Genomic DNA, 110,456 nt, shown 5'->3' with positions numbered 1-110,456 from the left:
CGGTCGGGCGGTGGCGCAGCTCGCCCTCGACCAGGGCCACGACGTGACCTGCGCGGCCCGGGGCGTCTCCGGCGTCGTGCCGGCCGGGGCCCGGTTCGTGCCGGTCGACCGCGACGACCCGGACGCCCTGGTGCCGCTCGCCGACGACGGCTTCGACGCCGTGGTCGACGTGACCCGCCAGGTCAGTCACGCGCGGCACGCGCTCTCCGCACTTGCCGACCACGTGGGCCACTGGTCCTTCGTGTCGACGATCTCGGTGTACGCGGACAACACCACCCCCGGCCAGACCGCCGCGGACGCACCGGTGCTGCCGGCCGCCCCGGCGGACGTGGACGGTCCGGTCGGCCCGGAACACCGTTGGTACGGCGAGTGCAAGGTGAGCATCGAGCAGGCGGTCCGGGAGCGGGTGGGCCTGGACCGCTCGTTCATCTGCCGAGCGGGCCTGATCGTCGGTGCCGAGGACCCGAGCGACCGCTTTCCGTACTGGGTGCGGCGCCTGTCGGCCGGCGGAGAGGTTCTCGCGCCCGGGCGGCCGACCGACCGGGTGCAGTTCGTGGACGTCGCCGATCTGGCGGGTTGGTTGCTGCACGCCGCCGGCACCCGCCTCAGCGGCACGTACGACGGCATCGGGCCGGCGATGACACGGGCGGACCTGCTGGCCGGGGTGGCGGCCGGGCTGGACGCACCGGAGCCCGTCCTGACCTGGGTGGATCAGGAGTTCCTGGCGTCCCACGACGTTCGCGAGTGGTCGGGGGAGCGGGCGCTGCCGCTGTGGGTGCGGCTGCCGGAGTCCGGCGGCCTGATGGACCGCGACGCCCGACCGGCTCTGGACGCCGGGCTGGCGGTCCGTCCGTTGCCTGACACCGTTCGGACGACCGCGTCCTGGATGGCAGCGCAGCCGGCCGCCGTACGGCAGGGTGGTCTCGACCCGGCGGATGAGGCGGCGGTCCTGCGGGAGTGGCAGGCTGTGCGGGACCGGTGATCCCGGCTGCCGACACTTTCCCTACCGGACAGTCATAGTTGACGCTCACGCTTGGTGAAAGTAAGTTTCACCCGTGGCGAAGAGTCCGAAGATTTCTGCGAGTCAGGAGCCCGGTGGGCTGATCGTCCACATCAGCGGGCTGTTGCCGTCGCTGTCGCCCGCCGAGCAGCGGGTTGCCCGACTGGTCGTGTCCGATCCGGCCGCTGCGGCCCGGCGGACCATCACCGACCTCGCCACCGCAGCGGAGACATCCGAGGCGACCGTCATCCGGTTCTGCCGTTCGGTGGGCATGGACGGTTACCCGCAACTGCGCATCCGCCTCGCCGCCGAGGCCGCTCGCCGGATCGAGCCGCCGGACGCCCGGGTGGTCGGTGGTGACATCCCGCCCGGCGCCGACCTCGCCCAGATCATCGCCACCATCGCGTTCAACGACGCCCGAGCGGTCGAGGAGACCGCCGAGCAGCTCGACCCCGCCGTCTGTGAGCAGGTGGTCGAGGCGATCAGTGGCGCCGGTCGGATCGACATCTACGGCGCCGGCGCCAGCGGCTTCGTCGCCTCCGACTTCCAGCAGAAGCTGCACCGCATCGGCCGGATCGCCTTCTACTTCCCGGACGTGCACACCGCGTTGACCTCGGCCGCCCTCCTCGGCCGGGGCGACGTGGCGATCGGCATCTCGCACACCGGCACCACCTCCGACGTGATCGAGGTGCTGGAGCAGGCCCGCACCCGGGGTGCCGTCACCGTGGCGCTGACCAACTTCCCGCGTTCGCCGATCACCGACGTCGCGGACTTCGTGTTGACCACGGCGGCCCGCGAAACCACCTACCGCTCCGGCGCGACGGCCAGCCGGCTGGCCCAGCTCACCGTCGTCGACTGCCTCTTCGTGGGGGTGGCCGCCCGCAACCGGGCCCGGGCACGCAAGGCACTGGAGGCGACCGCCGAGGCGGTCCAGTCGCACCGGGTGGGTGCCAACCGGAGGCGGGCATGACGGCAGGTGCGGTGGAGCCGGACGAGGACGTGCCAGCACCGCCCGCCCGCCCGACGGTCCGGGTGGGTGCGCCCACCGAGCGGCGCAACCCGCTCAGCGTCGACCTCGACCTGATGTCGACCCGGGACGTCCTCACCGTGATCAACGAGGCGGACCGGCGGGTGCCGGCCGCGGTCGCAGCGGTGCTCGACGAGATCGCCACCACCGTCGACCTGGCGGTTGCGGCCCTGCGCGGCGGTCACCGGGTGCACTACTTCGGCGCCGGCACGTCCGGCCGCCTGGGAGTGCTCGACGCGGCCGAGCTGGCGCCCACCTTCAACTCGCCCCGGCACTGGTTCTGCTCCCACCTGGCCGGTGGCCCGGACGCCATGTGGCGGGCCGTGGAGGACGCCGAGGACGACGAGCGGGGCGGCGCGGTCGAGGCGGCCGGTTGTGTGCGCGCCGGTGATCTGGTGGTCGGTCTGGCGGCCAGCGGACGCACCCCGTACGTCCTCGGGGCGCTCGCCTCGGCCCGGGCCAAGGGTGCTTCGACGGTGCTGCTCTGCGCCAATCCGGAGGCGGAGGCCGCTCGCTCGGTCGACGTGTTCATCGGGGTGGACACCGGACCCGAGGTGGTTACCGGGTCGACCCGGATGAAGGCGGGCACCGCACAGAAGTTGGTGCTCAACACGTTCTCGACCGCCGTCATGGTGCGTCTGGGCCGGGTCTACTCGAACCTCATGATCGATATGGTCGCCACCAACGCGAAGCTCCGGGGACGAATGATCTCGATTCTGGTCGAGGCCACCGGCTGCTCCGAGCAGGTCTCCCAGCAGGCCCTCTCCGCCGCCGACGGTGACCTGAAGACGGCGCTCGTCTCCCTGGTGTCCGGCGCCGAGGTGGACGCCGCCCGGGCCGCACTGGCCCGCTCCGCCGACCAGGTCCGCGGCGCCCTCGCCCTGCTCGCCTCCTGACCCCGCCCGGTCCACCGGGAAGCGAACCGGGCTTCGGATTGTTCATCAGGCCGGGGGGTAATAACACTCCCGATGGATGAACCGACCGGTCCGCCGGTGCGTATCAGCCAGTGACCAGGATCGCAGCAGGGTGGTGACCCGGGTCGCTGTGCCCCCGGGCCGGCGGTGTTGCCATGGTCGGTGACCCGTGCGTGGCGCCCAGCGTAGAGCCGCCAGACGGGGTCCTGACAGCAAACATGGACCGTGCTCTCAGCTACTACTCAGGCATTCGTGACACTTTCGACTCACGAGACGGAATCCCCGACACGTCTCATCTGTTGTGTAGGTGTCAGCACCGATGGGCACAGCAGAAGTTACCAGGGGCTGACGGACGTGGGGAATGGCAAGGAACCGGGCAACCGGCGCGAGCGAGGGGACCGTGGGCAACGTGGACAAGAACATCGGCATGCGAACCGACGAGGTTGCCGAGGAGCGCGACCTGGTCGGCGTCTACCTGCACGAGATCTCCCGGACGCCACTGCTGGACGCCGCCAAGGAGGTCGATCTCTCCAAGGCGATCGAGGCGGGCCTCTACGCCGAGCACCTGCTCGGTGAGGATGCCCTCCCCGCCGGTGTCGACCGGGCCGACCTGGAGTGGCTGGTCGTCGAGGGAGAGCGGGCGAAGGACCTCTTCATCCGCGCCAACCTCCGACTGGTCGTATCGATCGCCCGTCGCTACGTGCGCTCGGGCATGCCCATGCTGGACCTGATCCAGGAGGGCAACACCGGCCTGGTCCGGGCGGTCGAGAAGTTCGACTACGAGCGTGGTTACAAGTTCTCCACCTACGCGACCTGGTGGATTCGCCAGGCGATCAGCCGGGCGATCGCCCAGCAGGAGCGCACCGTCCGTCTGCCGGTGCACCTGGTGGAGGACGTCAACCGGATGCGCAACGTGGCCCGACAGCTGACCCGTGAGCTGGGCGCCGACCCGGAGCCGGAGCAGATCGCCGCCGCCCTCGGCGTCACCGTCGAGCGGGTCAACGAGCTGCGCCGCTGGTCGCAGGACACCGTCTCGCTGGACACCCCGGTGGGCGACGACGGTGACACCAAGCTCGGCGACCTGGTCGCCGACAGTGACGCGCCGTCGCCGGAGGACATCGTCCTCAGCGGTCTGGAGCGGCAGCGCATCGAGGGCCTGCTCAACCACCTCGACGACCGGTCGGCGGGCATCATGCGGGCCCGCTACGGCCTGGAGGACGGCCGGGAGCACTCGCTCACCGAGGTCGCTTCCCGGTTCTCGCTCTCCCGCGAGCGGATCCGACAGTTGGAGATCCAGGCTCTCGGTCGGCTGCGTGAGCTGGCCCGGGCCGAGGGGCTGCAGGCAGCCTGACCTGGTAGTAATGACGGCGAACGGCCGGCGTCCGATAGGGGGACGCCGGCCGTTCGCCGTATTCGTCTGCCTAGCGGACCCGACCGTAGCCCTGGATGGGCATCATGTTCATGCCCCGCTTGAGCACGTTGCGACCGGCGCTCGGCGCGTCGATCACCTGGCCGTCGCCCACGTAGAGGGCGACATGCCCGAGCCCGCTGTAGAACACCAGGTCGCCTGGGCGTAGGTCGCCCCGGCCGATGTGCGCGACGGCACTCCACTGCATCCGGGTGTTGTGTGGCAGCGACTTTCCGGCCGCCCGCCAGGCCGCCGAGGTGAGCCCGGAACAGTCGTAGCCGTTGGGCCCGTCGGCTGCCCACACGTACGGCTTGCCCAGCGCGCCGAACGCGTAGCGCACCGCGGCCCCGGCGTCACCTGCCACCGCGGGCACGTTCCTGGCCTCGGCCACCGCGGCCTTGGGTTCGGGTCGCTCGGTGGCCGCCCCGTACGCCTGCTCGCGCAGCTCGTACAGTCTGGCCAGGTCCTGCTCGATCTGCTTCTTGCCCGCCGCGAGCTCACGGGCCTGTGCGGCCTGCCGGGTCAGTGTCGCGTCCAGGCGGGACTTTTCGTCGAGCAGCCGCCGCTGGTCTGCGGTGTAGCTGGAGATGCTCTCCTGCCGCTGGCGGGTCAGTTGGTCGAGCGTGCCGAGGCGGTCCAGCAGCGCGGTGGCACCCTCGGCGCGCAGCAGGGCGTCCGCGGTCCGCAGGCCGCCGGTCTTGTATGCGGTGCTGGCCAGTTTGGCCACGTCGGCCTGGCTCTGCTTGGCCTGCTCTTCGAGTGGGCCGATGCGGGCCTGTAATCGGGCCGCTGCGGCCTCGTTGGTCTTGATCTCCTCACGCAGCTTGTTGTACGACTCGACGACCCGCTCCAACTCGGTCGAGGACGTCTCGATCCGGCGGGTCAGGTCGGCGGGGGACGGCTCGGCGCGAGCCACCGCCGTCGGGGCGATCAGCGCGGCCGACATGCCGGCCAGCGCCACGGTGCGCAGCAGGTTTCTCAGGGATGACAAGAGCGGAAGGCCCCTCTCCCACGGCCGCCGGGGCTGCTGATGCCCTCGGCGACACCGGCCGGGGCCACCCGGGGCGGACGGCACTGGGCCGGACCGGCTCGCCCAACCTAACCCGGGACGGATGTTGCCCGCAGTTGAAGCAGGGGCGAATGTTGGCGAAGTGGCCCGTCGTACCCCTGCGATGGGTGGCGTCATCGTGGCTGTTGACGCCTGACAGGGGAGGGCGTACCGCCCTTTTAGTGCCCTACTGACGGAAATATGACTTTCGTCGTTCCGGGCGTATGCCGCCGGAGACCAGCCCCCCATAACCGATAAAACCTGAAATGGATGCTGTTTCTCGGCGATGTCCTGCGGTTGGGGGAGCTGTCGAGAGTCCGCAAATGCCCAGGCCGGCTGGCGTTCTCCCAACACAATGTGAACGGAGCCGGGAATCCCGTCGACCGGTAGCGATGTCATTCAGCGGGTCATCTCGGCCAACCGTCCCCCGCGGGAGGAACCGTGAATCGTGAAGGCGCAGGAACGACGCCGCCGCGAACGGTGCCGGGCGCCCGGTCGACCCTGCTGTACGCACGGCCCGGCATCATCGTGACCGTCGACCGGTTCACCGCCGGTCGAACCAGCTACCAGGTCGCCGACCTGACCCATCTGCGGACCACCCGGGGGCCGCACGACCGGATCGCCGTGCGGGCCGTGGTCATCACCGCCAGCATGCTCGGCGGTGTCGGGCTGTTGCTCGGCTTCACCGGGGGTCTGCACCGCCTGACCGCCGGGGCGTACCTCATCCTGGGTGCGGTGTTCCTGCTTCCGGCCGCGCTCGCCCTGGTGGGCGATCGCTGGCGCCCACCGCCCTACGAGCTGTGGGGGTGGTACCGGGGAACGGAGATGCTGCTGTTCACCGCCGACGACGAACGGCAGTTCGGCCAGGTCACGCGGGCACTGTTACGGGCCCGGGAAGTCAACCGGTACGGCGGCTGGGTCGATCCGCTCGCGTCGGCCGACCCGTGGCGACCCAGTCGTTGACCTGACGGCGGTGGGCCGGCGCCGAGGTGGCGTCGGCCCAGCGGCCACTCAGCGGGCGACCGGCTCCGGAGCCCGCTGCTCCTGCGGCGCGGCCAGCCAGGAGCTGACCCGGCGCTCGGCGTAGAACGAGACGAACGGCACAGTGCCGGCCAGCATCACGAGCAGCATCCGCTTCAGCGGCCAGTCCGCGCGGCGGCTCAGGTCGAACGCGGCCACCAGATAGATCATGTAGAGGAAGCCGTGCGCCGGCCCGATCGTCTCGACCACCACCGCGTTGTCGAACACGTACTTCAGGGGCATGCCGATCACGACCAGCATGATCAGCACCACGCCCACGATCCAGGCGATCACGCGGTACCGGGTAAGGGCAGCGCCCACCGTCGTCCGTCCTTCCGAGCCCGGCTCAGCCGGGATAGTCACCGGGCCGGGCGCCCGGATTGGCGTTCAACCATGACAGGTAGTGGTTGTAGGCGGCCAGGTCGTTGTCCTGGACGGCATCGTCGCTGACCGGCACCCGGGAAACCCGCACCGGTCGGCGCACCGCCGGGCGGGAACCCGTGGTGACAGCCGGCTCCGGCGCGTCGGCCGGGTCCGCCGGTGGCGCGTCGGCCTCCGACGCCCGGTTGCGGGCCAGCTTCACCTCGCGCCACCACACGTACACCACGAAGCCGGCGAAGATCGGCCACTCGACCGCGTACCCCCAGCTCAGGCTGTTGCCGGCCGCGGCTCGGCTGACCTGCCACCAACCCAGCCCGAGGAAACCCACGGTCAGCACGACCATGGCCACGTGGCGCGCGATCCACGCCGGGGTCCAGAGCCGCCTCATGGCATCGAGGGTACCGGGGACGGCGCGGGTCTCCGACACCGTGTCGTAGCTGACGCGGGTTTGGCGTTCCCGCGCCTGGGCAATCGTCTAGACGCCAGCCCAAACGAGATCAAGGGGGGCGATCATGACCGGATCGGTACGTGAGGACGGCTTTGCGTCCAGCGGCAGCAGCGACATGAGCCCGGAGCAGCGGGTGCCCGAGTGGGCCGGCGACGACCTCGCCGACCCGGCCGGCTCCACGGGTCTCGACGGCGATCTGCCCGGCATCGACCCGACGGAGTTGACCGACGAGGATCTGATCCGCGAGATGCACAGCCTGCACCGCACCCGCCTCGACACCCTGCGGCACGCGTCGGACTCCGCGCTCGCCAACCACCTGCGACGCACGGCGGAGCTCGAGACCGAGTACCTGGCCCGCCACCCGGGCCGGGAGGTCGACCCCAGCCGCCTGCGGGACGCCTGATGCCGGCGCGCGCCGTGCGCGGCATGTCCGCGCCACCCGAGGTGGTCTTCAACACGGCCACCGACCCTGACCGCGCCTCCGCCTGGCTGCCGGAGCCGCTTCGCGGCGACGGCAGTCCCGCCGCCGAAATCAATGGCGAGGAGTTGCGAGCCCGCTGGGGTGACGGCGACGGCGACGACTGGTCCGCCGAGATCCGGGTGGAGCCCGCGGATTCCGGCGGCGCCCGGATCCAGCTCGACCTGGCCGACGGCTCGGGAGGGGCGGGCCCCGACCAGTTGGCCGACGAAGCGCTCACCAACCTGGCACGCGAGGTCGCCGACAACCTCCAGGCCGGCTGAGCCGGCCACGCGGGACACCACTCCCGTACCACCACGACACATCTGAGGAGACCGGGTGAGCGACACTGGCCTGCGACAAAAGGCGGCACGGTTGCGCCGGGCGTACGCGCCGCACGAACACCGACCGCTCGGCGGTTATCTGGTGGCGATGGGCGCCTACGCCGGGGTGACGGGCGCTCTCGCCGGTCTGGTCAAGGTGACCGGTCGCCCGGTGCCGGAGCGTCCCGCCCCATCCGACGTGGTGCTGCTCTCCATCGCCACGCACAAGCTGAGCCGGCTGCTGTCCAAGGACGCGGTGACCAGCCCCCTGCGGGCGCCGTTCACCCGTTACGACCGCCCGATCGGCAGCGGCGAGGTGATGGAGCAGGTCCGCGACTCGGGCAGCCCGACCCGGCACGCCATCGGCGAGTTGCTGAGCTGCCCGTTCTGCCTGGCGGTCTGGGTGGCCACCGGGCTGACCGGCGGCCTGGTGCTCGCGCCCCGGCTGACCCGGCTGGTGGCCACCGCCCTGACGGCGGTCGCCGCGTCCGACTTCCTCCAGATGGCGTACGCGACGGCGCAGCAGGCCGCCGAGGGTGGGCACGACGACGACTGAGCAGTCGAGGACAACGACAGCGGGGGCCGGCGCATGCCGGCCCCCGCTGTCGAATGTCGTACGTCTCAGCGCTGCATGCCGGACCAGCCGTGCGGCGACTCCGGCTCCCGTTCGTCCTCGTCCGCCCCGGTGATGATGTCCCGGTCCACGGCGGTGCGGTCGTGTTCGTTGGCGAAGTCGGGCTCAGGCGTGGTGTCCCTGCCCTTCGGCGGCTGACCCAGCGCCGGCATTTCCTCGTCGTGGTCCTTGTCGGTCATGTCGGTGTCCCTTCTGCGGTCGCTCACCCGATCGAACCGCCCAGCAGGTCGCTGGCCTCGTCCACCGCGTACTCGCCCTCGGGCAGCGCGTCGATGCGGGCGAGCAGGTCCGGCGGGAGCTCGGCAGCCACCGCCCGGCGGTAGATCTCGGCCTGGGTGACCCGCTCCTGCGCCCGGTAGATGTCGTCGAGCAGGTCGTCGAGGGCCCGGGTGTCCGGCTCGCCGGACACGGATGCGTCGTCGGTCACCTCGATCAGCTACCCGGGGCGGAATCGGTCAAACGTCACGCCGGTGTTCCACGTGCCGGCACCTCCGGACCACCCCAGACGTGCTCACCAGGGCAGTGGCCCTGCCTCGTCCTGGAAGGTCCCCGTCGGCCCGGACGGGTCCAGGGTCGCCAGGCGTACGACCTGCCGGGCGCTCTCCGCCGCCGGACGTCCGATGCCGAAGGCGGCGGTCATGTCGGTGGCGGTGGGGCCCGGTTCGAGGGCGTTGAACTTGATGCCCGGCTGGGACTTGGCGTACTGCACCGTCAGCATGGTGGCCGCGGCCTTGGACGCCGAGTACAGGGCGAGCGGCAGACCGTACTCCGGCCGCTCGGGATTGTTCACCGCCCAGAACGACCCCGCGCTGCTCGAGACGGTGACGACGTTGGGATTGGACGACCTGCGAAGCAGGGGCAGTGCGGCCTCCGTGACGCGCACGATCCCCACCGCGTTCGTGTCGAAGGATCGCAGCGCGGCGGGGCCGTCGAGCCCGGTCTCCAGAACGCCCGCGTTGTGCACCAGGACATCGAGTCGGCCCTCGTCCGAGTCGATCGTCGCCAGTGCGCCGCGCACCGATGCGTCGTCGGTCACGTCGAGCTGGACGAACCGCGCCCCGAGCGTCGCCGCCGCCTTCCCGCCTCGCTCGACATCACGAGCGCCGAGGTAGACGACGTGCCCCAGCTCCAGAAGCTGTCGGGCGGTCTCGAAGCCGATGCCCTTGTTGGCTCCGGTGATCAGCGTGACAGTCATGTCCATTCCTTTCGAATACCTGACCCGAAAGGGCCGCTGCGAACGCTATGCGCGTTCCACCGGCGTACCTGGAGCCCTCTTCAGCCTGGGGTCTGGCAGGACCCCCTCTGCGGTCGTGGGCAGGCCCGCGGAGGCCAGGAGAGTCAGCTTCTCGGCGTTGTCGGAGCCGGCGTCGGGGTGGTAGACGACGAGCATCAGGCCCTCGGTTCCGGCGATGCTCAGCCGTTCCCGGTTGAGGACGAGTTCGCCGACCTGGGGGTGGTCGATCCGAATCGGTGTCCCGCGCTGGCTGCGTACCTCATGGCGGGCCCAGAGCTGGCGGAATCGGGCGCTCGCCAGGGACAGCTCTCCGGTGAGCTCGATGAAGCGGGGGTCGTCGATGTCCGTGCCCACGGCCTGTCGCAGGTTCGCGACGAAGCACTCCGTGATGTTTTCCCAATCCGGGTGCAGCGCCTGCTCGGCGGGGTTCAGGAACAGGTCCCTGAGCTGGTTGCCGCCTTCCACGAGGCCTGGAGAAAGAGCTGTGGCGAGGCTGTTCGAGGCCAGGATGTCGAAGTACCGTCCCTCGATGAACGCGGGCTGGACGAGGGAGTCCAGGAGCTTGAGCGCACCGGACGGAACGGTCTCCCGGCGCGCTCGGCGTCTGCGCTTGCGGGGAGCGCCCGCAACCAGCGTCAGCAGATGGGCCAGGTGCTCGTCGTCGAGCTGCAGTACGCGGGCGATGGACTCCAGCACCTGCACGGACGGATTTCGGTCGCGGCCCCGCTCCAGGCGCAGGTAGTAGTCCGCGCTGACACCGGCGAGCATGGCGACCTCCTCGCGCCGCAGGCCCGGCACGCGTCGCACGCCCCCGTTGGGAATGCCGGCCTGCTGCGGTGTCACCAGGGCCCGCCGAGCACTCAGGAAAGCACCAAGCTCGTTCGACATCTCGCTCACCAATCGATCGTATGGTCGGGCGCAGCGGTCAGCGGGGGGCCTGTCACACCCCTGGCTCTGGTGGCCCGCCTACAGACAGCGCCGCCCCCGACCTTGTGGGTCGGGGGCGGCGCTGGTGTCGGTGTGCAGGTCGCCTCTCGGCGAGTGGCACTACGCGGCTCCAGCCGGACGGTATTCCGCGAAGGCTATTTAGGTGAGGCCCGGGGACACTGGACACACCGACACCCCTGTCAACGAGCCGACCCCCGCCGGTGTTCCGTGCCCTCGGGTGGCAGCCGTCACACCGTCGTCGGCAGGGTGGCCCTGCGGGCCCGCACGGCGGAGGCCAGGTGGTCGAGCACCTCGGCGGTGTCGTCCCAACCGAGGCAGGCGTCGGTGACCGAGCGGCCGTACTCCAACTCCCGGGTCGGGTCGAGCTCCTGCCGGCCCGGCAGCAGGAACGACTCCAGCATCACACCGGTGATCCCACGCTGGCCGGCGGCCAGTTGGGCGGCCACGTCCGCGGCGACCTTCGGCTGGTTGCGGTGGTCCTTGCCGCTGTTGGCGTGACTGGCGTCGATCACCAGCCGCTCCGGCAGGTCGGCCGCGCGGAGCAGGTCGAGCGCACCGGCGACCGACTCGGCGTCGTAGTTGGGCCGGCCGCCGCCGCCGCGCAGCACCAGGTGCCCATCCGTGTTCCCCCGGGTGTGCATGATCGCCGGGGTGCCGGAGAAGTCGATGCCGGGGAAGACGTGCGGCACCCCGGCGGCGCGGATCGCGTCCACGGCCGTGCCGATGCTGCCGTCGGGGCGGTTCTTCATGCCGATCGGCATGGACAGGCCGGAGGCGAGCTGCCGGTGCACCTGGCTCTCCACGGTGCGGGCACCGATCGCGCCCCAGGCCACCGTGTCCGCGATGTACTGCGGGGTGATCGGGTCGAGGAACTCGCAGCCCACCGGCAGGCCGAGACGCAGCACGTCGAGCAGCAGCGCCCGGGCCAGCCGTAGGCCGGTGTTGACGTCCCCACTGCCGTCCAGGCCCGGGTCGTTGATCAGGCCCTTCCAGCCGACGGTGGAGCGCGGCTTCTCGAAGTAGACCCGCATGACGATCAGCAGGTCGTCAGCCACCCGGTCGGCGGCACCGCGCAGACGCTCGGCGTAGTCGAGGGCGGCGGCCGGATCGTGCACCGAGCAGGGGCCGACCACCACCAGCAGGCGGTCGTCCTCGCGGTCGAGCACCCGACCCACCGCGCGGCGGCCGGTCAGCACGGCCGAGGCGAGCGGGGCGTCCAGGGGTAACTCGTGGTGCAGGAGGGCGGGCGTGGTCAACGGCACGACACGGTCGATCCGCTGATCGCTGACCCGATTGGTCTCCGGGGTCGTCACGGTGGGCATCCTTCCGCCGACCGTGCCCGGGGCCGGTGCCCGGGACGAGCCGGCTGCTCGTACGCAAAAGGGCAGGAACGACAGCTCCTGCCCAGCCGGCTCGGTCCGTGGTGACGTCAGTTCATGGTGAAGTCACCGGCGTGCGAGCCGGCTGCCTAAACCATCGATAGGAACGCGTCACCGGGCCAGCGTACCCGACCGGGCTGGAACCTCCGGTCGTCGTCCCAAGATGCGGGGCGGAGGCAGCGTGCCGGGGACGAGGTCGGGGTAACAGGGGTGCCATGACCAACGAGCAGAGCGATCAGGACCGGGTGGAGTCGCGCGCCCACCACCTCCTGCCCGAGGAGGAGGCAGTGGGCAGCGACGACCCGGAGGCGCAGGCGGAGGCGATCCTCGCCGAGTCGGACATCCGCGAGGCGGACCAGAACGCGGCCCCGGACACCGTGCTGGAACGTCGTACCTCGGATCAGACGGTGGTCGCGGTCGAGCCGCCGGACTGAGCTGTCGCACCACGTGCCCGGCGTGACCCCCGGTAGGTCTGCTCGCGCAGCCAGGCCAGCGGACCTGCCACCCGCAGCTCGGGTGGCAGGTTGCGCACCGGGTCGAACGCGAGCGCGGCGTCCTCCTCGGCGCTGAGCTGCGCACCGAAGCTGACCTGCCCCACCGGCCGCCACGACCCCACGGCGGACGCGACCGCGAGCACCAGACGCGGCGTGTCCGCCCGGGTCGCGGCGGCCACCGTGCTCAGGCTGCGCCCCAGGCCGACCGAGTCGGGGTCGGCCAGCGCGGCCAGCCAGATCCGGCGACGGCCCACGCGGTAACACATGATCGTGGTGTACGTCCCGGTGAAGCGGCGTCGGGGCAGCGGCAGGTTGCGCAGCAGCGGGGCCGCGCCGCTGGAACTGACCAGCAGGTCGAAGGGACGCTCGCCGTCGCGGTGCAGGCGCAGCGCGAGACCCAGCACGTCCGGCCAACTGCCGGGCGTCGGCGTGCCCTTGGAGATCCGGACTGTGGCCCGGTACCGGCCGGGCTCGTCCAGCAGACCGACACCGATGGGTGGTCCGGGCGTACCCCAGATCATCGTCTCGCCGGCGAAGGAGTGACCGGCCGGATGCAGCAGCCGGCCGTGGCGCCGCCGGCCGAGCGCGGCGCTGGCGCGTTCGACGGCGGTGGCGGCCCAGCCGGCGGACGGGGGCGGGGTGACGGTCATGCCCCTCCGTTACCCCGCGCGGCGGCCCCGATGCGGCGGGTCGGCTCGCCGACCGACCGCACGTCACCTTTCCGCCCGTGAGATCGGATAGCGTCGGGGCATGCCCGACAGCGGTTACCCCTGGCCCATCGAGACGTCCCGACTGGACAACGGCCTGCGCGTGGTGGTGAGTGAGGACCGCACGGCGCCGGCCGTGGCCGTCAACCTCTGGTACGACGTCGGCTCCCGGCACGAGCCGGCCGGGCAGACCGGCTTCGCCCATCTCTTCGAGCACCTGATGTTCGAGGGTTCGGTGAACGTGGCGAAGACCGAGCACATGAAGCTGATCCAGGGCTCCGGCGGCTCGCTCAACGCCACCACCAATCCGGACCGGACCAACTACTTCGAGACGGTGCCGGCCGAGCACCTGGAGCTTGCTCTCTGGCTGGAGGCCGACCGGATGGGCGGCCTGGTCCCGGCGCTCACCCAGGAGACGCTGGACAACCAGCGCGACGTGGTCAAGAACGAGCGCCGGCAGCGCTACGAGAACGTCCCGTACGGGGACGCCTGGCTGCGGTTGCTGCCTCTGCTCTACCCGCCGGGGCACCCGTACCATCACGCGACGATCGGCTCGATGGCCGACCTGAACGCCGCCGACCTCGCCACCTTCCAGGCGTTCCACCAGACCTACTACGCGCCCAACAACGCGGTTCTCACCGTGGTCGGCGACGCAACCGCCTCGGATGTGTTCGCACTGGCCGACAAGTATTTCGGTGCCCTTCCCGCGCGCGACGACATCCCGTCGGCCCCGGACGGCCGCAGCGTCCCGGCCACCGGGCAGACGGCCGTCGAGTCGGTGAGCGCCGACGTGCCGGCGCCCCGGGTGTACATCGCCCACCGCAGCTACCCGTTCGGCACCCCCGGCTACAACGTGATCACCGTGCTCGCCACCATCCTCGGCAGCGGTCGGGGCAGCCGGCTCTACCAGCGGCTCGCCGACGGTGAGCGGATCGCCCAGCCGGACCTGGTCGGGGCGTACGGGGTCGACCTCGCGCACGCCCCGGCGCCGCTGATCGCCACCGCCACCGCCCGCCCCGGAGTGAGCGCCGAGCGGCTCGCCGAAGGGCTGGCCGAGGTCGTCGACGAGCTGGCCACCGTGCCGGTCACCGCCGCGGAGCTGGACCGGGCCAAGGCGCTGCTCAGCACCGGGTGGTGGCGTCAGCTGTCCACCGTGGACGGTCGCGCGGACCTGCTCGGCCGGTACGCCACGCAGTTCGGCGACCCGGCCCGCATCGCCGACCAGTTGCCGGGCCTGCTCGCGGTGACCGCCGAGCAGATCGCCGAGGCCGCCGCCGAGGTGCTCGCCACCGACCGGGTGGTCCTGACCTACCTGCCCGAGGAGACCTCATGACGCTGATCGCCGACCGTCCCGGCCCGGGCGCCGCCCGCCCGTACCGGTTTCCGCCGGTGGTCCGCCGAACGGTGGCCGGCGGCCAGGTCGTCGCCGCGCACCTGCCCGGGCAGAACCTCGCCGTGGCGCTGCTGCTGCTCGACGTGGGCGCGGGCCAGGAGCCGGTCGGCAAGGAGGGCCTGTCCGGTGTGCTGGCCAAGGCGTTGGAGGAGGGGACCGCGCAACGGGACGCCGCCGCGTACGCCCTCGCCGTCGAGGGGCTCGGCACCGCGTTGATGACCGGGCTGGACTGGGACTCGTTCCAGGCCAGCGTGGTGATCCCGGTGGACCGGCTCAGCGCGGCCGTGGAGCTGCTCGCCGAGGCGGTGCGGACGCCCAAGCTGGACCCCGCCGATGTGCGCCGGGTCCGCGACGACGAGGCGACCGCACTCCGGATGGACTGGGCCAACCCGGGCCCGCGCGCCGACGCCGCGCTGCGCGCGGACCTGTTCGGCGCGGAGAACCGCTGGGGACGGCCGATGCACGGCGACCCGGACTCGGTCGCCGGGTTGGACGTGGAGGACGTCACGGTCTTCCACTCCGAGTGGTTCCTGCGCCCCGGCACCCTGATCGTCGCCGGTGACCTGGACCGGATCGACCTGGACGCGCTCGCCGCCGCGGCGTTCGCCGGCACCGGCGGCGGTCCGGCCGAGCGGGGTGGCCCGCTCGACGTGCCGCTGCACACCGGCCGGCGGATCATCCTGGTGGACCGTCCCGGCTCGGTGCAGTCGACGCTGCGACTGGGTCACCCGTCGCCGCACCGGGCACACCCCGACCACGTGCCGATGACGCTCGCCGGCACGGTGCTCGGCGGGGCGTTCACCTCCCGGCTCAACCACCTGCTGCGCGAGGTGCACGGTTACACGTACGGCATCCGGGGCGACTTCGCGTCGTCCCGGCGGTTCGGGCGGTTCGCGGTCAGCTCCGGCGTTCAGACGGCGGTCACCGCGCCGGCCCTGGTCGAGGCGGTCGGCGAGATCACCCGTACCCAGGCCAGCGGGGTCACCGAGGACGAGCTGGAGGTGGCGCGGTCCTGGCGGGCGGGGCAGCTCTCCGTCGAGTTGCAGAGCCCCCGGGCGATCGCCTCCGCGTTGACCACGCTGGTGGTGCACGACCTGCCGGACGACTACCACGCCCGTCTGCGGGAGTCGCTGCTCGCCGCCGACGTGGACCAGGTCTCCGCAGCGGCGGCCACCCACCTGCACCCGGACGCGCTGACCCTGGTCATCGAAGGCGACGCCGCGGTGATCCGCGACGACCTGAATGCAGCAGCCCTGGGCGACCTCATCACCATCACCAACCCCTGACCCCACGCCCTCCGGCCCCCACCCACCCCCTGCCCTCACCCGCCGTTGATCAAGAGATTTGCGTCAACCCAGGCGCGATTTCTGACGCAAACCTCTTGATCACGGGGGAGGGCACCGAGGGGTGGTGGGGCGGTCGGGGATGGGGTTTTGGGGTGGGGTGGGTGTGATGCGGGCCTGGGGCGTGGGAAAGGGCTCCCGGTTGCGGTGGTGGGCTGGGTAGCCTCGCGGGCATGAGGATCGGCATTGTGGGGTCCACCGGCCAGGTCGGTGGCGTGATGCGGCAGGTGCTGGCGGAACGGAAGTTCCCGGCGGAGCAGGTGCGGTTGTTCGCCTCGGCGCGGTCGGCCGGGCGGACACTGCCGTGGCGCGACGGTGAGGTGACAGTCGAGGACGCCGCGACCGCGGACTACTCCGGCCTGGACATCGTGCTCTTTTCGGCCGGTAAGGGCACGGCACGGGAGCTGGCACCCCGGGTCGCCGAGGCCGGCGCCGTGGTGATCGACAACTCCTCGGCGTTCCGGATGGACCCGCAGGTGCCGCTGGTGGTCGCCGAGGTCAACCCGCACGCGGCCCTCGACCGCCCGAAGGGCATCATCGCCAACCCCAACTGCACCACGATGGCCGCGATGCCGGTGCTGCGCCCGCTGCACGCCGAGGCTGGTCTGATCGGCCTGGTCGTCTCCACGTACCAGGCGGTCTCCGGTGCCGGGCTGGCCGGCGTCGCCGAGCTGGACGAGCAGGTCCGCAAGGTCGCCGAGCACGCCGCGGGGCTGGCATTCGACGGCTCGGCCGTGGAGTTTCCCGCGCCGCGCTCGTTCACCCAGCCGATCGCCTTCAACGTGCTCCCACTGGCCGGCTCGATCGTCGACGACGGCTCGTTCGAGACCGACGAGGAGCAGAAGCTCCGCAACGAGAGCCGCAAGATCCTCGAAATCCCCGACCTGAAGGTGTCCGGCACCTGCGTCCGGGTGCCGGTCTTCACCGGTCACTCGTTGCAGATCAACGCCCGGTTCGCCCGGCCGCTCACCCCGCAGCGCGCACACGAGCTGCTGGCCGACGCGCCCGGTGTGGCGCTGACCGACGTGCCGACGCCGTTGCAGGCCGCCGGGCAGGACCCGACGTACGTGGGTCGGATCCGCGCCGACGAGACCGCTGATTACGGGCTGGCCCTGTTCTGCTCCAACGACAACCTGCGTAAGGGCGCCGCGCTGAACGCGGTGCAGATCGCCGAGCTGGTCGCCGCCGAACGCCGCTGACCGTCGTCGTCACCGGGCCCTCGCCGCACGTCGGCGGGGGCCCGGTCCCGTTCCTGGCAGCCTCCTGCGACGATCCGCCGGTCGTGCTTGGATGGGGCGAAGCCGATCGATCTTCCCACCTGGAGGAAACCGTGCCGGATGACCGCGTCCAGCAGGCGTTGACCGATCTGGTCGCCGGGCGCTCGATGGGCGTCCTCGCCACGATCAAGCGGGACGGGCGGCCACAGCTGTCCACAGTGGTCTACTCCTTCGACCGTGACGCCGGCCTGATCCGGGTCTCGGTCACCGGCGGCCGGGCCAAGACCGCCAACCTGCGCCGGGACCCCCGGGCCAGCTTCCACGTCGGCAGCGAGGACGGCTGGGCGTACGCGGTGGTCGAGTGCCGCGCCGAGCTGACCGCGCCGGCCGCCGAGCCCGGCGACGAGACCGTCGAGGAGTTGGTGGCGCTCTACCGGGGGCTGCGCGGCGACCACCCCGACTGGGACGAATACCGCCAGGCCATGGTCGACGAGGCGAGGCTGGTGCTGCGCCTGCACGTGGAGCGCATCTACGGGATGCCGCCCCGGGGCTGACGCGCCCGTCACTGCCGGTCAGCCCGGTTCGATCACGGTCACCCCGGGCCAGCGCTGCGCGGGTCGGTGCCGGGCCAACCGCTGCCGGGACCGGGCCACGTCCACCCGGGCCGGGTTGTGCCGCCAGACCCCGCCCAGCAGATCCGCCAGACCGTACGGGGCGCAGACCTCCAGGCGGTCGGCCGGGTCCAGCCGGACGACCACCGCCGTCGCGTACTCCGGCCAGGTGGCCACCGCCTCGGCCACGCTGCGGTACGGCTCGATCGGGTCGCCGCCGAACCTCGCCGCGTACCAGGTGTGCACCGCCGCCTGGTTGCGTGCCTGCCACGGCGGGTCGGGCCACGCCGACGTCAGGCGGGCGGTGGCGCGGTGGTCGTCGTCGCGGGTCAGTCTCGTCGGGTCGAAGAAGACCACGTCCACGTCCCGGACCGTCGCCGGGTCGAACCCGTCGCCGTACCGCTCGCCCCAGACCAGGTCGCGCAGGGCGCCCGCGCCGATCCAGGCGTCCGGCAGCCCGGAGTCACGCACCACTGTCAGTGCCCGGGTGAGCCAGGCGCAGCCGGCGACCAACTCCCGCAACTCCTGCTCGCCCGTCGTCATCGGCCCACGGTAGGCAGCGGCACCAGGCGGTGGGAACCCGACGTGCGGGGTGCGTCGTCCGTCGCGGGGTATACCGCCCTCCCGTGCCTGCTCCGCCGTCGCGGGCCAGCTGCGAAAAGGGGGTACGGGATGGGAGCCGACCAGGCCAGCGACGGGACCCGCCCCGGTGGCCCGACCCTGAGACGGGAAACCTCCCGTCTGCTGTCGTTCAGCGACGGTGTCTTCGCCATCATCATCACCCTGCTGGTGCTGGACCTTCAGCCACCTCGGGTCGGCCGCGGTCAGTTGCTGTACGCGCTGGTCGAGCAGTGGCCGGCGTACCTCGCCTATGTCACGTCGTACGTGTACGTGGCGGTGGGGTGGCTGAACCACCGAGCCGCCTTCAACCGGGTGGGAAGCAGCGGAAAGGCCCTGCAGTGGTACAACCTCGGCGTGCTGTTCAGCACCGCGCTGCTGCCGTTCGCCACCTCGGTCGTCTCACAGGCGATGCGGGAGGGCGACGAGGCGGACCAGCGGGCCGGCGTGGCCCTCTACGGACTGGTCGGCGTGCTGGTCTCGGCGAGCTGGCTGGGTCTGTACCACTACCTCGCCCGACACTACGACCTGCTGGATCAGGCCGTCTCGCGGCGGTTCTTCCCGACCGAACGGGCACGGGCCGCAGTCGGCCTGCTGGGATACGCGCTGGCGATTCTCGTCGGATACCTGGCCAGCCCGCTGTTCGCGCTGGTGATCTTCCTTCTGTTGCCGATGTTCTACACAGTGACCAGCAGTGGATTCTACGAACTGCGGCGTTTGCGGCACCCCCACGGATAGCCCGGCGAGCCGTCGGCGTTACCCCGTCCCGGGCGGCGGGTAGACGGGCCGTGCCGACACCGAGAGGGGAGCACCATGACAACGGTCGGAGAGTTCATGACGACCCGGTTGGTGACGATGGACGGCAACGACACGCTCATCGCCGCCGCGCAGGAGATGCGTGACAGCGCGATTGGCGATGTGGTGGTGACCGACGGCGACAGCGTGGTCGGCATCGTCACGGACCGGGACATCACGGTCCGAGGTGTCGCGGAGAACATGGACCCGGGCTCGACGCAGCTCAACCAGATCACCACCCGCGACGTGATCACGGTGAGCCAGTACGACGACGTGGTGGCCGCCGCTGACCTGATGCGTACGTACGCCGTACGCCGGCTCCCGGTGATCGACGACGGGCGTCTTGTCGGCCTGATCTCGATGGGTGACCTCGCGGTCGAGCGTGAACCGCAGTCGGTGCTCGCGGACATCAGCGCCGACGATCCAAACAACTGACCGTCCGCCGCGGGCGCGCCGGCTCTCTCCCTCGGGGGAGGGCCGGCGCTGCGGTGTCGGGGACCAGATCGAGGGATCAGGACTGGTCGAACTGGAGCCGCACGTCGGTGACCCCACGAGCGGCGGCCACCGTCGCGGCCTCGGCGTCGACGTCGCGTCGGACCCGGGCGGACAGCGGGGACCACGGGGTGACGGTCAGCTCCAGTCGCTTCTTTCCGGCCTGCCGTGCCCGCCAGGTGCCGGTCACCTCCCCGTCCACCAGCAGCGCACCCGGATTGCCGATGGCTCGCCACAGTTGCTTCTGGTGCTCGCGTTCGGGCACCAGCAGGTCACGATCGCGACCGGCGAGGAACGGGTCGCCCGGCGGCAGCAGCCGCACCAGCCGGGGCGGCGGCGCGTTGGTCAGCGCTTCGACCGCGTCTGCCGGTAGCCAGGCGGGTCGCCCGTCGACCCGCACCTCGACCAGGCCCGTCGGCCAGACCCGACGCAGCTCCGTCGCCGAGGAGCCGAGGAAGCCGGCGGCGTCGGCCGGGGTGGCCGGGCCGAGCAGCCGCAGGTATGTCGTGACCAGCTCGGCGGTGTGCGCGGCGGCGGTGGGCGGGTCGGTGCGCTCGGGCAGTGGGGCGAGGCGGGCGGCGCGGCCGGACACCACGAGACGCACCCCACCGGCGAGCCCGGCCTGTTGAAAGACCGCACCGGAGATGTGCCGGGCCTGGCACACCCGGCAGTCGTAGGTCAGCTCGCTGGGCACCCGGTCGGAGACGGCACGGCTCACCACGCCGCGCTCCAACTCGGTGGTGACCACCGACTGGAACGCCTCGGCGGTGGCCCGGAAGGCAGCCAGCCCGAGCCGTGCACCCGCGCCGATCTGGCCCGGGATGCGGCGGGTGGCGTCGGCGTCGCTGAGCGGCCAGATCGCCGCGGCCAGCGCCGGCAACTCGGCCCGGCGGTGCAGGTGCGGGGCGCCGCGCATCGACCAGACCAGCTCCAGGCGGTCGTCCGGCCCGGTCGCGCCGCGCGCCGCCAGTGCCTGCCGGGCGGTGCCGTAGGGCGTGTCCTGCACGCCGAGAGCCAGAACGGCCAGGTCGCCCGGACGAGGGCCGCCGGAGCGGTCGAGCTGCTGGGCCGCCGCCCGGTAGGCGAGCACCTGCCGCCGGTCGACCTGTGGTGGCGTCTGCCCGCTCATGTGCCTCCCGTCCCGCACGTCCCGTCCGGGACGCTACCGCGCTGGTCCGACACCGCCCGGCGGCTCACCCGATCCGGGCGAGGTTGACCGGGGAAGCGGCGGGGACCCGTGCGGGGACGTGCAACGCCGGCCGGCCGCGCGACGCGAGCGCGGTGAATGGGACCCCGGGCCCGGCAACTGGGAGGAGTGGACCCGATGGTGGACGCGACCACGAGGTTCTTCGAGGACCTGGACCGGCGGGGGTACGAACCCCTGCTGGCCAAGACCTCCGGGACAGTGCGTATCGACCTGCACGAGGGGGCGCAGACCCGGCACTGGCTGCTGAGGATCGACCACGGCCGGCTGGACGTGAGTCAGGAGGACCAGGAGGCCGACACGGTCATCGGGACGAGCCCGGTGCTCTTCGACGACATCGCCTCGGGCCGCGAACACGGCCTGGCCGCGCTGTTGCGCGGGGACATGACGGTGTCCGGGGACGCTCGTCTCGTCGTACAGGTGGAGCGGATCTTCCCGGGTTCCCCGGACGCCCGTGGACCTCGTCGGCGTTTCGTGGGGGAGGCGGACTGATGGGGCAGAGCAACACGATCCGGATCCTGGACGGCAACACGTTCGTCGTGTGCGAGGACACCGGTGACATCGAGGCGACACCGAGCGAGCCGACCGGGCTGTTCTCCATCGACACCCGGTTCCTGTCGACCTGGGTGCTGACCGTCAACGGTGAGCGGCTGAACTCGCTCTCCTTCGACGACCTCCAGTACTTCGAGTCGCGATTCTTCCTCGTCCCGGGGATGGCCACGCACTACGTGGACGCGAAGTTGTCGATCATCCGCGAGCGCGCGGTGGGTGGCAGCTTCTGCGAGCAGCTCACCATCCTCAACCACGACGAGAAGCCGGTCGACCTGGAAGTCCGGATGGACGCGGCATCGGACTTCGCCGACCTGTTCCAGGTCAAGGACGAGATCGTGAACAAGAAGGGCGAGATCTTCACCGAGGTCGAGTCGGACCGGCTGCGGTTGGGATACCGAAGGGGCAACTTCCAACGCGAGACGGTCATCTCCTCGTCGATGTCTCCCCGATACGACAGCAAGGGCTTCGCGTACACGGTGCACCTGGAGCCCAACGAGCAGTGGGAAGCCTCGATCGACGTCAAGACGCACGCCGTCGGCCCGGGCGGCCGGGACCTGCGTTTCGGGCTGCGCGTGCACGGCAACGAGCGGCTCGCCCTCCAGCACGACCTGGAGCAGTGGATCGCCGACGCTCCGAAGGTCAACAGTGAGCACGGCCGGGTGGCCGCCACGTACCGGCGCAGCCTGATCGACCTGGCGGCGCTGCGCTTCTCGCCGCTGTCGCTGGGCGGCGCCACACTGCCGGCGGCCGGCCTGCCCTGGTTCATGACCATGTTCGGCCGGGACAGCATCCTCACCTGCCTCCAGACGCTGCCGTTCACCCCGCAGTTGTCGAAGACGACCCTGCGCATCCTGGCCTCCCTGCAGGGCAGCCGGTTCGACGACTTCCGGGACGAGGACCCGGGGCGCATCCTGCACGAGATGCGTTACGGCGAGACCGCGGCCTTCGAGGAGCAACCTCACTCGCCGTACTACGGCTCGGTGGACGCGACGCCGCTGTTCGTCGTGCTGCTCGACGAGTACGAGCGGTGGACCGGGGACGTCGCGCTGGTCAAGGAGTTGGAGCGGGAGTCCCGGGCGGCGCTGAAGTGGATCGACAACTACGCCGACCTGGTTGGCAGCGGCTACATCTGGTACGAGCGGCGCAACACCGACACCGGCCTGGAGAACCAGTGCTGGAAGGACTCCTGGGACTCGATCTCCTACCGCGACGGCACCCTGCCGCCGTTCCCGCGGGCCACCTGCGAGGTGCAGGGGTACGCGTACGACGCGAAGGTCCGCGGGGCCCGGATGGCCCGCGAGTTCTGGGATGACCCGGAGTTCGCCGACCAGTTGGAGCGGGAGGCGGCAGCCCTGAAGGAGCGGTTCAACCGGGACTGGTGGGTGGACGAAGGCGAGTTCTACGCCCTGGCCCTGGACCCGGACGGTCGCCAGTGCGACATCCTCAGCTCGAACATCGGCCACCTGCTGTGGAGCGGGATCGTCGAACCCGAGCGGGCGGAGAAGCTGGCCGCCCACCTGGTGGGGCCGCGGCTCTTCTCCGGCTGGGGAGTGCGCACCCTCGCCGAGGGGGAGGCCCGGTACAACCCGATCGGCTACCACAACGGCACGATCTGGCCGTTCGACAACTCCTTCATCGCCTGGGGTCTGCGCCGGTACGGGTTTGCCGAGGAGGCCGCCACCATCGCCAACGGCATCCTGGACGCGGCCACGTACTTCGACGGCCGGTTGCCGGAGGCGTTCGGCGGCTATCCCCGGGAGCTGACAAAGTTCCCGGTGGAGTATCCGACGGCGTGCAGCCCGCAGGCCTGGTCGACCGGCACCCCGCTGCTGCTGCTGCGGACCATGCTCGGTCTGGAGCCACACGAGGGCCACCTGACCGTCGAGCCACGGCTGCCGGTGGGCATGGGGCGGATCGAGGTGCTGGACATCCCGGGTCGCTGGGGTCGGGTGGACGCGTTCGCCCGGGGCCGGCTGGACCTGGACAAGCTCGCCGACTGAGCGATCGACCGACGAACCGGCGGCGGCGCGCAACCCGCGTCGCCGCCGGTCGCCACCCAGCCGAACCACAGGCTGGCAGGGTAGATTCTGCGGATGCCGGAGCTCGTGTACCCGCCCATTATCGCCGCCGCCAAGACGGCGTTCCGCCTTCTCGACCTGAAGATCACCATCGAGGGCGCCCACCACGTACCCCGCACCGGCGGGGCGGTGCTGGCCAGCAACCACGTGAGCTACCTCGACTTCATCTTCGCCGGCCTGGGCGCGAACCCCTCGGGGCGGCTGGTCCGGTTCATGGCCAAGCAGTCGGTCTTCGCGGACCGGATCGGCGGCCCGTTGATGCGCGGGATGAAGCACATTCCGGTGGACCGGCAGGCCGGCGCTGCCTCGTTCCGGGCCGCTGTGGACGCGCTCAAGCGTGGCGAGGTCGTCGGCGTCTTCCCCGAGGGGACGATCAGCCGGTCGTTCACCGTGAAGGAGCTCAAGAGCGGCACGGTCCGGATGGCCCGCTCCGCGAAGGTGCCGGTGCTGCCGGTCGCGGTGTGGGGCACCCAACGGCTCTGGACCAAGGGCCGCCCGCGCACGCTCACCCGCCGGCACACACCGATCACCATCCTGGTCGGCGAGCCGATCAACCCGGCGGACTTCCCGGACCCGAACGTGCTGGCCGAGGAGCTGACCACCCGGCTCAACGCGCTCGTCGACCGGGCCCAGAGGGACTACCCGGACACCCCGGCCGGCCCGGACGACACCTGGTGGCTGCCCGCGCACCTGGGCGGCAGCGCGCCCACGCCGGAGGAGGCCGCCGTTCTGGACGCCGCCGCCGAGCAGCGCACCCCCAGCGCCTGACGCCGACGTGGCCGGATCGTTCCGCACCCGGGCGTGATGGTGTCTGCCGGCGCGGTCCTCATCCGGTCAGGATCGGAGCATGAGCAGAGCAGCACTCGTCGTGATCGACGTCCAGGAGTCCTTCCGTCAGCGCCCGATCTGGGCGTACGGCTCCAACCCCGACCTGGTGCGCCAGGTCGAACGACTGGTCGCCGCGGCCCGCGAGCGCGGCGACCTGGTGGTCTGGGTCCTGCATTCCGAGCCGGGCACCGGTGGGTTGTTCGACCCCGCCCTCGGGCACGTGCGGCTGATCGACGGGCTGGTCCCGGCCGAGGGTGAGCCGACGCTGGTCAAGACCGCGCACAACGCATTCACCACCACGAACCTCCAGCAGGTGCTCACCCAGGCGGGCATCCAGGACATCACCGTCTGCGGCATCCGCACCGAGCAGTGCGTGGAGACCACCGCCCGGGTCGGCTCCGACCTCGGCTACCGGATGACGTTCGTCACCGACGCCACGCTGACCTTCCCCATCCCACACCGGGACCTGCCGGAGACCGCCACGGTGGCGGAGATCCTGGCCGACCCGCGCACCCTCACGAACGAGGAGATCGTCACCCGCACCGAGTACGCGCTGGCTGGTCGCTTCGCGACCATCCGCACCGTGGACGAGGTGACCGGCGCGGCCCTCGCCGGCACCCGGAGCTGACGCGATGACCCGGGTCGTCTTCCTGCTGGTCCCGCAGCTGCACCTGCTGGACCTCGCCGGGCCGGCCCAGGTCTTCTCCAGCGCCGCCGACCTCGGTCTCGACTACCGGCTGCACTACGTCGCCGAGCGGGAGCAGGTGACCACCGTGCAGGGCGTACCCCTGGTCGCCGACACCCGGTGGCCCGAGCTGGCCCCGGACGACCTGGTCATCGTGCCCGGTTGGCGGCCGGCGGCGCACGGGCCGCAAGGGCCGGTGTCGCCCGGCGACCTGCGGCGGCTGGCCGAGCACCATTGCGCCGGTGGCACGGTGGCCAGCATCTGCGCCGGGGCGTACGCCCTCGGGCGGGCCGGGCTGCTCGACGGTCGACGTTGCACCACCCACCACGAGGTGCAGGACGACCTGGCCCGCCGGCACCCGGCGGCCCAGGTCATCCGCGACGTGCTGTACGTGGTCGACGACCGGGTGGTCACCTCGGCCGGCATCGCCAGTGGCATCGACGTGGCGTTGCACCTGGTGGCCACCCGGCATGGCCCGTCGACCGCCGCGAAGATCGCCCGCACGCTGGTCGTCTACGCCCGCCGCAACGGGCACGAGCAGCAGGCCAGCGCGATGATGCGGCACCGCTCCCACCTGTCCGACTCGGTGCACCGGGTGCAGGATCTGATCGACAGCCGGTACGCCGAGACGCTGCCACTGGCCGAGCTGGCGGCTGCCGGCGGCCTTGCGGAACGGACGCTGACCCGGCTGTTCCGCGCGGCCACCGGGCTCACCCCGCTCGGCTACCAGCAGGTGCTGCGGGTGGAACGTGCCGAGCACCTGATCGGCCACGGCACGACAGTGGAAGCCGCCGCGCGGACCGTCGGCTTCAGCGATGCCCGGATGCTGCGCCGCCTGCGAGCCCGCGCCACGAGCTCGGCTCCGGCCCCGAGCGGTAGTAGTCGTCCCGGGAGTGGAACTCCACCGGCAACGAGCCGGGCAGCGTGACCCGGGTGGCCCCGGCGAGCAGGGCGGGGCCGGCCCGCAACAGCAGCACGTCGCGCTCCTGAGCCGACAGGTCGACCAGTTCAGGTCGGGTGAGCCGGAACGTGGCGACCGCCCGGCGGACCTGCCGGGCCAACGCCACGACCTCTCCCGCTGGGCCGCCGAGGGCCAACGCCGGCTGTTGAATGGTGCGCAACGCATCGCAGACGATCAACAGCTGCGACGGCTCGTCCTCCTCGGCGACCGGCAACTCCAACCGGGACGGCCACTGCCACCGGATCTGCCCACTCATCAGGCCGTTCATCCGCGCGGATGGCCGCGCCCGGGGCAGGTCGTCGGCGACCAGCGACAGTTGCGAGCCGCTGCCCACCCAGCAGATCCGCTGGTCGGTGACGGTCACCGCGACGGGCTCGGGTAGCTGCCAACGGCGCCGTGTCTCGCTCGGCCCGAGCAGGTAGCCCGCGACCAGCAGACGGTGGCGGGCGAGGACCCGTTCACCATGCACCGGACGCAGGTTGTAACGGCGATCCAGGGTCGGCCCCACTTCGTCGTCCGGGGCGTCGAACCGGTGCGGACCGATGAAAAAGGGGGACGCGTCGGCGTGCATCGTCACGACCTCCCGATCAGCTGGCTGTGTGGTGAAGCCTCTCGGATCGGCCGGCCGCTGTCATGACGCCTGTTAGGGGGTCGGCCGGTCGTGCGCCGCGTGTGACCGGTAGATGCCGATCTCCTCCGGGCGGACGAGGCCGTCCTCGATCGCGCGGGCGAGTAGTGCCGCCTTTGTGGCGGCCGGCCGCCCCGCCCGGGTGTACTTGATCCGAGCACGGTCGACGTACTGCTTCACCGTGTGCTCGCTGATCCGCATCCGGCGCGCCACCGACGCCTTGGACATCGACTGGAACCAGAGCAGCAGCGCCTCACGTTCCTTGTCGGACAGCATCGGCCGATCCGGTCGCGGGTCGCCGACCATGGCTCCGGCCAGCGCCGGCGGCACGTACGGGCGGTCGCTCGCGGCGGCCAGCACGGTCGCCACGCAGTGCTCCCGCCCCTCGTGCTTGGCCAGGAACGCCACCGCCCCGGCGTCCAGCGCGGCGAGCATGGTCTGCGGGTCGGTGTGCTCCGAATAGACCACCACCCGACGCCCGGCGGTGCTCAGCTCGGCCAACTTGTCCAACGCCATCCGCCCGTGCAGCCTCAGGTCGAGCAGGACGACGTCGGCATCCGGCGCCACCCGCAGCACCTCGTCCGGGTCGTCGCCGGTGGCCAGCACGGTCAGCCGCGGCTCGGTGGCGAGCCAGGCGCGGACCCCCTCGACCACGACGGGATGGTCGTCGACGATCGCCACACCGATCGGCCGTTCGCCGGTCATCGCTGCCACCGGGTCTGCGCCCATCTGATGTTCCCGTCCCGTTCGTAGAGGTGCTGCACCTGCCCGTCGTCGTACTCCCCGGGTGGCGGGCCGGTCGCCTCCGGCCCCTCCCGGTCCGGCGTGACCAGGCTGACCACCACCTCGTCCGGGCCGGAGACCACTGTCAGCCGGGCCCAGCCCTCGGCGTCGGCGAGGGTGCCGGTGAGCGGATCGGCCAGCCGGCGTCGGATCTCCACCGGCAGCGGTGGCGGGGTCCCGATGGTGACCAGGTCGATCGGTAGGCCGTTGCGTTCCGCCAGGTCGGCGGCGGCCCGCAACTCGTGCAGCAGTGGGTCGGGCACGTCGTCCGACTCGGCGATCAGGCGGCGCAGCCGGGCGGCGGCCAGCACGCTGCGGCGCTGCACCTCCGGGTCGTTGGGGTCGGCCTGACCGGCGGCCAACTCCCCGAGCACCCGCCCGGCCGCCGAGCTGACCAGGGCGAGCCGGTCCCGACGGTCGCGGAGGCCACGCTCCGCGGCGTCGCGCTCCGCCGCCATAGTATGGCCGGCGGCCGAGACGGCGGCGCGTTCCCGCGCCAGCGAGACGATCGTCGCGCTGCCCACGAACACCGCCACCGGCAGCGAGAACGTGCCGTAGACGTACATCACGTAGCGGGCCACGTCGACCGGGTCGGGACCGTGCCCGAGCACGGCGACCAGCGCGATCAACGCGTGCGTGGTCAGCAGCGCGATCAGCCCCACGACCCGCCGACCCCACAGGGCCAGCACGAAGAACCAGCCGAGCGTGCCCCACACCCAGTTGGCGGCGGCGAACAACTGCCGCTCGCCGACCGCTGCGAAGACGGCCGCGTCGACGGCGAGCAGCAGCGCGGCCAACGGCCACGGCGGCAGCGGTGAGCCGCGCAGCAGCCGTATCCCGGCCACCGCGCCGGTCACCGCGACCAGCGCCCACGCGCCGAGCACCACCACCGGCGCGGCGAACTCCGCGCGGGCGGCCCACACCGCCGGCAGCCCGATCGCGACGTGCCAGGCCAGCGCGATGGCGACGGCGGCGATCCGGGCACCCCGGTCGGAGGCCTGCGCGACGGCCGCCGGCGCGGCGAGCCCGTCGGCGGAGACCGGCTCCCGGGGGGCCGGCACGCTGGTCCGGTCCGGTGCCTGCGGTGCGCCGATGGTGTGCGCTGGCGCGCCGAGGTCAGCCGACACCAGGCCACTCCAGTCGGATCCGGGTGCCGGTGCCGGGTGCCGAGTGCACGTCGGCCCGACCGCCGACCGCCGCCATCCGGCCGCCGATCGACTCGCGTAACCCGTACCGGTGGGGTGGGACGGTGGCCGGGTCGAAGCCGGGGCCGTCGTCGACGACCTCGACCACGACGCCGATCGCATCCCGTTTCAGCCGCAGCGTGGCCCGCGCGCCCGGCGCGTGACGGACCACGTTGGACATCGCGGCGTAGGTGCTCTCGCCGATGGCGTCGGCAACCCCGGACGGGACCGCACACGACTCCAGGTCAAGGTGCGCCGGAAGCTCGGGCAGGCGGGCCGCCACCAACCGCAACCGCCCGTCCAGCGGCACCGGGCCGTCACCGGCCACCGGGCCGACGTCGGTGTGCGCGACGAGAGTACGCAGGTCGGCGGCACACCGGTCGCGGAAGGCGGTCGAGGGCCCGGACACCGCGCCCAGCCCGACCATGGTCAAGGTGCCGAGCACCGTGTCGTGCAGGTCGCGATTCTGCTGCCGTTCCGCCTCGCGGGCGGTTCGCGCGACCAACGCCTCCCGGGTCAACCGTTGATGCTCGACGAAGGCGCGGTCCGCACGGCCGAGTCGTCGACGCATCACCGCCGTCATCATCGCCGTGCAGGCGGTCTGCACCAACAGGGTGGCCGCGTGCGCCCGAGCCTCGGTGGGATTGCCGGCGGCCTGCGTGCCTGTCACATAGGTGGCGACGACGAGCAGGCCGGCCGGGATGGACCAGCGCGCCGGGGCGGTGGCCTGGGTGTTGATCACCGTGGTGCTGGCCAGCACCGCGATCCAACTGCCCTCACCGGGCAGGACCCCGGGTGCCACCATGACGGGGATGAGCAGGCAGGCCACCGCGGTGACCGCGACGTCACCGCCGACCAGGCTCGGTGTGATCCCGTGGCGCAACGCGCCGTGCGCGTACCAGAGCGACCAGCCGGTCAGCGCGGCGACGCCGGGCAGCAACACGGCTGGCTCGACCGGCGGGGTCTGCACCGACAGGGCCACCGACGCGCCGACCAACCCGCAGGTCAGCCGCAGCAGCGCCGGCAGTGTGGTGAAGATGAGGCCGAATGCGCCGCCGGCCGGATTGTCCAGCGTGGGCGGCGGCACGGGCGGGGTGGCAACGGCCGGCATCGGGAAGTGTCCTTCCGACAACGACCCGGTCCGGGTCCGTGCGGTAGAGATCGACATCGGACAATAGCATGGCTGGTGTCGAACGTTGACCCCGTTGTGCGCAGAGTGTCGCTAATGTGTCACTCTGCGCTGCGGGGTTGGAGCAGGTCCCAGCGGTTGCCGTAGAGATCGGCGAAGACCGCGACAGAGCCGTACGCCTCGTGGCGTGGTTCCTCCAGGAAGCGCACCCCGGCGGCCACCATCCGGGCGTGGTCCCGGGCGAAGTCCTCGGTGTACAGGAACAACCCGACCCGGCCGCCGGTCTGGTCGCCAACCCGGGCGTGCTGCTCGTCGGTGCTCGCCCTGGCCAGCAGCAACGCCGTCTCCCGGGCGCCCGCCGGGCGGACCACCACCCATCGCGAACCGTCGGGTCGGGCGGTGTCCTCCACCAACTCGAAACCGAGGTCGCCGACGTAGAAGTCGATCGCCTCGTCGTACTCCCTGACCACCAGCGCGACGAGTCCCAGATGTGCCATCCGGTCATCATGCCGCCGGGCACGTCGCACCCGGTTGGCGGCGTCCCCGCCGGTCGCCCGGATCACGCCGCAGCGCGCCGTCGCAGCGGCGCGTGTCGCGGCTCGCGCGTGAACCACTCGCGTTCGTCAGGTGCCCTGGCGGGAACCGGATGCGGCCGTGGGCCGTCCCATCCTCGGGTGGAGAGGTGGTGAGCCGGATGCGCTCGTCCCGGACCGTACTGGCGTTCGCACTGCTCGGCATGGCGCTGGGTGGCTGCGGTGGCACGACCACCGGGCCGGGCGTGGCCGAGGAGCCCGGCCCGGCTCAGATCGTCGACTCGTGGGCCTCCTGCCGCGCAGCGGCACCACAGGCCGGTGCGGTGTTGTCGGTACCGAACACGCCGACACCGACACCGACCGTGCCCGAGCCGAAGATCGGGCGCATCGACCCCGCGTTCACCCCGGTCGCCGCCGTGCTCTGCGGGCGGGAGATCCGACCGGGCGTCAACGGAGGCCAGGAGCAGACCGCCGCGGAGCGACGCGCCGAGCAGATCGCACCGCTGCTCGCCGCACTGCGCCTGCCCAACGAGCAGGCCGACGGGGAGATCGCCTGCACCCTCGACATGGTCATCCCACCCTGGTTGGCTCTGCTCGACGACCGGGGGCGCTGGCTGCGGCCGTACCTGCCGACGAACGTCTGCGGCAGGCCGCGCGCCGAGGTGAGCGACGCCCTCGCCGGGCTGTCCTGGACCACTGTGGACACCCGTACCGTCGGGCAGGTGGAATCCCCGGCGGCCGAGGCCGCCGGATGCGCGCAACGGTGGGCGGACATGGTGTGGGTGGAGACCAGCAACGGACGGCCCGGGCCGCCCGCGCCGGCCACGTCTCCGGCCGCCGGGCCGCTGCGCCTCTGCGTCTACCAGGTGCCCGCGTCGCAACAGGGTGGCGGCAAGCCGGCGGGCGATTTCGTGTACGGCGGGCCGCTGCCGGCCGAGCGCCAGGCGGGCGTGCTCCGTGGGCTGGCCAACCGCCGGGCGGTGGCCGAGTGTCAGACCCCGGCGTCGCGTTTCGCGGTGCTGCGCCCGCTGGACGGCGCCGCCGGACCCGACCGGTACGTGGAACTCGACGGCTGCCGACGCTTCCTGGTCGCGCCACCGACGGGTGGAGCGCAGCTCGGTCAGGGCGACGAAGCGCTGGCGGCATTGCTGGGGCCCGTCTGAGCCCGCTCAGCGTTTCACGGGCTGCGCTCGTCCACGCAAACTTCGGCGCGGCACGTCGCACCACAGGGGAGTAGGGTGAAAATTCTGTAGCCCACGTCCCTGGATGGGGCGGGGCGAGCCGGCGTCACGAGATCGGCGTGGGTCCCAGGTCCACCCGCCGTGGATCTGTGCAGCAGCCCGCCAAGGCGTGCTGCCATCCGCGCGCTCGACGGCTCTGCCGGCAGCGGGCGCGCCGGCCCCGAGGACCTGGTGCACTCATGCCCCGCCTGCCGACGGACCCCGCCACCGCGTTCGTCGAACTCGGGGGTATCAAGCTCTCCGAGGTCAATCTCGACGAGGTCCTTCAGCGGGTAGCCGAGCTCGCGAAACGCGTCCTGCCCATGCCGGTGGAGGTGTCGGTCACGTTGATGCGTGGTGGGGTCGGACATACGGCGGCCTTCACCAGTGAGGTTGCCCGTGACATGGACGAGGGGCAGTACGCCCACGGGCGTGGCCCGTGCCTGGAGGCCGCCGCCAGCGGCGATGTCGTCTCCGTCCCCGATCTGGCCAGCGAGGACCGGTGGCCGGTGTGGGCCGCCCGCGGCCGGGGGCGGGGCCTGGGCAGTTCCCTGTCGATCGGCCTGCCGATCCAGGAAGCTGTCGTCGGAGCGCTGAACGTCTACGCACACACGCCCGAGGCCTTCGACGACGAAGCCGTGACGGTGCTGGAGACGTTCGCCGCGTACGCCGCGGTCGCCCTGTCCAACGCCCAGCTCTACGACAGCACCGCCAACCTCGCCCGGCAGATGCGCGAGGCGATGGCCAACCGGGCGGTCATCGAGCAGGCCAAGGGCATCGTCATGGCCGAGCGGCGCTGCGGCCCCGCCGAGGCGTTCGCGATCCTGTCGAAGGTCTCGCAGGACTCCAACCGCAAGGTCCGTGACGTGGCCCAGGCTCTGGTCGACCGGACCGCCGGGCCACGCCGGGCCTGACGGCCATCCGGCCGCGCCCGTACGTGTGCGGGGCGAGACTTCGGGTAGGGCCGAGGGAAGCCGACGAGAGGATCCCTCAATGCCGAGCACCACGATGCCCATGCTCGAGACGTACCCGAAGTCGATCAACCTGGACCGGGCGAAGCTTGCGGCGGCGATCGACGCCCTCAACGACTGCGCCCAGGCATGTACGGCGTGCGCTGACGCCTGCCTCAGCGAGGACATGGTCGCCGACCTGACCAAGTGCATCCGGACGGACCTGGACTGCGCGGACATCTGCACCACCACGGCCCGGGTGCTGTCCCGGCACACCGGCTACGACGCGAACCTCAGCCGGAGCCTCCTGGAGGCGTGCGCCACGGCGTGCAAGTCGTGCGGTGACGAGTGTGCCCGGCACGCCGACATGCACGAGCACTGCCGGATCTGTGCGGACGCCTGCCGGGCCTGCGAGCGGGCCTGTCGGGACCTGCTGGCCACGATGAGCTGACCGCGGCGCGCGGTGCCGGGCGCCGAGGGGCGTCGGCACCGCTCACGCGGAAGGCTCGCTACTTCGACAGGGCGCGCTCCAGCTCCGCCTTCGACATCGACGAGCGCCCCTTGATGCCGCGCTGCTTCGCCTCGTTGTAGAGCTGCTCCTTGGTGCGACCCTTCGCGCCGCTGTGGGAGCGCTTACCGCCGCGGTGCCCGGACGACACGTCGTTGCGCGACGACCGGCTCGACGTGCGCGCCTCACCCGAGCGGGCCCGTTCCTTGTTCACCGTGCGGGCCGCGATCTCCTTGGCCCGGCCGGCGGAGGCGCCCCGCTCCTGCGCGCTCTCCTTGATGTGCTCGTACTGCCGCTCCCTCTTGGGGCTTGATCCTGCTGGCATCGGTGCCTCCCGCAGCCGCTGTCGGGTGAGGTCGAGACCCGGCTCGCACAGTCCGAGGTGCGATCGAGACATCCCAGGCCGGGGCGTCGCGCTCACGCTTTTGGGCCACCATGCCCAGTCGCCACAGAGGTCAAACGAGTGCCGCTAACGCGCGTGCCCGACGATCGCCCGGCACGTTGTCGGCGCGACGGAACAGCGCCGGCCGTCCCGGCCCGCGCGCTGGACCCGATCCGGCTGCACGTTCGGAACCGCTCCGAGCGGCGTCGTATAGTTGTTGCCGCAGCCGACGCCTGTGCGTCGGCCAGTCAGCGTCCAGCAGCGGGCGCCGGGCTCGGTTGGCGAGCCTGTGCGGCGCCCCGTGTTCGCGGTGCGCCATCACCACGCGCGCTGCCGTCGCCTTCCTGCAACTGGTACGCGCCCCGGGCACGAGGACCTTGACGTCATGGCACAGCAGCCCATTGATCCCAATGCGGCGATCTCTGAACTCGGCCAGATCAAATTCGGCGAGACCGATCTGTCCGGAGTGTTGAGCCAGGTCTCCGAGCTGGCACGCCGAACGATTCCCGGCGCGGAAGAGGTGTCGGTGACGTTGCTGAAGCAGGAGGGGGCGCACACCGCCGCGTTCAGCGGCGAGATGGCGTTACGACTCGACGAACTGCAGTACGAGTATGAGCAGGGCCCGTGTCTGGAGGCGGCAAAGGAAGCCGCCGTCGTGTCCGTCCCGGACATGTCCGAAGAGGTTCGTTGGCCGGAGTGGGCGGCCCAAGCCGTGCAGGGCGGAGCGCTCAGCTCACTGTCGATCGGGTTCCCGATCCAGGAGACCGTGCTCGGGGCACTGAACATCTACGGGGTCAAACCGGGCGCCTTCGACGACGACGCGGTCACCCTCGCGCAGACGTTCGCCGGGTACGCCGCCGTCGCCCTCGCCAACGCCCACCTGTACGACACCACCGCCACCCTGGCCGCGCAGATGCAGTCGGCCATGCAGAGTCGAGCGGTCATCGAGCAGGCGAAGGGCATCATCATGGGCGAACGCCGCTGCACCCCGGATGAGGCGTTCGCCATCCTCGCGAAGGTCTCCCAGGACTCCAACCGCAAACTGCGGGACGTCGCCGCCGCGCTGGTCGAAAGGGCCGCCCGACCGTCGAGCCTCAAACGGGATCGCGGTGACGCAGGCCACCTGCCGTGAGCGCTCGGCTACGGAACGCTGGGGCGGCCCGCCACCGTGCTGCCGGCTGAACTCGGCAACAGCGTACGAGTTGACTGGCGGTCGGCGGCCGTTCCTATTACCGTTGGGTTCGGGTCAAGACACGCGCCCTTCCTGTTACGAATCTCGACAGGAGGCGCGAGCCCCTATGACTGAGCGTTCCTGGCTCCTCCAGACCCACTTCGATCGGTCCCCGCCGGCAGTCAGCCAGGGGCTGGTCACACCAGCGACGCTCGCCATCCGCCAGGCGGCCCCTGCCCCTGAGGTGGAGTCCCCCGAGCTGTCGTTCCACGTGGCTCGCTTCACCGAGCCCACCGACCTGTCCGCGACCATTTCCGCCGACCGGATGGTCGTCGCCCCGGTGGGTTACGTCGACATGGACACCGCGCCGCGCCTGGCGACGGCACTGTTCAACGCGGTCGACAGCCACCCCGAGGTCTGTTGCGACCTGAGCGGCGTCGGCTTCTTCAGCGCCGCGGGTGTGCACGTCCTCCTGCGGGCGCGCGACCGGGCGGAACAGGTCGGGTCTCGCTTCTCGGTCCGAGGCGCCAGCGGAGTCACCCTGCGCGTATTGCGGATCACCGGCGTGGAGCCTCTGCTCCTCGACGGCAAACGCGGCTGAGAACCGCCGATCCGTGCGCCCGGACGAGTTGCACGCTCGCCATGTCGGAGGTCGCTGGTAGAAGGAGCACAAGCATTGTCGTGAGGGGGCCGAGCATGGAGGTACGGGACGCGGCCAAGCGGTGGGCGACCGTGTGGGCCCACGGATGGCCCGCCAAGGACGTCGACGGCATCGCCGGGCTGCAAGCCGAGGACGGCGATCACTGGGCGTCGATGTTCCGCCCGTACCGGGGGCGTGTGGGGCTCCGCGCGTACCTGCGGGAGTGCTTCGACGAGGAGACCCGCCCGGCTGAGGTCTGGTTTGGCGACCCGCAGGTCGACGGCGACACGGCGAGCGTCGAATACTGGGCGGTCAGCTACCCGAACGACCGGCCGTTCACCATCTCCGGCTGCACCCTGTTGCGCTTCGACGACGCGGGCCTGGTGACCGAGGCCCGCGACTACTCCCACGCCAAGGAGGGGCGACTCCTGCCGCCCGCCAACCTGTTCGGGTGACGTCTCACGCCCCGGCGACTGTCACCAGGTGTCCGGGCGGTCCAGGTCGCCGGTCGGCTGGTACCCGCCGAGGACCACCAGGCCGTCCTCCTGAACCAGGTCCTCGGCTAGGTGCTCGTCATCGGTCAGCAGCCGGGCGAGCCGGATCAGCGCGGGCGTGCGAGCGAACGCGTCTCCTCGAACGTCACGCCCTATTGACGCGGTAGGTCAGCCGGCCCGTAGACACCCGCCGGGTGTTTCTGCCGGCCGCGCAGCGCCTGCTCGACCCGCCGGCGACGTTCTCGGCTGCACGGCCGACGGGACTGCTCACGTCGGCAGAGAAAATCTCTGTGCGAAGAGCTAGATTTTCTTGCGGCTGTCGGCTAACGTTTCTCAAGTCGAAGACGGAGCAAGTAAAGACGCTGACGTAACCGCCCCAACCGAGGGTGAAGGAGTTGGGCCAGGAAACTCGTGGGCCCGCTCAGAAGTTGCGGGTGAGGCCGAGGCTCGTTCAGGGCTTCACCCGAGGCAAGCAGGGTTCGTCGCACGTGTCAGGGCCATGAAGTCGCGTGGGGCTCGGACACCGACGGACAGCAAGAGGAACGACAGAGGAAATCAGAGGCAAGGGAGGGCGTAACACCGTTGGATCGCCCGCTGCCACCCGTGGACATGGGCTGGGCGCGGACACCGCAGTATCCATCGAACGAAAGGTGGTCTCCGGTCACGCATACGCGATCCTCGCACCCGATGCCGTCATTGACGGCCGGTGTGGACAAGACAAGCCGACGTTCTGTCGGCAGATGGTGTTCCTGACCCACAACCCTTGGGCCCCGGTGCTTCCGAGCACCGGGGCCCTCGTGATGGAGGTTTGATGACCCAATCCGACGACATGCTTGACGACGAGGACTACCCCGCGTACACCATGGGCCGCGCCGCCGAGATCATCGGCTGCTCGCAGGACTTCCTCCGTCGGCTCGGTGACGCCAAACTTTTCGACCCGCAGCGCTCCAGCGGCGGGCACCGCCGCTACTCCCGCTACCAGCTCCGCCTTGCCGCACGAGCCCGGGAGATGTGCGACCAGGGCACCGACATCGTCTCGGCCTGCCGGATCATCATTCTTGAGGACCAGCTCGAAGAGGCCCTTCGACGCAACGAGCGCTACCAGCAGGACTGAACACATCCCACGCTGCGGCCTCCCGCACAAGTGACGCCGACCGCACACGGTCCCTCCCACCATGGCAGGGACCGTTCGTCGTCTGCGGAAGGGTCTCGGTCCGGTGCCGCCCAGCTCAGAGCTGCTGGACGATCTGAATCGGGTTGCCGTCCGGGTCGGCCGTCCAGGCGATCAGCAGGCGATCGAGCCACCGGTGCGGTGCGGCCAGTGCGGGGGCGCCGCTCGCCGTGAGTGCGGCGTACGCGGCGGCGGTGTCGTCGGTCCAGAGGATCACCGCGGCCCGCTGGCCCTGGGGTACCGGGTCGAGCCCGTGATCGTCGCGGGTGGAGGCCACCGAGGCGATGCCGATCTTGTAGCCGTCGAGCACGAGATCGATGTGGATCGGCTCGCCCTCGACTGGCACCCGGAAGGTCTCGGTGAAGCCGAGACCGGCGTAGAACTCGGCCGCGCGCAGAACGTCCTCAGAGAAGAGGATCACCTGCGGAGTGCGGAACATCGACACATCCCGACGCTATCAGCGCAGCGGAGCTGACGCCGGAGCGATGCTGGCCTGCCCGCGGCAGATGCCAGGCACAGCACTGTTCTGCCAGCGGCTAAGACCGGTCCGACCGGGCTCGACGGTCGCTACAGTCCGGTCTCATGAGGACGGTTACAACGCGTACGGTCGAGTATCCGGCCGACGGTTTGACGATGATCGGGCACCTCGCGCTCCCGGCCGGTGTCGACCGCCGGCCCGCGGTGCTGCTCGGACCAGAGGGCACGGGGCTCAGCGACGTCGAGCGCCGCCGAGCCGACACCCTGGCTGAGCTGGGGTATGTGGCGCTGGCCTTCGACCTTCACGGCGGGCGCTATTTGGGCGACCCCGAGGAGATGCTGGCCCGTTGCATGCCGCTGCTCGCCGACCCCGACCGGATGCGGGGCATCGGCCACGCGGCGCTCGACGTGTTGCGCGCCGAACCGCGGACCGACCCCGACCGGATCGCCGCCATCGGCTACGGCACCGGGGGCGCCATCGGGCTGGAACTTGGGCGCGACGGCGTCAACCTGCGCGCGATCGGGACAGTCAACGGACTGATCACGGGCCGACCGGGCGAGGCGGCGCGCATTCGCTGCCCGGTGTGGGCCGGGGTCGGGTCGGAAGACCCCATCATGCCGCCCGCGCAACGGGACGCGTTCACCGCCGAGATGCAGGCCGCGGGCGTCGACTGGCGCCTCGTGGTCTACGGCGGCGCCTTGCACGCCTTCCACCACCCGCCGGTCGACCACCCCACGCTCCCCGGCGTCGGCTACCACCCACGGCACGCGCAGCGAGCCTGGCGCGACGTCGTCGACCTGCTCGCAGAGTGCCTGCCCGTAACGGAGTGATCTGGGTCGGCAACCGCGATTCCGGGGCCACGGACCAGGCGATCGACCGCCGCCGGCTGAATGAATGGCTGTACGGGGGCCGTTGTGATCGACTCGACCGGGAAAGGCAGGTCGTTGACCTGGGACGACTGTGGTGCGCCCGGCAGGATTCGAACCTGCGGCCTTGGGATTAGAAGTCCCCTGCTCTATCCGCTGAGCTACGGGCGCGCGTGACGTGGATGTCGCGCCCAGAGGGTACCGCCGTCCTGCTGCCCGGCGGCGAAAAGGGTGCCCGCGTCCACGTTGTCGAGCAGGGTCTCATGTCAGGCGCCTGGTGGGCATCCGGGTTCCCGCGGACCGGCCGGGCCTCGGACCGTACCTTTGGCTGGTGTTGCTGGATTCCGACGCCGAGAGCGACGTCGCCTACGAGCTGTGCCAGGTCGTCGGTCGCGCCATCCTTCCGTACCGGTCGTCGGACGACGACCAGCACCACGGCACCGCGTTCTTCTTCCAGGGCGGCGACGACCCGGTGGGGGAGTCGCTGCTGACGGCGGCCGACCTGGTCGGCACGCCGGGTGGCGAGCTGGGGCTGCGGACGAGCGTCACCGAGCCGGCCGGCGTCGCCCCGGCCGCCGTGTCCGAGGTCGACATCGTGCCCGGCTGGGCCCGTTTTCCGGGTGACGGGGTCGCGGTGCTGCCGACCGCGGGCCTGCACCGGTTGGCCGGTGACGGCGGCTGGCGGTGGCGCGTTCAGCCGGTCCCGGCGGGGATCGCCGCCGGGCCCGAGGTGGTCGCCCGCCTCGGCGCCGACGCCGGTTCCGCTTTCGTGCTGGCCCATGGGGTACGCGAAGACGGGTCGCGTCCGCTGGAGGTCGCGATCGAGCGGGTGGTCCGCGACGGGGACGCCGTGCGGATCACCACGGAGCTGCCGCAGGGGTATGTCGGCGCGCCGGTCTTCGTCGTCCAGCTCGACTCCAGCGGGGAGCTGTCGCCGTACTGCCTTGGGCTGGTGCTGCCCGGCGTCGGCGAGCACCCGGTGGCGACCTTCGACCGGATCCGAGCCGTCCTTCCGGCGACGCCTGGCGACATCTGAGCCACGCCGCAACGTCTGAGCCACGCCCGGCGCAACGTCTGAGCCGCGCCGCAACGTCTGAGCCGCGCCCGGCGCAACGTCTGAGCCCACGCCCGGCGACGGCACTCGCGCCCGGCGTCGCCCTCCCGACTGGTCAGCCGCCGGCCGGCGCGGCACCTGCCGTGTCCGCCGTGGACCGTCGGCTCTCCGGGAGCCCGGCCTCGGCGGTGGTCGAGTCGGTGCCGGTGGAGGCCCCGACGCTCGGTGGCCCGCCGCCTGCCGCAGGGTCGGCCGGTGCGGGGTCGGCGGTAGTCGGGGCGGCCGGCGCCAGGTCGGTCGACCCGGGATCGGCGGTGGCCGGATCGGCCGGGGCGGTGGGGCCGGCGGCGAGGAACGCTTCGGCCCAGCGGCCCACCTCATCGAAGACCTTCTTGCGGACGGCCGGGCCGGAGAGCGTGAGATCGTGCAGCCCGCCGTCGAAGCGGGCCAGGGTTACGTGCCGGCCGAGGCGGGGCGCGTACCGGACCATGTGCTCGACGTCCAGCACGGCGTCGGCCAGTGTCGCGTTGTCGTGCCACCTGGTGCCCCGGAAGGAGCGGGTCGAGCAGGCCAGCAGCACCGGCACCTGGATGTCCAGGCCGGCGCGCAGCCGGCGTTGACCAGTGCGGATGGCGTTCAGCCAGCCGGCCCGGACCGGGAACCCGGCCAGCGGCTTCCACGCCAGGTCGTAGGTCCACTCGCCGCGGTGGTCGGAGTGGATGCTCTCGCCGTACACCGTGCCCAGCCCGAACGGCAGGATGCGGTGCGGCGCCCTGCGGCCCAGGCGGGAGACGGCGGCCGCGAGGGGTCGGCGCACCGCCCAAGGGGCGTTCAGGTCGAAGAACGGGCTGTTGAGCACCAGGCCGTCGACGGTGCCGGCGTCGCGGCGGGCGTCCGCCCAGAGCGAGAGGATCAGGCCGCCGGTGGAGTGGCCCATCGCCAGCAGGGTGTCGTGCCCGTCGTCGGAGCGGATGATCTCGGCGGCGGCGTCCAGCTCGGGGAAGTAGTCGCTGATGTCGCGGCAGAAGTTCGGGGTCTGGCCCGGGAGCAGACTGCGACCGTATTTGCGCAGGTCGAGCGCGTAGAAGTCCCAGCCCCGTTCGACGAAGAAGTCGGCCAGATGGGTCTGGAAGAAGTAGTCGACGAAGCCGTGCACGTAGAGGACGGCCCGCCCGGTGGGGCGCTCGGCGCGCCGCCGGACCAGAGTCGCGACGACCGGTCCTTCGTCGTCGGTGCCCAGGTTGATCGTCTGCCGCTCGTACGGCGGCCCCAACACGTCCGGTTCCACGGACGCGACGCTACGCCGCGAACCTACTCAGCGGTAGCCCGCGCTATGGCTGGCCCCCGCGATCCTCGCCTGCCCCCGCGATCCTGCTCCTGTTGCCGTGGCGCAGCCTCTGCCAGCTGCGTGCGCGGCCCGAAGGTGCAGGATCGCGGGGACGAGGCGTGGGTCAGACCGTTTCCGCGTCGGCGCGGCTCGGGTCGGCGGCGGGCAGTTGCTCCTGGCCGTCGGCGGGGTCCAGCTCACTCTGCGGCTGCGGGACGTCGCGCAGGTGCTTGTTGTGCCGGGGCTCCTGGCGGGTCTTGGCGTCGTTGAGCCGGCGGCGCAGGTCGTCGCGGACGTCGTTGAGCGCGGCGTGCAGGTCCTCCTCGGCGGAGGTGGTGACGATCTTCTGTCGGCCGGCGATCCAGCACTCCAGGGTGACCTTCTGGCCGCGGGCCTCCCGGTCCTTCACCGACACCTCGAGCTCGGTGGCGTCGGCGTGGAAGCTGGCCAACCGGGCGTCGAGGGTGGCGAACTGCTCGGCGATCCAGTTGCGGTCGCCCTGCGAGAACCCGGCACCCACCCGCAGGCACTCCGCAACGGTGGCCGGGTTCGCCACGGCGCTCATCGCTGCGCCTCGGAGACGTTTGCGGAGCCGATTTCGGTGATCATCATGGCGCTGACCTCTCGTCGACGTGGAGCTGTCGGTGGTGCGTTGATCAAGTGCATACCCAGTTCGGGCAGCCCCGGAAACCGCCGACGCCGAGTCGGGCGGGTCGGGCGTACCACATGAGGGCGTGATCAGGGCGTTGTCCACAGGTGGCTTCGTTGTCCACAGGTCGGAGGTGGGGCGCTGGTGATGGCCGCCCTCAGCGCACAGGCTCGTTGTCGAGTCGACTCGCGCTGGCAGGCCCCAATCCCCCTGGAGGGACGATGTTCGACACCTACGTGACAATCGTCGGCAATGTGCTGACAACGCCCGAGTGGCGGCGTACCACCCAGAGCAACACCCTGGTGGCCAACTTCAAGGTCGCCTCGACCGCCCGACGGCTCGACCGCGACAGCGGCCGGTGGGTCGACGGCAACTCACTGCGCGTCCGCGTCAACTGCTGGCGCAAGCTCGCCGAGGGCGTGGCGGCATCGGTCATGGTCGGCGATCCGGTGGTGGTCTGCGGGCGGCTCTACACCCGCGACTGGACCGACGACGCCGGCAACCACCGCAGCCTCTACGAGTTGGAGGCGGTCGCCGTCGGCCACGACCTGTCCCGAGGGCGGGCCCGATTCCTGCGTAACCGGCCCAGTGTCACGACCAGCACGGTGGAGGATGCGGAGGCCGAGAGCCGCGTGCACGGCGAGCCCACCGAGCCGGTCCCGGCCGGGCAGGCGCCCGTGCTGCCCGACGACCGCCCGTTGGACGATGACTTCGAGCTGCCCGACTACGCCGCGCTGCGCACCAGCCCGTTCGCCGACGGCCCGGTGGATGGTGATCTCGTCCCGAGCGGCGGGCGGATGGGGCCGGTCGACGTCCTGCCCGACCTCGACGACGAGCTGCCCCTCCCGCCCGAGGAGGACGAGGACAACGCCGACCTGGACGACGAGCTGGAGCCGGTGCCGGACGAGGGTCAGCCGGAGCCCGCGCAGTCCGGTCGGGGGCGGCGTGGCCGGGGCCGGGTCCCGCAGCCGGCATGACCCATCGGTTCGGCCCTCGCGGGCCGGGCGCCTGACGATCCCGTGCCGGTCGGGCGCCACGCCGCTCGTCACCGCCTCTTTGGCGGCTGGTCGGTTGCCGCTTCGGCAGCACCGCACCGGACGTAACGGCACTACGGGGGCGGGGTGGCGATGCGATCAGCGTCGTCACCCCGCGTGACAACAACTGAAGGACCGGCACGCCTGGCGTGCCACGAAGCGTCCTTCACTGGTGAAGCACCGTGGGCCGGGCTGGTTCACGGGTTGCTCGTCTAGGCTGGCCGGCCGGAGGTGGTGCGGGTGCGACGGACAGCGCCGGTGGCGAACGCGGTGGGGCTGCTGGCCGGGTACGCGCTCGACAGGCTGCTCGGTGACCCGCGCCGGTGGCATCCGGTGGCCGGCTTCGGTCAGGCCGCCGGAGCGTTGGAGCGCCGCCTCTACCGGCCGGACCGTACGGCGGGTGTGGCGTTCACCGCGCTGGCCGTGGGCGGGCCGGTGCTGCTCGGGGCCGTCGCCGCGGCGGCCACCCGGCACCGGCCGGTGACCCGGGCGGTGCTCGTGGCCGCCAGCACGTGGACCGTCCTGGGCGGTCGCACGCTGCGGCACGAGGCCACGGTCATGGGTCGGACGCTGCGCGCCGGCGACCTTCCCGCAGCCCGTCAACGTCTCGGTCACCTCTGCGGACGGGACCCGTCGACGCTGGGCGAGTCCGAGTTGGCCCGCGCCACTGTCGAATCAGTCGCCGAGAACACGTCCGACGCGGTCGTCGCGCCGCTGGTCTGGGGCGCGGTCGCCGGTCTGCCCGGGCTGCTGGGCTACCGCGCGGCGAACACCCTCGACGCGATGGTCGGGCACCGGTCGGCGCGCTACGCACGGTTCGGCACCCCCGCCGCGCGGCTGGACGACGTGCTCAACCTGGTGCCGTCCCGGCTGACCGGGCTGCTCACCATCGCTGTCGCGCCCGTCGCCCACGGGGATCGGCAGCGGGCCTGGCAGGTGTGGCGGCGTGACCGCAACGACCACCCGAGCCCCAACGCCGGCCAGTGCGAGGCGGCCATGGCCGGCGCGCTCGGCGTCCGCCTCGGTGGCCGCAACGTCTACTTCGGGCGCTCCGAGGTGCGGCCGTTCCTCGGCGACGGCCCCCGCCCGGAGGCGCGGCACCTGAAGCGTGCCGCCCGGATCTCCGGCGCTGTCGGGTTGGCGGCCGTGGGGTTGGCGGCCGCATACCCGGTGACCCTCGGCCGTCTGGTCAGCGCCGTGGGCCGGCGCGGGTTGGCCGCCGTGACCGGTGGGCGTGGGCTTGTCGCCCTGGCGGGTGGGCTCGGGCCCGTCGCCGCCGTCAGCGGGCGCAGGCTGCGGGCTGTTGGCGCGGGCGGGTCCGTCGGTGCGGGCGGGGCCGTCGGAGCGGGCGGAATCGTTGGTGCCGGGCGGGGGAGCGGGCGGTGAGCGGCGGGCTGCTGGTCGCCGGCACGACCTCCGACGCCGGCAAGAGCGTGCTCACCGCCGGGATCTGCCGCTGGCTGCACCGGCAGGGCGTGAAGGTGGCGCCGTTCAAGGCGCAGAACATGTCGAACAACTCCGCGGTGGTCGTCGGGCCGGACGGGCGTGGCGGCGAGATCGGACGAGCCCAGGCCATGCAGGCCGCAGCCTGTGGGCTCGCGCCCGATCTGCGGTTCAACCCGGTGCTGCTCAAGCCGGGCAGTGACCTGGCGAGTCAGGTGGTGCTGCTCGGCGAGGCCGTCGACACCATCACCGCCGGCACCTTCCGGCACCTGCGTCCCCGGCTCGCCGAGACCGCGTACGCGGCGCTGGCCGAGCTGCGGGAGACGTACGACGTGGTGATCTGCGAGGGTGCCGGCAGCCCTGCCGAGATCAACCTGCGGGCTGGTGACTACGTCAACATGGGGCTGGCCCGGCACGCCAACCTGCCCACCATCGTGGTCGGCGACATCGACCGGGGTGGCGTCTTCGCCTCGATGTTCGGCACCGTGGCGCTGCTCGACCCCGCCGACCAGGCCCTGATCGCCGGCTTCGTGATCAACAAGTTCCGAGGCGACCTCGGGCTGCTCCAGCCGGGGCTGGACATGCTGCGTCACGTCACCGGCCGTCCCACGTACGGGGTGCTGCCCTGGGCACTGGACCTGTGGCTCGACGCGGAGGACTCGCTCGCCCACGGCCGTGTGCTCGGCCGCCCCGCCGCCCCACACGGCACCGAATGGCTGGACGTGGCCGTCGTCCGCCTGCCCCGGATCAGCAATGCCACCGACGTGGAGGCGCTGGCCACCGAGCCGGGTGTCCGCGTACGCCTCACCATCGAACCAGCCGAGTTGGCCGCCGCCGACCTGGTCGTCCTCCCCGGCTCCAAGTCAACCGTCGCCGACCTCGCCTGGCTGCGCGAAACGGGCCTCGCCGACGCGGTTGCCGCACACGTGGCGGCCGGCAAGCCACTGCTCGGCCTCTGCGGCGGCTTCCAGATGCTCGGCCGCGCCATCCATGACCCGGTGGAGAGCCGCCAGGGCAGCGTGCCGGGGCTGGGCCTGCTACCCATCGAGATCACGTTCGATCCGCGCAAGACCGTCCGGCAGTCGGTGGGCACCGCGCACGGTGGCCTTCCGGTGCGCGGCTACGAGATCCACCACGGGTACGTCTCGCACACCGACCCCACCCTGGCCCCGCTGCTGATCGGCGACGACGGTGTCGGCGAGGGAGCCCTACTCGGCGCGGTGCACGGCACGCACTGGCACGGGGCGTTCGAGTCCGACGGGTTCCGCCGGTGGTTCCTCACCGAGACGGCTCGCCTGGCCGGCCGTACCGGCTTCCGGGTAGCACCGGCCACCAGCTTTGCCGCCGCCCGGGAACGCTCGCTCGATCTGCTCGGTGACCTCGTCGAGGAACACCTGGACACCGACGCCCTCTGGCGTCTCATCGAAACCGGGCCACCGGCGGGCCTCCCCTTCATCCCGCCCGGCCCCCCGCCAACCACCACGCCGCCTCAGAACTAGCCCCCCAGCCTCCACCGCCGGCGCACCTCCGTCCGCCGTGGACTCGCTGGCCGTGGTCGATCATGCACTTGTGGTGCCCGTTGTGCTCCCACTAGCCCCTTTCATCCCCCACCACAACTCCATGATCGACGGGGCGAGGGCGGGGCGGGGCGGGGCGGGGCCTGGGCGGCTGGTGCGCAGTGCGCGGCGGTGCCCGGTGGTGCACCTGGGCGGGGTGATGGAGGACTAGGGGCGGATGTCGGCGGGGCGGTCGGTTGTCGGGAGGCCGGCGGCGAGCCAGGCGTCGACGCCGCCGATCATGTCGGTGGCCCGACGCAGCCCGAGGGTCTGCAAACTGGCGGCGGCCAGGCTGGAGCTGTAGCCCTGTCGGCACACCAGCACGATCTCCCGGTCGTACCCGGTGGCCTCCGGGATCCGCCAGGCGCTGGCCGGATCGAGCCGCCATTCCAGCACGGTACGGTCGATGACGACCGCGCCCGGCAGGTCGCCCTGTTCGCGGCGTTGCAGATCGGTGCGGGTGTCGACCAGCAGCGCACCGCCGCGGACCGCCTCGACGGTCTGCTGCGGAGTCAGTCGGTGCAGCCCGGCACGGGCCTGTTCGAGCAGGGCGTCGATACCGGGGCTCATCACATCTCGGAGCACCACCCGATGATGCCGATTCGGTGGCACCCCGGGGCGGCGAACGGGCCGCCCGTCACCCGTGGCCGCCCCAATTCCCCCGGACGTGACGACGGCCGGCCAGGGGCGGTCAGTCGGACGTGTCAGCCGGCCCGGTCAGGCCGCTGATACGGCGTGATCCACTCGGGTTTGCGGAAATCGTGGTGTCCGGTCGACCGGGATACCGCTACTTCAATGAATCGGAGTCGATCACCCGGGCGGGCGGCGCCGGCGGCATACTTTCGGTCATGCACCACGCGAGGCTGGGCTGACCCCCGAGGCCGGACGGCCGGCACCAAACTGCGAGGCCGCGCGGAGTCCCGAGGCCACCCGGCCGGCATCGCAGCGGAGGGCCGTGGACATCACCGGAACGGCCGATGACGTCGGGGGACCGACCGGTCGTCGGACTGGCAGGTCGTCAGTGGCAGTGGTCGAGGCGTACGCCGAACTGGCCCGTCGGGTGCTCGCGGGCCCGGCGCGGTTGGGGCGGACCCGGCTGGTCGCGGTCGACGGGCCGAGTGGCGCGGGCAAGAGCCGGTTCGCCGCGCGCCTCGCGGATGCCCTGGCGGCGCTGTCCGGCGGCCGACCGCCCGTGGTGCACACCGACGACCTGCTCGACGGTTGGGACGACCAGGTCACCTTCTGGCCCCGTCTCGAGGAGGGGGTGCTCGGTCCGCTGCGGGAGGGGAGGCCCGGCGCCTACCGGCGCTACAGCTGGGTGCGGCAGAGCTTCCTGCCGCGGCCGGTTTCTGTTCCGGTCGCGCCGGTGCTGGTGTTGGAGGGGGTCACCGCGGCCCGTGCGGTCGTCCGGCCGGAGCTGACCCTGGCCGTGTTCGTCACCGCGCCTGCCTCGTTGCGGTTGGAGCGCGCGGTCGCCCGGGACGGGCCGGAGATCCTGCCCGAGCTGCGTCGCTGGCACGCCGGTGAGCAGGCGCACTTCGCGGCCGACGACACGGCCGACCACGCGGACCTGCTGGTGGATGGCGCGCCGACGTTGCCGCACGACTCGGACCGGTACTACCTTCGCATCGGTTGAGCGGGGGCATGGACGTCCGCCAGCGGCTACGGCACGATGCGAGAGGGCCGCCACCGGCAGTGCACTGGGCGGGACGGCGGCCAACGGCACGACGCGAAGCACCCAGGGCGCGGCGATCGGGGGACTCATCATGTCGGCAACGGACACGCCCGCGCGGCGCCGGATCACCCTCACCGGCATCAGCTCGCGGGCCTGGGAGCATCCGGCCGACCGGGGTGCTCTGGTCGCCCTGCGGGAGCTGCGCGGGTTCGACGACGTGGTGCGGTCGTTCTTCGGCATGTGGAACGAGCGTGGTTTCCGGCTGTCCGTGCTCGCCTCGGGCATCCGGGTCGACCACCGGCAGTACCCGGCGGTGTGGCAGCGCTACGCCGAGGCCGCGGCGGCGCTCGACGTGGCGGAACTGCCCGAGCTGTACGTGACCCAGTCGCCCTGGTTGGGCGCCGAGGCCGTGGGCCTGGAACGGCCGTTCATCGTGCTCAACTCCGCCTGCGTGCAGCACCTCGACGAGGACGAGCTGCGCTGCCTGCTCGGCCACGAGCTGGGGCACGTGGGCAGTGGGCACGCGGTCTACAAGACGATGCTCATGATTCTCACCCGGTGGGCGGCCAACCTGAGCTGGTTGCCGGTGGGAGCGATCGCGCTGCGGGCGATCATCGCGGCGATGCTGGAGTGGTGGCGCAAGGCCGAGTTGTCCGCCGACCGGGCCGGTCTGCTCGCCGGGCAGGACCCGGCGGCCGCGCTGCGGCTGCTCATGAAGCTCGCGGGCGGCGGTGACCTGTCCCAGATCGACACCGCCGCGTTCCTGGAGCAGGCCGCCGAGTACGCCGGCGGCGGCGACCTTCGTGACAGCCTGCACAAGATCAGGATGACGGCGTGGAGCACCCATCCGGCCCCGGTGGCCCGGGCGGCGCAGCTCCGCCAGTGGATCGACTCCGGGGCGTACGGGCGGGTGCTGGCCGGTGACTACCCGCGCCGCGACGACGACAGCTCGACCAGCGTGTCGGAGGAGATCAAGGCCGCTGCAGAGTCGTACCGGGAGGAGTTCAGCCGGTCCACCGACCCGTTGGTCGGGTTGCTGCGCCGGCTCGGCGACGGCGCCAGCGACGTCGGCGAGTGGGTCGGCGGCACCGCCGGTCGGGCCCGCTCCTGGATGGACGCCGCCACCGAGGCAGCCGGCCGCGCGCAGCGCGCCGGCCGGGCCGCACCCGGCGCGCGGGCGGGCACCGGGCCGGCGGGCGGCGGTGACGGTACGGGCTCGGCCAGCACGTCGGGGTAAGGCCGGCATACGATGCCGGTCATGACCTCACCGATCATGTCCGAGTCCGAGGTGCGGGCCGCCGTCGAGCGGGAGATGCCCGGCGTACGCGCCGACCTGGAACGTCTCGTCCGCATCCCCGGCATCGCCTTCGAGGGCTTCGACCACTCACACGTGGAACGTTCCGCCGAGGCGGTCGCCGAACTGCTGCGCGGCTGCGGCCTGGACGTCGACATCGTGCGTTCCGGCGGTCAGCCCGCGGTGATCGGCCGTCGGGCGGCCCCGCCCGGTGCGCCCACCGTGCTGCTCTACGCCCACCACGACGTGCAGCCGGTCGGCGACCGGTCGCTGTGGGAGTCCGACCCGTTCGAGCCGGTGGAGCGCGACGGCCGCCTCTACGCCCGGGGCGCGGCCGACGACAAGGCCGGCATCATGGCGCACGTCGCGGCGCTGCGGGCGTACGGGGACGCGCTGCCGGTCGGTGTGGTGCTCTTCATCGAGGGCGAGGAGGAGTACGGCTCCGACTCGCTGGAGCAGCTGCTGATCGAGCATCGCGACGAGATCACCTCGGACGTCATCGTGATCGCTGACTCCGGCAACTGGGACATCGGCGTACCGGCGTTGACCACCTCGCTGCGCGGCGTCGTCAACTGTTTCGTCGAGGTGCGCACGCTGGACCACGCGGTGCACAGCGGCATGTTCGGCGGTGCCGTGCCGGACGCGCTCACCGCGCTGGTCCGCCTGCTGTCGACACTGCACGACGACGCCGGTGACGTGGCGGTGGAAGGGCTGGTCGGCCGGGAGGGCGCCACCGTCGACTACCCCGAGGACCGGATCCGGGACGAGGCCGGGCTGGCCGACGGCGTCCAGTTCATCGGCACCGGCCGGATCACCGACCGGCTCTGGACCAAGCCCGCGGTGGCGGTGCTCGGCATCGACGCGCCGTCCACCAGTGAGGCGCCGAACGCCCTGGTCCCGGCCGCGAAGGCGAAGCTCAACGTCCGTCTCGCTCCCGGTGACGACCCCAAGCGGGCGTACGCGGCGATTCGCGCGCACCTGGAGAAGCACGCTCCGTGGGGTGCCCAGGTGACCGTCAGCCTGGAGCACGACGGCAACCCGTGCGTGATCGACGCGTCCGGGCCGATGTTCGACGCCGCCCGGTCGGCCTTCCGGGCTGCCTGGGACGGCACCGACCCGGTGGACGTCGGCATCGGCGGTTCGATCCCGTTCATCGCCACCTTCCAGGAGATGTTCCCGGATGCGGCGATCCTGGTGACCGGCGTGGAGGACCCGCACGCCCGTGCGCACGGCCCGAACGAGAGTCTGCACCTGGGTGAGTTCGCCAAGGTCTGCCTCGCCGAGGCGTTGCTGCTCGGCAATGTCGCCGCTGCGCGTAGTTAGGTCACGGAACGGCGATTTCGGGCCTGATCTGCGAGTTTACGGCGTGTCGGATGGTCAGCTGTTATAGCCTTTCGTACATGAGTACGAACGAGGTGATGGCCCGGTTGGGGGCCGCTGTCAGCGCGCTGGGGGACGTCGACGTCTCCGCGTGGTCCGAGGACACGCTCAACGAACAGCTCGGTGAGCTCTCCGCCGCACTGGTCGCCCTCGACTCGGTGCTCTCCCGTGTCGCTGGCGAGGTCCGTGCCCGGGGGTTGCGCATCGAGGAGCCCGTCTCCGCCTGATCGTCGTCCGCGTTGGTGGGCGGCAACCTGCCGACACCGCCCGGGCACGGCAATGCCCGGGCGGTGTCGGAGGTGACTGGCAGGATGAGCTGCGTGCGGTTCCTCGACCTGGCAGCCACCTCCGCTGCCGTCAGCGCCACCAGCGGCCGGCGGGCCAAGGTGGAGCTGCTCGCTGACGCATTGCGCCGGCTCGACCCGGGCGAGGTCGAGCCCGGTGCCGGCTATCTCGCCGGTGAGCTGCGCCAACGACAGACCGGGGTGGGCTACGCGAGCCTGCGTGACCTGCCGCCACCGGCCGCCGAGCCGACGTTGACGGTGGCGTCCGTGGACGCGGCCATCGAGCAGATCGCCGCCGTGGCGGGCACGGGTTCGCAGGCCCGACGGCGGGCGCTGCTCGGTGCCCTCTACGCGGCGGCGACCGCCGAGGAGCAGCGTCTGCTCACCGGCCTGTTCAGCGGCGAGCTGCGCCAGGGCGCCCAGGCGGGGTTGCTCGCCGACGCGGTCGCCCGGGCCGCCGAGGTGCCGGTGGCGACGGTCCGACGGGCCCTGCTGCTCGCCGGTGACCTGCGTGCCGTGGCGGTGGCCGCGCTGTCCGGCGGGGCCGCCGAGTTGGCCGGGTTCGGCCTTCAGGTCGGCCGGCCGCTGGCACCGATGCTGGCGCAGAGCGCCCCCTCGGTCGACGAGGCACTCGCCGCGACCGGCACGCCGGCGGTGGTCGACGTGAAGCTCGACGGCATCCGCATCCAGGTGCACCGCTCGGGCGCCGACATCGCCGTCTTCACCCGCAGCCTCGACGAGATCACCGCCCGGGTTCCCGAGGTGGTCGCCGCGGTCCGGGCCCTGCCGGGCCGCGAGTTGGTGCTCGACGGCGAGGCGATCGGCTTGGACGAGACGGGCCGTCCGCTGCCGTTCCAGCAGACCTCCAGTCGGGCCGCCCGACGCACCACCCCCAGCACCACCGGCCGCACTCCCGTCGCCCCGGCGGTGCTCGCGGCAGCCGCCAGCACCGGCGCGACAGTGCTCACTCCGTACTTCTTCGATCTGCTGCACCTCGACGGCGAGGACCTGATCGATCTGCCCGGCCGGGAGCGGTGGGCCGCCCTCGCCGGCGCGGTCGACTCGTCGCTGCTGGTCGGTCGGATGGAGGTCGACGGGCCCGAGCAGGCCGCCGCCGCGTTCGCTGCCGCGCTGGACGCCGGGCAGGAGGGCGTGGTGGTCAAGGCACCGGACGCCCCCTACGACGCCGGCCGGCGCGGTGCCGCCTGGGTCAAGGTCAAGCCCCGGCACACCCTCGACCTGGTGGTGCTCGCCGTCGAGTGGGGCAGTGGCCGGCGCAAGGGTTGGCTGTCCAACCTGCACCTGGGGGCGCGCGACCCGCACACCGGCGACTTCGTCATGCTCGGCAAGACGTTCAAAGGGCTCACCGACGAGCTGCTGCGGTGGCAGACCGAGCGGTTCCTCGACCTCGCGGTCGAGCGCGGCGACTGGGTGGTCCGGGTCCGGCCCGAGCAGGTGGTGGAGATCGCCTTCGACGGGGTGCAGACCAGCTCCCGCTATCCCGGGGGGATGGCGCTGCGGTTCGCCCGGGTGGTGCGGTATCGCGATGACAAGTCCGCCGCCGAGGCGGACACCATCGACGCCGTCCGCGCGATCCACGCCGGCCGTCCCGCCGGTTGACCGGCCGCACCGGCCCGGGTCACCTGCTGGACAGCGACCTCGCGTAGTTCACCTGGTTGTTGATGTGCGCCACCTGAGCCTGATCGGCGACCGGGATCCGCGCCACGTACTGCTGCGCGCCGTTGGTCACCGTCACCTGCACCGTGCCGTGGTGCCGGGTCTCCTTGACCAGCAGGAAGAGCAAACTCAAGACGAACAGGCAGAAGAAGCCGACGATGGCGCAGATCAGCGCCCAGGTGGCCACCTTCTCCTCGCGCTGCCAGTAGTCGGCCACGTGCCAGGTCGCCCCGGCCAGCGGCAGCACCCCGGCCGGCGTACGGATGACGGGTGGGCTCACCGCGATCTCGGCGATCTGCACCGCGACCACCTCCGGCCCGCTGGCGTAGCCGGCCAGGGCCGGGGGCACCGCCATCGGGGTCGGCGGGTTTGGCCCGACCGCCGGCCACGCCCCGGCCGGCTGGGCCGGCGTCCATCCCTCGGCCGGCTGGGCCGGTCCCCATGCCCCGGCCGGCTGGGCCGGCGGCCCGGAGAAGGGCGCGGGCGGTGCGGAGAACTGGGCCGGAGGCCCGGAGAACTGCGCTGGTGCCGGTGCGGCCGGGAACGGTGTCGTCGGCGGCAGGTCGGAAGCCGCAGCGGCCGGGGGCGCCGTCGTCGGCAGTGGCGCGGTCGGTGGTTCGGCGGCCCACGGGTCGATCGGCGGGTGCGCCCGGGTCTCCGGAACGGGCTCGGGCAGCGGTGCTGTGGGATCCACGCTCATCGGGACCCCCAACGTGAGGTGAACACCCGGCGGAGACTACCGGCTGCCGTGGTGTGCCCGGTGCCCCCGAGTGTCCGGTTGAGTCACCGGAACGGACCGGGTCGGGCCGGGCCGGTCAGGCGGACGCGCTCGGTGTGGGCTCGGCCGCGCGGTCCAGCGGAGCCGGGGTGGTGCCGAGGCCGGCGGCGCGGCGTGCCTCGCGGCGGGCCACCCAGCCGTAGCCGAACAGGGCCATCACCGCGAAGAGCCACCACTGCACGACATATCCGAAGTTCTGCCAGTTGTTGGCGTGCCCGACCGGCACCGCCTTGAACACCGGGTCGGCCGCCGGGGTCTGCTCGTCCAGCAGTAGATAGGCGCCATAGACCGGGTAGGGCAGTTCGCCGGCCAGGCGTGACACCCCGATCCGTCGGATCTCCAGCCGCCCGTCGCGCCGCGCCACCGCGCCGGCGCCGCTCTCGGTCTCATGCACACGACCGACAACTGTCACGTCGCCGGTCGGCACGGCCGGCACCTGCGGCTGGGCGGTCGCCCCACCGGGCGCCGGCGGGATCCAGCCCCGGTCCACCAGCAGCGCCGTGCCGTCCGCGAGAACCAGCGGGGTGAGCACCTCGAAGCCGACCCGGCTGTCCACCGTCCGACCACGGACCAGCACGGTGTTCGTCGGGTCGTACCGGCCGGTGACTGTCACCCGCGTCCAGACCTTGTCCTCGGCGGGGGCCGGGCCTGTCGTGCCCGCGCCGCCGGTGGGAGCGCGCAGCGCGTCGGCCAGTGGCGTCGGGGTCATCCGCTGGCCCGCGTCGATCCGCTCGTTGACCTCGGTACGCCCCCGGTAGCGGTCCAGCTGCCAGTTGCCGAGGAACACCATGACGGCGGCGGCAACCAGGGTCAGCGCGAGAGCGCCCAGCCAGCGTGGGCTCAGCAGGAACCGGTACACGGCACCGAGGCTACTCGTATGACCGGCGCCACTGACCTGGACCGGGCCGGAGCCGTGCCAGGAACCGGTCCGGTGGCCTCGGTTGGCGGTGCTCACGTCTCCAGCCGGACGGGTATCGTCACGCCGACGGATCGGCCCCGGTCGTCCCGTCGCGTACCCGCCACCGCTCGCGAGGAGTCGATGATGACCGTCGTGCCGCGCCTGGTGCTCAGCGCACCGTCCTCCGGGCACGGTAAGAACGCGCTGGCGATCGGGCTGCTCGCCGCGCTCGCCGAGCGGGGGGTGGACGTCGCCGGGTTCAAGCTCGGTCCGGACCACGTCGACGCCGCCTACCTGGGCCTCGCCTCCGGTCGGCCGGGTCGGGTGATCGATCCCCGGCTGGTCGGCATGGACCGGCTCGCCCCGCTGGTGGCGCACGGTGCCGCCGGTGCCGGGCTCGCCGTGGTGCAGGGCAGCATGGGCCTGTACGACGCGGTCGGTGGCCGCCCGGAGCAGGAGTCGACGGCCGCGGCGGCCGCGGCGCTGCGCAGCCCGGTGGTGCTCGTCGTCGACGTGGCCGCGATGGGTCAGTCGGTGGCGGCCCTGGTGCACGGTTTCCGCTCGTACGACGAGCAGTTGTGGCTCGGCGGGGTGATCCTCAACCGGGTGGCGTCGTCGCGGCACGAGGCGATGCTGCGCGAGGCGTTGGACGACGTGGGTGTGCCGGTCTACGGTGCGCTGCGTCGCCAGGACCTGCCGGCGGTGCTGCCGTCGCGGCGGCACGGTGTGGCACCGGTGGTCGACGGCTCCGCCGACGCCGTCCGCGCGGTCCGTCGGCTGGGCGAGGCCGTCGCCGCCACTGTCGACCTGGAACGACTGCTCGGGCTGGCCCGCTCCGCCCCGGAGCTGCCCGCCCCCGCCTGGTCTCCCGAGGAGGCCCTCGGCGCGTTCACCGCCCCGGCGGACCGCCCGCTGGTGGCGCTGGCCGGCGGCCCGGGCGGCAGCTTCAGCCACCCGGAGACCGCCGAGTTGCTGCGCGCCGCCGGCGCCGAGATCGTCACCGTCGATCCGCTGCGCGACGAGGCACTGCCGGTGGGCACCCGCGCGCTGGTGATCGGTGGCGCGCTGCCCGAGGCGTACGCCGAGCAGTTGTCGGCCAACCGGCGGCTCTGCATCGCCGTGGCCGAGCTGGCGCGGACCGGGCGTCCCGTGGTCGCCGAGGGCGCCGGGCTGCTATGGCTGGCCCGGGAGTTGGACGGGCTGCCGATGTGCGGTGTCCTGGACGCGATCGGCGTCAGCCGGGACGGTCTGGTGGCCGGCTACCGGGAGGCGACCGCCCAGACCGACAGCGTGGTCGCCGCCCAGGGCACGGTGCTGGTCGGCCACAAGGCGCACCGTGCGGTGCTCACCCCCCGCGCTGGTCAGCGCCCGGCGTGGAGCTGGGAGGGCGGCACGCCGGAGGGGTTCGTCTGGCGCAACGTGCACGCCTCGCAGCTCACCCTGCACTGGGCCGGTCATCCGGCGACGGCGGCCCGGTTGGTCGCCGCGGCGGCCGAGCCGACGAACGAGGCGGTGCCGGCGCAGCCCGGCGGGGTGCCGGCGTGATCGGTCAGGTGGCGGTGCGCCGATTCCCGGCGTTGACCGTCTCCACCCCGCGTACGGAGGTGCGGCGACTCACCTCGGCGGACGCGGAGGCGGCCGGTGAGATCTTCGCCGACAAGTTGACCCGGCGCTGGCTGCCGTTGCCCGACGACTCCGGCCCGATCGACGGGCACGCCTGGTGCACGGAGCTGGCCCGGCAGCGCCGGGACAGCGGCGAGGGTGACCACTATGCGGTGGTCCGACGCGAGGACGACCAGGTGGTGGGCTCGCTGTGGACGCGGCGCACCGACTGGGGTGCCCGTCTCACCGAGGTCTCCTACGCGATGGCGCCACACGCGCGGGGCTTCGGCTTCGCCGCCGAGGCCGTCGACGCGGTGGCCATCGCGCTGATCCTGGAGCACGGCTTCCAACGGGTCGAGCTGCGGGTGGCACCCGGCAACCTGGCCTCGCGCCGGGTCGCCGAGAAGGCGGGGTTCAGCTACGAGGGCCTGCTGCGCAATGCCGGGCTGGTCGGCGGCGGCCGGGTGGATCTCGAACTGTGGTCGTTCGTCGCCGCCGACCTGCGCTGACCCGCCGGCTGGTCAGCCGACGATCGCGTCCGACGGTGGGGTGAACTGGCGGGTCGGTGTGCCCTTCAGGCCGTCGCGCAGCGTCTCCGACACCGCCTTGATCGGGATCTGGGACTGCCCGTCACCGACCGCGTTGAACGGGTTGTCCGGGTCGGAGATGAAGCTCGCCGCGGCCAACTCCGGTGTGTAGCCGACGAACCAGGCGGATCGTGTGCTGTCGGTGGTACCGGTCTTGCCGGCCACCGGGCGTCCGACTGTGCCCCGCACGCTGTCGGCGGTGGACCAGCCGCCGCAGCTCCCGCGCGCCGGGGTGTCGCCGGTGGGGCAGCGGGCCGCGTCGGTGGCCGCCCGAGCGGCGTCCGCGCTGACCACCTGCCGGCAGCGGGGCTTGGCCACCTCGCGATGGATGCCGCCCGGGGTGGCGTACGTGGTCGGCGTGCCGTCCCGGTTCATGATCGACTGCACCGGGATCGCCTCGCAGTAGCGGCCGTCGGCGGCGATGGCGGCGTAGGCGTTCGCCATCTCCAGCGGGGTGGCGTCGGAGACGCCCAGGGTGAACGCGCCCCACTGCTTCGCCTTGTCCGGGGACGCGTGGTCCCGGTCGACGTCGGTGCGCCACCGCAGCCCGAGCTGCTCGGCCAACCGGACCGCCCGGTCCGCGCCGACCTTCTCCTCCAACCAGACGAAGTACGTGTTGACCGATTTGCCGAAACCGGACCACATGGTCTGTTGACCGGTCATCGCGCCGCTGGCGTTGGAGGGCGCCCAACCGTCGTAGACGGACGACCGGTAGCGGTAGGGGGCGTTGAACGAGGTGGAGAGCGTCATCCCCGAGTCCAGCGCGGCCAGCATCGGGAACATCTTGAACGTCGACCCGGCCTGGTAGCCCGCCAGGTCACCGCCGCCGAGCAGCGGCGCCACAGTGTTCGGGTAGTTGGCCTTCACCTTCGGCCCGGCCTCGGGATTGGAACTCTGCGGGTTCTCGCTGAGATCCAGCGAGTACGTCCGGTTCACCGCCATCGCCTTGACCCGCCCGGTGCCCGGCTCGGAGACCACGATCCCGTTGGCGAACGGGCTGCCGGTGGCCTCCTTGGAACCGACGTTCTTCTCCGCCGCCTCCTGGATCTTCGGGTCGATGCTGAGCACGATCCGGTAGCCGCCCCGGCGCAGCTTGTCCATGCGTTCCAGCCGGTTCGCTCCGAACGCGGGCTGCGCGCTCCACCAGTTCTTCAGGTAGTCGCAGGCGAAGCCCCAGCTGTTGTACTTCTCCGCCACCGCGGCACAGTCGTGCGGCGGGGTCGTCAGCTTCAGCCGGATCGGCTCGGACTTGGCGGCGGCGGCCGAGTCGGGGGAGAGGTAACCGAGCTGGCTCATCCGGTCCAGCACGTAGTTACGTCGCCCGGTGGCCTCCTTCTGGTCGGAGTCGGCCGGGTCGTACTCCGACGGGGACTTGACCAGCCCGGCGAGGGTGGCGGCCTCGACCGGGGTCAGGTTTTTCGGGGTCTTGGAGAAGAAGATCTCGCTGGCCGCGTAGATGCCGTACGCCCGGTGCCCGAAGTACGCCGAGTTCAGGTAACGCTCCATGATCAGCTCCTTGCTCATCTCCTTCTCCAGGTCCAGCGCCATCCGCATCTCCTTGACCTTGCGAAGGCTGGTCTGCTGGGTGGCTTCCTGGACCTCCTTGGGCGTGGTCGCGCTGTCCCGCAGGGCCATCCGGACGTACTGCATGGTCAGCGTCGACGCACCCTGGGAGCCGCCGGAGCGGGCATTGGACACGAAGGCGCGGGCGACGCCCTTCGGGTCGACGCCGTGGTGCTGGTAGAACCGTGAGTCCTCGGCGGCGACGATCGCCTGCTGGATGTTCGGCGACATGTCCGACAGCTTGGTGTACTGCCGGTACTCCTCGTAGAACATGGTCAGCACGGTCTTGCCGTCCGGGGCGTAGACGTACGAGGTCTCGGCGGGCAGCGCCGTGGTCAGCAGCCTGGTCTTCTGCTCCGTGGCGTGCGCGGTGGCCTTCGCGCCGAGCCCGGTGAGGGCGACCAGTGGGTACGCGGCGGCGGCGATCACGATTCCGGCGATCAGTCCGGCGCGGAGTAGAGGGACGAGTCGACCAGCGGCAGTAAGGGGTCGGTTACTCACATGGCCAAGTTATGACATTTCCGATTCGTACCTGAGAAGAACTCTTAAACCGGCGGGTGGTGACGTGGCTTACGCCGAGATCGACTGTCCCACCGGCCACCTTCCCGGCAGGATCGCGGACATGTCTGATCAGCCGAGTGGGATGGTCCCGACCGCCGGGGCCGAGCCGGACCTCGCGCACCACGGCGACGCGGAGGCGACCGAAGGCCTGATCGATCTCGCCGTCAACGTCCGCCAGGCAGCGCCTCCCGCCTGGCTGGCCGGCCCGATCGCCGCGACCCTGACCGACCTGGCGCGCTATCCGGACCCGACGGCGGCCCGGGCGGCGGTCGCCGCCCGACACCGCCGTCACCCGAACGAGGTGCTGCTCACCGCAGGCGCGGCCGAGGGCTTCGTGCTGATCGCCCAGGCGCTGCGCGGGGTGCGCCGACCGGTGGTGGTGCACCCCCAGTTCACCGAGCCGGAGGCGGCGCTGCGGGCCGCCGGGCACCCGGTCGAGCGAGTGCTGCTGGACCCCGCCGACGACTTCCGGCTCGACCCGTCCCGGGTGCCCGCCGACGCCGACCTGGTGATGATCGGCAACCCGACGAACCCCACCTCGGTGCTGCACCCGGCGCAGACGCTGGCCACGCTGGCCCGCCCCGGCCGGGTGCTGGTGGTCGACGAGGCGTTCGCCGACACCACCATCGCCCCCGGCCATCCCGGCGAACCGGAGTCGCTGGCCGAGCGGCGCGACCTGCCGGGGTTGCTCATCCTGCGCAGCCTCACCAAGACCTGGGGCCTGGCCGGTCTCCGGATCGGCTACCTGCTCGGCGCCCCGGAGCTGCTGACCCGGCTGGCCGCCGTCCAGCCGCTCTGGGCCGTCTCGACACCCGCGTTGGCCGCCGCGTCCGCCTGCGCCACCGCCGTCGCGGTCCAGGCCGAACGCGCGATCGCCGCCGATCTCGCCGCCGACCGCGACCACCTGGTCGCCCGCCTGGAAGATCTGCCCGGTGTACGCGTCGTCGGCCGCCCCGCCAGCGCGTTCGTCCTGCTGCACCTGCCGGGCGCGAGCGCGATCCGAGCCGCGCTGCGGGAGCGGGGCTGGGCGGTACGCCGTGGCGACACGTTTCCCGGCCTCGGCCCGGACTGGCTGCGGGTGGCGGTGCGCGACCGTAACACCACCGACGCGTTCATCGAGGTGCTGCGCGAGACCATGGAGGCATGATGCTGGAGACCACGATCGCGGCGATCCGACCGGCGGACGAAGCGGCCATGGCCGCCGCCCGCGAGCTGCACGGCCGGCTGACCAAGCCGGCGGGCTCGCTGGGCGCTCTGGAGGATCTTTCGGTACGCCTCGCCGGGCTGGCCGGGGCCTGCCCACCGCCGCTGCCCGAGCCGGCCGCCGTGGCGATCTTCGCCGGCGACCACGGGGTGCACGCCCAGGGGGTCAGCCCGTGGCCGCAGGAGGTCACCGGGCAGATGATCGGCAACTTCCTGGCCGGCGGGGCGGTGGTCAACGCGTTCGCCCGGCAGGCCGGCGCGTCGGTCACCGTTGTCGACGTCGGTGTGGCCACCCCGCTGCCCACCGGACCGATCGCCGATCCGGCCGGGCTTGACGACCGGGCTGGGCCCGACCGGGCTGGGTCCGACCCGGCTGGGCCCGACCGGGCTGGGCCCGGGCCGGCGGTGCTCGACCCGGCGGTGCCCCGACTGGTTGTCGCGTCCGTCCGCCGGGGCACCCGCGACTTCACGGTGACCGCCGCGCTGACCCGGGACGAGGCGCTGGCGGCGGTGCAGACCGGCATCCGGATCGCCGACGAGCTGATCGACGCCGGGGCCGGCATCCTGCTCACCGGTGACATGGGCATCGGCAACACCACCCCGGCCGCCGCGCTGATCGCCGCGTTCACCGGTGCCGACCCGCTCGACGCCACCGGCAGGGGCACCGGGATCGACGACCCGACGTACGCCCACAAGGTCGCCGTGGTGCGCTCCGCGCTGGCCCGGCACTCGCCCGACCCGGCCGACCCGCTGGGTGTGCTGGCCGCCGTCGGTGGCCTGGAGCACGCCGCGCTGGCCGGGCTGATCCTGGGTGCCGCGGCCCGCCGTACGCCGGTGCTGCTGGACGGCGTGATCGCGGTCTCGGCCGCGCTGGCCGCCGTCGCGTTCGCCCCGGCGGCGGTCGGTGCCATGGTCGCCGGTCATCGTTCGGCCGAGCCCGGCGCCACTGTGGCACTGCGACACCTCGGCCTCGACCCGCTGATCGACCTGGGGCTGCGCCTCGGCGAGGGCACCGGCGCGCTGCTGGCGTTGCCCGTGGTCACCGGTGCCGTCCGGGTGCTGCACGAGGTAGCCACCTTCGACTCCGCCGGCGTGGCCGAGAAGTGACCACACACAGCGAGCGAGTCGTCCGCCCCGGTGGTGCGGCGTGACCTCCAATCCGTACCCCCTCGGTCTGCGGCTCGACGGGCGGCGGGTGGTCGTGGTCGGCGGTGGCGCGGTCGCGACCCGGCGAGTGCCCGCGCTGCTGGACGCCGGTGCGGACGTCCTGCTGGTGGCACCGGAGCTGACCCCGGCGTTGCGCGCCCGGGTCGACGCGGGACGGTTGCACTGGGTGCCGCGCCGGTTCGTGCCCGAGGACCTGGACGGCGCGTGGCTGGTCCAGGTCGCGATCGACGACCCGCTGGCGGCGGCCTCGGTGAGCGCCGTCGCCGCCGAGCGGCGGATCTTCTGCGTCCGGGCCGACGACCGCACGGCCGCCACCGCCTGGACCCCGGCGGTGACCCGGCACGGCCCGGTCACCGTCGCGGTGCTCGGCGGCGGCGACCCGCGCCGGGCGATGACGGTCCGCGACGCGATCCGTGACCTCCTGGCGGTCCGCCTGGAACCGGACGGGATCGCCGGCCGTTCCGACGCTTCCACCGGGACGACCGCCGGGCGGGTGGCGCTGGTCGGGGCAGGGCCGGGGGACCCGGAGCTGATCACCGTGAAGGGCTGGCGGTTGCTCACCGAGGCGGACGTGGTGGTCGCCGACCGCCTGGTGCCGGGGCTGCTCCTGGACGAGTTGCGCCCCGACGTCGAGCTGGTGGACGCCTCGAAGATCCCCTACGGCCCGTCCCGGGCGCAGGAGGAGATCAACCAGATCCTGGTGGACCGCGCCCTGGCCGGCGCCTTCGTGGTGCGGCTCAAGGGCGGTGACCCGTACGTCTTCGGGCGGGGCGGCGAGGAACTGCTGGCGTGCGCGGAGGCCGGCGTGCCGGTGACCGTCGTGCCGGGGGTGACCAGCTCGATCGCCGCGCCGGCCGCGGCCGGCATCCCGGTCACCCATCGTGGGGTGGCGCACGAGTTCACAGTGGTCTCCGGGCACCTGGCGCCCGACTCGCCGGCCTCGCTGGTGCGCTGGGAAGCCCTCGCGGGTCTGCGCGGCACCCTGGTGATCCTGATGGGGCTGAAGAACCTCGCCGCCATCACGGCCACCCTGATCGCGCACGGCCGGCCACCGCAGACGCCGGCCGCCGTCGTCCAGGAGGCCACCACAGGTGCCCAGCGGGTGCTGCGGTCGACGCTCGACGCGGTGGCCGCCGACGCACTCGCCGCCGACCTGCGTCCGCCTGCGGTCGTGGTGGTGGGCGACGTGGTGGGCACGCTCGACGCCTGAACGCCCCCGCCCCCGCCCTCCGCTCCGTCGATCATGGAGTTGTGGTGGGTGACAAAGCAGCCGTTATAGCTCGAAACTGGACACCATAACTGCATGATCGACCAGGGCCTGGACTGCGCGTCCCGGATAGTGCGACGGGCCGGAGCGCTAGCACTCCGGCCCGTCCTACGTGCTGTCGAACTACTGCTTGAGCATGTTGTCCAGCAGCAGCGCGCAGCGGATCAGCCCGAGGTGGCTGTACGCCTGCGGGTGGTTGCCCAGGCCGCGCTCGGCGAGCGGGTCGTACTGCTCGGGGAGCAGCCCGGTCGGGCCCGCGGTGAGCACCATCTGCGCGAACAGCTCCTCGGCGTCGGTGCGGCGACCGGTGCGCAGGTACGCCTCGATCAGCCACGCCGTGCAGATGTGGAAACCGCCCTCACGGCCGGGCAGGCCGTCGTCCCAGTGGTAGCGGTAGACGACCGGGCCGCTGCGCAGATCCGCCTCGATGCGCAGGACGGTGGACAGGAAGCGCGGGTCGTCACCGGCAAGCAGGCCGGAGAGCCCGATCCAGAGCGACGAGGCGTCCATGTCCTCGTCGCCGTACGCGACGCTGTACGCCTCGACGTCGGCGTGCCAGCCGTGCTCCAGCACGTTGGAGCCGATCCGGTCGCGCAGGTCCTTCCACTCGGGTCGGTCCTCGCCGCCGTGCTCCCGCATCACGTGCAGGGCGCGGTCCACTGTCATCCAGCACATCACCTTGGAGAACACGTGGTGCCGTGGTGGCAGCCGGGCCTCCCAGATGCCGTGGTCGGGCTCGTGCCAGCGGCGACGAACCGCCTCGACCATGTTCTCCAGGACCCGCCACTCGTCGTCGCGGACCGAGCCGCGCGCGTCGGCGACGGCCGCGATCAGGTCGGCGATCGGGCCGAAGACGTCCAGCTGCAACTGGTGGTTGGCGAGGTTGCCGACGCGGACCGGCCGGGAGCCGGCGTAGCCGGGCAGCGTGTCGATGACCGCTTCGGCGCCCAGCTCGTACCCGTCGATGGTGTAGAGCGGGTGCAGGCGTTCCGGGTGGCCGCCGGTGCGCTCGATGCAGCCGTCCACCCAGCGCAGCAGTGCCTCGGCTTCCTCGATGGAACCGAGGTCGACCAGCGCGCGGGCGGTCAGCGCCGCGTCGCGCAGCCAGCAGTAGCGGTAGTCCCAGTTGCGGACGCCGCCCAGCTCCTCGGGGAGCGAGGTGGTCGCTGCGGCCAGGATCGAGCCGGTGGCCTCGTGGCAGAGCCCACGGAGGGTGAGCGCGCTGCGGGCGACCAGGTCGCGACTGGTGGACGGCAGCCGAAGTGAGGCCACCCAGTCCTTCCACGGCTGCTCGGCGGCGGCCTGCCGCTCGTGGATCGGCACCCGGTGGTGCTCAAGGCTGTGCGTGCCGAAGCGCAACTCCAGCACGACCTGCCCGCCGGCGGCGGAGAGGTCGACGATCGCCTTGGCGGTCTCGTACCCGCCGTCGTTGCCGACCTCCCACTCCACGCCGGGGGCGTAGAGCGCTACCGGCTCGTTGGAGCCGAGCACCAGCAGGCCGTCGCCGATCGGCTGCAACTGCACGGCGACCTGACCGAACTCGGGCCTCGGCGCGAACTCCACCCGGGCCCTGCCGCTGCCGGTGAGCACCCGGATCAGGGTCGAGTCGCCGGTGATGACCGCGGGGCTGTCGTCCGGAGTGGTCTCCCGGGCCGGCTTGTCCAGCCAGTCGGTGACGGTGAGCCCGGACCACCGGGTCTCCACTGTCATCGTGCCGGAGCGGTAGCGCTGGCCCAGCGGGATGCCGCCGCGTTCCGGGGCGACGCTGAAGTGACCGGCCGGGCTGCCACCCACCAGGTCGGCGAAGATCGCCGCCGAGTCCGGCTTGGGGTGGCAGAGCCAGCTCACCTTGGCTTCGGGGGTGAGCAGAGCGACGGTACGACCGTTGGCCAGCATGGAGTGGCGCTCGATCGGCACCGCCCTCTCGCCGAACAGCCAGTGTCGACGGGTCTCCAGCAGCAGCGCCAGCGCGCGGGCGGCCTCCAGCGGGTCGGCGACCCGGTAGCTGGCCTGGGTGTCCCCGGGGCCGATCTTGATGCCGAGGTCGGGACCGTGCAGGTGGGCGAACCCGTTCTCGTCGGTGATGTCGTCACCGATGAACAGCACCGCGCTGGAGGCGAGCTGGGTCCGCAACTGGTCGAGTGCGGTGCCCTTGTGGGTGGCCACGACGGAGAGCTCGATGACCTCCTTGCCCTGGGTCACGGTGACGCCGTCGAAGGTCGCCGGGCCGTTGCGGACCGCCTCGATGGCGGCTGCGGCGACCTCCGGGTCGACCCCTCGGGTGTGCACGGCGACGCTGGCCGGCTTGCGTTCCAGCCGAATGCCCGGGTGCGCGGAGGCGATGTCACGCAGCGCGTTGCGCACCTGCTGACGCACCGCGACCAGCTCGGGGGAGAGTCGCTCGACGAAGCCGATGTCGAACTCGGAGCCGTGGCTGCCGACGAGGTGCACCTCGCTGGGCAGTCGGGACAGCGCGGCCAGGTCGCGCAGCGCCCGGCCGGAGACGACCGCCACTGTGGTCTGCGGCAGCGCGGCGAGCGCGCGGACCGCAGCGACCGACTCGGGAAGCGGGACGGCCGTGCTCGGGTCCTCCACGATCGGCGCCAGTGTGCCGTCATAGTCGCAGGCGACCAGGAGCTGGGGAACCCGGGCGATCCGGCCGATGGCGGAGCGCAGCTCGGGGTCCATCACCCCGGTGGCCATCGCCGCTCCATCGTTGACGGTCGTGTTCACTCGGCCTCCGCCTCGGAAACTCCAAGCTCGGAGAGGAAAGACTTGGCCCAGTGGCCCACGTCGTGGGTACGCAGGTGACGTTGCATTGTCCGCATCCGGCGGCGTGCCTCGGTTTTCTCCACGTGCACTGCCCGGAGCAGGGCGTCCTTGACCGCGTCCGGGTCGTGCGGGTTACACAAAAAGGCCTGGCGCAGCTCCGTTGCGGCGCCGGCGAATTCACTGAGCACGAGCGCGCCGCCCTGGTCGGCGCGAGACGCGACGTACTCCTTGGCTACCAGATTCATTCCGTCTCGCAGCGGTGTCACCATCATCACATCAGCGGCGACGTACATCGCGGCGAGTTCACTGCGACTGTACGACTGATGCAGGTAATGCACCGCCGGCACGCCGACCCGGCCGAATTCGCCATTAATCCGACCAACCTCGCGCTCCACCTTGACCCGTAGTGCCTGGTAGTGCTCGACGCGCTCTCGGCTGGGCGTGGCCACCTGCACCATAACCGCATCGGGAACTGTCAACTTTCCGTCAGCAAGGAGCTCGCGGAAAGCCTTGAGTCGCAACTCGATGCCCTTGGTGTAATCCAGCCGGTCCACGCCGAGGATTATCGTCTTCGGGTCGCCCAACTCGGCACGGATCTGCTTCGCCCGGGCCTGGATCGCCGGGTCGGCGGCCATCCGCTCCATCTCCTGGGTGTCGATCGAGATGGGGAAGGCGCCCGCCTTCACCTGCCGACCTTCGACCTGGATCATCTGCCCCTCGTAGCGCAGCCCGAGCAGGTGCCGGGCCAGCCGGACGAAGTTCTGGGCCGCCAGCCGCTGCTGGAAACCGACCAGGTCGGCGCCGAGCAGACCGCGCAGGATCTCGGTGCGGAACGGCATCTGCATGAACAGCTCGATCGGCGGGAACGGGATGTGCAGGAAGAACCCGATCCGCAGGTCCGGACGTAGCTCACGGAGCATCGCCGGGACCAACTGCAACTGGTAGTCCTGCACCCAGACCGTGGCACCCTCGGCCGCGACGTCCGCCGCGGCCTCCGCGAACCGCGCGTTGACCAGGCGGTACGCCTCCCGCCACCGGCGCTTGTAGGCCGGCGTCTCGACCGCGTCGTGGTAGAGCGGCCAGATCGTCGCGTTGGACTGGCCCTCGTAGTAGCGCTCCAACTCCTCGGCGCTGAGCGGGACCGGATGCAGCCGGATCCCCTCCAGGTCGAACGGCTCGGGAGCCGCGCCGGTGCCACCAGCCCAGCCGACCCAGGTGCCCTGGTGTTCGGCGAGCACGGGATGCAGCGCGGTGACCAGCCCACCGGGGCTACGTCGCCACTGCCGCCCCTCGGGTGTGCTCACCTCGTCGACCGGCAGACGGTTCGCCACTACGACAAAGGAGCTTCGGACGGTCACGATCGGCCACCTCCGGGTACTGACGGGTCCACCGCGATGAGCGTACTGAGCGTAGCTGCGGCGTCTGGTGCCCCGTGCCGGAGTCTCCTACCCGCCTCGGTCCGACCGAATCCTAGAGGTGATCTTGTCGACAGGCCGTGGGTCAGAGGTCGATGATCGGCCATTCCTTGGGCAGCACCTCGCCGAGCAACTCCCGCCGATCCGTCATGATCGGCACGAGGGGGTGGGCGGCAGCGTCCATCGCCAGCTGGGCCAGGTCCGTGTTCCCGGCCATTCGGCGTGACCATCCGCCGAGAAACGAGCACATGTTCGGCTCGACCGGGGTGACCCGGATGTGCGGCAACGCGGCGAGCACTTCGAGCATCTCCCACTGGCCGGGAGTGGCCTCCTGGTGCGCACGGACGAGGCAGAGTGCCGGCACCAGCACGTGCACGCCATAGTCAGCGGCTTCCGCGATGCGGTGACCGACATCCCGTGACGATGACGAATAGGCCAGCAGGGCGGTCGCATCCAGCGCCAAGCCGTAGTCCGTCACCGGCTGGCTCTCGCGCGTGCCGCCAAGACCTCGGCCTGGAGTTGGGCCGCCTGTTCGCGCAGTTCGGGGGTGATGCTCGCCCTCAACTGCTCCATCTCGGCGTGTACCCCCGCTACGCCCTCATCAGTGATCTCGAAACCGACCCGCCGAAGGATCTCCCGCGTCTTCTCCCCGGCCACTCGCCGTCGGAGGGACTCCGCGACATAGGCGGAGGCGTTCGGCTCCTCAGTCAGCCGGTCTGCAAGATCATCGGGCAGGCTGATCGTGATCTTCTTGGTCATACCGAAACCGTAATTTGCCTTACCGGCTCTGGCAAGGAGGCTCGCCCGCGTACTCCTGAGGCGGGGTGATGTGGGCGAACCGCGTCGTACCTGTCAGGATTGACGATGGCGTGCGCGCGGCCGGTCACCGGCCGGCGGCGGCGGGCGGTCTTCGCAGCCCGCGCCCGCGCCGCCGATCAGCGACAGCAACCGACGGAGGTAGCCCGCACCGTGGCCCAGTACATCTACGTCCTGGAAAAGGCCCGCAAGGCGCACGGCGACAAGGTCGTGCTCGACAACGTGACGTTGAGCTTCCTGCCGGGAGCCAAGATCGGTGTGCTCGGTCCGAACGGCGCCGGTAAGTCCAGCCTCCTCAAGATCATGGCAGGGCTGGACAAGCCGAGCAACGGCGAGGCCCGGCTGATGCCCGGTTACACCGTCGGCATGCTCGCCCAGGAGCCCCCGCTCAACGAGGCCAAGACCGTGCTCGGCAACGTCGAAGAGGCGGTCGCCGAGACCAAGGCCAAGCTGGAGCGCTTCAACAAGATCGCCGAGCAGATGGCGACCGACTACTCCGACGAGCTGATGGAGGAGATGGGCAAGCTCCAGGAGGAGCTGGACCACCTCGACGCCTGGGACGTCGACTCCAAGCTCGAACTGGCCATGGACGCGCTGCGCTGCCCCCCGCCGGACGCCGACGTGACCCAGCTCTCCGGTGGTGAGCGCCGCCGCGTCGCGCTCTGCAAGCTGCTGCTGGAAGCGCCCGACCTGCTGCTGCTCGACGAGCCCACCAACCACCTGGACGCGGAGAGCGTCTCCTGGCTGGAGCAGCACCTCGCCAAGTACGCCGGCACCGTCATGGCGATCACCCACGACCGGTACTTCCTCGACAACGTGGCCGGCTGGATCCTGGAGCTGGACCGCGGCCGGGCCATCGGTTACGAGGGCAACTACTCCACCTACCTGGAGAAGAAGGCCGCCCGCCTGGCTGTCGAGGGTCGCCGCGACGCCAAGATGAAGAAGCGCCTCACCGAGGAACTGGAGTGGGTCCGCTCCAACGCCAAGGCCCGCCAGACCAAGTCCAAGGCCCGCCTGGACCGGTACGACGAGATGGCCAACGAGGCGGAGAAGACCCGCAAGCTCGACTTCGAGGAGATCCAGATCCCGCCGGGCCCGCGTCTGGGCAGCACGGTGATCGAGGCGGTCAACCTCAGCAAGGGCTTCGGCGACCGGCTGCTGATCGACAACCTGTCGTTCTCGCTGCCGCGCAACGGCATCGTCGGCATCATCGGCCCCAACGGCGTCGGCAAGACCACCCTGTTCAAGACCATCGTCGGGCTGGAGGAGCCGACCGGCGGCCAGGTCCGGGTCGGCCCCACCGTCTCGCTGTCATACGTCGACCAGAACCGCGAAGGCCTCAACGGCGACAAGACCGTCTGGGAGGTCGTCTCCGACGGGTTGGACTACCTGATGGTGGGCAAGGTCGAGATGCCGTCGCGGGCGTACATCGCCGCGTTCGGCTTCAAGGGACCGGATCAGCAGAAGCCGACGAAGGTGCTCTCCGGCGGTGAGCGCAACCGGCTCAACCTGGCGCTGACCCTGAAGATCGGCGGCAACGTCATCCTGCTCGACGAGCCGACGAACGACCTGGACGTGGAGACGCTGTCCAGCCTGGAGAACGCGCTGCTGGAGTTCCCCGGCTGCGCCGTGGTCATCTCGCACGACCGGATGTTCCTGGACCGCGTCTCCACGCACATCCTGGCCTGGGAGGGCGACGACCAGGACCCGACCCGGTGGTTCTGGTTCGAGGGCAACTTCGAGGCGTACGAGAAGAACAAGATCGACCGCCTCGGCGCGGAGGCTGCCCGGCCGCACCGGGTGACCTACCGCAAGCTGACCCGCGACTGACCGGGGCCGAGAAGGTGTCTGACCGGTTCGTCTACCACTGCACGCTGCGCTGGTCCGACCTGGACGCGTACGGCCACGTCAACAACTCGCGCTTCCTCACCCTGTACGAGGAGGCGCGGGTGGCGTTGATGTTCGCTGGCGGCCGGGCCTGGGGGGTCGGCTCGTTCGCCGACGGGGTGGTGATCCGTCGGCACGAGGTCGACTACCTGCGCCCGGTCGACTACGCGCTGGGCCGGGCCACCGCGGAGGCGGCGCCCACCGTTCGGATCGAGCTGTGGGTGGAGGAGATCCGGGCCTCCCGGTTCACTGTCGCGTACGAGCTGTACGACGGCGAGGTGCTGGCCAGCCGCGCCCGTTCGGTGCTGGTGCCGTTCGACCTGACCCGCCAGGTGCCCCGACGGATCACACCTGAGGAGCGGGACTTCCTTCTCACGTACGCCCCACAGGCCGGGGCGGCATGACCCGGCCGGGTACGGCCGAGCCGGGGCGGACGGCCGCGTCGACCCCGACGCACGGTGTCGCCGGGGTGGCGGACGCGGGCGCCTTCCTGGCCCGACTGGTCCGGCTGGACCCGGTCGCACCGGTCCGGCTGCGGCCGGCCGGTGGGCCCGGCCGGGTCGCACTCTGGGCCCGGCTGCCGTGGCAGGTCCTCGTGGTCCGCACGGTGGCCGGTGGGCCGGCCGACGACGTCACGGTGGCCGCCGCCGAGCTGCTGGCCGAGCTGGAGCGTGGCGGTGCGGCCCTGCCGACCCGCCGGGACGCGCAGTGGCGGTGGCCGCTGCCGCCGGTGCGCAGCCGGCAGGTGGAGGCGCTGCCGGTCGCCGAGCTGCGACGGATCGCGCAGGCGGCGGCGGGCACCCTGCGGACGGCGAGCGAGCAGGGGGTGGCCGGCCGCGCGGTGGGTCAGCGTGCGCTGCGCGACGCGTTGCTCGACCACGTGGCGGTGCTGGTCACTCCGGACGGGTCGCCCGCCGAGCCGGTCGAGGTGCCCCAGCGGCTGGTGCAGGCGGTGGTCCGGATGGGCTTCCTCGGCGCCGCTGACGGCCCGGTCGCCGGCCACGGCGGTCCCGACGTTCAGGTGCGGGTGGCGGGTCGTTGGGTTGGCCTGGTGGGACCATACGGAGCGGCATGGTCGCAGAAGGCCACGGATCTTGCCGTGACACCCCTGAGTACTCGTCCGAACGGCTGACCCCGGCTCATTCTTCTGGGCTGGGGCGGTCGTTGGGGGGGTGCTTCAACTCGGCTGTCCGGGTACCGTCCATCCTCGGATCCAACGCACCGTAGGCGGCTGGATCCGCTGGGGAGTGAGGTGCGCGAGCGATGCCGTGGTGGTCATGGCGCCCCGGTCCCGCCGACGGCGGCGATCCGGAAACCCGAAGCGGGATCACAGTGGAGAGCGCGGTCCGGGTCGGGCCGCCCAGCCCCCGCCAGCCGGGGGACGACTGCCCGGCCAATGAGCGGCCGGTGCTGTCCGAGATGCCCGCCAACGTCGAGCCGGTGAGTCTGCGCCGGGTCTGTGACGCACTCGACCTGCTCGACGTGCGCTACCTGGCCGACGGCGACGGCAACCTGCTGGCCATGTGGGAACGGCACGCCGTGCTGGTCACCCTCGAAGGGCCGGAGGACGAGATCCTGGTCATGCGGGCACGCCCACATGCCACCGTCCCGCCGGACTGGGCCGACCGGGCATACCGGGTGGTCAACGAGTGGAACCACACCCGCCGGTTCTGCAAGGCGTACATCGGCGACCCGACCGAGCGTGGGCAGCTACCGATCTACGCCGAGCTCCAGGTGCCGCTCGGCGCCGGCACCCACGACGCGCTCCTGGTCGAGATGCTCGACTGCGGCGCGGCGGTGGCCACCAGCTTCGTGGACTGGCTGCACGACGAGGGCGCGCTGCTCTGACGCAACCTCGGCCCGGCGATCAGCCGCCGTTGGCCGGGTCCTCCTCGGCGTTGACCATGAAGTATGCGGCGCGCTCCAGGTAGTCCCAGAGTGTGGCGGCGATCTCCGGCTCGAGGTCGAGCCGGTCCACGGCGCGGCGCATGTTCCGCAGCCAGGCGTCCCGCTCGGCGGCGCCGATCCGGAAGGGCGCGTGCCGCATCCGCAGCCGCGGATGGCCGCGCTGGGCGGAGTAGGTGTTGGGGCCGCCCCAGTACTGCATGAGGAACAGGGTCATCCGATCCGCGGCCGGCCCCAGGTCTTCCTCCGGGTACATGGGCCGCAGCAGGGGATCGGTGGCGACGCCGGCGTAGAACTCGTCGACCAGCTTGCGGAAGGTGGGCTCGCCGCCGACCGCTTCGAAGAGGGTCATCGACGCACCAGGACGGTCGGATTCACCTGCGGGGTTCACCGTTCCATCCTGCCAGGTGCGCTCCGTGCCGGCCCGACCCGTGCGGCGTGCGTCGGATCACGCCGGGGGTCAGGTGACCGCGTGGCGGCGGTGCCCGTCGCCGGAGCGCGGCTCGGGAGTGCCCACCTCCGTGTCGTCCTTGGCAGGGCTGGGAGGTTCCTGCGGCGGCTGGGCGTTGGCCGCTGTGGCTGCGGCGATCGCGTCGTCCATGGTCTGCCGGTCCGGCCAGCGCAGCGCGGCCACCCCCATGAGCACCACTCCGGCCGCGCTCCACAACCCGACCACCACCGGGATGGGGAACCGCTCGGCGAGCAGCCCGGTGACCAGCACCGCGACACCCTGGATGACCTGGACACCGGTGGCCATCACGCCGAAGGCACGGGCGCGGAAGCCGTTGGGCAGTGCCTGGACGAACAACCCGTTGGCCATCGGCAGCATGCCGGCGACGGCGAACCCGCAGAGGGCGGCCAGCAACGCCACCACCAGCGGGGACGGATCGAGCAGCGCCGGCACCAGCACCAGTGGGGCGAGCACCGCGAGTGGCCGCATCAGCTTCATCCGGCGGGCCGGCCCGAACAGCCGGCTCACCAGCAACCCGCCCAGGACGAAGCCCACGGGGTTGGCCACCATGATCACCGCCTGCGCCGCGCCCCTGCTCAGGTCGCCCTTGGCGCCCTCGTTGGCCCAGGCGGCGGCGAGCCCCTCCGGGACGATCGAGAAGAGCATGGCGCTGAAGACCAGCACCGCGATCGCCCGCAACACCGGTGTGCGGAACACGATGGCGAACCCCTCGCGCGTCTCCCGCAGGAGGTGGCTGCGGTGCGCAGGGTTCATGGACGCCGGGCGGTCGCGTACGCCGAGGCGGACCAGCAGCGCGGACAGGCCGAACGTCGCCGCGTTGAACAGCAGCGCGACCACCGGGTCGATCGAGGCGACCGCTGCGCCGAACACGTACCCGATGACCTGGGCGGCCTGCCCGACGCTGCTGTTCAGCGACAGCCCGAGCACCAGCCGGTCCCCGGTGAGCATCTGCGGCATCAGCGCGGACTTCGCCGCCTGGCTGGGCGGGTTGGCCAGTGTGGCAGCGAAGATCAGCACCAACACAGCCTGGTACGGCAGGTTCGGGATGGCGATGAGCAGCATCAGCAGCATGCGGATGACGTCACATGACACCATCACCTTGCGGTACGGGTGCCGCTCCGCAAGTGCGGCGAGCACAGGACCACCGAGCAGCCAGGGCAGGAAGCTGACCGCGAAGGCTGCCGCGGAGAGCGCGACGGACCGGGTCTGCTGGTAGACGAGCAGGGTGACGGCCGCCTTCGCGACGTAGTCACCGACCCAGGAGAGAGCACCAGCCACGAACACGGCCCGAAACTCGTGCTGGGCGAACACTTCGCGAAAGGTGGCGGGGCCTTCCGCGGAAGGTCGCTCGTCGGGCACCGTCGCCTCCATCGGCTCCGGTTCGGCCGCTCGTGGCAGCCAGGCCGGAAGCCCTCGTCAGATCTGCGGATCAGCGAGTATGTGATCACGCTCCGTCGGGAACGCGTGTTCCGGATTCTGCCCGATCGTCTGACAACTAGCTAGGGCGAACGGATCGATCGTCGCTTCCCCGACTGAACGAACGGACGATACCTGAGGGGCCGGGCGGCTGGCGACCCTGCATCGGCGGACATTTTCGCCTGGGTCAGGTAGCGCCACCCTGACCGGTCTCGCTGTCGGGCAGGGGCCGGGTCGGCAGACCGGGATAGATACGAGCAGCCGCGATCTGCGCGGTGATCCCCGAGTTCTCCAGTGCCTCGGCGAGCCGCCGACGCAGCTCCCGGCCCACCGCGAACTGCCCGTCCGCGGTGGTCTTCACCACCGTCCGGATGACCGCGCCGTCCACCGTCACCTGCTCGACGCCCAGCACCTCCGGCGCCTCGACGATCTCCGGTGACAGCTCCGGGTCCACCGCGATCGAGGCGGCCGCGGTCCGCAGGACAGCGGTGGCCTCCTCGGTGCTGTTGAAACCGATCGGCAGGTCCACCACCACGAGGGCCCAACCCTGGCTCTTGTTGCCCACCCGGATGATTTCGCCGTTGCGGATGTACCAGAGCACGCCGCGACCGTCGCGCACCGTGGTGACCCGCAGCCCGACCGACTCGACCACGCCCATCGCCTCGCCCAGGTCGACGTTGTCGCCCACGCCGTACTGATCCTCGATCAGCATGAAGAGGCCGGCGATCAGGTCCTTGACCAGGCTCTGCGCGCCGAAACCCAGTGCTACGCCGGCGATCCCCGCGCTGGCCAGCAGTGGAGCCAGGTCGAAGCTGAACTCGCGCAGGATCATCAGCAGCGCGATGCCGAAGACGAACGCGGTGGTCAGGCTGCGCAGCACGGAGCCGATCGCCTCAGCACGCTGCCGTCGCCGCTCGGGCACGAACTCCGCCGGGTCACCCGCCGTGCTGGGCACCCGCTCGCGCAGCGGGCGCAGCATCGTCGGCACCGCGCCCTCGGTGGTCGTCCGGACCAACCGGTTGATGGTGCGGTGCAGCGCCCAGCGGGCCACCATCGCCAGCGCCAGGATCACCAGCACCCGCAGCGGCTTGAGCAGGATCCAGTAACTGCCCTCGGCGAACCAGGCCGATCTGGTGATGTCGTAGATCCACTCGCAGGAGGTGCTGCCCTGGCAGTTCACCGAATCGGCGGTGGACAGGGCAAGGGGCGTCACGCTGGCGGCACTCACCCTGTCTTCGTACCGCAAGGGACCCGACACTCCGCCGCCGACCCACCGGCGGGTGAACTGCCGCAGAGGGCACGACCGGAACGGGGCGAACCGGCCATCGTGACAGGTGCGAGAGAGAGCTTCATGTCCGACCCCGGATTAGTACGTGCAATCCGGGGTCCGATCAGGGACTATTGGCGCAACGGACGTCGGTGATCGGCCCGGCGTCGACCGGGTGGGCCGGCGTGCCCGACCCCGGTCGGCGGCGGTTCGCAGCAGCCGCTGAACCGGGAGGGTGAGCGCGATGCCTGACATACGACCCACGGTGGGCTCCGGCGCGTTGGTCCTCAACGCCACCTACGAGCCGCTGTGTGTCGTGTCGGTGCGCCGCGCCGCGATCCTCGTCCTCTCCGCCAAGGCTGTCTGCGTCGCCGACGGTGACGGCATCCTGCACAGTGCCCGGGACGCGCTCCCGGTGCCGTCCGTGGTCCGGTTGACGCGCTTCGTCCGGGTGCCCTACCGGACGCACGTCGGGCTGTCCCGGCGGGCGATCTTCGCCCGGGACGGGTGGCGGTGCGCCTACTGCCGGGGCCCGGCCGAGACCATCGACCACGTCTTTCCGCGCAGCCGCGGTGGCCGGCACGCCTGGGAGAACGTGGTCGCCGCCTGTGCCCGGTGCAACCACACCAAGGGTGACAAGACTCCGGCCGAGATGGGGTGGCGGTTGCACGCGCTGCCGGCCGCGCCGAAGGGCACCGCCTGGCGGGTGCTCGGGCACCGGGCCCCAGACCCCCGCTGGGCCGACTGGCTGGACCTGCGGGAGCCCGAAGCGGCAGCCTGACCTTCGGTGTCTGACCGCGAACATCTGGCAATGTAGAACATCTGGTTCTACACTCGGTCTGTGGAACGCATCGGGGTCCGAGAGCTGAACCAGAACACGAGTCAGGTGCTGGCTCGGGTGAGTGGCGGCGAAACCGTCGAGATCACCGATCGTGGGCATCCGATCGCCAGACTGGTTCCGGTGAGTGACGACAGGTCGGTACTGGCCAAGCTCGTAGCTGCGGGGCGGGCCGTCGCTCCGACCGGCGGCGGCTCTGTGCCGCTTCCCCCGAAGCTGGGTGACGAGGATGTGGACGTGGCCGCCACGCTCGCCGAGATGCGGGACGAGGAGCGCTGGTGATCTATCTGGACTCCGCCGCCGTCGTCAAGTTGGTTCGGCAGGAGGCGTGCAGCGCTGAGCTTGTCTCCTGGCTCAACACTCACGGAGACGTCCCCCTGGTCTCCTCCGCGCTGGTCGAGGTCGAAGTGCCCAGCGCGTTACGCCGATCAGCCCCGCAGGCGTTGGTCGGCGTGCCGGCGGCCGTCGGACGGCTCTTTCGGCTGGAGATCGACGGCACGATCCGTGCGACCGCTGCCGCGTTTGCCGAGCCGACGTTACGCAGCCTCGACGCCATTCACCTTGCCACCGCTCAGGTTCTGACCAACGAGTCCGGAACGGCACTCATCGCCTTCGTCAGCTATGACCGGCGACTGCTCGAGAGCGCCAAGGTTGCGGGGTTACCCGTGGCAAGCCCCGGTCAGAACTGACCCGGGTTCCGCTTCACCCGGGTCAACCACCTGTACGTGCCTTCGTCAGCGACGCGAAGACCACCACGTTGTCCGAATAGCCCGTCTCGCCGCCGACCCACTGGCCGCCGCAGGTGATCAGTCGCAGGCTGGGACGGCTGAAGTCGCCGTACACCTCGTCCACCGGCAGCCGCCCCTTGTCGAACCGCTCCACCGAATCCACCTCGAAGATCGCCACGCTCCGGTCGGTGCGGGTGACCTCGATCTGGTCACCGGAGCGCAGGTCGCGAAGCTTGTGGAAGACCGCCGGCCCGCTGGTGGTGTCGACGTGCCCGACGATCACGGCCGGGCCGTACTGACCGGGGGTGGGCCCCTGGTCGTACCAGCCGGCCTCCTGGGCGCGGGCCGCGTCCGGCACGGCGATGGTGCCGTCCGGGGCGATGCCCACGTCGTGCACCGGCGCCTCGACGTCGATCGTGTCAATGGCGAGGTTGGTCGGACGGCTGGATGACAGCACCGGGAACTTCTTCGGTGGCGGTCGGAAGCCGGCGCTGAGCTGGTCCGGCAACAGGCTCATGCCGGTCACCTGCTCGACGCCGAGCATCGCCACGATCAGCACCATCAGCGCGGCGACGGCCAGGACCGGCAACCCTGGTCCCGTACCGATGCGGTGCCCGGCCAACGGCGACCCGGCCGGACGCCTCGGTGGCAGCGGCTGGACGGTCGGATCGGTGGTGGCGATGCTGGCCGACCCGGCCTGACCGGCGACGCGGCCCAGCCGGCGGGAGGCGCGGGCCACCAGCCGGCCGGAGGCGCGCAGCGCCGGCCCGGCCCGGAGGCGGGCGCGGCGGTCCGGCCGCGCACGCGCGGATCTGCGGGTCATGGGTCGTCCGGCTCAGGAGCCGGCTCCGGTCCGACGCCGGCCGCCCGCCATGCCGAGCGCGATCGCAGTGGCCACCAGCGCCACGCCGCCGAGCACCAGCAGTGAGCCGGTGCCGCGACCGCCGGCCGTCCCGCCGCCCCCGGTCGCCGGTCCCTTGCTGGGCGACGCCATGTTCAGCACGGTCAGGGTGGTCGTGGCCGTCTGGCCGTTCTGGCAGCGCAGGTCCACCGCGTAATCGCCGGCCTGCTTGTCACGCGGAATGCTGGCCTGCGCGGTCAGGAAGCCGTTGTCCGGTCTGAGCGTCACGTGCCCGAACGCATCGGAGTGCACGCTGGACTGGCGGTTGTTGTTGTCGTTGTCGCAGCTCGCCTTGATGGAGACCCGGCTACCGGCCTGGGCGCTGTTCGGCGTCACCTCGACGAAGGTGTTCTCGCCGGCACGGGCCGGAGCGACAGACATCAGGACGAACGCCCCGACCAGCCCGACCAGTGTCAGTGCGGACGAAAGCGTGCGGTTGATCGTGCGGATTCCCTGCATGATTTCCCCCCAACCGGCGACGACCGCCGGAACCCTCCCCTGGGCACGCGGGCTGCTTTCCCGCTGGCGCGGGAGCAAACCCGCAGACGGTGAGGGTGGGGTGGGTCAGCGCTGACGCGGGGCGACCCCGGTCGAGGGGAGCGGCGTGATCGGCTGCCAGCCCAGCGGGGACGACAGGACCATCGTGCTCGACGGCTGGCCGTACGGGGCGAGTCGGTCGATGACGCCCTCGAACGCGCCGATCGAGCCGGCGGCCACCTTCAGCACGCTGCACGCGTCCCCGGTGATCCGGTGGATCTCCAGGATCTCCGGCCAGCCCGCCACCGCCGGGTCGTGCAGGATGCATCGCGCCCCGTAGCAGGACATCCGGATCAGCGCGATCACGGTGCGGCCGGCTCGGCTCAGGTCGACATGGGCGTGGTAGCCGGTGATGACTCCGGACTCCTCCAGCCGGCGAACCCGCTCGGCGACCGCAGGTGGCGACAGGTGCACCCGCCGGGACAACTCGCTGAAGGACAGCCGCGCGTCGGCCTGCAACTCGCGCAGCAGCGCCCAGTCCATGTCGTCCACGCTCAGACCTTACTTTCGTGAACCGACTTCGCCTAGTTGCCTTTGGTTCGCCAGGAGAAGGCGGCGAGAGCCGTTGATCTGGCATTCCGTAGGCCGATCCGACCGAGGGATCATGACGTCGGCGAGTCCGGGGGAGGGAGACGAGATGGTGGATCAGACGGAGCGGCGGGCGCCGAACCGCCCCGCCACGGTGCGACCGGTGACCCCGGGGCAGCGGGCAGCCCAGGCAGAGCGCACCGGTGGCGAGCCCACGCTGGAGTTCGCCGACATGGTGCCGTACGACGCGTACGTGCAGGCCAGCGCCCTGCACCGGATGCAGCACCCGCTCAGCAGCGACCCGGGCGAGATGTCCTTCCTGATGGTCAGCCAGATCATGGAGCTGTACTTCGGGCTGACCTGCCACGAGTTGCGGGAGACCCAGCGGCTGATCCGCGCCGACCAGGTCTGGGAGGCGTTGGCGCCGTTGCGTCGAGCCAAACTGCACCTGGAGGGGCTCAACGCCGCCTGGCAGGGGCTGCGCTGGATGAGCCCGGCCGACTTCAACCGGTTCCGCAACCTGCTCGGCGAGGCCAGCGGCTTCCAGTCGGCCATGTACCGGCAGTTGGAGTTCCTGCTCGGGCTGCGTGACCCGACGCTGATCCGCCCGTTCCGTCGACAGACCGACGTGTACGCCGCGCTGACCGCCGCGCTGGCCACGCCGAGCCTCTGGGACGATGTGCTCGCGCTGCTCGCCCGGCGTGGCTTCGATCTGCCCGCCGACCTGCTCGACCGGGACGTTGCCGTCGAACATGATCCGCACCCGTCGGTCGAGGCGGCCTGGGTACGGATCTACGACGACGGCGGCCCGGACAACCACCTGCGACTGCTCGGTGAGGCGCTGAGCTCGGTCGCGGAGGAGTTCGGCGACTGGCGGTGGAACCACGTCAAGGCGGTGCAGCGGACGATGGGCGCCAAGGTCGGCAGCGGAGGCTCCGCCGGCCTGGCGTGGCTGCAACGCAGCATGGCCCGGGTGGTTTTCCCGGAGCTGTGGTCGGCCCGCACCGCGATGTGACCGGAGAGCGAGACACCCCTGTGCACACCCCAGAACGAGAGGCGCACCGCCTCGACGAAGCCGACCCGGGTCACCGGCACCTGTTCCACGTGCCCCCGGCCGACGGCGGCGACCACCCCGAGTCGGCGTACCTCGCCGGCAACTCGCTGGGCCTGCAACCCCGGGCCACCCGCGACGAACTCCTCGCCGACCTGGACGCCTGGGCGCGGCTCGGCGTCGAGGGGCACGTCGAGGCGGCGCGCGCGTGGCTGCCGTACCACGAGTTGTTGACCGCGCCGGCCGCGCGACTGGTCGGCGCCCGCCCCGCGGAGACCGTGGTGATGAACTCGCTCACGGTCAACCTGCACCTGCTGATGGTGAGCTTCTACCGCCCGGCCGGCGCGCGCACCCGCATCGTCATCGAGGACGCGGCGTTCCCGTCGGACAGCTACGCGGTGCGCAGCCAGGCCCGGTTCCACGGCTTGGACCCGGACGAAACCGTGGTCCGGTTGCGCCCGCGCGACGGTGAGGACGCCCTGCGCACCGAGGACGTGACCGCCTACCTGGCCGCCGAGGGCGACCGGGTGGCGCTGGTGCTGCTCGGCGGGGTCAACTATCTCACCGGTGAGCTGCTGGACATCCCGGCGATCACGGCCGCCGGCCGGGCCGCTGGCGCGGTGGTCGGTTGGGACCTGGCCCACGCGGTCGGCAACGTGCCACTGGCCCTGCACGACTGGGATGTCGACTTCGCCGCGTGGTGCTCCTACAAGTATCTGAACGCAGGTCCGGGTGCCCTGGCCGGCGTCTTCGTGCACGAGCGTCACCTCGGCGACGAGACAGTGCCCCGCTTCGAGGGTTGGTGGAGCACCGCGGCGGCCACCCGCTTCGAGATGACCCCGGTGTCGCGGCCGCCCGCAACAGTGGAGGCCTGGCAGATCTCCAACCCGCCGATCTTCGCGATGGGCCCGGTGCGCACCTCGCTGGAGGTGTTCGACGCGGTCGGCATGACGGCGTTGCGCGCCCGCAGCCAGCGACTCACCGGCTGGTTGGAGTCGCTGCTCGACGAGGTCGTCGTCGACCGGCCGTTGCGCGTGGTCACCCCGCGCGACCCGGCCCGGCGGGGCTGCCAGCTTTCGGTGCGCATCGGGCACGGCAGCGCGGCGGAGCTGACCAAACGCCTGCGGCACGAGCACGGCGTCATCGCCGACGCCCGCGAACCGGACGTCATCCGGTTCGCCCCGGTGCCGCTCTACTCCACGTACCTCGACTGTTGGCGGGCCGCGGCGGCGCTCGCCGCGACGGTGGGGCAGGTGAACCCGTGACCGCGCGGCGCGACGAGGTCGCGATCATCGGTGCCGGCCTCGCAGGCTGTCTGGCCGCCTGCTTCCTGGCCCGGCGCGGCTACCCGGTGGCGCTCTACGAGCGCCGCTCCGACCCGCGGGCCGGCACGGCCGAGCGGGGGCGCTCGATCAACCTGGCGCTCTCCGAGCGCGGCCTGGACGCGTTGCGCCGGATCGGGCTCGCCGAGCAGGTGATGACCGACGCGCTGCCGATGCGGGGCCGGATGATCCACCCGGTCGAGGGGGAGCAGCAGTTCCAGTCGTACAGCGCGGCCGGCGACCGGGCGATCAACTCGATCAGCCGGGGCGCGCTGAACAACGCCCTGCTGGACGAGGCCACCGCGCTGCCCGGGGTGCGGGTCGTCTTCGACCACCGGTTGGTCGGGCTGGACCCGACCGACGGCTCGCTGAGCTTCGAGACACCCCAGGGCACGGTCGCCGCCAAGGCGTCGGTCGTGCTGGGTGCCGACGGCGCCGGCTCCGCGGTGCGGGGGCAGTTGCTCGCGTACGGGTTGCTGAACGAGAGCGTGGACTTCCTCGACTACGGCTACAAGGAGTTGACGATCCCGCCGCTGGGCGGGGACTTCGCCCTGGACCCGGACGCCCTGCACATCTGGCCGCGCGGCACCTCGATGATGATCGCGCTGCCGAACCCGGACCGCTCCTTCACCTGCACGTTGTTCTGGCCCAACGACGGCGCCGGCAGCTTCGCCTCGCTGACCAGCCCGGCCGAGATCGAGCGGCACTTCGCCGAGCACTACCCGGACGTCATCCCGCTGGCCCCGAACCTCGTCGACGACTACCAGCACAACCCGGTGGGCGTGCTCGGCACTGTTCGCTGCACGCCCTGGCAGGTCAACGGGAGCGTCGGCCTGCTCGGTGACGCTGCGCACGCGATCGTGCCCTTCTACGGGCAGGGCGCGAACTGCGCCTTCGAGGACGTGGTCGAGTTGGACCGCTGCCTGGACGAGTGCGCCGACGACTGGCTGGCGGCGCTGCCCCTCTTCCAGCGACGCCGGCAGGAGAACGCCGAGGCCATCGCCACGATGGCGCTGACCAACTTCGTGGAGATGCGGGACAAGGTCGCCTCCCCGGTCTTCCAGACGCGGCGGCGGGTGGAGCACGCCCTGGAGCGAGCCCTCCCCGGCCGGTACGTTTCGCAGTACGAGCTGGTGTCGTTCTCCACCACCCCGTACGCGGAGGTGCGCCGCCGGGTGCGCCGACAGCACCGGGTGCTGGGGGCGGTCGTCGGCGGGGCCGCGTTGCTGCTGGTCGGCGCGATCGGCGCGGCACTGAGCCGAGGGAGGCAGGAATGACCGGCCTGTGGGACCCGCGACTGATGGCCGGCCACGCGCCGGGTGGCCCGCAGCGGTTGCGCAACTTCGTCGCCGGCGAGTTCGTCGACGGCGGGTCGACGTTCACCAAGGCCAGCCCGGTCACCGGGGACCAGGTCTTCGAGGTGGACGAGGCGTCGCGGTCGACTGTGGACGACGCGGTGGCCGCCGCCCGGGCGGCGCTGCGCGGGCCGTGGGGCCGGATGGGCGAACGGGAACGCGCCGAGGTGCTGCGCCGGGTCGCCGACGAGTTGGAGCGCCGCTTCGACGATCTGGTCACCGCCGAGGTCGCCGATACCGGCAAGTCCATCGCCCAGGCCCGCACGCTGGACATTCCTCGTGGTGCGGCGAACTTCCGGGCGTTCGCGGAGATCGTGGCGACCGCGCCCACCGAGTCGTTCACGACGGTCACCCCGACCGGTGGCCGGGCGCTCAACTACGCGCTGCGCAAGCCGGTCGGCGTGGTCGCGGTCATCGTGCCGTGGAACCTGCCGCTGCTGCTGCTCACCTGGAAGGTCGCCCCGGCGCTGGCCTGCGGCAACGCCGTGGTGGTCAAGCCCAGCGAGGAGACACCCGCCTCGGCGACGGTGCTCGCCGAGGTGATGGCCGCCGCGGGCGTACCGGCCGGGGTGTTCAACCTGGTGCACGGGTTCGGGCCGGACTCGGCGGGTGAGTTCCTCACCCGCCACCCCGGCGTGGACGCGATCACCTTCACCGGCGAGTCGGCCACCGGCGGCGCGATCATGCGGGCCGCCGCCGACGGCGTGAAGGCGGTCAGCTTCGAGCTGGGCGGCAAGAACGCCGGCCTGGTCTTCGCCGACGCCGACCTGGACGCCGCCGTGGCCGGCTCGGTGCGGTCCAGCTTCACCAACGGCGGGCAGGTGTGCCTCTGCACCGAACGCATCTACGTGCAGCGCCCGGTCTTCGAGGAGTTCACCGCCCGGCTGGCGAAGCGGGCCGGTGAGCTGGCGTACGGCTGGCCGACCGACGAGGCCACCGCCACCATGCCGCTGATCTCCCACCAGCACCGGTCGAAGGTGCTCGGCGCGTACGAGCTGGCCCGCGCCGAGGGCGCCGAGGTGCTCACCGGTGGCGGCACGCCCACCTTCGGTGACACCCGCGACGGCGGGTCGTACGTGCAGCCGACAGTGCTCACCGGGCTCGGCCCGCAGGCGCGCACCAACCGCGAGGAGATCTTCGGGCCGGTGGTGCACGTCGCGCCGTTCGACACCGAGGACGAGGCATACGCGCTGGCGAACAGCACCGAGTACGGCCTCGCGGCGACCGTCTGGACCCGGGACGTGGGCGTCGCGCACCGGGCCGGCGCCCGGCTCGACGCCGGCATCGTGTGGGTCAACACGTGGTTCCTGCGTGACCTGCGCACCCCGTTCGGCGGGGTGAAGGCGTCCGGCATCGGCCGGGAGGGCGGCGTGCACTCGCTGAACTTCTACTCCGAACTCACCAACGTCTGCGTGGACCTGTCGTGAGCCGTAGCGAGCGTGGACCTGTCGTGAGCCGTAGCGAGGGAGCGGGCATGGAAGCTGACATCGAGGCCGCCAACCGGGAGCTGGCCGACGCCCGCAGCACCGGCAAGCCGTGTGCACCACTTCGGGGCCGGCTGCTGCCGGAGGGCGACGTCGAGTCCGCGTACCACGTGCAGCAGCTCCAGGCGCGGGCCTGGCAGGGCCGCGGCGAACGCCGGGTCGGCGCGAAGATCGGGCTGACCTCCCGGGCGGTGCAGGAGACCTTCGGGGTGTTCCAACCGGACTTCGGCATGCTGACCGACGCCATGGCGGTCGGCGACGGGGTCGAGGTGCCCATCGACCGGCTGCTCCAGCCGCGGGTCGAAGCGGAGATCGCGTTCGTGCTCGACAAGGATCTCGCCGACCCGCAGATCACCACTGTCGACCTGATCCGCGCGGTGGACTACGTGCTGCCGGCGATCGAGATCGTCGACTCGCGGATCGCCGGCTGGGACATCTCCATCGTGGACACCGTCGCCGACAACGCCTCCAGCGGGCTCTTCGTGCTCGGCACCACGCCTCGCCGCCTCGCCGACGTCGACCTGCGGCTGTGCGGAATGGTGCTGGAACATGCCGGCGAGCCGGTCTCGGTCGGCGCCGGCGCGGCCTGCCTGGGCAATCCGCTGCACGCCCTGCACTGGTTGGCCAGCACGCTCGCCCGCGCCGGTGACCCGCTGCGCGCCGGGGACGTGGTGCTCTCCGGGGCGCTCGGCCCGATGGTCCCGGTCACCCCGGGAGCCGCGTACGAGGCACGGATCTCCGGGCTCGGCTCGGTGCGCACATCCTTCAGCGACAGGGGCGGCCAGTGACCACTAACGTGGCGGTGCTGGGATCGGGAAACATCGGCACCGATCTGATGATCAAGGTGTTGCGGCTGAGCGACAGCCTGCGCATGGTGGCGATGGCCGGCATCGACCCGGCCTCCGACGGCCTGGCGCGCGCTCGCCGGCTCGGCGTCGCCACCACCGCCGACGGCGTGGACGGGCTCGTGGCGATGCCCGAGTTCGCCGACGTCGAGCTGGTCTTCGACGCCACGTCGGCGGGAGCGCACCGACACCACGACGAGGTGCTGCGCGCGCACGGCCGCACGGTGGTCGACCTGACCCCGGCCGCGCTCGGCCCGTACGTCGTGCCGCCGGTCAACCTCGACGAGCACCTGCACGAGCCGAACGTCAACATGGTGACCTGCGGCGGGCAGGCGACAGTGCCGATCGTCGCCGCGGTGCGCCGGGTCACCCCGGTGGCGTACGGGGAGATCGTCGCCTCGATCGCCTCCCGGTCGGCCGGGCCGGGCACCCGGGCCAACATCGACGAGTTCACCGAGACCACCGCTCGGGCCATCGAGGTGGTCGGTGGGGCCGAGCGGGGCAAGGCGATCATCGTGCTGAACCCGGCGGACCCGCCACTGCTCATGCGGGACACCGTCTACTGCCTCTGCCCGGACGCCGACGCCGACACCGACGCCATCGCCGCCTCGGTGGCGGACATGGTGGCGGCGGTGCAGGAGTACGTCCCCGGCTACCGGCTCAAGCAGGACGTGCAGTTCGACCGGGTGCGGGCGTACGTGCCGACGCTCGGGCGGCAGCTCACCGCGTTGCAGGTGTCGGTCTTCCTGGAGGTCTCCGGTGCCGGGCACTACCTGCCGGCGTACGCCGGGAACCTGGACATCATGACCTCAGCCGCTCTGCGTACCGCGGAGCGGCTGATCGCCCTGCGTTCTTCGGAGGTGGCCGCGCCATGACCGACCTGTACATCCAGGACGTGACGCTGCGCGACGGCATGCACGCCATCGCCCACCAGTACAGCGTCGAGCAGGTCCGCACCATCGCCGCCGCGCTGGACGCCGCCGGGGTGGCCGCGATCGAGGTGGCGCACGGGGACGGGCTCGCCGGTTCCAGCGTCAACTACGGCCACGGCGCGGCCAGCGACGCCGAGTGGATCTCCGCGGCAGCCGAGGTGCTCACCACGGCGAAGCTGACCACGCTGCTGCTGCCGGGCATCGGCACGATCGCCGACCTGAAGGCCGCGAAGGCGCTCGGGGTGACAAGCGTCCGGATCGCCACCCACTGCACCGAGGCGGACATCTCCGCCCAGCACATCTCCTGGGCCCGGGAGAACGGCATGGACGTCGCCGGGTTCCTGATGATGTCGCACATGAACGATCCGGCCGGGCTCGCCGCTCAGGCCAGGCTCATGGAGTCCTACGGCGCGCACTGCGTCTACGTCACCGACTCCGGTGGCCGGCTGCTGATGTCCGACGTGGCGCAGCGCGTCGACGCGTATCGGCAGGTCCTCGCCCCGGAGACGCAGATCGGCATCCACGCGCACCACAACCTGTCGCTCGGGGTCGCCAACAGCGTGCTCGCCGTCGAACACGGTCGGGTCACCGGGTCCGCGCCGGTCGGCCCGGACGCACCCCACGGCCGGACCGTCCGCGTCGACGCCTCCCTTGCCGGCATGGGCGCGGGTGCCGGCAACGCACCGCTGGAGGTCTTCGTGGCGGTCGCCGAGCTGCACGGCTGGAAGCACGGCTGCGACGTGTTCGCGCTGATGGACGCGGCCGACGACATCGTCCGCCCGTTGCAGGACCGACCGGTCCAGGTGGACCGGGAAACGCTCTCCCTGGGGTACGCGGGGGTCTACTCCAGCTTCCTGCGGCACGCCGAGCGGGCCTCCACCAGGTACGGGGTGGACGTCCGGTCGATCCTGGTCGAGCTGGGCCGGCGCCGGATGGTCGGCGGCCAGGAGGACATGATCGTGGACGTCGCACTCGACCTGGCCGGCAAGGAGCCCTCATGATCGGACCGGACATCGCCGGGATCGCCGAGAAGCTGGGCGTGGCAGCGGCCACGGCCACCGCGATCCCGCAACTCGCCGCCGAGACCGGCCTCGACGTGGATGCCGCGTACGGCGTGCAGGCCGCACTGCTCCAGCGCCGGGTGGACGCCGGTGAGCGGCTCGTCGGGCTGAAGATGGGGCTGACCAGCAGGGCGAAGATGGCCCAGGTCGGCGTGGACGAGGTGATCTGGGGGCGGCTCACCAACACGATGCGGGTCCCCGACGGTGGCGTGGTGGACCGGGCCGCGTACATCCATCCCCGGGTCGAGCCGGAGGTGGCGTTCCTGCTGGACCGGCTGCCCGAGCCGGGTGAGCCGGTCGGCGACTTCGCCAGCGCCGTCCGCGCGGTCGCCCCGGCCATCGAGCTGATCGACTCCCGGTACGCGGACTTCCGCTTCTCGCTGCCGGACGTGATCGCCGACAACACCTCGGCCGCCGCGTTCGTGATCGGGGCGTGGTCGCCGGTGCCGGGGGGTCTGGACAACCTGGGTGTGCTGCTGGAGGTCGACGGGCGGGTGGCGCAGGTCGGTTCGACGGCGGCGATCCTCGGCGATCCACGCCGGGCCCTCGACGAGGGCATCCGGCTGGCCGGCCGGCACGGTGTGCGGCTGGAGTCCGGGTGGGTCTTCCTGGCCGGCGCCGCCACCGCGGCTGTGCCGCTGCGTCCCGGCGCGCACGTCCGTGCGGTCGTGGAGAAGCTCGGCACCGCGTCGCTGCGGGCGTCGTCGTGACCGCGCGGGTGGTGGCCGGCAAGGCTGTGCCTCGCGGGGCCTTTCCGCACGTCAAGGTCGCGGGTGGGTTCGTCTTCGTCTCGGGTACGTCGTCGCGGCGGCCGGACAACAGCTTCGCTGGTGTGTCGGTGGACGAGTTCGGCACGACCAACCTCGACATCCGGGTGCAGACGCGAGCCGTGATCGAGAACATCGGCGATCTGCTGCGCTCCGTCGGCGCGGACCTCACCGACCTCGTCCAGGTGACGTCGTACCTGGTCAACATGAACGACTTCGGTGGTTACAACGAGGTGTGGGCGGAGTTCTTCGACGCGTCCGGGCCGACCCGCACCACGGTGGCCGTGCACCAGTTGCCCCATCCACACCTGCTCATCGAGATCCAGGCCGTGGCCCTTCTTCCCTCGGGAGGTCAGTCGTGAGTGAGATCGCCGAACCGTTCAGCTTTCCCGGGTGGATCGCGGCCAACCAGCACCTGTTGAAGCCGCCGGTGGGCAACAAGGAGATGTTCCCCGGCGGGGACGACTTCATCGTGATGGTGGTGGGCGGGCCCAACCAGCGCACCGACTTCCACGTGGACCCGTACGAGGAGTTCTTCTACCAGGTCAAGGGCAACATGCACATCAACCTGGTCACCCCCGAGGGGCCGCGTACGGTGCACGTGCGCGAGGGTCAGATGTGGATGCTGCCGCGCAACACCCCGCACTCGCCGCAGCGGCCGGAGGCCGGCTCGATCGGCATGGTCGTCGAGCGGGTCCGTGAGGAGGGCACGCTGGAGACGTTCCAGTGGTACTGCCCGGAGTGCGGCAACAAGGTGCACGAGGTGGAGTTGCAGGTCCGCGACATCGCCGCCGACCTACCGCCGGTGTTCCAGGCGTTCTACGCCGACGAGCAGGCACGCACCTGCGCCAACTGCGGCACCCTGCACCCGGGCAAGGGCTGATGCCCGCAGGCGTCGTCGACGTGCACACGCACGTCGTACCGAAGGGGTGGCCGGACCTCGGCGCGGCGTGCGGTGGGTCCGGCTGGCCGTGGCTGCGGGTCGACTCCGAGCGAGCCGCCATGATCATGGTGGGGGAGACGGAGTTCCGCCCGGTCGGAGCCGAGTGCTGGGACGCGTCGCGCCGGCTGGCCGACATGGACGCCGACGGCGTGGACGTGCAGGTGGTCTCGCCCACCCCGGTCTTCTTCAGCTATGACCGCCCGGCCAACCAGGCGGTGAAGGTCGCCCGGATCTTCAACGACCTGACCCTGGAGGTCACCGCCGCCGGTGGCGACCGACTGGTGCCGTTCTGCCAGGTGCCCCTCCAGGACCCGGACGCCGCGTGCGCCGAGCTGGATCGCAGCCTGGCCGCCGGGCACGTGGGTGTGGAGATCGGCAACCACGTCGGCGACCGGGACCTGGACGACGCCGGGGTGGTCACCTTCCTCCAGCACTGTGCCGAGGTGGGCGCACCCGTCTTCGTCCACCCGTGGGACATGCCGGACGGCCCGCGCCTGGACCGCTGGATGGCCCGGTGGCTCACCGGAATGCCCGCCGAGACGCACCTGTCGGTGCTGGCGATGATCCTGGGCGGCGTCTTCGACCGGGTGCCCGAGACGTTGCGGATCTGCTTCGCACACGGTGGTGGCAGCTTCCCGTTCTGGCTGGGCCGTGCCGACAACGCCTGGCACCGCCGTGGCGACCTGGTCCGTGGCGCGTCCGTCGCCCCGCCCAGCAGCTACGTCGACCGGTTCAGTGTCGACTCGGTGGTCTTCGCGGCGCCCGCGCTGCGGCTGCTGGTCGACACGATGGGGGAGGACCGGGTGCTGGTCGGCAGCGACTACCCGTACCCGTTGGGGGAACGCCCGGCCGGCGCGGTGGTCCGCGACGCCGACTTCCTCACCGACGCCCAGCGCGACAAGCTCCTCTCCACCAACGCCCAGCGCTTCCTGCGCGGCTGAGCACATCTGTGGGCCGGTGGGCCGAGTGGGTGGGGGAGTCCGGCGTGTGTCGGACGCCTCGGGCCCGTCCCAGCGGGCAGGATGAGGGGATGGCCGAGCCGCACGACCTGACCGCGTTGGAACAGGCCGCCGCGATCGCCCGCGGCGAGCTGACCAGCGTCGACCTGGTCGAGCATTGTCTGGGCCGGGTGGCCGCGCTCGGCGACACCGTGGGCGCGTTCGTCACCGTCACCGAGGACCTCGCCCGGCAGGCCGCACGCGCCGCCGACGCCGTGCCGGTCGAGGCGCGCGGCCCGCTGCACGGTGTGCCGACCGCGATCAAGGACCTGACCCTCACCGCCGGCGTGCGTACCACCTTCGGTTCGGCCGCCTTCGTCGACTTCGTCCCGCCGGTCGACGCCGACGTGGTCCGGTTCATCAAGGCCGCCGGCCTGGTCAGCCTCGGTAAGACGACCACTTCCGAGTTGGGCTGCTCGCTCTACTCCGAGGGCCGGGTCGCGCCGCCGGCCCGCAATCCGTGGCAACTGGCGTACACCGCTGGTGGGTCCAGCGGCGGCGCCGCGGCGGCAGTGGCTGCCGGCCTGGTCCCGGTCGCCCAGGGGTCCGATGGCGGTGGCTCGCTGCGCATCCCGGCGTCGCTCTGCGGCCTGGTCGGCTACAAGCCCAGCCGTGGCGTGGTCTCCGGCGGGCCGCTCGGCTCCGGCGCGTTCGGCCTGCCCACCAGCGGCCCGCTCGGGCGGACCGTCACCGACGTCGCCGCGCTGCTCGACGTGATGGCCGTGCCGGTCCCCGGCGAGCCCTACCTGTCGCCGCCCGCGCCGCCCGGCGGATATCTGGCCGTGGCACGCCGGGCCGAGCCCGGCCCGCTGCGCATCGGCCGGTTCACCGCGCCGATGCTCGCCGACGAGCCGGTGCACCCCGACTGCGTGGCCGCCGTGGACCGGGCCGCCGCGCTGCTCACCGCGGCCGGCCACGAGGTGGTCGAGGTGCCGCCGCCGCTCGGGCCGGCGGTGTGGCCGCTGTTCGAGATCCTCTGGTACGTGCTGGCGCTCGCCCCGGTGCCGCCGCAGCGGGAGGCGGAGCTGCTGCCGTTGACCCGGCTGATGCGCGCCCGGGGCGCGGAGATCTCCGCCGGCACGCTGGCCGCCACCCTCGGCGAGTTGCAGGCTCAGGTCCGCCTCGGCGCCCGTCGCACCGCCGGGGTCGACCTGCTGCTCTGTCCCACCCTGGCCGCGCCGCAGGCGCCCGTCGGCTGGTTCACCGCCGATGGTGACCCGGCGGCCGACTTCGACCGGCAACGCCGCTTCTCGCCCTACTGCGCCATCTTCAACGTCACCGGCGATCCCTCCGTCTCCCTGCCGGTCGGCACCACCACCGACGGCCTGCCCGTCGGGGTGCTGCTCACCGGCCGGTACGGCGACGACGCGCGGCTCATCGCGACCGCTGCGCAACTGGAGAACTCCAGTGACGGATGGGATCGGCACCCCGCAATCTGGCGGGCCGTCGACTCCGCTAACGTGAATGGTGACGGCGTCGGGTGGCCAGCATCATGATCATCCATCCGACCCGCATGTTCGAGGTCGTCCTTCTTCCGCCTGGGGGCGTTGGGATTGTCTGTTACCGAGACGTTGCTGGTCTTCGTCGGCATCCCGCTGGCCGCGGTGCTGGTCATCGCCGGCCTCACCTATGCCGGTAGCAGCGGTGGTGCCACCGGCGGTGGCCGTGGTGCCAAGCGCTACCGCCCGGGCCGGCCCTTCGACTTCACTCCGGTCTGGTTCCTGGGCCGCCCGGAGCAGCTGGCCGACTCGGCCGGCACCGCGCTGACGGCGGGGGCGCAGGCGCCCGCGCTGACCAGCCACAAGCTTGAGCAGGCCAGCGTCGAGGCGCCGGCCGGTGGAACCGGAGGCGCAAGTGACCGTTGGTGAAAAGCACGCCGGGTCGGAAAATCCGCCCGAGGTGCTGGACGGGCCCTTCTCGACCCGCCAGCTGCTGCGCATCGACGAGGCGTTGCGCCTTGCCGACCAGGGCACCGGCCTGGTCTTCTCGGTGTTCGTCGGCGGTCTCGACGAGCCCGTCCGGGAGCACGCCCAGCGGCTGCACCGTCAGCTCGCCGACCCGGACAAGTCGGTGCTGATCGCGGTGTCGCCCAACCAGCGTCAGCTGGAGATCATCACCGGGCGGTACGCGCGCAAGCGCATCCCCGACACGTACGCCAAGCTGGCCGCGCTCTCGATGGCCGGCGCGTTCAGCGGCGGTGACCTGGCCGGTGGCATCATCAACGGCCTCGACCAGCTCTCCAGCCACGCCGGCAAGGGCTGAGCCTCTCCTCGTACGACGAAGCCCGGCCCGCGAACAGCGGGCCGGGCTTTCGGACCTTAACGGGGCCAGGCGGAGGGGTCGAGGCGCATCGGCCACGGCTCGTCGATCTGCACCGGGTCGTCTGGGCCGACCGTGCCGAGCAGGTTGTAGTGAACGCCCTTCACCAGCTCGTAGCGATATATCACGGGGCCGAAGTCGCCGCGCTCGACCCGCCAGTAGGCGGGAATGCCGAGCTCAGCGTAGAGCGCAGGCTTGGTGAACCGGTCATGCCGACGGCTGCTCGGTGATTCCACCTCGACGACAAGCGCCACATCCGCTGCTTCGATCCAGGTGCCGTCCGCAGGGGCCGTCGGCTTCAGCACGGTGACATCAGGAATGAGATTGCTGCCGGCGGCACGAAGCCCCGCCTCCCGGATCACCCGCCATCCGGTCGGCGTCGCCGCTCGCAGGGCTGCCCGTAGCTCATCGGCCAGTTCCTGGTGTCCGAAACCCGGTGGTGGGGTCACGTGCAGGCTCCCGTCGATGATCTCGTAGCGGTTCCCATCCTCGGGAAGGTTGAACAGGTCCTGCTCGCGCCACTCGCGCGCAGGGGGTCGCCACTCGTAGATCGGCTGTGCCATCACGTCCACCTCCTTTCGCAACCATAACGGCCCGTGCCGGCGTCGGCTCGCGCCCACGCCGGCACGGGCCGCGTACCCCTGATCAGCTCTGCTCGGCGTCCTTCGCGCGGGCCTTGAGCGCCCGCAGCACGCCGTCGCGGCCCTCGGCGACCAGCCGGCGCAGCGGGCCGGGGTGCCCGTCGCCGGCCAGCCACGCGTCGGTGGCCGCCACCGTGTCGTCCTCCACCAGGTAGGCCGGGTATGCCAACTGGGCGAACTCCTGCGCCGGCTCGCTGTCCCGGGTGGCCCACACCTGCGCCACCGTCTCGAAGTACCGCTCCCGGTACGGGGCGATCAGCTCCACCTGCGTCGGGTGCGCGAAGCCCTGCAACAGCGCCCGGTGCCGCCAGTTGGGCAGCGCGTCGGGGCCGGTCAGCAGCGCCCACAGGGCGGCCTTGTTCTCGGCCGTCGGCAACAACGCCTGGGCGTACGCGGCCTCCCGCTCACCGCTCGCGGTGCGGTCGCCGGCCAGCTCCGCCTCGATCTCGGCGGCACCGGCCGCGCCGTTGGCCACCAGCGCGGCGAGGACCGACCAGCGCAGCTCGGTGTCCACGGTCAGCCCGGCCGGGATGCCGGTGTCGTCCAGCCAACCGCGCAGGGTCGCCAGGTCCTCGTCGGAGCGGGCCGCCGAGGCGAACGCGCGGGCCCAGGCCAGCTGGAAACCGCTGCCGGGCTCGGCGCTGGCGAGCGCGTCCCGGGCGGTACGGGCCAGGTCGGCCCAACCGGTCGGCGCCCAGGCCGGGTCGGCGTACAGGGTGAGCGCGGTGGTCGCCTGCCGCAGGGTGGCGGTGACCAGGTTGATGTCGGTCTCGGCGGGCAGCCCGCTCAGCGTGAGCGCCACGTAGTCACGGGCCGACAGCTCGGCGTCGCGGATCATGTCCCACGCGGCGGTCCAGCACAGCGCCCGGGCCAGCGACGACTCGAAGCCACCGATGTGCTGCACCACGTTGGCCATCGACCGGTCGTCGAGGCGCAGCTTGGTGTAGCTCAGGTCGTCGTCGTTGAGCAGCAGCACGTCGGCCGCCCGGACACCGCGCAGCTCGGCGAGGTCGGTCCGCTCGCCGGTCACGTCCACCTCGTAGCGCTCGCGACGGACCAGCCGCCCGTCGGTGAGGTCGTACAGGCCCACGCCGATCCGGTGCGTCCGCAGCGTCGGGTATGCCGTCGGCGCCTCCTGGAGGACCGCCACCTGCTCGTAGGTGCCGTCCGCGCCGATGGTCACCTCCGGGCGGAGCGTGTTGACCTGTGCGGTCTCCAGCCACTGCGCCGCGAACTTGCGCAGCTCCCGGCCGGAGGCCGCCTCCAGCTCGGTGAGCAGGTCGTCGAAGGTGGCGTTGCCCCAGGCGTGCTTGCCGAAGTAGGCCCGCAGCCCGGCGACGAACGGCTCCTCACCCACGTACGCGACGAGCTGCTTGAGGACGCTCGCGCCCTTGGCGTAGGTGATGCCGTCGAAGTTGACCTCGACGGCCTCCATGTCCGGCATCTCGGTGTAGACCGGGTGCGTGGAGGAGAGCTGGTCCTGCCGGTAGCCCCAGTTCTTGCGGATGGACAGGAACGTCGTCCACGCCTCGGTGAACCGGGTGGCGTGGGTGTTGCACCAGTGGCTGGCCCACTCGGCGAACGACTCGTTGAGCCACAGGTCGTTCCACCAGCGCATGGTGACCAGGTCGCCGAACCACATGTGGGCCAGCTCGTGCAGGATCGTGTTGGCCCGCTGCTCGTACTCGAAGTCGGTGACCTGCGAGCGGAACAGGTAGTGCGACTCGGCGTGCGTGACGCAGCCGAAGTTCTCCATCGCGCCGGCGTTGAAGTCGGGCACCCAGAGCTGGTCGTACTTCGGCAGCGGGTAGCGCACGCCGAACTTCTCGTGGAAGAAGTCGAAGCCCTGCTTGGTGATCAGGAACAGGTCGTCGGCGTCCAGGTAGCGCGCCATCGACGCGCGGCAGAACACCCCGAGGTCGATGCCGTCGTGGCTGTCCCGCACCTCGTGGTACGGGCCGGCGCACATCGCGGTGATGTAGGTGCTCATCCGGGGCGACACGGTGAAGTGCAGGGTCTTGAGCCCCTCACCCGCCGGCTCCTCGCGCTGCACGGGCATGTTGGACACGGCCCGCCAGTGCGTCGGCACCGTGGCGTGCCAGGTGTAGACGCTCTTCAGGTCGGGCTGGTCGAAGCAGGCGAACACCCGCTGCGCGTCGGCCGTCTCGAACTGGCTGTAGAGGTACGTCTCGCCGTCCACCGGGTCGACAGTGCGGTGCAGACCCTGGCCGCTGTTGGAGTAACCGAAGTCGGCGTCGACGACCAGCGTGTTGTCGCTGTCCAGGGAGGACAGCACCAGGCCCTTCTCGGCCGACCAGTCGGAGAGGTCGACGGGGGAGCCGTTCAGCGTCGCGGAACGCACCGACTCGGCGGCCAGCTCGATGAACGTGCTCGCACCCGGCTCCGAGCAGCGGAAACGCACCTCGGTCGTGGACCGGAACGTGCGGCCGTCCGCCGCCAGCACGGCGGTGGACAGGTCCAGACTGATGTCGTACCCCGTCACATTGAGCAGGCGGGCCCGCTCGGTCGCCTCGACCTGCGTCAGGTTGCGCACTCCCGGCACTGTTCGTCTCCATCCCAACATCTCGCCGTACGCCCGGCGGCGCCCGTCTGCCAACCGCTCGTGGCGGCCGGCCCGAACCGAGTCTTCCATGTACGAGCAGCCCGCGGTGGCCGAGGTCACGCTCTCATTCGGGTGCCGCTCGACGGGCTGCGGGGTGAAGATTCCCCTGAGACGCCGGACTGCCGGCGCCCCCCGTCGCGAAGGGACCTCACCGTGACCGATCGTGTCACCGCCGACATGTGGTTCGACCCGGCCTGCCCGTGGGCGTGGATCACATCCCGCTGGCTGCTTGAGGTCGAGCAGGTCCGTGACGTGGACATCCGTTTCCACGTGATGAGCCTCGCCGTGCTCAACGATGGCCGGGACGAGCTGCCCGAGGAATACAAGGAGTTCCTGAAGACCGCTTGGGGCCCGGTGCGGGTCTGCATCGCCGCCGAGCAGCGGTACGGCAACGACGCCCTGCGTCCCCTCTACACCGCGCTCGGCACCCGGATCCACCTCGGCAAGGAGGAGCGGGGTCACGAGCTGTACGTCGCCGCGCTGACCGACGCCGGTCTGGACGCGGCGCTGGCCGCGGCCGCGGACAGCACCGACTACGACGAGGCGCTGCGGGCCAGCCACGAGGCCGGGATGCGCCCGGTCGGGCAGGACGTCGGCACGCCGGTCGTCCACGCGCCCGGTCCAGACGGCACCCCTGTCGCGTTCTTCGGCCCGGTGATCACCCCGGCTCCGAAGGGGGAGGCCGCGGGCCGGCTCTGGGACGGCGTCCTGCTGGTCGCCGGCACGCCGGGCTTCTACGAGCTCAAGCGCACCCGGGAGCAGGGCCCGATCTTCGACTGAGGTGTGCCAAGGGGCCCCCGGTCGACGCCCGGCGTCGACCGGGGGCCCCTTCCATCGCCGACCACCTCCGCAGCGCGCCCCGCTCGGCGTGTCGCGTCGTGGCGATGCCCGCCCCGTCACCGGGAGACCGCCGCGCTCGTTGGCCTGCATGTCCGCCGCAGCGACCCGCAGGGCCGCACCCCGCAGTTCGTGGAGGCAATCCCGATGGCCAAGCACCGTGCGTCCGGTGACGATCAGCTGACCCGGCAGGGGGTGATCGACACTCCCGGCGCGGCCTACTGGTCCGTTGACGACTCCCGCTGGCCGGCGGTCCGTCCGGACCTACCCGCCCACCTGGTCGACCTGCTCGCGCCGCCCATCGTGGTGGGCGTGGCCCGGGTTCCGGTGACCTCCCGGCTCACGCCGCCCACGTCGGCCGACCCTCTGACGTCGGCCGTCGACTCCGGCCCGACCGACCTCGTGGCGTCCACCGCGGCGTCGCCCGTGCCGGCGCTGCCGGTCCCGGCGCCGCCCGTCGCGGCGCCGCCCGTCCCGTCGGCGGCGGCACCGGCCCAACCCGCGCCGCCTCCGCCGGCGCCCGCCCCCTCACGTCCGGTGCCCACGCCGCCGCTGAGCCCGCGACCCGTCCCGTCGCCGCCGCCCGAGCGGCCCGTGCCGGGGCCGCCCGCGTCGCCCCGTCGCGCCGTGAACACCGGGCCGGTCGGCAACGGCCGGCGGGGCAACGGCGGGCCGGCAACCGCAGGCAGGCACCGCCGGGGCGCGTCCGACCGCACCGGCTGACCACTCCGCCGGCCTGGCGCTTTCATCTGGTGGACCCCCGCGGGTCCCCCGTCGACGGCGACACCGTCGCCGGTAGCGTCAGTGGGTATGACGGTCGTGCATCCGATCTCCCGGGCGTGGGTCACCACTGGTGGCACCGGCGCGCAGAACTACGACGAGTTCGCCGACGACGCGGAAATCACCGCGATCATCGAGGCGAACCCGCACAGTGCCCTCGGCATCGAGATGCCGCACCGAGCCCCGCAGAGCCTGGGCAGGTCGTTCCTGGACGCATTGCCGGATGCGGTCGCGCGCCTCGCCGAGGCCAAGGCGGACGGCAGCTACACCCCCGCCGAGCAGGTGGTGGTGCTCTACCGGATCACCGCACCCGGCGAGGAACCCGCGTACGGGCTGTTCGCGATGGTGGACACCGACCAGATCTCCACCCGGGCCGACGAGCCCGGTCTGGTCATCCGCAACGAGGACGTCTTCATCGCCAAGGTGCGCGAGCGGGTGGCACTGGCCGAGGCGCTCGGTCACCTGCTCTCACCCGTACTCCTGCTCCAGACCGGGCGCGGCGACGAGCTGCACGCCGCGCTCGCGTCGGCGACCGAGATGTCCGGCGCGCCCGCCGCGACGGACACCGACCAGGCGGGGCGCACGCACGCCATCTGGCTGCTCGGCCCCGGGCCGGAGCAGGCCGCGTTGACCGCCCTCGCCGGCGGCGGGGAGCTGGTCGTCGCGGACGGCAACCACCGCAGCCTGGCTGCCCAGACCGGCGGGCTGTCGCGCTTCCTGGCCGTGGTCACCACCCCCGCGTCGGTGGCCATCCAGCCGTACAACCGACTGGTCAGCGAGCTGACCACCACGCCGGCCGAGCTGCTCGACCGGCTGCGGGCCGCGGGCGCCGAGGTCGAGCCGATCGACGGCCCGGTCGAGGTCCCGCAGGGTGGCGGCACCGTGCACCTCCGCCTCGACGGCCAGGGGTACGCGGTGCGCCTGCCGGCGACGGCCTCCGCCCGCCTGGAAAACCTGGACCACGCCCTGGTCGAGCGGCTGCTGCTGCGCGACGCGCTCGGCCTGGACCCGGGCGACAAGAGGATCACCTACGTCGGCGGTGACTACCCGGCGAGCTGGCTCACCGGTGAGGTCGACGCCGGGCGGGCCGAGCTGGCCATCCTCATCGCGCCGGTGACCGTTGCCGACTTCGTCGCGGTGAACCTCGCTCGGGAGAAGATGCCCCGCAAGAGCACCTGGTTCACCCCGAAGGCGCGTGGCGGTCTGGTCGTCGCTGAGCTGCCGCGCTGAGCGTTCCCCGGCACGACCGTGTGACGAACCCGGCTCTCCGACGCCGCCCCCGCGACGTCGGAGAGCGCGGCCTGACAGACTGCCCGGTATGCGCGTCTACCTGGGATCCGACCACGCCGGTTTCGAGTTGAAGGTGCACCTGGCCAACCACCTGGCCAAGCAGGGGTACGACGTCGTCGACGTCGGCCCGCACAGCTACGACCCGGACGACGACTACCCGACGTTCTGCCTGCACACCGGCGACCAGGTGGTGGCCGACGAGACAGGCCTCGGCGTGGTCATCGGTGGGTCCGGCAACGGCGAGCAGATCGCCGCCAACAAGGTCGCCGGCGTCCGCGCCGCGCTGGCCTGGAGCGTCGAGACCGCTCAGTTGGCGCGCCAGCACAACGATGCGAACGTCGTCGCGATCGGTGCCCGGCAGCACACGTTGGACGAGGCCACCGGCATCGTCGAGGCGTTCCTGAACACGCCGTTCTCCGGCAACGAGCGGCATGCCCGTCGGATCAACCAGGTCGCCGAGTATGAGCGGACCCGGCAGCTGCCCGTCCTGCCCTGAGGTCAGCGCGGCGAGCGGGGCAACTCCTCGCGGGGCACCCAGTTTCGGCGGACGACAACCACCCGGGCTTCCGCCTCGGCCAGATCCTCGTCGGTGGGCCGGGCGGCGTCCCGGGCCCGCAGCGCGGCGCTCAGGCCCACCTGGGACGAGCCGGAGCCGACCAGCCCCCGCAGCCCCCGCTCGCCGTCGCGCTCGTCGCCACCCGGGCCTCGGCGGCGCGGCGGCGGGTCGTCACCGTCATGCACCCCGGGGGTGCTGACCGTCGGGCTGTCGGCACTGCGCCCAGCCGGCTCCGAGTCGGGGTGGTGGCGTAGCCGTCGCCGTCGTCGGTCGGGGTCACCCATCAGCCGACCGTACCCTGCCCGGGGTGGGATTCGGCACTGTCGCGTCGGCCGGCGTCTCGGGCGGGGTCGGCGACCGGTTTGCCGGCTGGCTACCCTCGGAATCAGGCGGTGTTGTTGCCGTCGGTCAGGGGGAGGACAAGATGGCAGACCAGACGCAGCCGTGGGCGGAGCGGACCGTGGAGGTGCCACCGCAGGCCGGCGTCGGGGTGCCGCCGCAGCGCGACGGGTTCCGCCGGGGTGTGGCCCCGGTGGGCCAGCCGCGCAGCCCGCGGACCGAGCCGTTCCCGGTGGTGGAGCAGGAGCCGACCGGCACCGGCTGGCCCGGCGAGCCGGCCCCGCGCCGGTCGCTGAGCTCGCGGATGTCGCAGCTCCGGCGTGGCGGTGAGTGGAGCGCCGCGGCCGGGCTGTTCGCGTTCGTCTGCTGGGGGATCTGGGCGCTCTCCGGCCAGGGTGACCTGAGCGGTCCGCTGCTGGTGCTGGTGCTCAGCCTGCTGGTGGCGGTCGGCCTGTTCGCCCTGTTCCGGTTGGTCGGCCGGGTGGTGTTGGAGCGGCAACTCGGTCGGGTCCGGCGCGGTGCGCGCGGCGCCCACCTGGCGACGGCGGTGTTCCTCGTCGGCCTCGGCGTGGCCTGGCTCCAGCAGACCGAGTGGGTCGTCTCGGCCTGGAACTGGATCTCCTCGAACTGATCACGGGCGCGTACGGGCGGGTCGGCTCTGTGCCGCCCGCCCGTACGCCCGGTCGCGGCACGCCGCGACGCCGGTCGTCTCCCCACCAGGCAAGGCTGCTGCTTACCCGGCCGGCCACGGTTCATCCGTGGCCGGCCGGTTCGACTGGTGCCCCGTTCGGGGCGGCTCGATCCGCTCGGCGTTGCGGTCAGTGGGTGCCGCCGTGCCCTTCGGCGTCGGCGCGGGGCGAGACGACCCGGGCGGCCGGGTCCTCGACGCCGGGCTCGCCGCCGTCGGGGGCCACCATCCCGTCGTAGTTGTAGAGCGGCTGGCCGTCGTCGTGCTGCTTGGTGGTCTTGATGTAGCGGTGCATCATGCCGTCGATCTCCAGCTCGACGAGCGCGTCGCCGCCGGTGTCGTGGGTGCTGCCGTCGCGGGGGCCGCCAATCAGGTGGGCCGTGGTGTTCGTGTCCATGAACAAGCCCTACCCGCGAGCCGTTGGGCGGAAACGGATGAAATGTCGGCGGGCGGTGCCGTGCCCGGCGTGCGGGCACGGCACCGCCCGGGAGATCAGGCGGCGGGCTGGGCCGCCGCGTAGTCGCGGGCCACCCGGACCATTTCCACCAGTCCGCCGGCGTACTCCTGGGACTCGCCGTGTGCCTCGTCGAACGGCGGCTGGAAGCCGACGCCCTCCCACTGGTTGGTCGCCGGGTTCCACCGGTCGTTGCCGACCTCGAAGTCCCAGGCGAAGATGCCCAGCTCGTAGTAGAGCTGGTCCGCCGAGTTGCCGGCGGCGGAGTAGAGCACGTCGGCGACCGGCCCGGTCTGCGACGGCCAGGTGACGGTGCCGCGTTCCTGCGCGATGGCGCCGACGATCCGCCGGGCGCTGTTGAGGAACAGCGTCGACTCGTCGATCGACGGTCGCGGCAGGGTGACCCGGCCGTCGGCCCGGTACGCCCCCGGCGGCCACATGAAGTACCCGCCGTAGGAGTGCACGTTCATCGCGAACTTGATGTTCGAGTGGGCCTGGGCGAGCGCGATCACGTTGCTGCTCTCCGCCTCGGACAGCTCGGCGGTGCCCGCGTAGGTGCCGGAGAGGCAGTTGGCGCTGGCGCCCACGTAGCCGTCGAAGTACGACCCGACGGTGTAGTTGCGGTTGATGTCGACGCCCCACGAGGTGCGGTACTTCGGGTCGCGGGCCGCCCCGGTGCAGTGGTTGACCAGGTTCTTGCGCTGCATGTTGAAGTCGTTGAACGAATAGTTCGCGCCGTCGGGGTTGACCGTCGGGATGACGAAGATGTCGACCTGCTCCAGCAGCTCGCGGGTGGCCGGGTCGGTCCGGGCGTTGGCCAGCATCCGCTCGGCGAACTCCAGCGTCACCAGCGGCGTGGCCCACTCCCGGGCGTGTTCCTGGGAGTAGGCGAGCACCCCGACCCGGGAGCCGTCACGGTGTACGCCGAGGCGCAGCGCCTGCACCGTCCACGGCCGTGCCGGCACCTCAGTGCCCTGCAACCCGTCGTCGAGCCGGGCCGGACCGGCGACCGGCATGGGCAGCCCGGTCGAGCCGTCCTCGACGGTGGCCCGGAAGCGGTTCGGTTGGCGGGCGTTGATCGCCGCGGCGACCTCGTCGGTGGTGCTCACCGTCTTGCCGGCGGTGTCGGTGGCCAGCGACACGGTCAGCACGCGATCGCGGTAACGGACGGTCAGCGGTCGGTTGCGCCGGCCCGGGTCGACCGTCCGCACCTGCACGCCGTTCATGCCCTGGTCGCCGAAGCGGACCGACTCGACCACCACGGCCGCCACGGCCGGGTCACCCAGGTACGCGACGGCGTTGCGCCGGTATCCCTGGGTCTTGTTCGGTAGGTCGATGACGTCCACCAGATCCCGGTACTGGCGGGCCAGCCGCTTGATCCGAGCCTGGATGTCGGTCGGCGTCAGGTACGCGTCGATGAAGTCCTTCTGGTAACCGGCCGGCAGGGGCGGCGGGGTGGTGTTGGGCCAGAACGTCGGCGTGACCACGCGGCTGACCCCGCCGAGGCTGGAGGTGGCGGTCAACTGGACCGGCCGGTTCGGCACCGGCTGGGGAAGGTTGTAGTGGTACTGGTACTCGCCGGAGTCCTCGAACCGGTACAGCGGGAACGACCCGGTGGCGCCGTCCGCCGTCCGCCAACTGACGGTGATCTCCACGTCCGGGTCGTCGGTGGCGGTGGTGGCCACCTGGGCCTGGAGGAACGTCTGGCCGCTCGTGGTCCACCAGTACGCCTGCTGCACCTGGAGGGTGTCCACGGCCGCGGCGGCGGTGGTCCGCTGGCCGGCGGCCGGAGCGCGCAGCCCGGCGGCGGTGCGGGCCTGCGCCGCGCGAACGCTCTCGGCATGGTGCCGGCTGCCGTCCCCGGCACGCTGCACGACCTGTACGGCCTTCGCGCCCTGGGCGGTCAGCTCGGCGAGCTGCGTGCCGCTGAGCACGAGGTCGGCGAGGATCCGCCCGTCCCGCGCCCGGGGCCGGTTGGCGAGGTCCGCGCCGGTGGCGACGAGCCGGTCGAGCTGTGCCTGGTCACGTAGCTGCACCCGGACCAGGGCGGTCTCGGTGGCGCTCAGGGTGATCGGTGGTGCGGGATCGGCGGGTGCCGCGGTTCCCGGAGCGGGGTGGGACAGCACTGCGCTGAACAGGATCGCTGTGGTGGCGGCAGCTGTCCACCGTCGTCGGACGATCATGTGCCCTCCTGACGGACATCGATGTACCTGGTCCTTACACCAGTGCATAGATCGACACCTGTCAAGGTGATGCGTCGGTTGTAGCCTCCGGACGTCGTTCGGCGTTGATCGGGTGACATGTCCGCGAGTTCCGGAGCAACCCGGCGGGCCGGACCCCGCGTGACTACCTCGAAACGGGGATCGGAGGCCTGAATGAGCGATCGCGACAAGGCGTTCGCCGAGTACTTCGCGGCACGGTCCGGTGCCATGCGCGGCACCGCGTACCTGCTGTGCGGCGACTGGCACCGCGCCGAAGACCTGGTCCAGACCGCGTTCGTCAAGCTCTACCGGGTCTGGAACCGGATCTCCCGGCACGAGGTGCTCGACAGCTACGTGCGCCAGATCCTGATCCGGACATTCCTCGACGAGCGCCGTCGCGGCTGGTGGCGGCGTGAACGGGTGGGTGGTGAGGACACCGACCAGGTGGCCCCGCCCGACTCGGCGGAGAGCCGACTGGTGCTGCTCCAGGCGCTGGCCTGCGTGGCACCGCGCCAGCGGGCCGTGCTGGTTCTGCGCTACTGGGAGGACCTGTCCGTCGAGGATGTCGCGGCGCTGCTGGAGTGTTCTCCAGGGACGGTGAAGAGCCAGGCGGCACGCGGGCTCGACACGTTGCGCGGCCTCCTGGCACCCACGTACAGCGGGATCGAGATGGGGGAGCGATGAACGAGGAACAGTTGCGCGAGGGCCTGCGCAGCGAGATGGCGGGCATTACCCCGCCACCACCATTGAGTACGGGAGCAGCGCTCGGCGCGGCCCGGCGGACGCAGTTCCGCCGCCGAGCGGTGTGGGCGTCCCTCGGATCGGCGGCTGTCGTGCTGGCGGTCACCGGCTTCGCGGCCGTCACCACTCCGGACGGCCGCCTCTACCAGCCGGCGGGCAACGGGCCACTGGCATCTCCGGACGCGTCGGGGGACACCAAGCAGGCGTGGCCGACCGGGCCCGACGGTCGACCGCAGGAGGACCGGACCGCGCGAGCCGGGTCCAAGCACGACCAGGGAGTTCACCTGCTCAACGAGGCTGTCTCGGTCATACCCTCCGGCTACACCACGCCGGAGGATCCGCCGAACCGGTCCGCCGAGGAGCGGACGCTGCGGACCCACCAGGCGCAGTTCGAGGACAAGGTGAACGGCGTCGACGTGTGGAGCTACTCGTCCTCCGTGGCCGTGGCCCAGGGCAAGGGCACCGGGCGCGTGATCGTCGAGGTGCACGACGCCGGCAACCCGCTGCCGACCGAGCCGTGCGCCCTGGCCCAGAACTTCTGGGGCATGCAGGGCGAGTGCCAGGTCGAGACGGTGGGAGCAGCGCAGGTCGGCGTGGTGGTCCGGCCGGGCAGCGACGAGCGGCTCGACCAGTGGTCGGCGTACCGGCACCAGGACGGCGTGGTGGTCTTCGTGGCGCAGGGCGTGACGCTCGACGAGAGCCGGCCGGCGTTGACGAAGCTGCCGTTCTCCGTGCCGCAGCTGGCGGCCCTCGCCGTCGACGAACGGTTTCACCTGAAGTGACACGGCAACTCGGCTGAGCCGAGCGGGTCCAGGTGCCGCGACCGTGTGGCTCACCTGGGCCTTGCTGTGCGTCAAGGCCCGCCGCCGGGATCATCCGGCGTCGTGCGGTTGTAGCGTCAGCGCCCATGAGCTGGCTGCCCGACGATTTCGTCCACCCCGTCCACGTGCCCGTGCCCGGCACCACGCTTCACCTGCGGCCGATCCGGGAGGCGGACACGGCGCTCGACTACCCCGCGGTGATGGGCTCCCGGGAGCGCCTGTGGGAGATCTTCGGTCCGGCCTGGGCGTGGCCGAACGAGAAGATGACCTACGAAGAGGACCGCATCGACCTGCTGCGACACGAGGTCGAGATAGCCGCGCACCAGTCGTTCAACTACGCGCTGCTGGACGCGGACGAGACGGCGATCCTGGGCTGCGTCTACGTCGATCCGCCCGAGCGCACCGGCTCGGACGGCGAGGTTTCCTGGTGGGTGGTGGACGACCTCGTCGGCGGCGAGGCGGAGCGCGCACTCGACGCGCTGGTGCCGCAGTGGATCGCCGCGGACTGGCCCTTCCGGCAGCCCCGTTATCTGGGTCGCGACATCGCCTGGCAGGACTGGCTCGCGTTGCCGCGCGCCTCGTGACGCGTACGGGGTGATCCGGGGCGCGCCGGCCTCACCGGCGCGCCGTGAGGGGCACGAGGACGGCGACGGCGACGCCAAGCGTGCTGGCGCCGACGGCCCACCACCAGAAGAACCCCGAGAAGACCGAGGCGATCAGGAGTCCCACGCCGAGGCCGGCCAGCAGGCCGAGTGCGAACAGGGCCCGTGGGGGCAGGGCGAGGTGCGGCAGGCGTCGTACCACGAGCACCTCCAGCCAGGTGCCGCCCACCGTCAGCAGCGCCGCGCCGACCACGTCCACGGCCGTCAGTCCGTGACCTTCGCTGAGGGCGACGAGGACCCTGCCCTCGTCGCCCGCCGGGACGAAGAGGACGAGCACGCCGGCGACGACGAGGAGAGCGGCAAGAACGACCTGCCTGCGCGGAGCGCCCTCACCCTTGTGCGACATCGCCACAGTCTCGGCCATCCGCCACCGGTCGCACAGGAGCCGTATCGGCGGACATCGAACGCCTGGGGTACGGGCTGGTGAGCGGTGAGGTGGGCTGGCGCCCCGTTCAGCAGTCGAAGACCGACCAGCAGATGTCGTTGCGCAGCCGCTGGTCGTCGAGCACCAGCTCGCGGATCGCCTCCGGGAGTTGTGCACGCTGCCACCGGCACTCGAGTCGCCCTGCGGCATCGCTGTCGCCGGCCGGCGCGGCGGCACGTGCGGCTTTGACCGCATAGGCGGCCGCACCCAGTTCGTGCGCGGCGACGTGTGCGACGACCCCCGCCTGGCCGGCGGCGTACGCGGCGTGCCGTGCCGCCCCGCGCAGGTCCCTGGCCGCGCCCATGGCGTGCCCGCCCGCCGAGCGGGCCTGCGTCATCGTGACCTCACCCCGCACCCAGGCGCGGGCGTGCTCGATCGCTTCCCGCGGTCGAGGGTCGTCCGGCCGAACCGACTCGAACAGGTGCAGGACGTGCTCCGCGCAGGACGCGGCCCACAGGGCGAGGAGGTGGTGATCCGGATCGGTGAGGCTCCCACCGCGGCGAAGCGTGATGAAGCGCGGGTCCCGCACCTTCGGGAGGATCATGGCTGGACGTCCTCCAGGCCGAGCCGGTGTCCCCGGGGGACAGCCTCTGGCCTGGGCCGGAGGGCTGGTGGAGCGGGCGACGGGAATCGAACCCGCGTAGTCAGTTTGGAAGACTGAAGCTCTACCATTGAGCTACGCCCGCGTGCACCCACCTGAGCGGGTCGCGCCGACAGCGTACCCAATGGCTGTGCCCGGCGCGTAGCCACGCCTCCGCCTGACGGCGCCGCGTCGTCCCGCCCCCGCGTGGCAGCCCCGAAGCTCCCCACAACATCAGGGATGTTGTGGTCTCCGCACGCCCTGAGGCCACTACAACCCGGAAGTTGTGCGGATCTTGGGCGGCCGGCGGGGCGGCGGGCACCTCCGCGCTCGCCAGAGTGGGCGGTTCGGCGGGTTTGGGGGATGTGTCCGGGTGGGGGATGCCCCGGCACCGCCTGAGGCGCGGCGACGGCATAGACTGCTCGTCGCCACGGGGTGTGGCGCAGCTTGGTAGCGCACTCGCTTTGGGAGCGAGGGGCCGTGGGTTCAAATCCCGCCACCCCGACTGTCGTCCGCGGCCGGGCCGCCCCGGGTGCCGCCCAGTGCGGTCCCCGGGCGATGCCGGAGCGTCAGGCCGGCTCGCCTACACTCGATGGGCTGAATCACGCCCAGACTCAACTGAGATCCGTCAAGGAGTACGCCTGTGAAGAGCACCGTCGAGACTCTGAGCCCGACGCGCGTGCGGCTCGCCATCGAGGTGCCGTTCGTCGAGCTCGAGCCGAGCCTCAAGAAGGCGTACCGGGAGATCGGTTCGCAGGTCCAGGTCCCGGGCTTCCGCCGGGGCAAGGTGCCGACCGCGGTGATCGACCAGCGGGTGGGCCGGGGCACCGTTCTCAACGAGGCGGTCCAGGAGGCCATCCCGGAGAACATCCTCGCCGCCGTGCGTGAGCACGACCTCAAGACGCTGGGGCGCCCCGAGGTCGAGATCACCGAGTTCAACGACGGTGACTCGCTGAACTTCACCGCCGAGGTCGACGTCCGGCCCGAGATCACCATCCCGGACACGAGCGCCATCGAGGTGACCGTCGACGAGCTGCAGATCGACGACAGCGAGATCGACGAGCAGGTGAAGAACCTGCGGGAGCGCTTCGCGACCCTCAAGACCGTCGAGCGGGCCGCCGCCGAGGGTGACTTCGTCCAGATCGACCTGAACGCCACCGTCGACGGCGAGGACGTGCCGGGCGGCCAGGCGAGCAACATCTCGCACGAGGTGGGCAGCAAGCAGCTCCTGCCGGGCCTGGACGAGGCAGTGGTCGGCCTCTCCGCCGGCGAGGAAACCACCTTCACCACCCAGCTGGTCGGCGGCGACTTCGCCGGTCGCGACGCCGACGTGGCGGTGACCGTTCGCACGGTCAAGGAGAAGGAGCTGCCCGAGCTGAACGACGAGTTCGCCCAGATGGCGAGCGAGTTCGACACCATCGAGGAGCTGCGCGGCGACCTGCGGGCGCGGGTCACCCAGGGCAAGCAGGTCGAGCAGATCTACGCCGCTCGGGACAAGGCCCTGGCGCAGCTCGTCGAGGCCGCCGAGATCCCGGCCCCGGAGGGTGTCGTCCGCGAGGAGGTCGAGAGCCGCAAGCAGGCGATGGTCGACCAGCTCGAGCGGATCGGCGCCTCCATGGAGGAATACCTCGCGGCCGAGGACAAGACCGAGGAGCAGATCGACGCCGAGTTGACCGAGGCGGCGACCGAGGGCGTCAAGGTCCAGCTCCTGCTGGACACGCTGGCCGACGCCGAGGACGTCCAGGTCTCCGACGACGAGTTCGGTCACGAGATCGTGCACCGGGCGCAGCGCGCCGGGATGGCTCCCCAGCAGTACTACGACCAGCTGGTGCGCTCCGGCGCTGCCGCTGCGGTCTTCGGCGACGTGCGGCGGGGCAAGGCGCTCGCCGCTGTCATGGAGCGCATCACGATCAAGGACGAGGCCGGCAACCCCGTCAGCCTCGACGCGCTGCGCGCCGCCAACGAGGCCGAGCACAACCACTGATCGTCGGGTGCGGCCGCCGTCCGCCGCTGCGCGGTGGATGGCGGCCGTTTCCCTTTCCGGGGTACGGCCCGGAAGCCCGCGCCGCGGGTACGCCCGACACAGCTGCGCTGAGAGCGAACAGTGCCCCGACCGGGACTCTGCCGCCCCGCACAGCGGTTAGTGTCGGGAAAGACGGTACGGAGAGCGAAGGGCTGCCATGACCGACATGCACATCCCCAAGAAGTCGCTCCGGGCGATTGAAGCGCGCGGTGGCGACTCCATTGGCAACCTCGACGACTCGGTCTACAACCGGTTGCTCAAGGAGCGCATCATCTTCCTGGGCAGTGAGGTGACCGACCAGGTCGCCAACCGCATCTGCGCGCAGCTGCTGCTGCTCGCCGCGGAGGACCCGGACCGCGACATCAACCTGTGGATCAACTCGCCGGGTGGCTCGGTCTACTCCGGCATGGCGATCTACGACACCATGCAGTTCATCGACAACGACGTGTCGACCGTGGCGATGGGCATGGCTGCCTCGATGGGTCAGCTGCTGCTCTGCGCGGGCACCAAGGGCAAGCGCTACGCCCTGCCCCACGCCAGGATCATGATGCACCAGCCGTCCGGTGGCCTGGGCGGCACGGCGTCCGACATCGCCATCCAGGCGGAGCAGATGCTCTACACGAAGCGGATGTTCCAGGAGCGGGTCGCGCACCACACCGGCCAAGACCAGTCGCAGATCGAGGCGGACTCGGACCGGGACCGTTGGTTCACCGCCCAGGAGGCCATGGACTACGGCTTCATCGACAAGGTGATCATCGGGGCCGCACAGGTTCCGGATGGCGCCGGGACCCTGAGCTGAGGAGCTGACGATGACCGATCTGAGCCTGCCGCCCCAGTTCGCGGCCGTGCACAACCGCTACGTGCTGCCGTCGTTCGTCGAGCGCACGTCGTACGGGGTCAAGGAGTCGAACCCGTACAACAAGCTCTTCGAGGACCGGATCATCTTCCTCGGCGTCCAGGTGGACGACGCGTCGGCCAACGACGTGATGGCCCAGCTGCTGACGCTCGAGGGCACCGATCCGGACCGCGACATCATCATGTACATCAACTCGCCGGGTGGCTCGTTCACCGCGATGACGGCGATCTACGACACCATGCAGTACGTCCGTCCGGACATCCAGACGGTCTGCCTCGGCCAGGCCGCCAGCGCGGCTGCGGTGCTGCTGTCCGCGGGCACCGCCGGTAAGCGGATGGCTCTTCCGAACTCGCGGATCATCATCCACCAGCCGGCCACCGAGGGCGGCTACGGGCAGGGCTCGGACATCGAGATCCAGGCCCGGGAGATCCTGCGGATGCGTACGCAGCTGGAGGACATGCTGTCCCGCCACTGCAACCGCCCGATCGAGCAGGTTCGCAAGGACATCGACCGTGACAAGATCATGACGGCCGAGGAGTCCAAGGAGTACGGGCTGGTCGACACGATCCTGACCAGCCGCAAGAAGGGCTTGCTGGCCGCCCAGGCCGCTAGCTGAGCAGTACCGGGTCAGAGGTTGGCCGGGGCTTTCGTTCCCGGCCGACCTCTGACACACCCGTTTTGGGGGTCGGAGAATGCCCCGCCAGCGGGTAACGTCGGGTCCGTACCGCTTCGCCGGTCGACCGGCGGGGCGAACCAAGCCGGACGGCGCGCAGCGTCCGCAGGTCAGGGCCGGGTCTCCGGCCGATGAGTGCAGGGAGAACGTAGGTGGCACGGATCGGTGACGGCGGCGACCTACTGAAATGCTCCTTCTGCGGCAAGTCGCAGAAGCAGGTCAAGAAGCTCATCGCGGGCCCAGGGGTCTACATCTGCGACGAGTGCATCGATCTCTGTAACGAGATCATCGAAGAGGAGCTGGCCGAGTCCGGCGAGGTGAAGTGGGAAGAGCTTCCCAAGCCGATGGAGATCTGCCAGTTCCTCGACAACTACGTCGTGGGGCAGGATCAGGCCAAGAAGGCGCTCGCGGTCGCGGTCTACAACCACTACAAGCGGATCCAGGCCGAGGCGGCCAACGCGCCGGGCTCCGGCAATGATGCCGTCGAGCTGGCGAAGTCCAACATCCTGCTGCTCGGTCCGACGGGGTGCGGCAAGACCCACCTGGCGCAGACCCTCGCCCGGATGTTGAACGTTCCGTTCGCCATCGCCGACGCCACGGCGTTGACCGAGGCGGGTTACGTCGGCGAGGACGTGGAAAACATCCTCCTCAAGCTGATCCAGGCCGCGGACTACGACATCAAGCGCGCCGAGACCGGCATCATCTACATCGACGAGGTCGACAAGATCGCCCGCAAGTCGGAGAATCCGTCGATCACGCGCGACGTCTCCGGCGAGGGCGTGCAGCAGGCTCTGCTCAAGATGCTCGAGGGCACGGTGGCGAACGTCCCGCCGCAGGGTGGTCGTAAGCACCCGCACCAGGAGTTCATCCAGATCGACACCACCAACGTGCTGTTCATCTGCGGCGGTGCGTTCGCCGGCCTGGATCAGATCATCGAGTCCCGCACCGGGCAGGGCGGCACCGGCTTCGGTGCCCGGCTCCGGTCGGTGTCTGATCGGTCGACCGACGACATCTTCAGCCAGGTCATGCCGGAAGACATGCTCAAGTTCGGGTTGATCCCCGAGTTCGTGGGCCGGCTGCCGGTGATCACCAACGTGCGCAGCCTTGACCGCAGCGCCCTGGTTCGCATCCTCACCGAGCCGCGCAACGCGCTGGTCCGGCAATACCAGCGCCTGTTCGAGCTGGACGGGGTCGAGCTGGAGTTCGACGAGCCGGCACTGGAGGCGATCGCCGATCAGGCGATGCTGCGGGGCACCGGTGCCCGTGGTCTGCGCGCCATCATCGAGGAGGTTCTGCTCTCCGCGATGTTCGAGGTGCCCAGCAACCCCGACGCCGCCCGGGTGTTGATCACCCGCGAGGTGGTCCTGGAAAACGTCAACCCGACGATCGTTCCGCGCGAGTTCACCGGGCGCCGTGCCCGGCGGGACCGCGAGGAGAAGTCGGCCTGATCCTCCCCGTGTCACGCCGGCCGCTCAATCCTGACGCGGCCGGCGTGATCGCGTTCGGCGGTCCCATTCGCCCCGACCGGGGGACCGTCACCATCGTCAGCCGGGCCGCTTCGCCGCTGTCGTCACGCTGACCGCGGCTGGGTCCGACGGGAAGCGTTCCGTCGCGCCGACTCGATCGCCCTGTCCACGGTGTCGCGGCTCCCCAGCGTCCCGCTGCCGGTCGTACAGGTGCTGTCGGTGCCCTGGCCCCCGACCGTCGCTGACCCTGTCCACGCCGGCACCTCCCGCCGTACCCTGTGGTCATGCGTGTCGCCGTCTGCCAGCTGAACGCCCGGGACGACCGCAAGGCCAACCTGGCCGCCGCCGAGGTCCTGCTGGAACGCGCCGCCGCCGGCGGCGCGGACCTTGCCGTCCTTCCGGAGTACGTCGACTACCTCGGCCCCGCCGCCGGACTGCCGGAGCCGGAGCCGGTGGACGGGGAGGTCGGCAGCTTCTTCGCCGGGATCGCCCGACGGCTCGGCATCTGGGTGGTGGCCGGCTCGTTCCATGAGGCCGGCCCGGACCCGGAGCACACCTGGAACACGTCGCTGGTCTTCGACCGCACCGGCGCCCTGGCAGCGAGCTACCGCAAAATTCATCTGTACGACGTGGAGATCCCCGGTCGGGTCTCCTACCGGGAGTCCGCGAGCGTGGCGCCGGGTGTGCAACCGGTGGTGGTGGACGTCGAGGGCCTGCGGGTCGGCCTGTCGATCTGCTACGACCTGCGCTTCCCGGAGCTTTACCGGCTGCTCGCCACCGATGGCGGCGCACAACTGCTGGTGGTCCCCGCAGCGTTCATGATGCACACCGGGCGGGACCACTGGGAGGTCCTGCTGCGGGCCCGGGCGATCGAGAACCAGTGCTTCGTGGCAGCGGCTGGCCAGACCGGCGACCACGAGCCAGGTCGCACCTGCTTCGGGCGCAGCATGGTGGTCGACCCGTGGGGGACGGTCCTCGCCCAGGTGCCGGACGGCCCGGGTGTGTCCGTCGTCGACCTGGACCTCGACCGCCTTGCCGCGATCCGGGCCGAGCTGCCCAGCCTGGCCAACCGCCGGCTCTGACGCCAGGCCCTGGCAGTCTCAGCCTTCCAGCAGAACGCCGATCACCGCGAACCCGGCGATGGCCGCGGCGGTGACCAGCAGCGCGGTGGTCATCCGGGATTTGCCCCGTCGGGCCAGCCGTCCCACCGAGAGCACCAGGACGACCAGCACGACCGCACCGATCACCACCTGCCAGAACGGCAGGAGGAGGCCCAGTAGTGCCTCCTCGGCGAACACCCTCGTGCCCAGCCCGGACTCATCCATGTCTGACACTCTGGCACGTCGGGACAGCCCGCGTCCCGAGGCTGCGCCGGGTGCCGCCGCGCCCCGGTCGGTCGAACCAGTGATGAACCCTGATTTGCCTTCTCCGGGCCGTCCGCGTAACTTTCTCTCTGCACGGGGAACGCCGGACAAACCGGCGGAGAACGGGCACCGGGCTCGTGGCGGGAACGCCGAGCGAGACCGAGGATCGGGCGGTGCGGAACACTCCGGATACGGGGTTGCGAACGCGAAGCCGACCGGGTAGAGTTTTGAAGCCGGCAGGAGCCGGGCGGAGAGCCGCGAAGCGGCGATCGGCCGGTCTGCGGCTTCCCACGACAGTAACGACCGCCGGTCACGGCGTGCGTCATCGTGGATCCGGACGAACCAAGTTGATCGCCTCGGATACGAGGTTGACAACGAAAGTTCGACCAAGTAAGTTTGAGCGGTTGCCCCGAAACGGGGTTCCACTGAGGTGGGGCTTCTGGTCGGTGTGTGGTTGTTCTTTGAGAACTCAACAGGGTGCTTGTAAAGCCAGTGCCAATTATGATTTATACCCCGGACTGGTCAGTTTTTGCTGGCTGGTTG

The 110,456-nt window shown here is 71.6% G+C and carries 117 protein-coding genes, 3 tRNA genes and 1 pseudogene (1 of these 121 running past the window's edge); 77 read left to right on the top strand and 44 right to left on the bottom strand.

Going from position 1 to position 110,456, the window contains the following annotated elements:
- From KBX34_RS06555 to KBX34_RS06540, 4 genes are all read left to right on the top strand, one after another.
- Positions 1–982, top strand: partial view of an NAD-dependent epimerase/dehydratase family protein gene (locus KBX34_RS06555; RefSeq protein WP_210923760.1) — the 3' portion only. Its footprint begins 35 nt before the window's first position; the window shows 982 of its 1,017 coding nt (coding positions 36–1,017); the start codon falls outside the window, past its left edge; its stop codon occupies positions 980–982.
- 73 nt (positions 983–1,055) lie between these two features.
- On the top strand, positions 1,056–1,970 hold the full coding sequence (locus KBX34_RS06550; RefSeq protein ID WP_088949842.1) for a MurR/RpiR family transcriptional regulator: 915 nt from the start codon (positions 1,056–1,058) through the stop codon (positions 1,968–1,970).
- Positions 1,967–2,923, top strand: coding sequence for an N-acetylmuramic acid 6-phosphate etherase (murQ, locus tag KBX34_RS06545; protein ID WP_088949841.1), 957 nt, complete (start codon positions 1,967–1,969; stop codon positions 2,921–2,923). Before KBX34_RS06550 ends, murQ begins: the two co-directional genes overlap by 4 nt.
- 379 nt (positions 2,924–3,302) lie before the next feature.
- Positions 3,303–4,292, top strand: a complete 990-nt coding sequence (locus tag KBX34_RS06540; protein ID WP_088949840.1) for an RNA polymerase sigma factor RpoD/SigA — start codon at positions 3,303–3,305, stop codon at positions 4,290–4,292.
- A 70-nt stretch (positions 4,293–4,362) separates the two neighbouring features.
- On the opposite strand, the gene KBX34_RS06535 is transcribed toward KBX34_RS06540, so the two are convergent.
- Positions 4,363–5,340: a C40 family peptidase gene (locus tag KBX34_RS06535; RefSeq protein ID WP_099848085.1), complete on the bottom strand. Its 978-nt coding sequence runs from the start codon at positions 5,338–5,340 to the stop codon at positions 4,363–4,365.
- 498 nt (positions 5,341–5,838) lie between these two features.
- Between KBX34_RS06535 and KBX34_RS06530 the strand changes: the two genes are divergently transcribed.
- The gene (locus KBX34_RS06530) at positions 5,839–6,360 is read left to right on the top strand and encodes a DUF6232 family protein (protein WP_088949838.1); all 522 of its coding nucleotides are present in this window, start codon (positions 5,839–5,841) and stop codon (positions 6,358–6,360) included.
- 48 nt (positions 6,361–6,408) lie between these two features.
- On the opposite strand, the gene KBX34_RS06525 is transcribed toward KBX34_RS06530, so the two are convergent.
- Both KBX34_RS06525 and KBX34_RS06520 read right to left on the bottom strand, forming a co-directional pair.
- Entirely contained in the window at positions 6,409–6,738 is a 330-nt protein-coding gene (locus KBX34_RS06525) for a DUF3817 domain-containing protein (protein ID WP_088949837.1), read from the bottom strand.
- Between the two features lie 25 nt (positions 6,739–6,763).
- Entirely contained in the window at positions 6,764–7,186 is a 423-nt protein-coding gene (locus tag KBX34_RS06520; RefSeq protein WP_197699564.1) for a hypothetical protein, read from the bottom strand.
- 121 nt (positions 7,187–7,307) lie between these two features.
- Here KBX34_RS06520 and KBX34_RS06515 point away from each other — a divergent pair, with 121 nt between their 5' ends.
- Genes KBX34_RS06515 through KBX34_RS06505 form a run of 3 tightly spaced genes read left to right on the top strand, consistent with a single transcriptional unit; the run spans position 7,308 to position 8,582 of the window.
- A complete protein-coding gene (locus tag KBX34_RS06515) occupies positions 7,308–7,649 on the top strand; it encodes a DUF6158 family protein (RefSeq protein WP_374223661.1) in 342 nt (113 codons plus the stop codon).
- On the top strand, positions 7,649–7,987 hold the full coding sequence (locus KBX34_RS06510) for a hypothetical protein (protein WP_099848083.1): 339 nt from the start codon (positions 7,649–7,651) through the stop codon (positions 7,985–7,987). Before KBX34_RS06515 ends, KBX34_RS06510 begins: the two co-directional genes overlap by 1 nt.
- Positions 7,988–8,042: 55 nt before the next feature.
- Positions 8,043–8,582 (top strand): DUF1360 domain-containing protein, encoded by a 540-nt coding sequence (locus KBX34_RS06505; protein ID WP_088949833.1) that lies wholly within the window; start codon positions 8,043–8,045, stop codon positions 8,580–8,582.
- Positions 8,583–8,647: 65 nt separating this feature from the next.
- On the opposite strand, the gene KBX34_RS06500 is transcribed toward KBX34_RS06505, so the two are convergent.
- The 5 genes from KBX34_RS06500 to KBX34_RS06480 form a co-directional block, all read right to left on the bottom strand.
- Positions 8,648–8,839: a hypothetical protein gene (locus KBX34_RS06500; RefSeq protein WP_088949832.1), complete on the bottom strand. Its 192-nt coding sequence runs from the start codon at positions 8,837–8,839 to the stop codon at positions 8,648–8,650.
- A 23-nt stretch (positions 8,840–8,862) separates the two neighbouring features.
- A complete protein-coding gene (locus KBX34_RS06495; RefSeq protein WP_218907803.1) occupies positions 8,863–9,096 on the bottom strand; it encodes a hypothetical protein in 234 nt (77 codons plus the stop codon).
- A 75-nt stretch (positions 9,097–9,171) separates the two neighbouring features.
- Complete coding sequence (locus tag KBX34_RS06490; protein ID WP_210923758.1) at positions 9,172–9,855, bottom strand: SDR family NAD(P)-dependent oxidoreductase; 684 nt, start codon at positions 9,853–9,855, stop codon at positions 9,172–9,174.
- A 45-nt stretch (positions 9,856–9,900) separates the two neighbouring features.
- Positions 9,901–10,782, bottom strand: a complete 882-nt coding sequence (locus KBX34_RS06485) for a helix-turn-helix domain-containing protein (protein WP_247671518.1) — start codon at positions 10,780–10,782, stop codon at positions 9,901–9,903.
- A 287-nt stretch (positions 10,783–11,069) separates the two neighbouring features.
- Positions 11,070–12,164: a 3-deoxy-7-phosphoheptulonate synthase gene (locus KBX34_RS06480; protein WP_141910884.1), complete on the bottom strand. Its 1,095-nt coding sequence runs from the start codon at positions 12,162–12,164 to the stop codon at positions 11,070–11,072.
- 272 nt (positions 12,165–12,436) lie between these two features.
- On the opposite strand from KBX34_RS06480, the gene KBX34_RS06475 reads away from it, so the two are divergent.
- A complete protein-coding gene (locus KBX34_RS06475) occupies positions 12,437–12,655 on the top strand; it encodes a hypothetical protein (RefSeq protein WP_088949827.1) in 219 nt (72 codons plus the stop codon).
- Here the strand turns inward: KBX34_RS06475 and KBX34_RS06470 are convergent.
- The gene (locus KBX34_RS06470) at positions 12,622–13,365 is read right to left on the bottom strand and encodes a phosphodiesterase (RefSeq protein ID WP_210794858.1); all 744 of its coding nucleotides are present in this window, start codon (positions 13,363–13,365) and stop codon (positions 12,622–12,624) included. The two genes, KBX34_RS06475 and KBX34_RS06470, sit on opposite strands and share 34 nt — an antisense overlap.
- A gap of 100 nt (positions 13,366–13,465) precedes the next feature.
- Here KBX34_RS06470 and KBX34_RS06465 point away from each other — a divergent pair, with 100 nt between their 5' ends.
- The 4 genes from KBX34_RS06465 (at position 13,466) to KBX34_RS06450 (ending at position 17,929) form a co-directional block, all read left to right on the top strand.
- A complete protein-coding gene (locus KBX34_RS06465; protein WP_088949825.1) occupies positions 13,466–14,755 on the top strand; it encodes a pitrilysin family protein in 1,290 nt (429 codons plus the stop codon).
- Entirely contained in the window at positions 14,752–16,101 is a 1,350-nt protein-coding gene (locus KBX34_RS06460) for a pitrilysin family protein (RefSeq protein ID WP_088949824.1), read from the top strand. The genes KBX34_RS06465 and KBX34_RS06460 overlap by 4 nt, the downstream gene beginning before the upstream one ends.
- Positions 16,102–16,331: 230 nt before the next feature.
- The gene (locus KBX34_RS06455) at positions 16,332–17,357 is read left to right on the top strand and encodes an aspartate-semialdehyde dehydrogenase (RefSeq protein ID WP_088949823.1); all 1,026 of its coding nucleotides are present in this window, start codon (positions 16,332–16,334) and stop codon (positions 17,355–17,357) included.
- A 131-nt stretch (positions 17,358–17,488) separates the two neighbouring features.
- Positions 17,489–17,929 carry a PPOX class F420-dependent oxidoreductase gene (locus KBX34_RS06450; protein WP_179780658.1) on the top strand — a complete coding sequence of 147 codons (441 nt, stop codon included), beginning with the start codon at positions 17,489–17,491 and terminating at the stop codon, positions 17,927–17,929.
- 18 nt (positions 17,930–17,947) lie between these two features.
- Here KBX34_RS06450 and KBX34_RS06445 read toward each other — a convergent pair whose 3' ends face one another.
- Positions 17,948–18,529: a nucleotidyltransferase family protein gene (locus tag KBX34_RS06445; RefSeq protein ID WP_210923747.1), complete on the bottom strand. Its 582-nt coding sequence runs from the start codon at positions 18,527–18,529 to the stop codon at positions 17,948–17,950.
- A gap of 129 nt (positions 18,530–18,658) precedes the next feature.
- Here KBX34_RS06445 and KBX34_RS06440 point away from each other — a divergent pair, with 129 nt between their 5' ends.
- Together KBX34_RS06440 and KBX34_RS06435 are read left to right on the top strand one after the other, a co-directional pair.
- Positions 18,659–19,342, top strand: coding sequence for a TMEM175 family protein (locus tag KBX34_RS06440; RefSeq protein ID WP_210923745.1), 684 nt, complete (start codon positions 18,659–18,661; stop codon positions 19,340–19,342).
- A 75-nt stretch (positions 19,343–19,417) separates the two neighbouring features.
- Positions 19,418–19,834 (top strand): CBS domain-containing protein, encoded by a 417-nt coding sequence (locus tag KBX34_RS06435; RefSeq protein WP_088949820.1) that lies wholly within the window; start codon positions 19,418–19,420, stop codon positions 19,832–19,834.
- Between the two features lie 76 nt (positions 19,835–19,910).
- On the opposite strand, the gene KBX34_RS06430 is transcribed toward KBX34_RS06435, so the two are convergent.
- Positions 19,911–21,020, bottom strand: a complete 1,110-nt coding sequence (locus KBX34_RS06430) for a winged helix DNA-binding domain-containing protein (protein WP_210923743.1) — start codon at positions 21,018–21,020, stop codon at positions 19,911–19,913.
- Between the two features lie 195 nt (positions 21,021–21,215).
- Between KBX34_RS06430 and KBX34_RS06425 the strand changes: the two genes are divergently transcribed.
- The 5 genes from KBX34_RS06425 (at position 21,216) to KBX34_RS06405 (ending at position 26,166) form a co-directional block, all read left to right on the top strand.
- Complete coding sequence (locus KBX34_RS06425) at positions 21,216–21,587, top strand: SCP2 sterol-binding domain-containing protein (RefSeq protein ID WP_099848068.1); 372 nt, start codon at positions 21,216–21,218, stop codon at positions 21,585–21,587.
- Entirely contained in the window at positions 21,587–23,647 is a 2,061-nt protein-coding gene (locus KBX34_RS06420; RefSeq protein WP_210923741.1) for an amylo-alpha-1,6-glucosidase, read from the top strand. The genes KBX34_RS06425 and KBX34_RS06420 overlap by 1 nt, the downstream gene beginning before the upstream one ends.
- A gap of 93 nt (positions 23,648–23,740) precedes the next feature.
- Entirely contained in the window at positions 23,741–24,493 is a 753-nt protein-coding gene (locus KBX34_RS06415; RefSeq protein ID WP_088949816.1) for a 1-acyl-sn-glycerol-3-phosphate acyltransferase, read from the top strand.
- Positions 24,494–24,572: 79 nt separating this feature from the next.
- A complete protein-coding gene (locus KBX34_RS06410; RefSeq protein WP_210923739.1) occupies positions 24,573–25,181 on the top strand; it encodes an isochorismatase family protein in 609 nt (202 codons plus the stop codon).
- Between the two features lie 4 nt (positions 25,182–25,185).
- The gene (locus KBX34_RS06405; RefSeq protein WP_210923737.1) at positions 25,186–26,166 is read left to right on the top strand and encodes a GlxA family transcriptional regulator; all 981 of its coding nucleotides are present in this window, start codon (positions 25,186–25,188) and stop codon (positions 26,164–26,166) included.
- Here KBX34_RS06405 and KBX34_RS06400 read toward each other — a convergent pair.
- The 5 genes from KBX34_RS06400 to KBX34_RS06380 form a co-directional block, all read right to left on the bottom strand.
- On the bottom strand, positions 26,048–26,770 hold the full coding sequence (locus tag KBX34_RS06400; protein WP_210923735.1) for a hypothetical protein: 723 nt from the start codon (positions 26,768–26,770) through the stop codon (positions 26,048–26,050). The two genes, KBX34_RS06405 and KBX34_RS06400, sit on opposite strands and share 119 nt — an antisense overlap.
- 72 nt (positions 26,771–26,842) lie before the next feature.
- The gene (locus KBX34_RS06395; RefSeq protein ID WP_088949813.1) at positions 26,843–27,556 is read right to left on the bottom strand and encodes a response regulator transcription factor; all 714 of its coding nucleotides are present in this window, start codon (positions 27,554–27,556) and stop codon (positions 26,843–26,845) included.
- On the bottom strand, positions 27,529–28,704 hold the full coding sequence (locus tag KBX34_RS06390) for a hypothetical protein (RefSeq protein ID WP_374223660.1): 1,176 nt from the start codon (positions 28,702–28,704) through the stop codon (positions 27,529–27,531). Before KBX34_RS06390 ends, KBX34_RS06395 begins: the two co-directional genes overlap by 28 nt.
- Before the next feature lie 22 nt (positions 28,705–28,726).
- On the bottom strand, positions 28,727–29,905 hold the full coding sequence (locus KBX34_RS06385) for a sensor histidine kinase (RefSeq protein WP_210923732.1): 1,179 nt from the start codon (positions 29,903–29,905) through the stop codon (positions 28,727–28,729).
- Positions 29,906–30,024: 119 nt separating this feature from the next.
- Positions 30,025–30,420, bottom strand: a complete 396-nt coding sequence (locus KBX34_RS06380; protein ID WP_210923730.1) for a VOC family protein — start codon at positions 30,418–30,420, stop codon at positions 30,025–30,027.
- A 197-nt stretch (positions 30,421–30,617) separates the two neighbouring features.
- On the opposite strand from KBX34_RS06380, the gene KBX34_RS06375 reads away from it, so the two are divergent.
- From KBX34_RS06375 to KBX34_RS06365, 3 genes are all read left to right on the top strand, one after another.
- Complete coding sequence (locus tag KBX34_RS06375) at positions 30,618–31,619, top strand: hypothetical protein (RefSeq protein WP_210923728.1); 1,002 nt, start codon at positions 30,618–30,620, stop codon at positions 31,617–31,619.
- 257 nt (positions 31,620–31,876) lie between these two features.
- On the top strand, positions 31,877–32,590 hold the full coding sequence (locus tag KBX34_RS06370) for a GAF and ANTAR domain-containing protein (protein WP_210923726.1): 714 nt from the start codon (positions 31,877–31,879) through the stop codon (positions 32,588–32,590).
- A gap of 79 nt (positions 32,591–32,669) precedes the next feature.
- Entirely contained in the window at positions 32,670–33,077 is a 408-nt protein-coding gene (locus KBX34_RS06365) for a four-helix bundle copper-binding protein (protein WP_099848054.1), read from the top strand.
- A 58-nt stretch (positions 33,078–33,135) separates the two neighbouring features.
- On the opposite strand, the gene KBX34_RS06360 is transcribed toward KBX34_RS06365, so the two are convergent.
- A complete protein-coding gene (locus tag KBX34_RS06360) occupies positions 33,136–33,459 on the bottom strand; it encodes a plasmid stabilization protein (RefSeq protein ID WP_088951974.1) in 324 nt (107 codons plus the stop codon).
- A 442-nt stretch (positions 33,460–33,901) separates the two neighbouring features.
- Between KBX34_RS06360 and KBX34_RS06355 the strand changes: the two genes are divergently transcribed.
- The 4 genes from KBX34_RS06355 to KBX34_RS06340 all read left to right on the top strand — a co-directional run bounded on the left by KBX34_RS06355 (position 33,902) and on the right by KBX34_RS06340 (position 36,935).
- Positions 33,902–34,648, top strand: a complete 747-nt coding sequence (locus KBX34_RS06355; protein ID WP_210923724.1) for a GAF and ANTAR domain-containing protein — start codon at positions 33,902–33,904, stop codon at positions 34,646–34,648.
- A 166-nt stretch (positions 34,649–34,814) separates the two neighbouring features.
- Positions 34,815–35,288, top strand: coding sequence for an STAS domain-containing protein (locus KBX34_RS06350; RefSeq protein ID WP_210794889.1), 474 nt, complete (start codon positions 34,815–34,817; stop codon positions 35,286–35,288).
- Positions 35,289–35,383: 95 nt separating this feature from the next.
- Positions 35,384–35,782 carry a nuclear transport factor 2 family protein gene (locus KBX34_RS06345; protein ID WP_210794891.1) on the top strand — a complete coding sequence of 133 codons (399 nt, stop codon included), beginning with the start codon at positions 35,384–35,386 and terminating at the stop codon, positions 35,780–35,782.
- Between the two features lie 850 nt (positions 35,783–36,632).
- On the top strand, positions 36,633–36,935 hold the full coding sequence (locus KBX34_RS06340; RefSeq protein ID WP_210794893.1) for a MerR family transcriptional regulator: 303 nt from the start codon (positions 36,633–36,635) through the stop codon (positions 36,933–36,935).
- 115 nt (positions 36,936–37,050) lie between these two features.
- On the opposite strand, the gene KBX34_RS06335 is transcribed toward KBX34_RS06340, so the two are convergent.
- Positions 37,051–37,431: a VOC family protein gene (locus KBX34_RS06335; protein WP_210923722.1), complete on the bottom strand. Its 381-nt coding sequence runs from the start codon at positions 37,429–37,431 to the stop codon at positions 37,051–37,053.
- Between the two features lie 143 nt (positions 37,432–37,574).
- Here KBX34_RS06335 and KBX34_RS06330 point away from each other — a divergent pair, with 143 nt between their 5' ends.
- Entirely contained in the window at positions 37,575–38,300 is a 726-nt protein-coding gene (locus KBX34_RS06330; protein WP_210923720.1) for a dienelactone hydrolase family protein, read from the top strand.
- Between the two features lie 131 nt (positions 38,301–38,431).
- On the opposite strand, the gene KBX34_RS06325 is transcribed toward KBX34_RS06330, so the two are convergent.
- Positions 38,432–38,507: transfer RNA gene (locus KBX34_RS06325), tRNA-Arg, on the bottom strand.
- 160 nt (positions 38,508–38,667) lie between these two features.
- Between KBX34_RS06325 and KBX34_RS06320 the strand changes: the two genes are divergently transcribed.
- Entirely contained in the window at positions 38,668–39,372 is a 705-nt protein-coding gene (locus KBX34_RS06320) for a hypothetical protein (RefSeq protein ID WP_210923718.1), read from the top strand.
- Between the two features lie 133 nt (positions 39,373–39,505).
- Here KBX34_RS06320 and KBX34_RS06315 read toward each other — a convergent pair whose 3' ends face one another.
- A complete protein-coding gene (locus tag KBX34_RS06315) occupies positions 39,506–40,678 on the bottom strand; it encodes an alpha/beta hydrolase (RefSeq protein ID WP_210923717.1) in 1,173 nt (390 codons plus the stop codon).
- Between the two features lie 163 nt (positions 40,679–40,841).
- Positions 40,842–41,282, bottom strand: coding sequence for an HPF/RaiA family ribosome-associated protein (locus KBX34_RS06310; protein ID WP_099848037.1), 441 nt, complete (start codon positions 41,280–41,282; stop codon positions 40,842–40,844).
- A 305-nt stretch (positions 41,283–41,587) separates the two neighbouring features.
- Between KBX34_RS06310 and KBX34_RS06305 the strand changes: the two genes are divergently transcribed.
- The 3 genes and pseudogenes from KBX34_RS06305 (at position 41,588) to KBX34_RS06295 (ending at position 45,342) form a co-directional block, all read left to right on the top strand.
- A complete protein-coding gene (locus tag KBX34_RS06305; RefSeq protein ID WP_210923715.1) occupies positions 41,588–42,343 on the top strand; it encodes a single-stranded DNA-binding protein in 756 nt (251 codons plus the stop codon).
- 297 nt (positions 42,344–42,640) lie between these two features.
- Positions 42,641–43,636 (top strand): annotated as a pseudogene (locus tag KBX34_RS06300) (cobalamin biosynthesis protein); the annotation flags it as partial.
- A gap of 146 nt (positions 43,637–43,782) precedes the next feature.
- Positions 43,783–45,342, top strand: coding sequence for a cobyric acid synthase (locus tag KBX34_RS06295; protein ID WP_210923709.1), 1,560 nt, complete (start codon positions 43,783–43,785; stop codon positions 45,340–45,342).
- A 225-nt stretch (positions 45,343–45,567) separates the two neighbouring features.
- On the opposite strand, the gene KBX34_RS06290 is transcribed toward KBX34_RS06295, so the two are convergent.
- A complete protein-coding gene (locus KBX34_RS06290; RefSeq protein WP_088949799.1) occupies positions 45,568–45,969 on the bottom strand; it encodes a rhodanese-like domain-containing protein in 402 nt (133 codons plus the stop codon).
- Positions 45,970–46,360: 391 nt separating this feature from the next.
- On the opposite strand from KBX34_RS06290, the gene KBX34_RS06285 reads away from it, so the two are divergent.
- From KBX34_RS06285 to KBX34_RS06265, 5 genes are all read left to right on the top strand, one after another.
- The gene (locus KBX34_RS06285) at positions 46,361–47,035 is read left to right on the top strand and encodes a hypothetical protein (protein ID WP_307871337.1); all 675 of its coding nucleotides are present in this window, start codon (positions 46,361–46,363) and stop codon (positions 47,033–47,035) included.
- 130 nt (positions 47,036–47,165) lie between these two features.
- Positions 47,166–48,311, top strand: a complete 1,146-nt coding sequence (locus tag KBX34_RS06280) for a M48 family metallopeptidase (protein ID WP_088949797.1) — start codon at positions 47,166–47,168, stop codon at positions 48,309–48,311.
- A gap of 36 nt (positions 48,312–48,347) precedes the next feature.
- Entirely contained in the window at positions 48,348–49,691 is a 1,344-nt protein-coding gene (locus KBX34_RS06275; protein ID WP_210923815.1) for a dipeptidase, read from the top strand.
- A gap of 77 nt (positions 49,692–49,768) precedes the next feature.
- Entirely contained in the window at positions 49,769–49,975 is a 207-nt protein-coding gene (locus KBX34_RS06270) for a hypothetical protein (protein ID WP_030333429.1), read from the top strand.
- Between the two features lie 84 nt (positions 49,976–50,059).
- Positions 50,060–51,652, top strand: coding sequence for an ATP-dependent DNA ligase (locus tag KBX34_RS06265; protein WP_247671502.1), 1,593 nt, complete (start codon positions 50,060–50,062; stop codon positions 51,650–51,652).
- Positions 51,653–51,671: 19 nt separating this feature from the next.
- On the opposite strand, the gene KBX34_RS06260 is transcribed toward KBX34_RS06265, so the two are convergent.
- Both KBX34_RS06260 and KBX34_RS06255 read right to left on the bottom strand, forming a co-directional pair.
- Positions 51,672–52,409 carry a hypothetical protein gene (locus KBX34_RS06260; protein WP_210923707.1) on the bottom strand — a complete coding sequence of 246 codons (738 nt, stop codon included), beginning with the start codon at positions 52,407–52,409 and terminating at the stop codon, positions 51,672–51,674.
- 115 nt (positions 52,410–52,524) lie between these two features.
- The gene (locus KBX34_RS06255) at positions 52,525–53,346 is read right to left on the bottom strand and encodes an SURF1 family protein (protein ID WP_088951969.1); all 822 of its coding nucleotides are present in this window, start codon (positions 53,344–53,346) and stop codon (positions 52,525–52,527) included.
- Between the two features lie 183 nt (positions 53,347–53,529).
- Here KBX34_RS06255 and KBX34_RS06250 point away from each other — a divergent pair, with 183 nt between their 5' ends.
- Complete coding sequence (locus KBX34_RS06250) at positions 53,530–54,930, top strand: cobyrinate a,c-diamide synthase (protein WP_099848025.1); 1,401 nt, start codon at positions 53,530–53,532, stop codon at positions 54,928–54,930.
- Positions 54,927–55,496: a GNAT family N-acetyltransferase gene (locus KBX34_RS06245; RefSeq protein WP_088949795.1), complete on the top strand. Its 570-nt coding sequence runs from the start codon at positions 54,927–54,929 to the stop codon at positions 55,494–55,496. The genes KBX34_RS06250 and KBX34_RS06245 overlap by 4 nt, the downstream gene beginning before the upstream one ends.
- Before the next feature lie 12 nt (positions 55,497–55,508).
- Here the strand turns inward: KBX34_RS06245 and KBX34_RS06240 are convergent, their stop codons facing one another.
- Positions 55,509–57,638, bottom strand: coding sequence for a transglycosylase domain-containing protein (locus KBX34_RS06240; RefSeq protein WP_210795429.1), 2,130 nt, complete (start codon positions 57,636–57,638; stop codon positions 55,509–55,511).
- A 121-nt stretch (positions 57,639–57,759) separates the two neighbouring features.
- Here KBX34_RS06240 and cobC point away from each other — a divergent pair, with 121 nt between their 5' ends.
- From cobC to cobA, 3 genes are read left to right on the top strand one after another with little or no spacing between them, the layout of a single operon-like run.
- Positions 57,760–58,845 carry an Rv2231c family pyridoxal phosphate-dependent protein CobC gene (cobC, locus tag KBX34_RS06235; RefSeq protein ID WP_210923705.1) on the top strand — a complete coding sequence of 362 codons (1,086 nt, stop codon included), beginning with the start codon at positions 57,760–57,762 and terminating at the stop codon, positions 58,843–58,845.
- Positions 58,845–60,008 carry a nicotinate-nucleotide--dimethylbenzimidazole phosphoribosyltransferase gene (locus KBX34_RS06230; protein ID WP_210923813.1) on the top strand — a complete coding sequence of 388 codons (1,164 nt, stop codon included), beginning with the start codon at positions 58,845–58,847 and terminating at the stop codon, positions 60,006–60,008. The genes cobC and KBX34_RS06230 overlap by 1 nt, the downstream gene beginning before the upstream one ends.
- Before the next feature lie 40 nt (positions 60,009–60,048).
- Positions 60,049–61,278 carry a uroporphyrinogen-III C-methyltransferase gene (gene cobA / locus KBX34_RS06225; protein WP_210923704.1) on the top strand — a complete coding sequence of 410 codons (1,230 nt, stop codon included), beginning with the start codon at positions 60,049–60,051 and terminating at the stop codon, positions 61,276–61,278.
- Between the two features lie 180 nt (positions 61,279–61,458).
- Here cobA and otsB read toward each other — a convergent pair whose 3' ends face one another.
- The 4 genes from otsB to KBX34_RS06205 all read right to left on the bottom strand — a co-directional run bounded on the left by otsB (position 61,459) and on the right by KBX34_RS06205 (position 66,281).
- Positions 61,459–64,038: a trehalose-phosphatase gene (otsB, locus tag KBX34_RS06220; RefSeq protein ID WP_210923811.1), complete on the bottom strand. Its 2,580-nt coding sequence runs from the start codon at positions 64,036–64,038 to the stop codon at positions 61,459–61,461.
- Between the two features lie 26 nt (positions 64,039–64,064).
- Positions 64,065–65,465, bottom strand: a complete 1,401-nt coding sequence (locus KBX34_RS06215; protein WP_088949790.1) for a trehalose-6-phosphate synthase — start codon at positions 65,463–65,465, stop codon at positions 64,065–64,067.
- Between the two features lie 142 nt (positions 65,466–65,607).
- Positions 65,608–66,000, bottom strand: a complete 393-nt coding sequence (locus KBX34_RS06210) for a hypothetical protein (RefSeq protein ID WP_210795435.1) — start codon at positions 65,998–66,000, stop codon at positions 65,608–65,610.
- Positions 65,997–66,281 (bottom strand): hypothetical protein, encoded by a 285-nt coding sequence (locus KBX34_RS06205; protein WP_099848009.1) that lies wholly within the window; start codon positions 66,279–66,281, stop codon positions 65,997–65,999. The genes KBX34_RS06210 and KBX34_RS06205 overlap by 4 nt, the downstream gene beginning before the upstream one ends.
- 210 nt (positions 66,282–66,491) lie before the next feature.
- Between KBX34_RS06205 and ettA the strand changes: the two genes are divergently transcribed.
- The 4 genes from ettA to KBX34_RS06185 all read left to right on the top strand — a co-directional run bounded on the left by ettA (position 66,492) and on the right by KBX34_RS06185 (position 70,073).
- Positions 66,492–68,168, top strand: coding sequence for an energy-dependent translational throttle protein EttA (ettA, locus tag KBX34_RS06200; RefSeq protein WP_088951967.1), 1,677 nt, complete (start codon positions 66,492–66,494; stop codon positions 68,166–68,168).
- A 14-nt stretch (positions 68,169–68,182) separates the two neighbouring features.
- Positions 68,183–68,629 carry a thioesterase family protein gene (locus KBX34_RS06195; protein ID WP_210923701.1) on the top strand — a complete coding sequence of 149 codons (447 nt, stop codon included), beginning with the start codon at positions 68,183–68,185 and terminating at the stop codon, positions 68,627–68,629.
- Positions 68,626–69,357 (top strand): hypothetical protein, encoded by a 732-nt coding sequence (locus tag KBX34_RS06190; RefSeq protein WP_210923693.1) that lies wholly within the window; start codon positions 68,626–68,628, stop codon positions 69,355–69,357. The genes KBX34_RS06195 and KBX34_RS06190 overlap by 4 nt, the downstream gene beginning before the upstream one ends.
- 131 nt (positions 69,358–69,488) lie before the next feature.
- Complete coding sequence (locus KBX34_RS06185) at positions 69,489–70,073, top strand: YbjN domain-containing protein (RefSeq protein ID WP_088949785.1); 585 nt, start codon at positions 69,489–69,491, stop codon at positions 70,071–70,073.
- 19 nt (positions 70,074–70,092) lie between these two features.
- Here the strand turns inward: KBX34_RS06185 and KBX34_RS06180 are convergent, their stop codons facing one another.
- From KBX34_RS06180 to KBX34_RS06170, 3 genes are all read right to left on the bottom strand, one after another.
- Positions 70,093–70,521: a globin gene (locus KBX34_RS06180; RefSeq protein WP_088949784.1), complete on the bottom strand. Its 429-nt coding sequence runs from the start codon at positions 70,519–70,521 to the stop codon at positions 70,093–70,095.
- Positions 70,522–70,590: 69 nt separating this feature from the next.
- Positions 70,591–71,973 carry an MFS transporter gene (locus tag KBX34_RS06175; protein WP_210923691.1) on the bottom strand — a complete coding sequence of 461 codons (1,383 nt, stop codon included), beginning with the start codon at positions 71,971–71,973 and terminating at the stop codon, positions 70,591–70,593.
- Between the two features lie 232 nt (positions 71,974–72,205).
- Positions 72,206–73,264, bottom strand: a complete 1,059-nt coding sequence (locus KBX34_RS06170) for a mechanosensitive ion channel family protein (protein ID WP_088949782.1) — start codon at positions 73,262–73,264, stop codon at positions 72,206–72,208.
- A 265-nt stretch (positions 73,265–73,529) separates the two neighbouring features.
- On the opposite strand from KBX34_RS06170, the gene KBX34_RS06165 reads away from it, so the two are divergent.
- The 3 genes from KBX34_RS06165 to KBX34_RS06155 are packed head-to-tail and all read left to right on the top strand — an operon-like array spanning position 73,530 to position 74,812.
- On the top strand, positions 73,530–74,066 hold the full coding sequence (locus tag KBX34_RS06165) for an HNH endonuclease (protein WP_030333470.1): 537 nt from the start codon (positions 73,530–73,532) through the stop codon (positions 74,064–74,066).
- Between the two features lie 60 nt (positions 74,067–74,126).
- Positions 74,127–74,405, top strand: coding sequence for a type II toxin-antitoxin system Phd/YefM family antitoxin (locus KBX34_RS06160; RefSeq protein ID WP_099847995.1), 279 nt, complete (start codon positions 74,127–74,129; stop codon positions 74,403–74,405).
- Positions 74,402–74,812, top strand: coding sequence for a type II toxin-antitoxin system VapC family toxin (locus KBX34_RS06155; RefSeq protein ID WP_210923690.1), 411 nt, complete (start codon positions 74,402–74,404; stop codon positions 74,810–74,812). The genes KBX34_RS06160 and KBX34_RS06155 overlap by 4 nt, the downstream gene beginning before the upstream one ends.
- A gap of 22 nt (positions 74,813–74,834) precedes the next feature.
- Here KBX34_RS06155 and KBX34_RS06150 read toward each other — a convergent pair whose 3' ends face one another.
- From KBX34_RS06150 to KBX34_RS06140, 3 genes are all read right to left on the bottom strand, one after another.
- Positions 74,835–75,611, bottom strand: a complete 777-nt coding sequence (locus KBX34_RS06150) for a class F sortase (protein WP_247668469.1) — start codon at positions 75,609–75,611, stop codon at positions 74,835–74,837.
- A gap of 75 nt (positions 75,612–75,686) precedes the next feature.
- Entirely contained in the window at positions 75,687–76,211 is a 525-nt protein-coding gene (locus KBX34_RS06145) for a hypothetical protein (protein ID WP_210923688.1), read from the bottom strand.
- Positions 76,212–76,316: 105 nt separating this feature from the next.
- Positions 76,317–76,781 (bottom strand): Lrp/AsnC family transcriptional regulator, encoded by a 465-nt coding sequence (locus KBX34_RS06140; protein WP_088949776.1) that lies wholly within the window; start codon positions 76,779–76,781, stop codon positions 76,317–76,319.
- Between the two features lie 148 nt (positions 76,782–76,929).
- On the opposite strand from KBX34_RS06140, the gene KBX34_RS06135 reads away from it, so the two are divergent.
- From KBX34_RS06135 to KBX34_RS06070, 14 genes are all read left to right on the top strand, one after another.
- Positions 76,930–77,832, top strand: a complete 903-nt coding sequence (locus tag KBX34_RS06135) for a tryptophan 2,3-dioxygenase (protein ID WP_210795486.1) — start codon at positions 76,930–76,932, stop codon at positions 77,830–77,832.
- A complete protein-coding gene (kynU, locus tag KBX34_RS06130) occupies positions 77,808–79,133 on the top strand; it encodes a kynureninase (RefSeq protein ID WP_210923807.1) in 1,326 nt (441 codons plus the stop codon). The genes KBX34_RS06135 and kynU overlap by 25 nt, the downstream gene beginning before the upstream one ends.
- Complete coding sequence (locus KBX34_RS06125; RefSeq protein WP_210923686.1) at positions 79,130–80,467, top strand: NAD(P)/FAD-dependent oxidoreductase; 1,338 nt, start codon at positions 79,130–79,132, stop codon at positions 80,465–80,467. Before kynU ends, KBX34_RS06125 begins: the two co-directional genes overlap by 4 nt.
- Positions 80,468–80,490: 23 nt before the next feature.
- Entirely contained in the window at positions 80,491–81,972 is a 1,482-nt protein-coding gene (locus tag KBX34_RS06120) for a 2-hydroxymuconic semialdehyde dehydrogenase (RefSeq protein ID WP_210923806.1), read from the top strand.
- A 47-nt stretch (positions 81,973–82,019) separates the two neighbouring features.
- Positions 82,020–82,817 (top strand): 2-keto-4-pentenoate hydratase, encoded by a 798-nt coding sequence (locus KBX34_RS06115; protein WP_210795448.1) that lies wholly within the window; start codon positions 82,020–82,022, stop codon positions 82,815–82,817.
- A complete protein-coding gene (locus KBX34_RS06110; RefSeq protein WP_210923685.1) occupies positions 82,814–83,749 on the top strand; it encodes an acetaldehyde dehydrogenase (acetylating) in 936 nt (311 codons plus the stop codon). Before KBX34_RS06115 ends, KBX34_RS06110 begins: the two co-directional genes overlap by 4 nt.
- Positions 83,746–84,807, top strand: a complete 1,062-nt coding sequence (dmpG, locus tag KBX34_RS06105) for a 4-hydroxy-2-oxovalerate aldolase (RefSeq protein ID WP_210923683.1) — start codon at positions 83,746–83,748, stop codon at positions 84,805–84,807. Before KBX34_RS06110 ends, dmpG begins: the two co-directional genes overlap by 4 nt.
- Positions 84,804–85,577 (top strand): 2-keto-4-pentenoate hydratase, encoded by a 774-nt coding sequence (locus tag KBX34_RS06100; protein ID WP_210923681.1) that lies wholly within the window; start codon positions 84,804–84,806, stop codon positions 85,575–85,577. The genes dmpG and KBX34_RS06100 overlap by 4 nt, the downstream gene beginning before the upstream one ends.
- Positions 85,574–85,996, top strand: coding sequence for a RidA family protein (locus tag KBX34_RS06095; RefSeq protein WP_088949772.1), 423 nt, complete (start codon positions 85,574–85,576; stop codon positions 85,994–85,996). The genes KBX34_RS06100 and KBX34_RS06095 overlap by 4 nt, the downstream gene beginning before the upstream one ends.
- Positions 85,993–86,517 carry a 3-hydroxyanthranilate 3,4-dioxygenase gene (locus tag KBX34_RS06090; RefSeq protein WP_210923679.1) on the top strand — a complete coding sequence of 175 codons (525 nt, stop codon included), beginning with the start codon at positions 85,993–85,995 and terminating at the stop codon, positions 86,515–86,517. Before KBX34_RS06095 ends, KBX34_RS06090 begins: the two co-directional genes overlap by 4 nt.
- A complete protein-coding gene (locus KBX34_RS06085; RefSeq protein ID WP_210923677.1) occupies positions 86,517–87,518 on the top strand; it encodes an amidohydrolase family protein in 1,002 nt (333 codons plus the stop codon). The genes KBX34_RS06090 and KBX34_RS06085 overlap by 1 nt, the downstream gene beginning before the upstream one ends.
- An 89-nt stretch (positions 87,519–87,607) precedes the next feature.
- Entirely contained in the window at positions 87,608–89,071 is a 1,464-nt protein-coding gene (locus KBX34_RS06080; RefSeq protein ID WP_210923675.1) for an amidase, read from the top strand.
- Between the two features lie 75 nt (positions 89,072–89,146).
- The gene (locus KBX34_RS06075) at positions 89,147–89,443 is read left to right on the top strand and encodes a hypothetical protein (RefSeq protein ID WP_088949768.1); all 297 of its coding nucleotides are present in this window, start codon (positions 89,147–89,149) and stop codon (positions 89,441–89,443) included.
- Positions 89,430–89,837 (top strand): DUF5130 family protein, encoded by a 408-nt coding sequence (locus KBX34_RS06070; RefSeq protein ID WP_088949767.1) that lies wholly within the window; start codon positions 89,430–89,432, stop codon positions 89,835–89,837. Before KBX34_RS06075 ends, KBX34_RS06070 begins: the two co-directional genes overlap by 14 nt.
- A gap of 56 nt (positions 89,838–89,893) precedes the next feature.
- Here KBX34_RS06070 and KBX34_RS06065 read toward each other — a convergent pair whose 3' ends face one another.
- Positions 89,894–90,514, bottom strand: a complete 621-nt coding sequence (locus tag KBX34_RS06065; protein ID WP_307871335.1) for a Uma2 family endonuclease — start codon at positions 90,512–90,514, stop codon at positions 89,894–89,896.
- 25 nt (positions 90,515–90,539) lie between these two features.
- Positions 90,540–93,089: an aminopeptidase N gene (gene pepN / locus KBX34_RS06060; RefSeq protein WP_210923669.1), complete on the bottom strand. Its 2,550-nt coding sequence runs from the start codon at positions 93,087–93,089 to the stop codon at positions 90,540–90,542.
- A 222-nt stretch (positions 93,090–93,311) separates the two neighbouring features.
- Between pepN and KBX34_RS06055 the strand changes: the two genes are divergently transcribed.
- From KBX34_RS06055 to KBX34_RS06040, 4 genes are all read left to right on the top strand, one after another.
- Positions 93,312–93,938, top strand: a complete 627-nt coding sequence (locus tag KBX34_RS06055; protein ID WP_210923667.1) for a DsbA family protein — start codon at positions 93,312–93,314, stop codon at positions 93,936–93,938.
- Between the two features lie 204 nt (positions 93,939–94,142).
- Complete coding sequence (locus KBX34_RS06050; protein ID WP_210923665.1) at positions 94,143–94,718, top strand: hypothetical protein; 576 nt, start codon at positions 94,143–94,145, stop codon at positions 94,716–94,718.
- 87 nt (positions 94,719–94,805) lie between these two features.
- Positions 94,806–96,005, top strand: a complete 1,200-nt coding sequence (locus KBX34_RS06045) for a DUF1015 family protein (RefSeq protein ID WP_088949763.1) — start codon at positions 94,806–94,808, stop codon at positions 96,003–96,005.
- Positions 96,006–96,093: 88 nt separating this feature from the next.
- Positions 96,094–96,561, top strand: coding sequence for a ribose-5-phosphate isomerase (locus KBX34_RS06040; protein ID WP_088949762.1), 468 nt, complete (start codon positions 96,094–96,096; stop codon positions 96,559–96,561).
- 2 nt (positions 96,562–96,563) lie between these two features.
- Here KBX34_RS06040 and KBX34_RS06035 read toward each other — a convergent pair whose 3' ends face one another.
- Positions 96,564–96,905: a hypothetical protein gene (locus KBX34_RS06035; RefSeq protein ID WP_099847967.1), complete on the bottom strand. Its 342-nt coding sequence runs from the start codon at positions 96,903–96,905 to the stop codon at positions 96,564–96,566.
- 140 nt (positions 96,906–97,045) lie between these two features.
- On the opposite strand from KBX34_RS06035, the gene KBX34_RS06030 reads away from it, so the two are divergent.
- Positions 97,046–97,591 (top strand): hypothetical protein, encoded by a 546-nt coding sequence (locus KBX34_RS06030; protein WP_088949760.1) that lies wholly within the window; start codon positions 97,046–97,048, stop codon positions 97,589–97,591.
- 187 nt (positions 97,592–97,778) lie between these two features.
- Here the strand turns inward: KBX34_RS06030 and KBX34_RS06025 are convergent, their stop codons facing one another.
- Both KBX34_RS06025 and KBX34_RS06020 read right to left on the bottom strand, forming a co-directional pair.
- Positions 97,779–98,045, bottom strand: coding sequence for a hypothetical protein (locus KBX34_RS06025; RefSeq protein ID WP_099847965.1), 267 nt, complete (start codon positions 98,043–98,045; stop codon positions 97,779–97,781).
- Positions 98,046–98,140: 95 nt separating this feature from the next.
- Positions 98,141–100,285: a M14 family zinc carboxypeptidase gene (locus KBX34_RS06020; RefSeq protein WP_210923663.1), complete on the bottom strand. Its 2,145-nt coding sequence runs from the start codon at positions 100,283–100,285 to the stop codon at positions 98,141–98,143.
- A gap of 192 nt (positions 100,286–100,477) precedes the next feature.
- Here KBX34_RS06020 and KBX34_RS06015 point away from each other — a divergent pair, with 192 nt between their 5' ends.
- The 3 genes from KBX34_RS06015 (at position 100,478) to KBX34_RS06005 (ending at position 102,449) form a co-directional block, all read left to right on the top strand.
- Entirely contained in the window at positions 100,478–100,987 is a 510-nt protein-coding gene (locus KBX34_RS06015) for a SigE family RNA polymerase sigma factor (RefSeq protein WP_210923661.1), read from the top strand.
- Positions 100,984–101,826: a hypothetical protein gene (locus tag KBX34_RS06010; protein ID WP_210923659.1), complete on the top strand. Its 843-nt coding sequence runs from the start codon at positions 100,984–100,986 to the stop codon at positions 101,824–101,826. The genes KBX34_RS06015 and KBX34_RS06010 overlap by 4 nt, the downstream gene beginning before the upstream one ends.
- 125 nt (positions 101,827–101,951) lie before the next feature.
- Positions 101,952–102,449, top strand: coding sequence for a GNAT family N-acetyltransferase (locus tag KBX34_RS06005; protein ID WP_099847958.1), 498 nt, complete (start codon positions 101,952–101,954; stop codon positions 102,447–102,449).
- A 31-nt stretch (positions 102,450–102,480) separates the two neighbouring features.
- Here KBX34_RS06005 and KBX34_RS06000 read toward each other — a convergent pair whose 3' ends face one another.
- The 3 genes from KBX34_RS06000 to KBX34_RS05990 form a co-directional block, all read right to left on the bottom strand.
- Positions 102,481–102,891, bottom strand: coding sequence for a hypothetical protein (locus KBX34_RS06000; protein WP_210923658.1), 411 nt, complete (start codon positions 102,889–102,891; stop codon positions 102,481–102,483).
- Positions 102,892–102,979: 88 nt separating this feature from the next.
- Positions 102,980–103,495, bottom strand: a complete 516-nt coding sequence (locus KBX34_RS05995) for a putative immunity protein (RefSeq protein WP_210923656.1) — start codon at positions 103,493–103,495, stop codon at positions 102,980–102,982.
- A gap of 68 nt (positions 103,496–103,563) precedes the next feature.
- Positions 103,564–103,637, bottom strand: a tRNA-Gly gene (locus tag KBX34_RS05990).
- Between the two features lie 325 nt (positions 103,638–103,962).
- Here KBX34_RS05990 and KBX34_RS05985 point away from each other — a divergent pair.
- The 6 genes from KBX34_RS05985 (at position 103,963) to KBX34_RS05960 (ending at position 109,631) form a co-directional block, all read left to right on the top strand.
- Positions 103,963–104,036: transfer RNA gene (locus KBX34_RS05985), tRNA-Pro, on the top strand.
- Positions 104,037–104,174: 138 nt separating this feature from the next.
- Positions 104,175–105,515 (top strand): trigger factor, encoded by a 1,341-nt coding sequence (tig, locus tag KBX34_RS05980; RefSeq protein ID WP_088949753.1) that lies wholly within the window; start codon positions 104,175–104,177, stop codon positions 105,513–105,515.
- Positions 105,516–105,711: 196 nt separating this feature from the next.
- Entirely contained in the window at positions 105,712–106,353 is a 642-nt protein-coding gene (locus tag KBX34_RS05975; protein ID WP_088949752.1) for an ATP-dependent Clp protease proteolytic subunit, read from the top strand.
- A gap of 10 nt (positions 106,354–106,363) precedes the next feature.
- Positions 106,364–107,026 (top strand): ATP-dependent Clp protease proteolytic subunit, encoded by a 663-nt coding sequence (locus KBX34_RS05970; protein ID WP_088949751.1) that lies wholly within the window; start codon positions 106,364–106,366, stop codon positions 107,024–107,026.
- A 209-nt stretch (positions 107,027–107,235) separates the two neighbouring features.
- Positions 107,236–108,531 (top strand): ATP-dependent Clp protease ATP-binding subunit ClpX, encoded by a 1,296-nt coding sequence (gene clpX, locus KBX34_RS05965; protein ID WP_088949750.1) that lies wholly within the window; start codon positions 107,236–107,238, stop codon positions 108,529–108,531.
- 302 nt (positions 108,532–108,833) lie between these two features.
- The gene (locus KBX34_RS05960; RefSeq protein ID WP_210923654.1) at positions 108,834–109,631 is read left to right on the top strand and encodes a carbon-nitrogen hydrolase family protein; all 798 of its coding nucleotides are present in this window, start codon (positions 108,834–108,836) and stop codon (positions 109,629–109,631) included.
- A gap of 18 nt (positions 109,632–109,649) precedes the next feature.
- Here the strand turns inward: KBX34_RS05960 and KBX34_RS05955 are convergent, their stop codons facing one another.
- Complete coding sequence (locus KBX34_RS05955; protein ID WP_088949748.1) at positions 109,650–109,874, bottom strand: hypothetical protein; 225 nt, start codon at positions 109,872–109,874, stop codon at positions 109,650–109,652.
- Positions 109,875–110,456 lie beyond the last annotated feature (582 nt).

The organism is Micromonospora sp. M61 (assembly GCF_018070245.1).
GTDB classification, from domain to species: Bacteria; Actinomycetota; Actinomycetes; order Mycobacteriales; family Micromonosporaceae; genus Micromonospora; species Micromonospora zamorensis.
The sequence above is the reverse complement of the archived record's forward strand: the minus strand, read 5'-3'. Positions and strand labels throughout refer to the sequence as shown.

What these genes read in the sequence shown, in the direction of transcription:
- murQ (WP_088949841.1), top strand. Translation starts at nt 1,967, where the DNA reads ATGACGGCAGGTGCGGTGGAGCCGGACGAGGACGTGCCAGCACCGCCC.
- KBX34_RS06540 (WP_088949840.1), top strand. Translation starts at nt 3,303, where the DNA reads ATGGCAAGGAACCGGGCAACCGGCGCGAGCGAGGGGACCGTGGGCAAC.
- KBX34_RS06520 (WP_197699564.1), bottom strand. Translation starts at nt 7,186, where the DNA reads ATGAGGCGGCTCTGGACCCCGGCGTGGATCGCGCGCCACGTGGCCATG.
- KBX34_RS06510 (WP_099848083.1), top strand. Translation starts at nt 7,649, where the DNA reads ATGCCGGCGCGCGCCGTGCGCGGCATGTCCGCGCCACCCGAGGTGGTC.
- KBX34_RS06500 (WP_088949832.1), bottom strand. Translation starts at nt 8,839, where the DNA reads ATGACCGACAAGGACCACGACGAGGAAATGCCGGCGCTGGGTCAGCCG.
- KBX34_RS06490 (WP_210923758.1), bottom strand. Translation starts at nt 9,855, where the DNA reads ATGACTGTCACGCTGATCACCGGAGCCAACAAGGGCATCGGCTTCGAG.
- KBX34_RS06485 (WP_247671518.1), bottom strand. Translation starts at nt 10,782, where the DNA reads ATGTCGAACGAGCTTGGTGCTTTCCTGAGTGCTCGGCGGGCCCTGGTG.
- KBX34_RS06480 (WP_141910884.1), bottom strand. Translation starts at nt 12,164, where the DNA reads ATGCCCACCGTGACGACCCCGGAGACCAATCGGGTCAGCGATCAGCGG.
- KBX34_RS06475 (WP_088949827.1), top strand. Translation starts at nt 12,437, where the DNA reads ATGACCAACGAGCAGAGCGATCAGGACCGGGTGGAGTCGCGCGCCCAC.
- KBX34_RS06470 (WP_210794858.1), bottom strand. Translation starts at nt 13,365, where the DNA reads ATGACCGTCACCCCGCCCCCGTCCGCCGGCTGGGCCGCCACCGCCGTC.
- KBX34_RS06465 (WP_088949825.1), top strand. Translation starts at nt 13,466, where the DNA reads ATGCCCGACAGCGGTTACCCCTGGCCCATCGAGACGTCCCGACTGGAC.
- KBX34_RS06460 (WP_088949824.1), top strand. Translation starts at nt 14,752, where the DNA reads ATGACGCTGATCGCCGACCGTCCCGGCCCGGGCGCCGCCCGCCCGTAC.
- KBX34_RS06455 (WP_088949823.1), top strand. Translation starts at nt 16,332, where the DNA reads ATGAGGATCGGCATTGTGGGGTCCACCGGCCAGGTCGGTGGCGTGATG.
- KBX34_RS06445 (WP_210923747.1), bottom strand. Translation starts at nt 18,529, where the DNA reads ATGACGACGGGCGAGCAGGAGTTGCGGGAGTTGGTCGCCGGCTGCGCC.
- KBX34_RS06440 (WP_210923745.1), top strand. Translation starts at nt 18,659, where the DNA reads ATGGGAGCCGACCAGGCCAGCGACGGGACCCGCCCCGGTGGCCCGACC.
- KBX34_RS06435 (WP_088949820.1), top strand. Translation starts at nt 19,418, where the DNA reads ATGACAACGGTCGGAGAGTTCATGACGACCCGGTTGGTGACGATGGAC.
- KBX34_RS06430 (WP_210923743.1), bottom strand. Translation starts at nt 21,020, where the DNA reads ATGAGCGGGCAGACGCCACCACAGGTCGACCGGCGGCAGGTGCTCGCC.
- KBX34_RS06425 (WP_099848068.1), top strand. Translation starts at nt 21,216, where the DNA reads ATGGTGGACGCGACCACGAGGTTCTTCGAGGACCTGGACCGGCGGGGG.
- KBX34_RS06420 (WP_210923741.1), top strand. Translation starts at nt 21,587, where the DNA reads ATGGGGCAGAGCAACACGATCCGGATCCTGGACGGCAACACGTTCGTC.
- KBX34_RS06415 (WP_088949816.1), top strand. Translation starts at nt 23,741, where the DNA reads ATGCCGGAGCTCGTGTACCCGCCCATTATCGCCGCCGCCAAGACGGCG.
- KBX34_RS06410 (WP_210923739.1), top strand. Translation starts at nt 24,573, where the DNA reads ATGAGCAGAGCAGCACTCGTCGTGATCGACGTCCAGGAGTCCTTCCGT.
- KBX34_RS06405 (WP_210923737.1), top strand. Translation starts at nt 25,186, where the DNA reads ATGACCCGGGTCGTCTTCCTGCTGGTCCCGCAGCTGCACCTGCTGGAC.
- KBX34_RS06400 (WP_210923735.1), bottom strand. Translation starts at nt 26,770, where the DNA reads ATGCACGCCGACGCGTCCCCCTTTTTCATCGGTCCGCACCGGTTCGAC.
- KBX34_RS06395 (WP_088949813.1), bottom strand. Translation starts at nt 27,556, where the DNA reads ATGGGCGCAGACCCGGTGGCAGCGATGACCGGCGAACGGCCGATCGGT.
- KBX34_RS06385 (WP_210923732.1), bottom strand. Translation starts at nt 29,905, where the DNA reads ATGCCGGCCGTTGCCACCCCGCCCGTGCCGCCGCCCACGCTGGACAAT.
- KBX34_RS06380 (WP_210923730.1), bottom strand. Translation starts at nt 30,420, where the DNA reads ATGGCACATCTGGGACTCGTCGCGCTGGTGGTCAGGGAGTACGACGAG.
- KBX34_RS06375 (WP_210923728.1), top strand. Translation starts at nt 30,618, where the DNA reads ATGCGCTCGTCCCGGACCGTACTGGCGTTCGCACTGCTCGGCATGGCG.
- KBX34_RS06370 (WP_210923726.1), top strand. Translation starts at nt 31,877, where the DNA reads ATGCCCCGCCTGCCGACGGACCCCGCCACCGCGTTCGTCGAACTCGGG.
- KBX34_RS06365 (WP_099848054.1), top strand. Translation starts at nt 32,670, where the DNA reads ATGCCGAGCACCACGATGCCCATGCTCGAGACGTACCCGAAGTCGATC.
- KBX34_RS06360 (WP_088951974.1), bottom strand. Translation starts at nt 33,459, where the DNA reads ATGCCAGCAGGATCAAGCCCCAAGAGGGAGCGGCAGTACGAGCACATC.
- KBX34_RS06355 (WP_210923724.1), top strand. Translation starts at nt 33,902, where the DNA reads ATGGCACAGCAGCCCATTGATCCCAATGCGGCGATCTCTGAACTCGGC.
- KBX34_RS06350 (WP_210794889.1), top strand. Translation starts at nt 34,815, where the DNA reads ATGACTGAGCGTTCCTGGCTCCTCCAGACCCACTTCGATCGGTCCCCG.
- KBX34_RS06345 (WP_210794891.1), top strand. Translation starts at nt 35,384, where the DNA reads ATGGAGGTACGGGACGCGGCCAAGCGGTGGGCGACCGTGTGGGCCCAC.
- KBX34_RS06340 (WP_210794893.1), top strand. Translation starts at nt 36,633, where the DNA reads ATGACCCAATCCGACGACATGCTTGACGACGAGGACTACCCCGCGTAC.
- KBX34_RS06335 (WP_210923722.1), bottom strand. Translation starts at nt 37,431, where the DNA reads ATGTTCCGCACTCCGCAGGTGATCCTCTTCTCTGAGGACGTTCTGCGC.
- KBX34_RS06330 (WP_210923720.1), top strand. Translation starts at nt 37,575, where the DNA reads ATGAGGACGGTTACAACGCGTACGGTCGAGTATCCGGCCGACGGTTTG.
- KBX34_RS06310 (WP_099848037.1), bottom strand. Translation starts at nt 41,282, where the DNA reads ATGAGCGCCGTGGCGAACCCGGCCACCGTTGCGGAGTGCCTGCGGGTG.
- KBX34_RS06305 (WP_210923715.1), top strand. Translation starts at nt 41,588, where the DNA reads ATGTTCGACACCTACGTGACAATCGTCGGCAATGTGCTGACAACGCCC.
- KBX34_RS06290 (WP_088949799.1), bottom strand. Translation starts at nt 45,969, where the DNA reads ATGAGCCCCGGTATCGACGCCCTGCTCGAACAGGCCCGTGCCGGGCTG.
- KBX34_RS06280 (WP_088949797.1), top strand. Translation starts at nt 47,166, where the DNA reads ATGTCGGCAACGGACACGCCCGCGCGGCGCCGGATCACCCTCACCGGC.
- KBX34_RS06275 (WP_210923815.1), top strand. Translation starts at nt 48,348, where the DNA reads ATGTCCGAGTCCGAGGTGCGGGCCGCCGTCGAGCGGGAGATGCCCGGC.
- KBX34_RS06270 (WP_030333429.1), top strand. Translation starts at nt 49,769, where the DNA reads ATGAGTACGAACGAGGTGATGGCCCGGTTGGGGGCCGCTGTCAGCGCG.
- KBX34_RS06265 (WP_247671502.1), top strand. Translation starts at nt 50,060, where the DNA reads ATGAGCTGCGTGCGGTTCCTCGACCTGGCAGCCACCTCCGCTGCCGTC.
- KBX34_RS06260 (WP_210923707.1), bottom strand. Translation starts at nt 52,409, where the DNA reads ATGAGCGTGGATCCCACAGCACCGCTGCCCGAGCCCGTTCCGGAGACC.
- KBX34_RS06250 (WP_099848025.1), top strand. Translation starts at nt 53,530, where the DNA reads ATGACCGTCGTGCCGCGCCTGGTGCTCAGCGCACCGTCCTCCGGGCAC.
- cobC (WP_210923705.1), top strand. Translation starts at nt 57,760, where the DNA reads ATGTCTGATCAGCCGAGTGGGATGGTCCCGACCGCCGGGGCCGAGCCG.
- KBX34_RS06230 (WP_210923813.1), top strand. Translation starts at nt 58,845, where the DNA reads ATGCTGGAGACCACGATCGCGGCGATCCGACCGGCGGACGAAGCGGCC.
- otsB (WP_210923811.1), bottom strand. Translation starts at nt 64,038, where the DNA reads ATGGCCACCGGGGTGATGGACCCCGAGCTGCGCTCCGCCATCGGCCGG.
- KBX34_RS06205 (WP_099848009.1), bottom strand. Translation starts at nt 66,281, where the DNA reads ATGACCAAGAAGATCACGATCAGCCTGCCCGATGATCTTGCAGACCGG.
- KBX34_RS06190 (WP_210923693.1), top strand. Translation starts at nt 68,626, where the DNA reads ATGACCCGGCCGGGTACGGCCGAGCCGGGGCGGACGGCCGCGTCGACC.
- KBX34_RS06185 (WP_088949785.1), top strand. Translation starts at nt 69,489, where the DNA reads ATGCCGTGGTGGTCATGGCGCCCCGGTCCCGCCGACGGCGGCGATCCG.
- KBX34_RS06175 (WP_210923691.1), bottom strand. Translation starts at nt 71,973, where the DNA reads ATGGAGGCGACGGTGCCCGACGAGCGACCTTCCGCGGAAGGCCCCGCC.
- KBX34_RS06165 (WP_030333470.1), top strand. Translation starts at nt 73,530, where the DNA reads ATGCCTGACATACGACCCACGGTGGGCTCCGGCGCGTTGGTCCTCAAC.
- KBX34_RS06145 (WP_210923688.1), bottom strand. Translation starts at nt 76,211, where the DNA reads ATGCAGGGAATCCGCACGATCAACCGCACGCTTTCGTCCGCACTGACA.
- KBX34_RS06120 (WP_210923806.1), top strand. Translation starts at nt 80,491, where the DNA reads ATGGCCGGCCACGCGCCGGGTGGCCCGCAGCGGTTGCGCAACTTCGTC.
- KBX34_RS06115 (WP_210795448.1), top strand. Translation starts at nt 82,020, where the DNA reads ATGGAAGCTGACATCGAGGCCGCCAACCGGGAGCTGGCCGACGCCCGC.
- dmpG (WP_210923683.1), top strand. Translation starts at nt 83,746, where the DNA reads ATGACCGACCTGTACATCCAGGACGTGACGCTGCGCGACGGCATGCAC.
- KBX34_RS06100 (WP_210923681.1), top strand. Translation starts at nt 84,804, where the DNA reads ATGATCGGACCGGACATCGCCGGGATCGCCGAGAAGCTGGGCGTGGCA.
- KBX34_RS06085 (WP_210923677.1), top strand. Translation starts at nt 86,517, where the DNA reads ATGCCCGCAGGCGTCGTCGACGTGCACACGCACGTCGTACCGAAGGGG.
- KBX34_RS06080 (WP_210923675.1), top strand. Translation starts at nt 87,608, where the DNA reads ATGGCCGAGCCGCACGACCTGACCGCGTTGGAACAGGCCGCCGCGATC.
- KBX34_RS06050 (WP_210923665.1), top strand. Translation starts at nt 94,143, where the DNA reads ATGGCCAAGCACCGTGCGTCCGGTGACGATCAGCTGACCCGGCAGGGG.
- KBX34_RS06045 (WP_088949763.1), top strand. Translation starts at nt 94,806, where the DNA reads ATGACGGTCGTGCATCCGATCTCCCGGGCGTGGGTCACCACTGGTGGC.
- KBX34_RS06040 (WP_088949762.1), top strand. Translation starts at nt 96,094, where the DNA reads ATGCGCGTCTACCTGGGATCCGACCACGCCGGTTTCGAGTTGAAGGTG.
- KBX34_RS06035 (WP_099847967.1), bottom strand. Translation starts at nt 96,905, where the DNA reads ATGGGTGACCCCGACCGACGACGGCGACGGCTACGCCACCACCCCGAC.
- KBX34_RS06030 (WP_088949760.1), top strand. Translation starts at nt 97,046, where the DNA reads ATGGCAGACCAGACGCAGCCGTGGGCGGAGCGGACCGTGGAGGTGCCA.
- KBX34_RS06025 (WP_099847965.1), bottom strand. Translation starts at nt 98,045, where the DNA reads ATGGACACGAACACCACGGCCCACCTGATTGGCGGCCCCCGCGACGGC.
- KBX34_RS06020 (WP_210923663.1), bottom strand. Translation starts at nt 100,285, where the DNA reads ATGATCGTCCGACGACGGTGGACAGCTGCCGCCACCACAGCGATCCTG.
- KBX34_RS06015 (WP_210923661.1), top strand. Translation starts at nt 100,478, where the DNA reads ATGAGCGATCGCGACAAGGCGTTCGCCGAGTACTTCGCGGCACGGTCC.
- KBX34_RS06010 (WP_210923659.1), top strand. Translation starts at nt 100,984, where the DNA reads ATGAACGAGGAACAGTTGCGCGAGGGCCTGCGCAGCGAGATGGCGGGC.
- KBX34_RS06005 (WP_099847958.1), top strand. Translation starts at nt 101,952, where the DNA reads ATGAGCTGGCTGCCCGACGATTTCGTCCACCCCGTCCACGTGCCCGTG.
- KBX34_RS06000 (WP_210923658.1), bottom strand. Translation starts at nt 102,891, where the DNA reads ATGGCCGAGACTGTGGCGATGTCGCACAAGGGTGAGGGCGCTCCGCGC.
- KBX34_RS05995 (WP_210923656.1), bottom strand. Translation starts at nt 103,495, where the DNA reads ATGATCCTCCCGAAGGTGCGGGACCCGCGCTTCATCACGCTTCGCCGC.
- KBX34_RS05975 (WP_088949752.1), top strand. Translation starts at nt 105,712, where the DNA reads ATGACCGACATGCACATCCCCAAGAAGTCGCTCCGGGCGATTGAAGCG.
- KBX34_RS05970 (WP_088949751.1), top strand. Translation starts at nt 106,364, where the DNA reads ATGACCGATCTGAGCCTGCCGCCCCAGTTCGCGGCCGTGCACAACCGC.
- KBX34_RS05960 (WP_210923654.1), top strand. Translation starts at nt 108,834, where the DNA reads ATGCGTGTCGCCGTCTGCCAGCTGAACGCCCGGGACGACCGCAAGGCC.
- KBX34_RS05955 (WP_088949748.1), bottom strand. Translation starts at nt 109,874, where the DNA reads ATGGATGAGTCCGGGCTGGGCACGAGGGTGTTCGCCGAGGAGGCACTA.